This is a genomic window from Candidatus Saccharibacteria bacterium, assembly GCA_016700315.1.
GTDB lineage: Bacteria > Patescibacteriota > Saccharimonadia > Saccharimonadales > SZUA-47.
The window spans coordinates 172,414-287,756 of the sequence record CP065013.1 but is presented as its reverse complement, the minus strand read 5'-3'; the positions used below and the strand labels follow the sequence as shown (position 1 = coordinate 287,756).

108 protein-coding genes, 8 tRNA genes, 3 rRNA genes and 1 other RNA gene (2 of these 120 only partly in view) are annotated in these 115,343 nt (G+C 45.0%); 86 read left to right on the top strand and 34 right to left on the bottom strand.

Annotation, left to right across the window (positions count from 1 at the left end; translation table 11 throughout):
* A protein-coding gene (locus tag IPO96_01375; protein ID QQS65188.1) for a serine hydrolase crosses the window boundary here: on the top strand, positions 1-915 show its 3' portion. It extends 39 nt beyond the left edge of the window; 915 of the gene's 954 nt are visible here — the last part of the coding sequence; the start codon falls outside the window, past its left edge; its stop codon occupies positions 913-915.
* Positions 916-1,070: 155 nt separating this feature from the next.
* Here IPO96_01375 and ychF read toward each other — a convergent pair whose 3' ends face one another.
* Positions 1,071-2,162, bottom strand: a complete 1,092-nt coding sequence (ychF, locus tag IPO96_01370; protein ID QQS65187.1) for a redox-regulated ATPase YchF — start codon at positions 2,160-2,162, stop codon at positions 1,071-1,073.
* Positions 2,163-2,277: 115 nt separating this feature from the next.
* Between ychF and IPO96_01365 the strand changes: the two genes are divergently transcribed.
* From IPO96_01365 to IPO96_01350, 4 genes are all read left to right on the top strand, one after another.
* Positions 2,278-4,107, top strand: coding sequence for a hypothetical protein (locus IPO96_01365; protein ID QQS65186.1), 1,830 nt, complete (start codon positions 2,278-2,280; stop codon positions 4,105-4,107).
* 243 nt (positions 4,108-4,350) lie between these two features.
* Positions 4,351-4,602, top strand: a complete 252-nt coding sequence (locus IPO96_01360; protein ID QQS65185.1) for a hypothetical protein — start codon at positions 4,351-4,353, stop codon at positions 4,600-4,602.
* Entirely contained in the window at positions 4,599-4,997 is a 399-nt protein-coding gene (locus IPO96_01355) for a type II toxin-antitoxin system VapC family toxin (GenBank protein QQS65184.1), read from the top strand. Before IPO96_01360 ends, IPO96_01355 begins: the two co-directional genes overlap by 4 nt.
* Positions 4,998-5,093: 96 nt before the next feature.
* The gene (locus tag IPO96_01350; protein QQS65183.1) at positions 5,094-5,720 is read left to right on the top strand and encodes a vitamin K epoxide reductase family protein; all 627 of its coding nucleotides are present in this window, start codon (positions 5,094-5,096) and stop codon (positions 5,718-5,720) included.
* Between the two features lie 117 nt (positions 5,721-5,837).
* On the opposite strand, the gene IPO96_01345 is transcribed toward IPO96_01350, so the two are convergent.
* A complete protein-coding gene (locus tag IPO96_01345; GenBank protein ID QQS65182.1) occupies positions 5,838-6,461 on the bottom strand; it encodes a hypothetical protein in 624 nt (207 codons plus the stop codon).
* 522 nt (positions 6,462-6,983) lie between these two features.
* Here IPO96_01345 and IPO96_01340 point away from each other — a divergent pair.
* The 3 genes from IPO96_01340 to IPO96_01330 all read left to right on the top strand — a co-directional run bounded on the left by IPO96_01340 (position 6,984) and on the right by IPO96_01330 (position 9,456).
* Positions 6,984-7,649 (top strand): SpoIIE family protein phosphatase, encoded by a 666-nt coding sequence (locus IPO96_01340; protein QQS65181.1) that lies wholly within the window; start codon positions 6,984-6,986, stop codon positions 7,647-7,649.
* Between the two features lie 522 nt (positions 7,650-8,171).
* A complete protein-coding gene (locus IPO96_01335) occupies positions 8,172-8,714 on the top strand; it encodes a TIGR00725 family protein (GenBank protein QQS65180.1) in 543 nt (180 codons plus the stop codon).
* Entirely contained in the window at positions 8,707-9,456 is a 750-nt protein-coding gene (locus tag IPO96_01330) for a hypothetical protein (protein ID QQS65179.1), read from the top strand. Before IPO96_01335 ends, IPO96_01330 begins: the two co-directional genes overlap by 8 nt.
* Positions 9,457-9,620: 164 nt before the next feature.
* Here the strand turns inward: IPO96_01330 and IPO96_01325 are convergent, their stop codons facing one another.
* Positions 9,621-9,803 carry a hypothetical protein gene (locus IPO96_01325; protein QQS65178.1) on the bottom strand — a complete coding sequence of 61 codons (183 nt, stop codon included), beginning with the start codon at positions 9,801-9,803 and terminating at the stop codon, positions 9,621-9,623.
* Between the two features lie 332 nt (positions 9,804-10,135).
* On the opposite strand from IPO96_01325, the gene IPO96_01320 reads away from it, so the two are divergent.
* The 19 genes from IPO96_01320 (at position 10,136) to IPO96_01230 (ending at position 26,988) form a co-directional block, all read left to right on the top strand.
* Positions 10,136-11,008 carry a hypothetical protein gene (locus tag IPO96_01320; protein ID QQS65177.1) on the top strand — a complete coding sequence of 291 codons (873 nt, stop codon included), beginning with the start codon at positions 10,136-10,138 and terminating at the stop codon, positions 11,006-11,008.
* Between the two features lie 138 nt (positions 11,009-11,146).
* A complete protein-coding gene (locus tag IPO96_01315) occupies positions 11,147-11,605 on the top strand; it encodes a hypothetical protein (GenBank protein ID QQS65176.1) in 459 nt (152 codons plus the stop codon).
* Complete coding sequence (locus IPO96_01310) at positions 11,602-14,118, top strand: hypothetical protein (GenBank protein QQS65175.1); 2,517 nt, start codon at positions 11,602-11,604, stop codon at positions 14,116-14,118. The genes IPO96_01315 and IPO96_01310 overlap by 4 nt, the downstream gene beginning before the upstream one ends.
* Before the next feature lie 126 nt (positions 14,119-14,244).
* On the top strand, positions 14,245-14,589 hold the full coding sequence (locus IPO96_01305) for a four helix bundle protein (protein QQS65174.1): 345 nt from the start codon (positions 14,245-14,247) through the stop codon (positions 14,587-14,589).
* A gap of 85 nt (positions 14,590-14,674) precedes the next feature.
* Positions 14,675-15,712, top strand: a complete 1,038-nt coding sequence (pilM, locus tag IPO96_01300; GenBank protein QQS65173.1) for a type IV pilus assembly protein PilM — start codon at positions 14,675-14,677, stop codon at positions 15,710-15,712.
* Positions 15,709-15,936, top strand: a complete 228-nt coding sequence (locus IPO96_01295; GenBank protein QQS65172.1) for a hypothetical protein — start codon at positions 15,709-15,711, stop codon at positions 15,934-15,936. The genes pilM and IPO96_01295 overlap by 4 nt, the downstream gene beginning before the upstream one ends.
* Complete coding sequence (locus IPO96_01290) at positions 15,933-16,598, top strand: hypothetical protein (GenBank protein ID QQS65171.1); 666 nt, start codon at positions 15,933-15,935, stop codon at positions 16,596-16,598. Before IPO96_01295 ends, IPO96_01290 begins: the two co-directional genes overlap by 4 nt.
* Position 16,599: 1 nt before the next feature.
* Positions 16,600-17,295: a hypothetical protein gene (locus IPO96_01285; GenBank protein QQS65170.1), complete on the top strand. Its 696-nt coding sequence runs from the start codon at positions 16,600-16,602 to the stop codon at positions 17,293-17,295.
* A 101-nt stretch (positions 17,296-17,396) separates the two neighbouring features.
* On the top strand, positions 17,397-17,648 hold the full coding sequence (locus IPO96_01280) for a hypothetical protein (GenBank protein QQS65169.1): 252 nt from the start codon (positions 17,397-17,399) through the stop codon (positions 17,646-17,648).
* Positions 17,649-17,689: 41 nt separating this feature from the next.
* Entirely contained in the window at positions 17,690-19,459 is a 1,770-nt protein-coding gene (gene tadA / locus IPO96_01275; protein ID QQS65168.1) for a Flp pilus assembly complex ATPase component TadA, read from the top strand.
* 129 nt (positions 19,460-19,588) lie between these two features.
* Complete coding sequence (locus tag IPO96_01270; GenBank protein ID QQS65167.1) at positions 19,589-20,656, top strand: type IV pilus twitching motility protein PilT; 1,068 nt, start codon at positions 19,589-19,591, stop codon at positions 20,654-20,656.
* A gap of 45 nt (positions 20,657-20,701) precedes the next feature.
* Positions 20,702-21,922 (top strand): type II secretion system F family protein, encoded by a 1,221-nt coding sequence (locus tag IPO96_01265; protein ID QQS65166.1) that lies wholly within the window; start codon positions 20,702-20,704, stop codon positions 21,920-21,922.
* Between the two features lie 97 nt (positions 21,923-22,019).
* Complete coding sequence (locus IPO96_01260; GenBank protein QQS65165.1) at positions 22,020-22,517, top strand: type II secretion system protein; 498 nt, start codon at positions 22,020-22,022, stop codon at positions 22,515-22,517.
* 69 nt (positions 22,518-22,586) lie between these two features.
* A complete protein-coding gene (locus IPO96_01255) occupies positions 22,587-23,060 on the top strand; it encodes a type II secretion system protein (GenBank protein ID QQS65164.1) in 474 nt (157 codons plus the stop codon).
* A gap of 48 nt (positions 23,061-23,108) precedes the next feature.
* Positions 23,109-23,915, top strand: a complete 807-nt coding sequence (locus IPO96_01250; protein QQS65163.1) for a prepilin peptidase — start codon at positions 23,109-23,111, stop codon at positions 23,913-23,915.
* A 160-nt stretch (positions 23,916-24,075) separates the two neighbouring features.
* The gene (locus IPO96_01245) at positions 24,076-24,900 is read left to right on the top strand and encodes a type II secretion system protein (protein ID QQS65162.1); all 825 of its coding nucleotides are present in this window, start codon (positions 24,076-24,078) and stop codon (positions 24,898-24,900) included.
* The gene (locus IPO96_01240; GenBank protein ID QQS65161.1) at positions 24,891-25,313 is read left to right on the top strand and encodes a prepilin-type N-terminal cleavage/methylation domain-containing protein; all 423 of its coding nucleotides are present in this window, start codon (positions 24,891-24,893) and stop codon (positions 25,311-25,313) included. Before IPO96_01245 ends, IPO96_01240 begins: the two co-directional genes overlap by 10 nt.
* Positions 25,310-25,969 (top strand): prepilin-type N-terminal cleavage/methylation domain-containing protein, encoded by a 660-nt coding sequence (locus tag IPO96_01235; GenBank protein QQS65160.1) that lies wholly within the window; start codon positions 25,310-25,312, stop codon positions 25,967-25,969. The genes IPO96_01240 and IPO96_01235 overlap by 4 nt, the downstream gene beginning before the upstream one ends.
* On the top strand, positions 25,969-26,988 hold the full coding sequence (locus IPO96_01230; GenBank protein QQS65159.1) for a pilus assembly PilX N-terminal domain-containing protein: 1,020 nt from the start codon (positions 25,969-25,971) through the stop codon (positions 26,986-26,988). The genes IPO96_01235 and IPO96_01230 overlap by 1 nt, the downstream gene beginning before the upstream one ends.
* 218 nt (positions 26,989-27,206) lie before the next feature.
* Here IPO96_01230 and IPO96_01225 read toward each other — a convergent pair whose 3' ends face one another.
* Entirely contained in the window at positions 27,207-28,133 is a 927-nt protein-coding gene (locus tag IPO96_01225) for a tyrosine-type recombinase/integrase (GenBank protein ID QQS65158.1), read from the bottom strand.
* Between the two features lie 177 nt (positions 28,134-28,310).
* Here IPO96_01225 and IPO96_01220 point away from each other — a divergent pair, with 177 nt between their 5' ends.
* Entirely contained in the window at positions 28,311-28,823 is a 513-nt protein-coding gene (locus tag IPO96_01220; GenBank protein QQS65157.1) for a nucleoside-diphosphate kinase, read from the top strand.
* A gap of 1 nt (position 28,824) precedes the next feature.
* Here the strand turns inward: IPO96_01220 and IPO96_01215 are convergent, their stop codons facing one another.
* Both IPO96_01215 and IPO96_01210 read right to left on the bottom strand, forming a co-directional pair.
* On the bottom strand, positions 28,825-29,925 hold the full coding sequence (locus tag IPO96_01215) for a hypothetical protein (protein ID QQS65156.1): 1,101 nt from the start codon (positions 29,923-29,925) through the stop codon (positions 28,825-28,827).
* 80 nt (positions 29,926-30,005) lie between these two features.
* Positions 30,006-30,080, bottom strand: a tRNA-Arg gene (locus tag IPO96_01210).
* Between the two features lie 565 nt (positions 30,081-30,645).
* Between IPO96_01210 and IPO96_01205 the strand changes: the two genes are divergently transcribed.
* From IPO96_01205 to IPO96_01190, 4 genes are all read left to right on the top strand, one after another.
* On the top strand, positions 30,646-31,188 hold the full coding sequence (locus IPO96_01205; protein ID QQS65155.1) for a PH domain-containing protein: 543 nt from the start codon (positions 30,646-30,648) through the stop codon (positions 31,186-31,188).
* Positions 31,175-32,263 carry a SurA N-terminal domain-containing protein gene (locus tag IPO96_01200; GenBank protein ID QQS65154.1) on the top strand — a complete coding sequence of 363 codons (1,089 nt, stop codon included), beginning with the start codon at positions 31,175-31,177 and terminating at the stop codon, positions 32,261-32,263. The genes IPO96_01205 and IPO96_01200 overlap by 14 nt, the downstream gene beginning before the upstream one ends.
* Before the next feature lie 68 nt (positions 32,264-32,331).
* The gene (locus tag IPO96_01195) at positions 32,332-33,711 is read left to right on the top strand and encodes a divalent metal cation transporter (GenBank protein QQS65153.1); all 1,380 of its coding nucleotides are present in this window, start codon (positions 32,332-32,334) and stop codon (positions 33,709-33,711) included.
* A gap of 83 nt (positions 33,712-33,794) precedes the next feature.
* Positions 33,795-34,241, top strand: a complete 447-nt coding sequence (locus IPO96_01190) for an HIT domain-containing protein (GenBank protein ID QQS65152.1) — start codon at positions 33,795-33,797, stop codon at positions 34,239-34,241.
* Positions 34,242-34,912: 671 nt separating this feature from the next.
* Here IPO96_01190 and IPO96_01185 read toward each other — a convergent pair.
* The 3 genes from IPO96_01185 to IPO96_01175 form a co-directional block, all read right to left on the bottom strand.
* Positions 34,913-34,989, bottom strand: a tRNA-Asp gene (locus IPO96_01185).
* A gap of 251 nt (positions 34,990-35,240) precedes the next feature.
* Positions 35,241-35,314 (bottom strand) — tRNA-Gly (locus IPO96_01180).
* 94 nt (positions 35,315-35,408) lie between these two features.
* Positions 35,409-35,484, bottom strand: a tRNA-Thr gene (locus IPO96_01175).
* Between the two features lie 95 nt (positions 35,485-35,579).
* On the opposite strand from IPO96_01175, the gene IPO96_01170 reads away from it, so the two are divergent.
* The 4 genes from IPO96_01170 (at position 35,580) to IPO96_01155 (ending at position 39,747) form a co-directional block, all read left to right on the top strand.
* Complete coding sequence (locus tag IPO96_01170; protein ID QQS65151.1) at positions 35,580-35,936, top strand: hypothetical protein; 357 nt, start codon at positions 35,580-35,582, stop codon at positions 35,934-35,936.
* A 5-nt stretch (positions 35,937-35,941) separates the two neighbouring features.
* Positions 35,942-37,591 carry a glycosyltransferase family 2 protein gene (locus tag IPO96_01165; protein QQS65150.1) on the top strand — a complete coding sequence of 550 codons (1,650 nt, stop codon included), beginning with the start codon at positions 35,942-35,944 and terminating at the stop codon, positions 37,589-37,591.
* 408 nt (positions 37,592-37,999) lie between these two features.
* Positions 38,000-39,253, top strand: coding sequence for a tRNA-guanine transglycosylase (locus IPO96_01160; protein ID QQS65149.1), 1,254 nt, complete (start codon positions 38,000-38,002; stop codon positions 39,251-39,253).
* Complete coding sequence (locus tag IPO96_01155) at positions 39,250-39,747, top strand: C40 family peptidase (GenBank protein QQS65148.1); 498 nt, start codon at positions 39,250-39,252, stop codon at positions 39,745-39,747. The genes IPO96_01160 and IPO96_01155 overlap by 4 nt, the downstream gene beginning before the upstream one ends.
* Positions 39,748-39,775: 28 nt before the next feature.
* Here the strand turns inward: IPO96_01155 and IPO96_01150 are convergent.
* Positions 39,776-39,852 (bottom strand) — tRNA-Val (locus IPO96_01150).
* A 982-nt stretch (positions 39,853-40,834) separates the two neighbouring features.
* On the opposite strand from IPO96_01150, the gene IPO96_01145 reads away from it, so the two are divergent.
* The 8 genes from IPO96_01145 to IPO96_01110 all read left to right on the top strand — a co-directional run bounded on the left by IPO96_01145 (position 40,835) and on the right by IPO96_01110 (position 46,831).
* Entirely contained in the window at positions 40,835-41,143 is a 309-nt protein-coding gene (locus tag IPO96_01145; protein QQS65147.1) for a hypothetical protein, read from the top strand.
* Entirely contained in the window at positions 41,140-41,610 is a 471-nt protein-coding gene (locus IPO96_01140) for an NUDIX domain-containing protein (protein QQS65146.1), read from the top strand. Before IPO96_01145 ends, IPO96_01140 begins: the two co-directional genes overlap by 4 nt.
* Positions 41,611-41,618: 8 nt before the next feature.
* Complete coding sequence (locus IPO96_01135; GenBank protein QQS65145.1) at positions 41,619-43,481, top strand: threonine--tRNA ligase; 1,863 nt, start codon at positions 41,619-41,621, stop codon at positions 43,479-43,481.
* 64 nt (positions 43,482-43,545) lie between these two features.
* On the top strand, positions 43,546-44,184 hold the full coding sequence (locus IPO96_01130) for a hypothetical protein (protein ID QQS65144.1): 639 nt from the start codon (positions 43,546-43,548) through the stop codon (positions 44,182-44,184).
* Between the two features lie 3 nt (positions 44,185-44,187).
* Positions 44,188-44,544, top strand: coding sequence for an MGMT family protein (locus IPO96_01125; GenBank protein ID QQS65143.1), 357 nt, complete (start codon positions 44,188-44,190; stop codon positions 44,542-44,544).
* Between the two features lie 21 nt (positions 44,545-44,565).
* The gene (locus tag IPO96_01120) at positions 44,566-45,324 is read left to right on the top strand and encodes a tRNA dimethylallyltransferase (GenBank protein QQS65142.1); all 759 of its coding nucleotides are present in this window, start codon (positions 44,566-44,568) and stop codon (positions 45,322-45,324) included.
* A gap of 221 nt (positions 45,325-45,545) precedes the next feature.
* Positions 45,546-46,181, top strand: coding sequence for a winged helix-turn-helix transcriptional regulator (locus tag IPO96_01115; GenBank protein ID QQS65141.1), 636 nt, complete (start codon positions 45,546-45,548; stop codon positions 46,179-46,181).
* Positions 46,182-46,192: 11 nt separating this feature from the next.
* Positions 46,193-46,831 carry an MBL fold metallo-hydrolase gene (locus IPO96_01110; GenBank protein QQS65140.1) on the top strand — a complete coding sequence of 213 codons (639 nt, stop codon included), beginning with the start codon at positions 46,193-46,195 and terminating at the stop codon, positions 46,829-46,831.
* Here IPO96_01110 and IPO96_01105 read toward each other — a convergent pair.
* Positions 46,828-47,451: a site-2 protease family protein gene (locus tag IPO96_01105; protein QQS65139.1), complete on the bottom strand. Its 624-nt coding sequence runs from the start codon at positions 47,449-47,451 to the stop codon at positions 46,828-46,830. The genes IPO96_01110 and IPO96_01105 overlap by 4 nt on opposite strands.
* 231 nt (positions 47,452-47,682) lie before the next feature.
* On the opposite strand from IPO96_01105, the gene rpmB reads away from it, so the two are divergent.
* The 5 genes from rpmB (at position 47,683) to IPO96_01080 (ending at position 51,066) form a co-directional block, all read left to right on the top strand.
* Positions 47,683-47,871, top strand: coding sequence for a 50S ribosomal protein L28 (rpmB, locus tag IPO96_01100; GenBank protein ID QQS65138.1), 189 nt, complete (start codon positions 47,683-47,685; stop codon positions 47,869-47,871).
* 245 nt (positions 47,872-48,116) lie between these two features.
* Positions 48,117-48,192 (top strand) — tRNA-Pro (locus IPO96_01095).
* Between the two features lie 143 nt (positions 48,193-48,335).
* Positions 48,336-49,460 carry a hypothetical protein gene (locus IPO96_01090; GenBank protein ID QQS65137.1) on the top strand — a complete coding sequence of 375 codons (1,125 nt, stop codon included), beginning with the start codon at positions 48,336-48,338 and terminating at the stop codon, positions 49,458-49,460.
* A gap of 213 nt (positions 49,461-49,673) precedes the next feature.
* Positions 49,674-50,216 carry a hypothetical protein gene (locus tag IPO96_01085; GenBank protein QQS65136.1) on the top strand — a complete coding sequence of 181 codons (543 nt, stop codon included), beginning with the start codon at positions 49,674-49,676 and terminating at the stop codon, positions 50,214-50,216.
* 34 nt (positions 50,217-50,250) lie between these two features.
* Positions 50,251-51,066: a ribonuclease HI family protein gene (locus IPO96_01080; GenBank protein QQS65135.1), complete on the top strand. Its 816-nt coding sequence runs from the start codon at positions 50,251-50,253 to the stop codon at positions 51,064-51,066.
* Positions 51,067-51,113: 47 nt separating this feature from the next.
* Here IPO96_01080 and rnpB read toward each other — a convergent pair.
* From rnpB to IPO96_01055, 5 genes are all read right to left on the bottom strand, one after another.
* Positions 51,114-51,467: RNase P RNA component class A (gene rnpB / locus IPO96_01075), an RNA gene on the bottom strand.
* 67 nt (positions 51,468-51,534) lie between these two features.
* A complete protein-coding gene (rplT, locus tag IPO96_01070; GenBank protein QQS65134.1) occupies positions 51,535-51,879 on the bottom strand; it encodes a 50S ribosomal protein L20 in 345 nt (114 codons plus the stop codon).
* Positions 51,880-51,882: 3 nt separating this feature from the next.
* The gene (gene rpmI, locus IPO96_01065) at positions 51,883-52,077 is read right to left on the bottom strand and encodes a 50S ribosomal protein L35 (protein ID QQS65133.1); all 195 of its coding nucleotides are present in this window, start codon (positions 52,075-52,077) and stop codon (positions 51,883-51,885) included.
* A gap of 31 nt (positions 52,078-52,108) precedes the next feature.
* Positions 52,109-52,606: a translation initiation factor IF-3 gene (locus tag IPO96_01060; protein QQS65132.1), complete on the bottom strand. Its 498-nt coding sequence runs from the start codon at positions 52,604-52,606 to the stop codon at positions 52,109-52,111.
* A 542-nt stretch (positions 52,607-53,148) separates the two neighbouring features.
* Complete coding sequence (locus tag IPO96_01055) at positions 53,149-54,663, bottom strand: YifB family Mg chelatase-like AAA ATPase (GenBank protein QQS65131.1); 1,515 nt, start codon at positions 54,661-54,663, stop codon at positions 53,149-53,151.
* Between the two features lie 733 nt (positions 54,664-55,396).
* Here IPO96_01055 and IPO96_01050 point away from each other — a divergent pair.
* From IPO96_01050 to IPO96_01030, 5 genes are all read left to right on the top strand, one after another.
* On the top strand, positions 55,397-56,152 hold the full coding sequence (locus IPO96_01050) for a winged helix-turn-helix domain-containing protein (GenBank protein ID QQS65130.1): 756 nt from the start codon (positions 55,397-55,399) through the stop codon (positions 56,150-56,152).
* 631 nt (positions 56,153-56,783) lie between these two features.
* Positions 56,784-57,122, top strand: coding sequence for a hypothetical protein (locus tag IPO96_01045; protein QQS65129.1), 339 nt, complete (start codon positions 56,784-56,786; stop codon positions 57,120-57,122).
* A gap of 48 nt (positions 57,123-57,170) precedes the next feature.
* On the top strand, positions 57,171-57,560 hold the full coding sequence (locus tag IPO96_01040) for a hypothetical protein (GenBank protein ID QQS65128.1): 390 nt from the start codon (positions 57,171-57,173) through the stop codon (positions 57,558-57,560).
* A gap of 31 nt (positions 57,561-57,591) precedes the next feature.
* Positions 57,592-60,438, top strand: coding sequence for an ATP-binding protein (locus tag IPO96_01035; protein ID QQS65127.1), 2,847 nt, complete (start codon positions 57,592-57,594; stop codon positions 60,436-60,438).
* Positions 60,439-60,961: 523 nt separating this feature from the next.
* Positions 60,962-62,263, top strand: coding sequence for a hypothetical protein (locus tag IPO96_01030; GenBank protein ID QQS65126.1), 1,302 nt, complete (start codon positions 60,962-60,964; stop codon positions 62,261-62,263).
* A 290-nt stretch (positions 62,264-62,553) separates the two neighbouring features.
* On the opposite strand, the gene IPO96_01025 is transcribed toward IPO96_01030, so the two are convergent.
* The gene (locus IPO96_01025) at positions 62,554-63,108 is read right to left on the bottom strand and encodes a hypothetical protein (protein ID QQS65125.1); all 555 of its coding nucleotides are present in this window, start codon (positions 63,106-63,108) and stop codon (positions 62,554-62,556) included.
* A 13-nt stretch (positions 63,109-63,121) separates the two neighbouring features.
* The gene (locus IPO96_01020; GenBank protein ID QQS65124.1) at positions 63,122-65,035 is read right to left on the bottom strand and encodes a hypothetical protein; all 1,914 of its coding nucleotides are present in this window, start codon (positions 65,033-65,035) and stop codon (positions 63,122-63,124) included.
* Between the two features lie 566 nt (positions 65,036-65,601).
* On the opposite strand from IPO96_01020, the gene gyrB reads away from it, so the two are divergent.
* From gyrB to IPO96_00985, 7 genes are all read left to right on the top strand, one after another.
* Complete coding sequence (gene gyrB / locus IPO96_01015; protein ID QQS65123.1) at positions 65,602-67,572, top strand: DNA topoisomerase (ATP-hydrolyzing) subunit B; 1,971 nt, start codon at positions 65,602-65,604, stop codon at positions 67,570-67,572.
* Positions 67,573-67,681: 109 nt separating this feature from the next.
* Positions 67,682-70,204 (top strand): DNA gyrase subunit A, encoded by a 2,523-nt coding sequence (gene gyrA, locus IPO96_01010; GenBank protein ID QQS65122.1) that lies wholly within the window; start codon positions 67,682-67,684, stop codon positions 70,202-70,204.
* Positions 70,205-70,417: 213 nt separating this feature from the next.
* Entirely contained in the window at positions 70,418-71,215 is a 798-nt protein-coding gene (gene surE / locus IPO96_01005) for a 5'/3'-nucleotidase SurE (protein ID QQS65121.1), read from the top strand.
* 83 nt (positions 71,216-71,298) lie between these two features.
* Positions 71,299-71,721, top strand: a complete 423-nt coding sequence (locus IPO96_01000) for a hypothetical protein (GenBank protein QQS65120.1) — start codon at positions 71,299-71,301, stop codon at positions 71,719-71,721.
* 417 nt (positions 71,722-72,138) lie between these two features.
* Positions 72,139-73,534, top strand: a 16S ribosomal RNA gene (locus IPO96_00995).
* Positions 73,535-73,859: 325 nt separating this feature from the next.
* Positions 73,860-74,249, top strand: a complete 390-nt coding sequence (locus IPO96_00990) for an LAGLIDADG family homing endonuclease (GenBank protein ID QQS65119.1) — start codon at positions 73,860-73,862, stop codon at positions 74,247-74,249.
* A 434-nt stretch (positions 74,250-74,683) separates the two neighbouring features.
* Complete coding sequence (locus tag IPO96_00985) at positions 74,684-74,872, top strand: hypothetical protein (protein QQS65118.1); 189 nt, start codon at positions 74,684-74,686, stop codon at positions 74,870-74,872.
* 154 nt (positions 74,873-75,026) lie between these two features.
* Here the strand turns inward: IPO96_00985 and IPO96_00980 are convergent.
* Together IPO96_00980 and IPO96_00975 are read right to left on the bottom strand one after the other, a co-directional pair.
* Positions 75,027-75,103, bottom strand: a tRNA-Ile gene (locus IPO96_00980).
* A gap of 78 nt (positions 75,104-75,181) precedes the next feature.
* Positions 75,182-75,258: transfer RNA gene (locus IPO96_00975), tRNA-Ala, on the bottom strand.
* 641 nt (positions 75,259-75,899) lie between these two features.
* Here IPO96_00975 and IPO96_00970 point away from each other — a divergent pair.
* A 23S ribosomal RNA gene (locus IPO96_00970) occupies positions 75,900-80,052 on the top strand.
* 254 nt (positions 80,053-80,306) lie between these two features.
* A 5S ribosomal RNA gene (gene rrf, locus IPO96_00965) occupies positions 80,307-80,418 on the top strand.
* Positions 80,419-80,624: 206 nt separating this feature from the next.
* On the opposite strand, the gene IPO96_00960 is transcribed toward rrf, so the two are convergent.
* A complete protein-coding gene (locus IPO96_00960; protein ID QQS65117.1) occupies positions 80,625-81,611 on the bottom strand; it encodes an IS30 family transposase in 987 nt (328 codons plus the stop codon).
* 27 nt (positions 81,612-81,638) lie between these two features.
* Between IPO96_00960 and IPO96_00955 the strand changes: the two genes are divergently transcribed.
* Positions 81,639-81,851 carry a hypothetical protein gene (locus tag IPO96_00955; GenBank protein ID QQS65116.1) on the top strand — a complete coding sequence of 71 codons (213 nt, stop codon included), beginning with the start codon at positions 81,639-81,641 and terminating at the stop codon, positions 81,849-81,851.
* Positions 81,852-81,994: 143 nt separating this feature from the next.
* Here the strand turns inward: IPO96_00955 and IPO96_00950 are convergent, their stop codons facing one another.
* Entirely contained in the window at positions 81,995-82,372 is a 378-nt protein-coding gene (locus IPO96_00950) for a hypothetical protein (protein ID QQS65115.1), read from the bottom strand.
* Positions 82,373-82,469: 97 nt separating this feature from the next.
* Here IPO96_00950 and IPO96_00945 point away from each other — a divergent pair, with 97 nt between their 5' ends.
* Positions 82,470-82,661, top strand: coding sequence for a hypothetical protein (locus tag IPO96_00945; GenBank protein ID QQS65430.1), 192 nt, complete (start codon positions 82,470-82,472; stop codon positions 82,659-82,661).
* A 160-nt stretch (positions 82,662-82,821) separates the two neighbouring features.
* Here IPO96_00945 and IPO96_00940 read toward each other — a convergent pair whose 3' ends face one another.
* The 5 genes from IPO96_00940 to IPO96_00920 form a co-directional block, all read right to left on the bottom strand.
* Entirely contained in the window at positions 82,822-83,784 is a 963-nt protein-coding gene (locus tag IPO96_00940; protein ID QQS65114.1) for a histone deacetylase family protein, read from the bottom strand.
* Between the two features lie 2 nt (positions 83,785-83,786).
* Positions 83,787-84,734, bottom strand: a complete 948-nt coding sequence (locus tag IPO96_00935) for a hypothetical protein (GenBank protein ID QQS65113.1) — start codon at positions 84,732-84,734, stop codon at positions 83,787-83,789.
* A 223-nt stretch (positions 84,735-84,957) separates the two neighbouring features.
* A complete protein-coding gene (locus IPO96_00930; GenBank protein ID QQS65112.1) occupies positions 84,958-85,491 on the bottom strand; it encodes an L-threonylcarbamoyladenylate synthase in 534 nt (177 codons plus the stop codon).
* Positions 85,492-85,980, bottom strand: a complete 489-nt coding sequence (locus IPO96_00925; GenBank protein ID QQS65111.1) for a hypothetical protein — start codon at positions 85,978-85,980, stop codon at positions 85,492-85,494.
* Between the two features lie 48 nt (positions 85,981-86,028).
* Positions 86,029-86,493, bottom strand: a complete 465-nt coding sequence (locus IPO96_00920; protein QQS65110.1) for a GNAT family N-acetyltransferase — start codon at positions 86,491-86,493, stop codon at positions 86,029-86,031.
* A gap of 384 nt (positions 86,494-86,877) precedes the next feature.
* On the opposite strand from IPO96_00920, the gene IPO96_00915 reads away from it, so the two are divergent.
* Together IPO96_00915 and IPO96_00910 are read left to right on the top strand one after the other, a co-directional pair.
* The gene (locus tag IPO96_00915) at positions 86,878-87,072 is read left to right on the top strand and encodes a hypothetical protein (GenBank protein ID QQS65109.1); all 195 of its coding nucleotides are present in this window, start codon (positions 86,878-86,880) and stop codon (positions 87,070-87,072) included.
* Between the two features lie 105 nt (positions 87,073-87,177).
* Positions 87,178-88,026, top strand: a complete 849-nt coding sequence (locus tag IPO96_00910) for a hypothetical protein (protein QQS65108.1) — start codon at positions 87,178-87,180, stop codon at positions 88,024-88,026.
* Here the strand turns inward: IPO96_00910 and IPO96_00905 are convergent.
* Both IPO96_00905 and IPO96_00900 read right to left on the bottom strand, forming a co-directional pair.
* Positions 88,023-88,472, bottom strand: coding sequence for a hypothetical protein (locus IPO96_00905; GenBank protein ID QQS65107.1), 450 nt, complete (start codon positions 88,470-88,472; stop codon positions 88,023-88,025). The genes IPO96_00910 and IPO96_00905 overlap by 4 nt on opposite strands.
* A gap of 59 nt (positions 88,473-88,531) precedes the next feature.
* Positions 88,532-89,341, bottom strand: coding sequence for an ROK family protein (locus tag IPO96_00900; protein QQS65106.1), 810 nt, complete (start codon positions 89,339-89,341; stop codon positions 88,532-88,534).
* 211 nt (positions 89,342-89,552) lie between these two features.
* On the opposite strand from IPO96_00900, the gene IPO96_00895 reads away from it, so the two are divergent.
* The 5 genes from IPO96_00895 to IPO96_00875 all read left to right on the top strand — a co-directional run bounded on the left by IPO96_00895 (position 89,553) and on the right by IPO96_00875 (position 95,440).
* Complete coding sequence (locus IPO96_00895) at positions 89,553-90,674, top strand: S1 RNA-binding domain-containing protein (GenBank protein ID QQS65105.1); 1,122 nt, start codon at positions 89,553-89,555, stop codon at positions 90,672-90,674.
* A 54-nt stretch (positions 90,675-90,728) separates the two neighbouring features.
* On the top strand, positions 90,729-92,486 hold the full coding sequence (locus tag IPO96_00890; protein QQS65104.1) for a translation initiation factor IF-2: 1,758 nt from the start codon (positions 90,729-90,731) through the stop codon (positions 92,484-92,486).
* Between the two features lie 6 nt (positions 92,487-92,492).
* Positions 92,493-94,241 (top strand): hypothetical protein, encoded by a 1,749-nt coding sequence (locus IPO96_00885; protein QQS65103.1) that lies wholly within the window; start codon positions 92,493-92,495, stop codon positions 94,239-94,241.
* A gap of 104 nt (positions 94,242-94,345) precedes the next feature.
* Positions 94,346-94,735, top strand: a complete 390-nt coding sequence (locus IPO96_00880; GenBank protein ID QQS65102.1) for a hypothetical protein — start codon at positions 94,346-94,348, stop codon at positions 94,733-94,735.
* A 39-nt stretch (positions 94,736-94,774) separates the two neighbouring features.
* On the top strand, positions 94,775-95,440 hold the full coding sequence (locus IPO96_00875; protein ID QQS65101.1) for a hypothetical protein: 666 nt from the start codon (positions 94,775-94,777) through the stop codon (positions 95,438-95,440).
* A gap of 33 nt (positions 95,441-95,473) precedes the next feature.
* Here the strand turns inward: IPO96_00875 and IPO96_00870 are convergent, their stop codons facing one another.
* The 5 genes from IPO96_00870 to IPO96_00850 form a co-directional block, all read right to left on the bottom strand.
* Entirely contained in the window at positions 95,474-96,082 is a 609-nt protein-coding gene (locus IPO96_00870) for a transposase (protein ID QQS65100.1), read from the bottom strand.
* 103 nt (positions 96,083-96,185) lie between these two features.
* Entirely contained in the window at positions 96,186-97,094 is a 909-nt protein-coding gene (locus tag IPO96_00865; protein QQS65099.1) for a methionyl-tRNA formyltransferase, read from the bottom strand.
* Between the two features lie 3 nt (positions 97,095-97,097).
* The gene (gene def / locus IPO96_00860) at positions 97,098-97,667 is read right to left on the bottom strand and encodes a peptide deformylase (GenBank protein QQS65098.1); all 570 of its coding nucleotides are present in this window, start codon (positions 97,665-97,667) and stop codon (positions 97,098-97,100) included.
* Between the two features lie 64 nt (positions 97,668-97,731).
* Complete coding sequence (gene priA, locus IPO96_00855; GenBank protein QQS65097.1) at positions 97,732-99,669, bottom strand: primosomal protein N'; 1,938 nt, start codon at positions 99,667-99,669, stop codon at positions 97,732-97,734.
* 59 nt (positions 99,670-99,728) lie between these two features.
* Positions 99,729-100,172 carry a hypothetical protein gene (locus IPO96_00850; protein QQS65096.1) on the bottom strand — a complete coding sequence of 148 codons (444 nt, stop codon included), beginning with the start codon at positions 100,170-100,172 and terminating at the stop codon, positions 99,729-99,731.
* Between the two features lie 137 nt (positions 100,173-100,309).
* Between IPO96_00850 and IPO96_00845 the strand changes: the two genes are divergently transcribed.
* The 14 genes from IPO96_00845 to IPO96_00780 form a co-directional block, all read left to right on the top strand.
* Positions 100,310-101,314 (top strand): transposase, encoded by a 1,005-nt coding sequence (locus IPO96_00845; GenBank protein QQS65095.1) that lies wholly within the window; start codon positions 100,310-100,312, stop codon positions 101,312-101,314.
* Between the two features lie 73 nt (positions 101,315-101,387).
* Positions 101,388-101,672: an ArsR family transcriptional regulator gene (locus tag IPO96_00840; GenBank protein QQS65094.1), complete on the top strand. Its 285-nt coding sequence runs from the start codon at positions 101,388-101,390 to the stop codon at positions 101,670-101,672.
* A gap of 18 nt (positions 101,673-101,690) precedes the next feature.
* Complete coding sequence (locus IPO96_00835) at positions 101,691-102,128, top strand: hypothetical protein (GenBank protein QQS65093.1); 438 nt, start codon at positions 101,691-101,693, stop codon at positions 102,126-102,128.
* 189 nt (positions 102,129-102,317) lie between these two features.
* Positions 102,318-102,536, top strand: a complete 219-nt coding sequence (gene rpsU / locus IPO96_00830; protein QQS65092.1) for a 30S ribosomal protein S21 — start codon at positions 102,318-102,320, stop codon at positions 102,534-102,536.
* A 124-nt stretch (positions 102,537-102,660) separates the two neighbouring features.
* Positions 102,661-103,116: a GatB/YqeY domain-containing protein gene (locus IPO96_00825; GenBank protein QQS65091.1), complete on the top strand. Its 456-nt coding sequence runs from the start codon at positions 102,661-102,663 to the stop codon at positions 103,114-103,116.
* A complete protein-coding gene (locus IPO96_00820) occupies positions 103,116-103,649 on the top strand; it encodes a nucleoside monophosphate kinase (GenBank protein QQS65090.1) in 534 nt (177 codons plus the stop codon). Before IPO96_00825 ends, IPO96_00820 begins: the two co-directional genes overlap by 1 nt.
* Before the next feature lie 2 nt (positions 103,650-103,651).
* Positions 103,652-104,407: a type I methionyl aminopeptidase gene (gene map, locus IPO96_00815; protein QQS65089.1), complete on the top strand. Its 756-nt coding sequence runs from the start codon at positions 103,652-103,654 to the stop codon at positions 104,405-104,407.
* A 365-nt stretch (positions 104,408-104,772) separates the two neighbouring features.
* Positions 104,773-105,810, top strand: coding sequence for a hypothetical protein (locus IPO96_00810; protein ID QQS65088.1), 1,038 nt, complete (start codon positions 104,773-104,775; stop codon positions 105,808-105,810).
* Between the two features lie 57 nt (positions 105,811-105,867).
* Entirely contained in the window at positions 105,868-107,097 is a 1,230-nt protein-coding gene (gene ftsA, locus IPO96_00805; GenBank protein ID QQS65087.1) for a cell division protein FtsA, read from the top strand.
* Positions 107,098-107,672: 575 nt separating this feature from the next.
* Positions 107,673-109,049, top strand: a complete 1,377-nt coding sequence (ftsZ, locus tag IPO96_00800; protein QQS65086.1) for a cell division protein FtsZ — start codon at positions 107,673-107,675, stop codon at positions 109,047-109,049.
* Positions 109,050-109,207: 158 nt separating this feature from the next.
* Positions 109,208-109,687 carry a transcriptional repressor NrdR gene (gene nrdR, locus IPO96_00795; GenBank protein ID QQS65085.1) on the top strand — a complete coding sequence of 160 codons (480 nt, stop codon included), beginning with the start codon at positions 109,208-109,210 and terminating at the stop codon, positions 109,685-109,687.
* A gap of 185 nt (positions 109,688-109,872) precedes the next feature.
* Positions 109,873-112,641 carry a vitamin B12-dependent ribonucleotide reductase gene (locus tag IPO96_00790; protein QQS65084.1) on the top strand — a complete coding sequence of 923 codons (2,769 nt, stop codon included), beginning with the start codon at positions 109,873-109,875 and terminating at the stop codon, positions 112,639-112,641.
* Between the two features lie 470 nt (positions 112,642-113,111).
* Positions 113,112-113,378 (top strand): hypothetical protein, encoded by a 267-nt coding sequence (locus IPO96_00785; protein ID QQS65083.1) that lies wholly within the window; start codon positions 113,112-113,114, stop codon positions 113,376-113,378.
* 145 nt (positions 113,379-113,523) lie between these two features.
* Positions 113,524-115,343 carry the 5' portion of an isoleucine--tRNA ligase gene (locus IPO96_00780; protein QQS65082.1) on the top strand. It continues 1,225 nt past the right edge of the window, so the window shows 1,820 of its 3,045 coding nt (coding positions 1-1,820); the start codon lies at positions 113,524-113,526; its stop codon lies off the right edge, out of view.

The window sequence follows — 115,343 nt, the reverse complement described above, 5'->3', positions numbered from 1 at the left end:
GCCGGGCAGAGTTATATTTACGATCAACCTCGAAGAGTGGGCAAGCGTAAGCGTGGTTTGTTTCAATTTGTTCGAGTATTGAGTGTACTTATTATTGTTGGAACTATGGTCAATAGTATCGCTGCTAGTTTGTTTGTAAGCGCCTCTAACAGCGTTCAGCCGCTAGCCTATGCAGAGGCAGAGAGTAACAGGTCCGATAATGAGAAATTAGATTTGAAAGAGATAAAGCCAATTGTTTTTGTGAAGTCCGGCAACAAGCTAGAAGACGCTGTTCGGGCGTGGATAAGCCAACAGCCCGGTAGTTTTAGTGTAGTTGTACAAAATCAGGAAAACCAAGAAACGTTGGTAGATATATCTGGTGACAAGCAGTTTTTTGGCGCAAGTGTCTATAAACTCTACGCTGCCTACGCTGCGTTTTTAATGATTGATAGCGGTAAGTGGAAAGCCGAAACTGAAGCACTGCCAGGAAAGAGTATTGGAACGTGTATAAAGCTGATGATTATAAACTCAGATAACGATTGTGGTCAGGCCATAGCGCGTAAGTATGGCTACAATCCACTCAATAAACTTTTTAGAGATCTGGGCTTAAAAAATACTGAACTAAATGGTCTTATGTTTACAGCCAAAGATTCGGTGAAGTTGCTGAATGCAATTTCTTTTGAAGAGCGATTGTCGGCAGCTAGCCGACAAAAGTTGATCGGCTATATGAAGTCTCAGGTCTATAGGCAGGGAATACCACGCGGCTTTGCTGGCGCAGAAGTTGCCGATAAAGTCGGGTTTTTGGGCTCAGCAAATAACGATGTTGCTATCATCACTTTATCCGACGGCACTCAATTGTCAGTAGCGATTTTTAGCGAAGGTAGCAGTCTATACAAAATTGGCGACCTAGCTAAAATAATCAAAGCCAACCTCTAAACTCTTAAATAATCCATATAACAAAAAATAACAGATGTCAGGGTCAGACCCTGTTATGTAACTAAAGTACCAATTACACAAACAGGTGTTTATTTAAAGCTCACCACTTTAGTTGTATGTGGCGAAAGTTGATGCCAAAGCTTACACTTCTTAGGCTAGACGTTGAACCTGAACTCTACCACATCGCCCTCACGCATCTGGTAGGTTTTGCCTTCGGTGCGAACCTTGCCAGCCGACTTGGCTGCTTGCTCGCTGCCGGCCGCAACTAGGTCGTTATAGTCTACGATTTGTGCAGCTATGAAGCCTCTTTCGAAGTCGCCATGTATTACGCCGGCTGCTTGTGGTGCCGTCCAACCCTTTTTTATGGTCCAGGCGCGGACTTCTTGCTCGCCAGCGGTTAAGTAGCTTTGCAGCCCCAGTAGGTCATAGGCCGAGTGGATAACTTGGTTGAGCCCAGACTCACTAGCGCCGTAGCTTGCCAGCATTTCAGCCCTGTCGATATCATCTAGTCCACGCAGCTCATCTTCTAGCTTGGCGCTAACAAAAAGAGCGGGGGCGGGTGTGACGATGTTACGAAGCTTAGTTTTCAGCTCGTTGCTACTTAGTGCGTCGTCATCGATGTTAAATAGATACAGAATCGGCTTTAAAGTCATAAGCTGCAGTTCTTTTTGGAGCCAACCTCTTAGCTCATGGCTCATGACTCCTGACTCTGAAAAAAGAGGCTTGCCTGAGTCAAGTATTCCGTGTACCGTCTCTATGTAATCTAGCATGGGTTTTAATTTTAGATTGGCTTTGGCCTCTTTTTGAATACGGGGCAGGCGTTTTTCGACTGTTTGCAGGTCAGCTAGCACTAACTCAGTAGCGACTACATCTATGTCGTGTTCTGGGTCTCGTGAACTATCGCTTCTGATTACATCGCCACTTTCAAAGGCTCTCACAACCTGTAGGATTGCATCACAAGCACGTATATGACTCAAGAACTGATTGCCCAGGCCTTCGCCTTTACTTGCACCTTCAACTAGCCCCGCAATATCTACAAAAGTTACTGTGGCGGGCACAATTTTCTTACTTTTGTACATATCGGCCAGCTTGCCTAGGCGCTCGTCTGGTACCGGTACAATGCCGGTGTTTGGTTCAATCGTGGCAAAAGGGTAATTAGCCGCCAGCGCATTCGCATCTGTCAGCGCATTAAAAAGAGTGCTCTTGCCGACATTCGGCAGCCCAACAATCCCAATCGATAAACTCATAATAACTAGTATCAAGTATGAGGGATAAAGTATCAAGTATGTTTAATACATAAGCATATTGACATTTGTCAAGTTATTTGATAAGATAACAGAGAGTAAAGCAAAAATAAAAACTATGACCGCAGTACTAGAACAAAAGCCTCTAATAAGCCCAGATCAATTACCAACCGAACAAAGTGGTGCCATACCTGCTATTGGACGTGTTGGTTTATCAGGTGTTGTAGTATCGGCAGGGCATTTTTATCGCGCTGATGAACAGTTCATAGGCAGGACCCCTGAGGGTGAGCACAGAATTATTATTGGCTCAGGTTCACAGGAAGGTAGAACAAAAAAAGAAGTAGTAGGTGCTGGTAAGGACGTTGAGTTAGCGTTGCACGATAGCCTGGAACGAATGCGTACATTGGAGACGGTTCATACACGTTCTTTAGCTCACATTGAGATGACAGACACAGCATTTGCTAGTTTTACGACCCTTGAGCACTACAATCCTAAAGTAGCACCAAGCCGCGAAACGTACCCTGTGCCTGATTACTTGGAAGCGTCACTAACTGACTGTGGCAATGGCGACCACACCTATCGCAATACAGTAGAGGAAGAAGGCTGGCAAACGGAGTTGCGTACTGTCCTTGCTCACTACCTCCAAAACGACAAAAGCGGTCAACAGTTAGTAGAGAGTCTAAAGATTCGTTCATTAAGTCACTTGACTCCCGAACAAGCGGTAAAGCTTAGTGCTGCGTTTGTTCAAAGTGTCTCACGGTACACCTACGAGGACATTGGCTTAAAAGATTTATCAAGAGCTGACCAGTCAACCACTTCTGAGTTACTAAGAGAAGGCATAGCTAGCAGGAAAGACCCTAATTGGAAGGGTAACGGCGTTTGCAGAAACGTAGCCTCAAACGTAAAGGCTGTATTTGAAGCTCTCAAGGCAACACAAACCGAACTAAGTATGCTAAATAATACTTATGCTGTTTACGGCGGAGGTAAAGACGGTGCGGGTTATGCTGACTCACGAGCAGACGGTTTTAGTACGAGCACCGGTGAAGGAAGTGGACACGCTTGGAATACATTTGTAACTGTAGACAAAGATGGATCGTCAGTGTCTACCATTATTGATGCAACGTGGGCACTAGGTGAGGACGCAGGTTCAGCAATTGAACATTTAGACCGAACAGAAGTCCGAGCTGTCGGACAGCTTATGCAATTGTTCGAAACGAGTAGGGTAAAGACAAAAGCATTTGTTGGACTGACCGACTACGTTCAAAGGTTAATCAGAAGTACCTCTGTAAATCCCCGGCTCAGTAAGTCTGGGCGTGAAGGTGTCCGTGAAAACGCTACAACTGAATATCTCAAGGCAGCCGCACAATTGCCAGAAATGCCTGAAGATTATCATTTGCCAGAGGATATTCTAAGTATCGCTTATCAACTGAGAGGAAAGCTGGATCCTGTAGAAGTAGCTACACTTTTTGCTTTAGACAAAGCAAGCGGTGGTTTTGAGCAAGATCGTGTTAAGGTAATAATTGCTGACTACGACGGTAAAAGGACAGTACCTATACCTGGCTGGAGAAGTGCCGAAAATCTAATTTTTAGTGATTACGAACTACAGATTTTAGCGCTAGACGCAGTTGGTGAGCAACGAGTCATAGAGCTCTCCGAGCAAAGTGGTGCATTTCGTGCACGACAGCGTGAAGTACGTCCAGAAACACTACCGCTCTTTAACCCGTCAGAGCGTCCTGCTGACGCTCAAGAGCTTAGTCACTTCGCAAGTCAGAATGGTGTACATGACAAAGATCCTAAAACAATTATGAGACAGCTCAATAACAGGCTTAAAAAGCTTGCTGGTGATGACGCTATTTATGAGGCAATAGTTGCTGGGCGGAGTGATTACGACCTAGCAAAGAATTTCGGTACTATCACGAAAGCTTTACGCAGTAAGCCTAAGAGCTAGAGGTCTGTAACTCTTCATTTGTCTTAACAGTACGTTCGTTGGAATAGCTACGATCACCTCTATCCGTCGGTAGCATAGTTAGTCTTAGCACAAAAGGTAATTGGGCTGCGCAGTATCTGTCCCAATCTGTAAACTCATAATAACTAGTATCAAGTATCAGGGATAAAGTATCAAGAGCCGTGTAAGTCATCAGTATTGATCCAGCGGATTGACGTAAGTGTATATACTGCATACAATGTATACATGAGTAAAATTCAATACACTATAAGGAATATACCACCAGCGGTTGACATGGTTATAAAAAAGCGCTCTCAAAGAACTGGAAAATCTTTTAACCAGACAGTAGTAGATTTGTTAACTATGCAAACTTTCGGAACTACGCAGATTCAAGCTGAGACTGGGTTCGATTGGCTTTTTGGAGCTAACACACTTGATGGGTCATTTGACGAAGCGATTGCTGATTTGTCTAAAATAGATAAAAAGTTATGGCAGTGAGCAAAGTGAAACTGCTGATTGATACTAGTGCTTATTCGGCATTCAACAGAGGCGATGGCCGCTTGCGTGAATATTTTCGGCCAGATTCGCAAGTTTTAGTGCCGCTTGTTGTCGTTGGCGAGCTAAGAGCTGGCTTCGCACTTGGAAACAGGCCGAAAGAAAACGAAGCACTCCTCCAGAAGTTTCTAGACATGCCGAATGTTAATACAGTTACGATCAGTGACAAAACCACCAAACTCTTCGCCGCTATATTCAAAAAACTTAAGCAGCAGGGCACACCAATCAATACCAACGATATGTGGATCGCGGCTCTGACACTCGAGTACGATTGTTTATTGCTTTCTCTAGATTCAGATTTTGGCAGAGTGCCCGAACTACCTGTTGCTAAAATCTAATTTGCGAATTTAACGTTGCGCGCTTTTTTGTATGGCTTAGCTGTCACAGCACCTGCGAATAAAGAGTTTGTATCAAGTGTGAGGTATAATGAGGCGATGAAAAGGATCAATGAGTTTTTGAACCGTAGCGCTTGGGATCTAAAGCGCATTTATCCTTACTTGCTGATTGTTTTTAGTGCGGTTGCACTGCTGGCAGCGGTAGTTCTGATGGTTGAGGAGGTGCATCTACTTAAAAACCCGACCGCTCAGCTGGGGTGTGATCTTAACCCGATTATTTCTTGCGGTTCGGTCATGAAGTCTTCTAGCTCGCATGTTTTTGGTATTCCAAATCCAGTTTTTGGCATCCCAGCCTTTGCAGGACTCATAGCCATCGGGGTGATGATGCTTCTAACTGGGCGACCGAAACAGCGATGGTTTTGGGTAGCGCTACAGTTCGGCGTGCTGGCCGGGCTTGTCTTTGTTCTCAACCTGATGTACCACAGTATTTTTGTGATTGGCGCTTTGTGCCCATGGTGTATGACAACCTGGGCGGTAATGATCCCGCTGTTTTTTTACACGACGCTGTATAACATTAGCGAAGGGCATATAGCCGTAAAAGGTAGCTTGGCCCGAGCTGCCGCTTGGGTTAGGCGAGAACATGCACTGGTACTTTTCGTAACCTACGCAGCTGTAATATGGCTAATTCTGTACAAGTTCTGGTACTACTGGTCGACACTTTTGTAGGCTATCTTCAAAGTTATAAATTTCGTAAGCAGCATCCCTAGAACCATTGGGTACTTCTAGCTCACACAGCTAATGTACGACATAAAAACCACGACCAAAGGTTTTTATGTTGACACACTACTGTAATTTGAGATTTTTGAAGCGCTTTTTTAGTAATTCTTCGTGGTCAATGTGGGCAGTTTCTATGAGGGTAACATACTTAGCAACACCTAAGTGCTCACATATTTTGTTTAGTTCATCGCGGCAGGGGTACGGATGCACCCATACGCTAAGCTGGAGTAACTGAAACCCAGTTAGTTTTAGTTTCTCTGACAAATCTCTACGTTTCTCATCTTTGTTAAAAGGAATGTCGAAGAGTACTATGCGCCATTTTTTATCCCAAGAAGGTGGTTCAGATATCTCGAGTTTGTCGTAATCTAGTTTTGCTAGTCGCTCGCGTCCTTTATTGGTTATCTCAAGACCATGTTCGTAGCTTCCTTTGACGATTTTTTGCCGTTTCATCTCAGTAATTACGCGGCGGATTTGGCGCTCTTTTTCTTTCTGATCCAATTTATCTAGGAAGAATTTAACTGGTTTCTCTAGGGCGATAGGAGAGTTTGGTATCAGTAGTGCAGAAGCGGTAAAACCAGCTAAAACGCTAGCTCTCAAGACGGACTCAATTATTTTAGAAGTAAGCTCCTTGCTAGGGCTCCTTGGTCTGAGCCTGCTCGGCTTAATCTTTCTCGCATTCCCGCTGCCCATAATACCCGCATGTTAGTAGTCTTACCCCTATAAGTCAACATAAAAACCTTTGGTCGTGGTTTTTATGTTGACGCTATTGCTTGTGAGGTCAGGTTTTTTGGTAGGGCGGGGGGAAGGGGTGGTTTGACGGTATTTAAAGTTGGTACTATAATCGATCGGTATGGTAAAAAGAACTCTTAACCCTTCAGAAGGATATTATTATGCATATTTGCTTTCAGGAGGCGCCCGCTAGATTATTATTACGAATAAAAAACGGAAGTCTCCCTCAGGGGAGATTTTTAATAAAATTAGAGGAAAGTAAACAATGGAAACAATCATATTAGAGTCAAATCCTTCTTCAGATGGGCCTGCGCCTTATCCAACGGTTGATTTGGAAAAGTGCCTTCAACCTGCCATTTTTCTAATATCTTACAAACAATCGGCCTTAGCATTGAAACGGCAGAGATCTAAAAAATGAAAGTCGTCTTGCCCGTCAAGGATAACAAGCAAAAAATACAAACTTTTTATGCTAACAATTTTTGTATGGCCACAACAAGAGGGCTGGTAAAAGATGTTAATGAAGATAGGATAGGGTTTGCTAAGTTTGGTAGCTCTACACTTAAGTTTGTTGTTGCTGACAGCCATTGGGGCGAAGAAGCGGCAGTCTTGGTTATGCGGGTGTGGGCGTCATCCCGCAAGCTTATTAGTAATAGGGCAGAAGCCGTATCTTTCGCATTAAAAATACAATCAATGATTTATAAAAAGTTTGGACATTGTGAAATGGACGAAGAAAAAGATAGGACATCTGAAAGCAGTTACGTGGCAGCTGAAATAAAACAGGATAGGCTAATTCTACATTCATACGGAGACAGCTTAGCGTTTTTAGTTAGAAATGGGCATATAATTCACGAACAGCAAGTAGAGAAGACATGGCTCGGAGCTTTCTCATTTTTGGGTCTTAGGGCGCGTATGCCAGTATTATCTGCAACTAAATTTGATCAAATAAAACTTGAGCGTGGAGACGTACTGTTGCTTATGACAGATGGTGTTACTGAGTGTAAATACGAAACGCCAGTAATTTCGAAAGATGAAATAGCTAAATTATGTAGCCTAAAACCTGAAGTTATAGTAAAAAAATTAATGCAGCTGGTTTTCGATAATGGTGCGGAAGATAACGCAAGTTTAATAGTTTTTAAGGTAGGGGGATAATAAATAACTGTGGCTAATTCGTAGAAGCAAGAAACCTTTGCTGTCAGACTTCTCCCTGTTGATTCGTTTAATGAGTCTACTCTCTTATCGAATCTTGTGTTTGTCGTTGTATGTTCTCTGGCCTTTGTAGGGCCGAATACTGATAAAAGTATGTAACTTCTACACAATAGCTAGTTATACGATATGGTTATACAAAAACTATTTTACTTGGGTTATGAAAGATCTCGTAAGGGTGCAGGTTGTTGACAAATCGGTACCTAAGAGCTAGCATGCGAGTATGCTAGCTTTGAAAAGATCCCTTAATCAGTCCCATTTGCATCACCATGTTGCTAGTTTCAAAGTTCGCGTATTGATGTAGAAAACTAAATTTAATAAAACACCAGCGCGAGCTGGTGTTTTTAGTATGGAGAAAGAATAATGAAAGTTTAGTACAAAGAAATCGGGAGGCAAAAACTCTATGAAAAAAAGTAGAGTATCTACCATTAATTAATGCAAATATTATACTAAAAGGAGTAAATAATTATGCGTAAACTTCAGATAGGAGTCATGGGTTCAATGGCTGACCTTAATTATACTAAGGAAGTTGAACTGATTGCAGAAAGAGTAGGAGAGTTAATCGCTGAGGAAGGCGGAATACTGGTTTTTGGTGCGGAGAAAGATTCAGACTCTCTCTCCACAGTCGCTTGTCGAGGCGCAAAAAGAAAAGGTGGTCTGACGGTAGGAATAACTTATGGTAAGGGTAAGAAGATATTACAATCTGATGCTGACGTAATTATACCTACTGGTATGGAAAGAGGAGGTGGGAGAGAGTTTGTACTCGCCTTATCGTGTGATGTAGTAATAGCTATCAGTGGTGGGTCCGGGACATTGAACGAACTAACGGTTGCCTATCAAGCAGGTATACCTATGGTAGTGGTCTCAGGGATGGGTGGATGGTCAGACAAGCTGGCCGGACAATTTATGGATAACAGACAAAGACAGATGGTACTAGCAGCAGAGTCACCAGAGCAAGCAGTGAGCATAGCTTTTAGTAAAGCGCGGGAATATGTAAATAAGTATGAATAAGAGTGACAGAGTCTATATTATTTCTACTCGGAGTAGGGACATAGTTATTAGTGAGTCTGGAGATTTACTGGAAGATAGTTACCGAGGTCCAGCATATTTCTTAGAACGTGTCTTCTCGAAAAACTTCGTGCCGTTTGACGACGCTCTTTGTAAGAGTTTGGAGGTAGAAATTCTGGTCACTAGAGATGGCGAAAAAGGTCGGGTAATAAAAAAACCTAGACAGATACGTAAGACAATAGACATTAAACTAGCAAAATGGGTGGTAGTATCGACAGTATCAGATGAGTGGGATCTTTCTAGCGTGGACTTTCATAACAGTCTTGTTTTCTTAGATATACAAGGTTATGTAAGAGATGGAGATTTTTTTGGCCGGAAAAAAAATTGGTTAGCAGCAGAAGAGGTTTCTAAAAGCATATTTTGCTTAAAAGGTACTAGGGAAGAAATGCGTTATATACCAAAAACTGTTGTCGAAGAACAAAAAAAGAAAATGCTAATAATCACAGATGGTATATTTGGAGTAGAGCTATTTTACAATTCACAAAGATATTTCGTACCGTCTAATGTAGTTGAAGGGTTAAGAGATACTATAGGAGCAGGCGACACATTTTTCGCAGAGTATGTAAGTGGTTTAATCAATAATCTTGAACCCGAGAGAGCGTTAGCTCGTGCGGTTAATGAGACATCTGACTTCCTGAGTCAAAAGTCTTCACTCGGCTTAGTCGAGGGTAGTAAACGTGTATAGCGAACAAAAAAATATACGAAAGCCAAGAAGCCTACAAGAAAACGCTTGGTCGTGGCAAACATGTCGTACGTGAAGGGAGGTGTAGTGGTGTTTGGTGGGGTGGGGATGGGGTATGGATAAGTCTGGGTAAAACATAAGCAAAATGGTGGATAAATGCATAACGGTTAGCGTTTTGACTGCGCCTTAGTCGTAGTGACAGTCGTGAAAGCAGCCTGGTCTACCTTGTGAATTACAGGGGTGTGAGTATAAAAAGACGACATAAAAACCACGATCGTGGCAAACATGTCGTACATGAAGGTTGGCTGTAGGGGTGTTGGGTGGGAGGTAATGGAAGGCGAGGGGCGCATTAGATCATAAGTAAAGGTTACCGTTCCCGCTAATTGCTAGAATCGGGCTATTGACAACGGGGGTGGGGGTGTGGTATAGTTGGGGTGTGCTTTAAGGTTAAGGTTAGTCAGTATTTCGGTAGCTGGTTGTTTAGTAAGTAAACAAGGCTGCTGGAAAAAGTAAACTAACTGTGAAACTTAGAGCCCGAACGCTCAAAACGTGCCAAAAAAAGATCGGTACAAGCAGTCAGCAAGGGACAGTAAAATGCCCGCTAGCACCGATAGACCAAAGTTAAGTTAACTAATCATCTGAGCAGAAACCCCCCCAAGTCTCAGGTAAGGAGCAGAAAGCCATGAGTGCAAGCAACAGAAGCAACGAATTATCACGATCCCCAGAGATGGGTGCTATGCCTATGGCTGAAGTTAGCAAATCTAAGAAACCAAAAGGCTTGTTATTGAGAGCCGGTATGGTGCTAACGCCAATACTCGGTGTGCCGACTGCTCAAGCAATAGCTCAAGAAGCCCCACAAGTACTACAACCAGAGAAACGGGTTGAGGGGTGTGTGCAGACGACGGATGAGTATGGCGGTATTATACTAGTCTGCACCTCCACCACCCGCCCTCGCACCTCCACCACCAAACCTCGCACCACAACCACTAAGCCACAAGGCGGTGGTAACAATGGCGGTGGTAATAACGGCGGCAACGGCGGCGGAAGCAACAATGGCAATAGCTCTGGCGGCACAACTAAATCCACCAAGAAGAACTCCGCTAACACCACTACCACCACCCAAGCCCCAACCTTTGAAGAAAGAGTAGCCGAACTATGTGCCGGACAGCAGGGCGAACCAGAGCTAGCTAAGAGTTTGTTTACTAAGATGTACCACCGAAACAAAGAAGGTGATGTGGTTAAGGTAGATGGCAGCCCAGAAGCGGTAGCGATTGCTAAGCGCTGCGACCTAAAGTTTATTGAACCTGCTTCTGATAAAGAAGGTATAGACACCAACTACGGCCAGATGTTTCGCTTTACGGGCATAGAAGATGAACTAAATTCTAGCCAAGCAGGCGCATTAGATGCCTATGCTAGGGCTAAATGGGACGAAGCTCACCCAGCGCCTGTCCAAAACGGACTCAAAGCAAACATCAGTGTAGACCCATACAGCGATGCGAATCTTTACCCTGTGCGGGCTGGGGCGATTTCTAGAATAAATGCTAGAGAGATGTAGCTACTCTTAAAAACAAAAAGCTATTCGTACATAGATACTAAACGCTTGTGGTAAAACACGGGCGTTTAGTGCTTTTATAGCTAGTCGGCTAGTGCTTAATTATGTGAATAAGCTCAATTATGATGTATATTAATAATAATGGTTAAGCTTAATAGGAAGAAGCTAATGGTGGGCGGCTTGGTGGGCCTGGCGGCAGTTGTTTGTCTGGGGCTTTACCTAAAGTTTCGAAGTAGCGGCAACCGATCGGCTGACTACTACAAGAGTCAAGGTCTAAAACAGCAGTTGTTTGAAGGCAAGTGCAGTGGTGAATCGTTTGCCAAGCTCAAGCAAGCCGACAAAGGGGCAGCAGCCAAAGATTTGGCTGCAACTAACGAAGCATTGGGGCGGTGTTACTCATTTGATAACGACTTAAAAAGCGCTCAAAAATCTTACGAAGAAGCTGCTAAGTACTACGCTAGTGCAGGGCTTGGCACGGAGTCTGAAAGGCTAAATGCTATGGCCGACAACCTAGCGCCGCTGCTTGATGAGACAGAGGTACCACCTACTAAGGAAGAACAAGACAAGTTGGAGCGAGAGGCAGGAATACTGGGAACATGATGAGATTCAGGTTTGCTAGGCCAATACTGTTTGCTGTGCTGCTGGGGCTAATCGCTACATGTACAGTGCTACTAAACAGCGAAAAAGCAGCAGCGCTGCCAAGCTGTTTTAACAGCGCTAACGCTAACTTCAAAACTCCAGCGGTTGACTTCCCTAGAACTGGGCTAGCTAAGAATGCCTCGAACAACTGTAATAACGTGCCGCGCACAACATCTGCGACCTGGCCCGATGTTAATGGTTCTTATGTTTATCTTTCATCTTATTATGCTAATAGTGACGGCTCGCCCGGCTCGACGCTACATACTCCAAATGCGTCATTCATACTTTACTCGGGGACTCAGCCAACTGTAGCTCAGCAGATAAGAGTCAAGGTATGGTTGTGTGCTCATGCTACTACCAGCGTTAATGCCGTAGGTATCGTCAGGGATACGACATTCATTGGTACCGGTACCCAGACAGTTACTTTTCAACCGAGTGATTTCTTGTTATCTAACGGTGTATATAAGACTACAAAAGTAGTTGCACAAATTATTAATCCTCTTACGACAGATGTTGTCTGCAAGCTTACGGCACATGCTCTTTCTGGGCAATCATATGTAGGATTTAGCTCTGATGCGGATCCTATGTCAAACGCTACCAACGGTGCTCCAGATAAGTATAATCAAAACAACTGGCAGAATAATCGAAAGGCCCTGTTGGGTCCAACCGGCCTGGGGGCTTTTGCCTTGAAGACCGACTTGCCAACCAATAATGATCTGGAGTATTCATTGTCGTTTAAGCCTGGATGCACTATTCAGAACGATTCGACAATATTCCTCAAAGTATATGATGCCGATGCCAATGTCGGGTCGAACCCGCCTGGTACACTCAATTCGCGAGGTATGCCGAAAATGCTGGTATATGAATACGACCCAAGTGGAGCAATAGTTAGAACTATAAATCCTAGTGGTAGGTCCGACTTTGGGGTCGCAAGTGGTAACGATGATTTTGTGCAGTACCCTATAACGGTTAGGGCGGGCTACGGCTACTCTTGGGTATTTTGGGATATAGGGGCCAGAAACGGGTTACAAGTGTGGATGCCATTCGACGAATCACTCTCGTCGCTCAATAGAAGTTGCCCGGTGGTTACTGGATCGCCGAGCTGTACATTGTCTTACCAAGTCATTAATAGCGTACTGCCAAATGTTCAGCCAAGTGGTAGGGTGAGAGTTATTGCTAAAGTAACGAACGAGGCAGCAACTGGCGGTAGCAACATAACTGCCTCTGATTGGCCACTGAGCATCGACCTAATCTCGATTGGTGCTGCGGGAGTTACCACGAATACTACCTATGGGCTGAATGGCAATAATAGCTTGACGCCTCAGCAATCGTCGAACGATATTATTGTGGAGCAAACGGTGAACAAGCCTCCGGGCATATATCCGCTGCTGGCAAGTGTCAGAAATGGAGCAACAGTAGTAAATTGTAATGGTTCTGTGCCGGCGTTGGAGCTCTCGGTGTCTAATTATCCATATTTTAGGGCTTATAGCGGGGAGTTGATTGCGGGGTCGGGGTTTGAGCAGGGAGGGGTTTGTCAGACAAATGAGCTTGCTGGCATAAGAACTTACTTGGATCGGACAGCTAATGATCCGTTTGCTTTGGTTGGTTCGGGATCGCAGCTACTTGCGACGGCGCAAGGCTCCATAACCGGCTTTAGAACGAGTACGCAGAATGGGGCCGACAATGCTTTCCCGCAGCGGCGGGTGCTAGCCAACACCTTCCCAGATGCCAACTCTTATGCGACGGCGTTTAATAGCACAATAACTGCCGAGGAAGACCTGGGTGGCCGTGCTGGTTACCCAATGTGTACGGCCGATTGGTTGGCAGATATGCCGGCTGGCGGTGCTGCTGGCGGCGCGGTTTCGCTGTCGACTGCTCCTGCTGGCAGCAGCACAGTGCAGCGCTATAATGGCGATACTTACTTCACGACTAGTGGCGCAGTGAGTGGTAAGTACAGGATTTATGTAGATGGTGATGCGTACATTGGACCAAGCGGCGACGCGGCAATTGCCTATAACAACGCTGGTTGGACAAACGTAGGCAACATGCCGTCGCTAATTATTGTGGCAACGGGTAATATATATATTAGCCCTAGGCTGGCGCGGTTCGACGGCGTTTTGGTGGCTAATGGTACGCTTTATACTTGCTATGCCGAGGCGCTGAACGCCGGAGATCCGAGGGGTAACGCCAACAAAGATACAGATGTCAGCTTGATGTCACCCAACCCTTGCCTTGACAAGAGACTACAGATAAACGGGGCGGTGATCACTAATAAACTGAACTTGTGGCGGCTGGCGGGAACGATGAACCAGTCAACGCCAAACGAAACCTTTGCTGGCTCGATTACCACGGCGGGTGAGACGATACGTCTAACACCTGAATTTTACCTGTCTAGTCCAGCTGGGGCAGTTAATAATCCAGAGAATCAGTTTAGAGATTATGAGTCGGTGAATAGCTTACCACCAAGCTTTTAATCGGTCGATCCGATTTAAAAGCTTGGTGGCTAGACCCTAGCTAGTAGTCCCTAGTCCGTAGCCGTTTATGACGGGATAGCGCGTAGCGCTTTTGTTTATCCCTACTTTGTAATCTATATTTGGTTTATGGATAAAAACTTTAATGATCTTAAAGTGTGGCAAAGATCACGATCGCTAGTCAAGGAAGTGTACTTAGTATGTAGAAAATTGCTAAAGACAGAAGACTTTGCACTATCTTCTCAGATGAAGAGATCGAGCGTGAGCATACCTTCAAATATTGCAGAGGGCTATAGGAGGAGGAATGACAAAGAGTTTAAACATTTCTTGCGAATAGCATCGGGCTCTGCCGCAGAACTAGAGACCCAACTAATAATGGTTGAAGACATTTATAAAATTGGAATAGCCGCAATAATTGAAGAACTAGAGATTATACAAAAAATGCTGACTAAGCTTTCTAAAAGTCTAGCTTGATAACTAGGGACAACCGACAAGGGTCTAGGGACTAGCTAATTTCAGGCTTTGCATGAAATAGCTTATGCTTTACAATATAAGCAATATGGGTATCTTGAGTGGGCAAAGTGATTTCTTTGGGCTTGATATAGGCACTAGCTCTATTCGAGTTGTGCAGCTTCGGGGTGGCGCACAAAGAACCTTGTTTAAATATGGGGCTAAAGCGATAGATTCTAAGATTAGCCAAAGCGATGCGGCAGCTGATCAGCAAAAAGTGGCAATGGCTGTTAGAGAGCTGATTAGCGAAGTAGGGATTAGTGCTAACAACGTGGCCGTTGGTATCCCAAGCAATAAAGTTTTTTCGGCGGTCGTCGACATCGACAGATTGAGCCCTGAAGATTTAGCGAAAACTATTAAATACCAAGCTGATTCACTGATCCCAACACCTCTTAGCGAGAGCAAGATTGATTGGGCGCTACTGGGTGATTCGCCCAAAGAGGCCAGCAAGGTAGAGGTGCTTATTTCGAGTGTGGCTAATGATTTTGTAGAGAAGCGCCTGGATATGCTCGAGTCGATCGGGCTGAACGTAATTGCTTTTGAGCCAGATAGCTTGGCGATTAGCAGAGCATTGTTAGACCCGACAGCCATGGGTGCGGCGCTAATGGTAGACATGGGCGATGTTTCGAGTGATCTTATAGTTGTGCTGGGCGGAGTACCGAGACTGATGCGTACGATACCTATTGGTAGCACAGGGATAGTAAAAGCGGCTATGCAAAACCTAGGGATCGACGAAAAACAGGCTGAGCAATTCGTCTATAAGTTTGGAATGAGCAAAGATAAGCTAGAAGGACAGATTCACAACGCTATTGCTAGTTCTGTCGAAATTTTGATGAGTGAGATCGAGAAGTCGATTAAGTTCTTTAGTGCTCGTTATGGCGATGCAAAACTGGAACGGATTATAGTGACGGGAGCGGCTTCGACATTACCGGAATTACCTCTTAATATTGCCAACAAGTTTGCTGTAACGGTTGAGATCGGGAACGCCTGGCGCAATATCTTGTTTGGACAAGAGAGACAAAACGAATTGATGACAGTTTCGCATCAGTTCTCGGTTGCGGCTGGCTTAGCAGAGAGGGACGAATGAAAAGACTAACATCACAAACCCAAAACCCCAGCAAAGCTGTGCTTTTTGATTTGCTGTTGGCACTCAGCGAGTTTTTTGCTTCCGTTGCTCGATCGTCGTACGAAATGTACGCCTCGTTGCGCTACTCAGCAAGAAAACTCACTGAGCACTCAACTGTTAGTCTTTTCATGCCAAAGACTATGTACTATGGACTAGGGACTATACGCTTAGGAGTTCAAGTATGATTCAATTTAACTTGCTGCCAGATGTAAAGCTGAAGTACGTCAAAGCACGGCAGTTGAAGCGCCGAATTATGACTATTAGCACTTTAGTTATATTAGGCTCTGCCGGAGCTACACTACTAGCTTTGATGTTCGTGCTGGGACAAAATAAGCTGACTGCCAACCTGACTAACGACATAAAAAGTGTAAAAAGTAGTATTCAGGCTACCCCTGACCTTGATAAGATCTTGACGATCCAGAATCAACTCAATGCATTGCCAGGCTTGCATGACAAAAAGCCTATCTCTTCAAGGTTCTTTGAATACATAAATAAACTAACACCAGCTGATGTCAAGCTTGCTAGTTTTGAGCTTAATGCTGTTGATCACACCGTGACTTTTACCGGTACTGCTCCTTCGCTGGAAGTGGTGAACAGGTTTAGCGATACTCTGAAGTTCGCAAAAGTTAGTGACGGCGATAACAGCGAAACAAAGGCTTTTAGCCAGGTATCTACGACTTTGACACGCGGCGGAATTAGTAGCAGTTTCTCGATCAGCGCAAAATACGAACCAGTTCTGAGCGATGCTACAAAACAGCCAGTTTTGACGGTACCAGATATTGTTAGTACTCGTTCGGAGACAGAGAAACCGGCTCAGTTATTTGAGAACAAAAGTGAGGGTCAGTAGTATGGGCGGAGATTCAAAAAAAGGGTTTTCCATTAAATATTCCTTGATAGATAAGGCTAATCAGAAGATCGTAATAATGACTTCGATAGCTGTAGCTTCACTTATTTTTGCCTTGTTTGGCGTCAGTTCTCTGGTGAGGCAGGCACTATTTAACGGAAGAGTAATGAATGAAAAGCGAGCTGCCTTGAAAACTTTGAAAACTAACAAGGCTAATATCGACACTTTGGTTAGCTCCTACGGTTCGTTTGCAAATGAAGATGTCAATATCCTTGGTGGGAGCAAAAGTGGTAGCGCTACCCGTGATGGCGACAACAGCAGAATTGTGCTGGATGCGCTGCCAAGCCAATACGATTTTCCGGCTTTTGTGACTAGCATCGAGAAACTGGTACAGAGCCAAGGCGGAGTAACTATTTCGGCGTTGGGCGGGACTGATAATTCTACCTCCTCGGCAAGCAATGCAGCCCAGCCAGCACTGGCCAGCGCAACGCCGGTAGAGCTAAAAGTTCCCCTGTCGGTAACAGGTGATTACACTAAAATCCAAGCATTTATAAAAACTTTGGAATCATCAATCAGGCCGCTCTATGTAAATAATTTGCGTCTTTCTGGCTCTGATAGCTCAATGACGCTTAATACAGATCTAACTACTTACTACCAGCCTGAGGCTAGGTTTGACGTAACTACTAAGGTGGTGAAGTGATGTACGCAGTACACGGTACGCAGTACTTGGCGGCCTTTGAGGCAGGGCATTTGATTGGGTGTTGCAAAGTAGCTAGTTCTAGTACTACGGGGAGGGGATAAATGAAGCCTAAGGATAGAAATACAATTATAGTCGTAACTCTGATAAGTGCTTTTGCTGCGTTTTTCCTGGCGAAACTACTAATCGGAAATCCCGCCGATAAACAAGTAAAAGTCGAGGTTGTACCAGTGATTAGCGCTGAGTTTAAACGACCTGTCAGCGGTAGTATCTTTAACGATCAGGCAGTTAATCCAACACAATTAATTAAAATTGGTGAAAGTAATAATACAAAACCCTTCCAAGCTAGCCAGTAAGCCGACTTTAGGGAAAGCCAATAGGAGCTTAGACCAAAAATATGAGTATGATCTCGGCTGAAATACAGAAAAGGGTAGAAGAAAGTCTTGTTGAAGGCGGTGAAGTTACGGCCGAAAAGCTACAGAGCCTTCATGCTCTAGCTGAAGACAGAAAAATGCCGTTTTTTGGGCTCTTAATTGCTGAAAAGATTATTACGAATGAACATCTGACTAAGTTAATTGCCAGGGCCAGTAACACGCCCTACGTCGATCTTAGTAACGCTAAAGTTGATCCAGACATTTTGCAGTTAGTGCCGCAAGACCTTGCACAGCGCTACATGGCCGTGCCTCTTGGCGAGAGCGGTAATCGCATTATCATTGGCATGCTTGATCCCGATAATGTTCAAGCGACCGACTTTTTGAGTAACAAAATTGGTCGGCCGCTGAAGGTTTATGCTGCCAGTGAAGAAGGTATTCATCAGGTATTACAACAATACGACCAAGACGTTAGCCAAGACGTAACTGGTGTTTTGGCCGAACAGCTAGGCATAGATGAAGTTACTCAGGATAAAAAAGATGTTCAAAATACGGTTAATGACTCGCCGATAACTAAAGCCTTAAATGCGATCTTGGAATTTGCGATTAAAAATAAAGCAAGCGATATTCATATAGAGCCACTAGAAAAAGTCTTAAAGATTCGTTGCCGTGTTGACGGGGTGCTGCGCGAGATAATGCAGTTACCAAAATCGATTGAGGCGCCTCTAGTCTCGAGAGTAAAAATATCATCTAACCTAAAGATCGACGAACATCGAATCCCGCAGGACGGAAACTTTAGCGTTAATATTGGTGGAAAATCTGTTGATCTACGTATAGCAATCAGCCCAGTTGTCTGGGGAGAACAAGTGGTGATTAGGCTTCTGGATAAATCGGGTACTACCTTGAAGCTGGAAGAAATGGGCTATCACGGCCGAGCTCTTAGGGAAATTCGGAAGGGACTTGAGCGACCCAATGGCATGATCCTGACTAGCGGCCCAACAGGTTCGGGTAAATCAACGTCTCTTTATGCTCTGCTACAAGAAATTAAGAGCGAAGAGATCAATATCGTAACACTCGAAGACCCTGTTGAGTATAAGATGAGCGGGATTAACCAGATACAGGTTAACGCCGAAGTTGGTTTGACGTTTGCGAATGGTCTGCGTTCGATACTCCGCCAAGACCCAGATGTAGTAATGGTTGGTGAGATTCGCGATAAAGAAACGGCTCAGCTGGCTGTCCAGGCAGCGCTAACAGGCCATTTGGTTTTTAGCACGCTTCATACAAACTCAGCTTCTGGAATTTTGCCACGACTTCTAGACATGGGAATCGAGCCTTTTTTGATAGCCAGCACAGTTCATACTGTTATTGGTCAGCGCTTAGTCCGAAAGATTGTGCCGGGCGGCGAACAGTACCAGACAAATGAGACCGAAACAACAGTTATACAAAACACCCTAAAAGGTTTATTGCCGCCGACAAAGGAAGATTTGGCTAAGTTCTGCGATGATTTGGGCTATAAGAGCTTGCCCCTGAGTACCGATTCCGCTTATACTTTATTTAAGGGTAAGCCCGAACCAAACAGTCCAAACGGATTTAAGGGGAGGATGGGACTTTACGAAGTTTTTGAAATCAGTGAAGCTATCCAGCACCTTATCCTAGAGCGAGCTACAAGTACCGATATCCAAAAACAAGCGCAAGCAGAGGGCATGATTACTATGCGTCAGGATGGGTACCTTAAGGCGCTGGCAGGCATGACTAGTATCAGTGAAGTAAACCGCGTAGCGGCTGAGGACGCATAAAAGGGGGGATATGAAGAGACAAGAGACAAGAGACAAGAGACAGGTGGGGTTAGTAAGAATATCTCAGGGCTCAGGGCACAGGGCTCTATACGGCTGTTCCAAACAGTATGAGATCAGGGGGGAATTCTGATGCAAGGACAACCACGAATCGAGATACTACTAGAAGAAGTCATCAAGAAGAAGGGTAGCGACCTTCACCTTCAGGTCGGTTTGCCGCCGATGATAAGGGTTGATGGGGCGCTTAAGCCTGTTGCGGGAGCGGAAGTTTTGAACGAGGAGGCAGTTGAGGCTTTGGTGTTCGCTATTTTGGACGAAGACCAGAAGCAATTGCTGCTAAAAGATAAGGAATTTGACTTCTCATTTGCCTTTGGCGACTTGGGGCGGTTTCGAGTAAACGCTTTTCACGAGCGAGGGAACTTGGCGGCAGCACTGCGTTTGATACCCAACGAGATTTTGACTGTTGAACAACTTGGCTTGCCAGCAATCATGAATAAATTTGCTGACTACCCCCGAGGTTTGGTGCTTGTAACGGGGCCGACCGGGTCAGGTAAATCGACTAGCCTAGCGGCCGTGGTTGATAAAATTAACAGCGAAAAAGCTACACATATTATTACAATCGAAGATCCAATTGAGTTTACGCACAGAAGCAAACGATCGGTAGTGGTGCAGCGAGAGGTTCATTATGATACTTATTCTTTCTCAACTGCTCTTAGAAGTGCTCTCAGGCAGGACCCAGACGTAGTATTGATTGGTGAGATGCGTGATCTAGAAACTATCGCAAGCGCAATTACGATCGCCGAAACTGGTCACTTGGTTTTTGCGACACTGCACACCAACTCAGCTGCGCAAAGTATTGACCGTATGATTGACGTTTTTCCGCCACACCAGCAGCCACAGATTAGGGCTCAGCTTTCCAACATACTTATGGGTATATGTTCACAGCGTTTGGTGCCAACAATTGGAGGCGGACGCACGGTTGCAGCCGAAATCTTGGTAGCTACACCAGCGGTGCGAAACATTATCCGAGAAGGGAAAACTCACCAGCTTGATGCTGTTATTCAAACAGGTGCAGAGTACGGTATGCAGAGCATGGACAAGACTTTGGTTCAGTTAATCCATGAAGGCACAATAAGTTACGATGAGGCCAAGAACTTCGCAGTAGATATCGAGGAGTTAGACCGCCTGATGCGGGGTTAAGGTGATGGTTAGGCTGCTAATAAATAACTTCATAGGAGGCCAGCGGTGGTAACTTATAGATATACAGCGAAGGATGCGGTTAGCGGCAAGGCAGTTAAAGGCAGTGTTGAGGCTGAAAATGAAAACTCTGCGACAAAAATGGTGCGGGCCCAGGGGCTGACAGTACTAGAGCTGACGCCAAAAGGTGCAGGTGATGCGAATATTGTTGATCGGCTTTTAAATAGAGTGAAAGCCAAAGATAAAGTTATCTTTTCGCGCCAGCTTTCTACGCTTATCAATGCTGGTTTACCTCTAGTACAGAGCTTACGAACAGTTATGTCTCAGACTAAGAACAAGAAACTGTCTGCTGTTATTGGACAAGTAATTAACGATGTCGAAGGCGGTAAGGCGCTATCTGTCTCACTGGAAAAACACCCTAGCATTTTTAATCAGGTCTATACTAGTCTGGTTGCAGCTGGTGAGACTTCGGGTACACTCGACAAAGCTTTGGAGAGGCTAGCTAATCAGCAAGAAAAAGATGCTGAGCTGGCCAGTAAAGTGCGAGGGGCGCTGATTTATCCGGTGATTGTGTTGTTGGTGATGGGCGGAGTGGTTGGTTTCATGGTTGTGGCCGTGTTGCCCCAAGTAAAGGAGCTGTATAAGGGTCTTCCTGGTACAAATTTACCTTTCGTGACTAGGTTGCTGCTTGCGATCTCAGACTTTACGATTAGATTTTGGTGGTTAGTGTTGATTCTAGTAGCTATCGCTGCGTTTTTTACAACAAGATGGGCCAGAACTATGGGCGGAAAGCGGGCGATAGATACAGCCAAGCTAAATATGTGGCCGATAAGTGGCTTGTTTAAGAAGCTTTACATGGCGCGGTTCACTCGAACCGGCACTACTCTTGTTGCTAGCGGTGTGCCGTTACTCCAGACAATGCAGGTTACTTCTAGGGCGATCGACAATGTTTTGATAGAAGAATCAGTGGTCAAAGCAGCCGAAAAGGTTAAAGGCGGCAAGTCGTTATCGGAGTCTATAGGTGGCGACCCTTACTTTTTGGATTTGGTGCCGCAGATGATAAAAATTGGTGAAGATTCCGGATCTTTAGAGCAGATGCTGGATCGCACGGCTGTTTACTATGAAAAAGAAGTTGATAATGAGGTCAAAGCGATCTCGACCGTTATTGAGCCAGTTTTGATGATAGTTCTAGGAATTGTATCGCTGGTTATTGTGGGTGCGATTCTACTGCCAATTTATGGGCTTGTGGGCAGTGGTGCTTTGAGGTAGTTTTTGGTTGGTAAGCGCAACCTGTAAAACTGAAGAATACTTGCAAAGAACAGCGCAATAAATTAACATAAGCTTATTAAGATAAAGGGGAAATCTAATGGGGCACACTAAACAACAACTAAAAAAAGGCTTCACAATCATCGAAGTTATGATCGTACTAGCAATTGCTGGTCTGATTATGCTGATTGTATTAATTGCCATACCGCAGTTGCAGCGTAACCAAAGAAACACAGCAAGAAAGAACATAGTAGGACGTATAAAAACAGAAATTGACTCATACACAGGGAACAATAACGGTAATATCCCTGCCAGCGCGGCTGATCTGACGTCTCTAACGACACGTTATTTGAGTGGTGTTAATCTGAAAGATCCATCAAGCGGCTCCAATATGTCCTTGACGTATACAACCGGTGCCGGTAGTGCCTCTCCCGGAAGCATTCCTACAGGTGCTGCTCTTCCAGCAATTGGTGGAATAAACTACCAGACTTCAAGTACCTGTAACGGCGAGTCTGTTGTGACTGGTGGAACCGCACGACAATACGCTATGTGGACACAGCTTGAGGGTGGTGCCATCCAGTGTCTAGATAATCAGTAAAAGAGCAGCGTAATTTTAGCTAGGTGATTCCATAGGATTAATGTAGCGCACTTGGCGGGAAAGGTAGATTTGAAGGAAAAAAAAGCCTTTACCATAATTGAGATATTGATCGTGCTGGCGATAGCTGGGCTGATTATGCTGATTGTTCTGGTTGCAATTCCTCAGTTGCAGCGTAATCAGCGCAATACTGCAAGGAAGAACGTAGCAGGCCGTATCAAGGTTGAGGTAGATGCCTTTGTTGGCAATAATCAGACTAATCCCCCATCATCTGATAATAATGCGGCAACGGGCATTTTGACAGGTGGTGGTTTCCATTCTCGCTACTTGAGCGGAGTCAATCTCAAAGACCCATCAACTGGCTCAAATATGGTTACCGCTGCATGGACGGCTGATAATGCGGTGAGCACTGTGGGAACCATCTACTACGTCACTGGTCGAATTTGCGATAAAGAAGCTTCAACTGCCGTTGGAGCTGTAGCAAAGAATTACGTTCTAATGCTACCACTAGAGGGTGGCGCAGTGCTTTGCTTAGACAATAAATAAATTTATCCGTTCTTTTGGTAGAGGTGGTAGCCCTGTATAATAGTGCTTATGATTGAGGGGTTTGTAGTTTTTATGCTTGGGGCTGCTTTGGGCAGCTTTAGCCTTGTTTTGGCTTGGCGGACGCATGCCGGTAAAGATTGGGTAAGGGGCAGAAGTAGCTGTGATCGTTGCCATAAGCTACTGGGAGCTCTAGATATGGTGCCAGTGCTTAGCTGGTTGGCTTTGGGTGGTCGCTGCCGTTTTTGTAAGCATAAGTTAGATCCTAGATTATTCTTGGCTGAGCTGGGTCTTGGCATGGTAGCGCTTGCCTCATATCTGTTTTGGCCGCTGCCATTAGTAGGAATAGCCGCCTGGTTGCATTTTGGATTGTGGTTAGTAGTTATTTTGCCACTGCTGGCTGCTTTGTTTTGGTATGATCTGACGTGGTGCTTGTTACCAGAGCGGTTTATGAGGGCGCTTATCATTTTTGCTGGTCTAGAGGCTGCGGCACAGTTGTGGGCGGGCCATATGTTCAGTGTAACGGGGCTTTTTTCTGCATTGTTGGGCGGTATTTTATGTGGTGGCTTTTTCTGGTTGCTGTATAAGGCTAGTAAAGGGCGCTGGATCGGCGACGGCGACAGTATCCTAGGTTTTGGTCTCGGACTTTTGGTTGGTAGTCCGCTAGCGGCGTTTATACTGGTTTTCTTGTCATCGATAATCGGCACCTTAGTGTCACTGCCTCTTCTTATTAATAAGAAATGGGGCTTGAGTAAAAAAATACCCTACGGGCCGCTGTTGATAATATCTGCTATCGTGGTGCAGCTGGCGGGTAACCGGCTGGTTGACTGGTATAGCCGGCTGGTTTTTGGGAGCTAGGGGTTGGTTAGGCGAGCTACCGAGTAAGTGCTGTACAAGGTACGGGGTACGGGGTAACGAAGCCGCTAGTTTCGCTGTACTGAGTAATGTGGTACAGCCTTTTAGTACACTAATTCTCTCTGATGTAGACTTTTTACGCTTATGCTATACTTTAAACAAGATGAAAAGGCGTGGGGGATACACGATACTAGAGGTCATGATTTTTTTGGCTGTATCTAGCGTAATGTTTATATATGCGGTCATTGCAATTGGTGGAAGGCAGAAACAAGTGCAGTACTCGCAAGCCGTTAGAGAGACCGAGAACCAGTTTTCTGATGCTGTTAACGACGTTGCTTCTGGTTTCTTCCCTAAGCAAAACAATATAATCTGTACAAAGTCAGGCAGCGGAGCACTTGAGAGAGTGGCGTTTGTGGCTGGGAGTAAAGAACAGGGCAGCAGCGATAGTTGTGCATCCGTTGGGAAGGTGCTGATGTTTAATGTTGATGGTGTTGAACCGAGCCAATATTTGTTGGGTACTTTGGTTGGCGTCAAACCTCCCTTTTCACAAGCAGCGCTACCATCTGTAATAGATATGAAACCGAGGTTGGCCTATGATCCAACCCCTGGAGTTGGGCTAAACCTTAACGAAAATAAACCACTGAAGTTTGGTATAAGGGTCACAAAAATTTTCAATAATGCTAGTCCATCTAAAGAGTATGGTATGTTGGCAGTTGCGGCTGGCTTTGATGCCTCGGCTGCATCACAAAAAAATGGTTTGATGCAAACTGTTTTGTATGCATCGACAATTGGTTTTAACCAGTCGGTCGACAATTATGCTCAAGAGATTGAAGGCTTGAATAAACTCACAATTGAACAACCAGCCGGCGGGGTTTCGGTCTGCCTTAGTTACGATGGCCGATTAGCTAGGATTGTTATTGGAGAGAGAGGCGATCCAACTAACATTCGCAGCGAGCTTGATTTTCCCGAAGGAGGACTATGCGGCTAGGCAGCAGAACAGGCGACACGATAATAGAAGTCCTGGTTTCCATGGCGATTATTGGAATGGTGCTAGGCGCGTCCTACACAATGGTTAGTCGGAGTCTAGGAGTTAGTCGAACAACTCAAGAGCGCACAGAGGCGCTAAAATACGCCGAATCTCAGATTGAGCAGATCCGGGCGCTAGATAGTACGGCCAAAACAACGCTCTATTCACAGACCTCCGATTTTTGTTTGGATAATCTGGCGATTTTGCCTTCGTCTAATACTGCTTGCAAAAAAGATTTTTATAATATTGCCGTTTCAAAAGGTGTTGGTGCTGATAACTCGGACTTTTTCACAGTCAAAATTGACTGGCTGGCCTTAGGCAAAAATGCTGGTAACCCAAATGAACTCAAGATAGTTTACAGGTATGACAGATGAAAAGGCGAGGTTTCACAATAATTGAATTGATGGTTGCGACAATGGTGTTTTCTCTGGTGCTACTACTGTGTCTAACAGCGCTGATGTCAATCAGCCGTAGTTATTACAAAGGGGTTACGTTAACAAAAGTTCAGAACGCAACAAGGCAGATTGTTAATGAGATTAGTCAAGGTATTCAGCTAAGCGCTGACTCAATAATGGCATCGACTGGCCCGGCCGGGCCAATGGTTGATCCTTCCGCTGACCCATCCGGAATAATGTGTGTTGGCTTAAAACGCTATACCTATGCAATTGATAGACAGATTGCTACTAACCCATCTGTAAATGCGGCAGACAAACAGATAAAAAATGCTGTTATACGAGATCAGCTAGCTGCTCCTTGCAGCAGCACTACTCCGAAAGCTAATCTTGGCGTAGATGTTACAGCGCCAAGCGCTTCGCTGCTTTCAGAGAATATGAGGCTTTCAAGATTAATCGTAGAGCCTGTTGGCGGCGACCAAAGAATTTGGAGAGTATCGGTAACCGTGGTGTTTGGTAGTAGTGATTTACTGGTTGAGGAGAATGGCCGCACCGTTTGCAGAAGTGATGTTGGTAAAGAATTTTGCGGCTTTTCAGAAATATCTACAACAGTTATTAGAAGAATGGGGAACGAGTAATGACAACAAAAAATCGCTCGGGAATGGTTGCAATCATGGTTACTGCCATGATAATGGTGATCCTTTCTTTAATTACGTTAGGATTTGCGCGCTTGGTTAGTCGTGAACAGCGCCAAGCACTTGATGACCAGCTGTCGACGCAGGCTTTTTACGCAGCTGAGTCAGGTGTGAATGCCGCCGCTGCTAAGATGCGAGGCGGAGTATTGGCTGAGAAGAATGATTGCGATGTTAGTACATATAATAACGGGACAATTGATTCTGCTACACCGGAAGTGAGGTTTACTTGCCTCATGATTGATCCAACGCCGACAGAATTAAAGTTCAATAACGGCTTTATCAAAACTGACCGAGCTAGGGTAGTGCCAGTTTTTACCAATCCTTTGGCGACAGAGCTGAACTTTAGGTGGAGCGACAACAATCCTGCTAGAGTTAACGCTGGTGCTGATTGCGATGTACGACGGATTCCAGCTCTCAATCAGTGGGGAGATGACAGAGTAGCAATGCTGGAAGTTGATTTGATACCTTTCCCGAATGCTGCAACTGGTAATCTGAACCGAGAATTCCTAGATCAAAATACAGCTACATTTCTTTTTTACCCTTGCGGAGATAGTAGCGCTTCAGTCACAACCGTAAACTATACTAACTTTAGAGCAGGTGATGCCAGTGGTTCTCGACGCGGGAATATCCAAGCGGTTTTTTGTGACAAAAGTGGTGGCTATACTTGTTCGGTTACGGTCAACGGGTTTCCTGCAATGAATTACTATGCGCGTATTAAATCCATATATAGTTCGGCAAACGTAGAAGTTGCCGGTAAGTCCGGTACGAATGTAGTTTCGTTTGCTAACGCTCAGGTAGTCGTTGACTCAACTGGTCGTGCCAACGATGTACTGCGGCGTGTTCAGGTTCGTTTGCCTTTTGAAAGTCAGGCGCTTAAACCCGAAGCCAGCCTGCAAAGTAAGGATGAAATCTGCAAATTATACACCGTTACTGGAACAACGGTTGAGAACGGGTGTAATTAAGTGTCATATATAAAGTATTAATCCACAAATAGTAGCAAGTAGTTGGTAGTAAGCGTAAAATTCTAAATCCTAAACTCTAAATTCTAAACAAACTTGAAAAAATACAAAAACTAAAAAACACAAAACTCACAACTCATGACTCGTGTCTTTAGCCAAACAGTAAAGGGCACGGAGTACGTATGGATCTCTATCGCTAATCGGTAATCAGTGGTGCCGTATCAAGTGCTACTCTTAATATCCTTGTGGAACTTGTCGTGGACAGCTTTTAGGTGTGGATCAGTGACGTGAGTGTAGATCTGGGTGGTAGAGATGTTGCTGTGGCCGAGTAGGGCCTGGACAGAACGCAAGTCGCCGCCGTTCATTAGAATGTCGGTCGCAAAGCTATGTCTGAGAGTATGAGGACTTACGTGTTTTGTTATGCCAGCGAGCAGGGCAGATTTGCTTACCATGCGCTGGACACTGCGCGGAGTGAGGCGGCGGTAACTGCCGCTGTTGTCTGTACTGCTTGATTTACCGCTGTACTGGATAAAAAGAGCAGGTGCATTGTCGTCGCGCTTATCGAGGTACTTCTGAAGCCACCACGAGGCTGATTCGCTGATAAATATTGGTCGGTCCTTTTGCCCTTTGCCGCGTACCATAAACTCGCGCCGCTTGAGGTTGATGTGGTCGCGGTTGAGCCCAGTGAGCTCTGAAACACGCAAGCCGCTAGAGTAAAGAAGCTCGAGGATAGCTCGGTCACGAAGGCCCGATTTGGTGTCTAGCTTTGGGATGTTGAAAAGTCTTTCCAGTTCTTCTTCGTTCAGAAAAGTCACCTGCTTTGGTTTGGCTTTTGCTAGCTCAATCTTCTCTGGTGGTAAAGCTTTTATGTCACGCTTGGCGCAGAATTTTAGAAATCCCCTTAGAGCTATCAGATGGTAATTCTGAGTGTTTTTTTGCAGCTCGTCACTGGTGGCAGTACCGAGTCGGTTTAGCCATAGCCGCCACTTTCTTACCATTTCGCCGTCCAGCAGCTCTATCTCAAAATCACCTTCAAAGTCAATCAGCCTAGACAAGTAAAAGTCGTAGTTTTTGATTGTGGCTTGTGAGCGTCCCTGCTCAATCTCGAGATATTCCAGAAAGTCGGTTTTTAGTTTACTAAAAAGCATAAGTGTATAGTATCAGGGAAGCCGGCAACTAGTACATGCCTTCTGTACTTATGATTGAAAAAAACGACATAAAAACCACGATCGTGGTTTTTATGTCGTACATATGAGGGTATGAGGGGATTTAGCGGGGGTTTTGGTATAATTGAGTAAGAAAGTTATACATATTGAAAGGATAAGATGGAACGAACGCTTATTGTACTAAAGCCAGATGCAGTTCAAAGAGGAATTATCGGAGAGATTTTGACTCGATTTGAGCGAGTGGGTTTGAAAATTGTTGGTACCAAGATGGTAAAACCTGATTATGATCATTATTATCATCATTATGAAAACATCGGCCAAATGGTTTCTAGACGCGGCAAGGAGGCTTTCGATGTAACGCTAGATTTCATGAACCTTGGTCCTGTGATTGCTGTCGTGCTCGAAGGGGTTGATGCAGTTAGTTTGGTACGCAAAATGGTTGGCACTACTGCTCCAAAAGAGGCAGTACCAGGTACTATCAGAGGCGACTACGCTCACATGGGCTTTGAGTACGCCAATGGCGAGGGAATTGGTATACCTAACCTAATTCATGCTTCAGGTGATCCAAAAGAAGCTGAGCAGGAAATTGATCATTGGTTTTCAGAAAGTGAACTGTTTGATTATGAAACGGTTTACGAAGTCTATACTCAAGCCCGAAAAAAGAAAAAGTAGCCTATTTTAGTGTACGAATTTCATTGGCTTGTTCATTGAGGGCTTGTAATATCCCTCTAGTAATTAGTATTCGAGTGAGTTTAATTTTATTCACAGATATTGGATCTTTAGAGCCATCAAAATTTATGGGAAAACCTTCATTAATCAAAGTTACTTTATTGCCATAATTATTTCTGAGTGTTGTATTTTGACGTACCCCGCCTAATTTTGAGATTTTTTCAGTTGGATTAACGAAAAAGCTTTCGTGAATAAACTCGGTATTTGAAGAGGATGCACTTATTAAAACAGCCCCTTCCTTAAGGTTATTTATTATCCGTTGATTTAAACAGTTAGCCCCGGTAGTCCCAATAATTATGTTAGTTATGGGTAGAGTTTCTTCTAGTTCCTTATCGTTTATCGTTCCTGTGTGTAATGTGTCATAGGATTCCACACTTTTTGCGACTTCTTGCACTAGATTATATACAGCGCTACCGATTGATCCTGCGCCCAATATAAGAACGTTACTCTTTTCTAGGGGTGGTATAACGGCCGCTGCGTTGATGTGGTCCAATATTGACTGAGCTATTATGGGGCTTTCTTTTGTAAGTTTTTCTTCTGATTCAGCAACATTAATCACAGGAAACCTACAAATTAACGAACGTAATCTATCGATCCCGCTTCTAGTCTGTTCGACTGCTACTATTTTGAGCCGAAAATCTAAAATATCGTTGGCTTTGGTAATGATCTCGCCACCATCATCGACTATCAGTAATGTGGAAAGTTTCTTACCTACTAAGGTATGTTTTATAATTTCTGCAAGCATACGAGATGCTGCGTTTGCCAAAGACTTTCGGTAGTCAAAAGAAAGTGGTATATCTGGTTTCTTTGGTATTAAAACTTTTGCCCCTCGTTTTTTGAGTTCTTCGCAAACATCAGCGTTAGCCGAGTAGCATTTGCCGATAATAAACATATTAGGGTACTGCAAGCCATGTTTATTTAATGCCTCAAAGACTGAGCCATTGCTAGCAAGTAGGTGCTGACACGCTAACAAAACAACCTGATCTAAGTTAGCGTTTGAGTTGTTTAGTAACCTTTCAAGTTCGATAATTTTTGGGAATTTCACTCGATTATCCTAATACCAAAATTTTTGGGTCTTGATTCGAATACGAAAAGGACAAGACTTTTGTCAAATATTTAGAGCTTTGGTAACCCCGACTGGAATCGAACCAATATCTGCTCCTTAGGACGGAGTTATTCTATCCGTTGAACTACGGGGTCTTGTAGATATTCTACAGGGGTAGACGCAAAAGCGCCAGAGGGGGTTTATAGTTGATAGAAGAGACAAAATTAGGTTAGAGGTTAGAGGTTAGAGGTTAGAGGTTAGAGGTTAGAGTGATTAGGGCTAGGGACTACGGATTAGGGTCTAGGGACGAGCAATTATCACCTCGTACCCCGTACTGCTTACTCCGTACCTCCTACGGACTATGGTCCAGGGTCTAGCAAGTTTATAGTTGATGGAAGAGCCAAGAGCCAAGATTAGGTTAGAGGTTAGAGGTTAGAGTGATTAGGGTCTAGGGTCTAGGGTCTAGGGTCTAGGGTCTAAGGTCTAATTCATACATGATACATAATACTTGGTACTATCTTTGTTTAGGATTTAGAGTTTAGAATTTCATGCTTGCTACTTACTACTAACTACTTGCTACTATCTGTGGACTCATACATGATACACAATACTTAATACTACCTAGTGTTTAGGTTTTCTCCTCCTCGTTCATCGTTCCACCAAGTCCACCTTCGGCGGACTTACTACTCGCTGCTCGTCCTTATCGTATATAATACCCTTATGGCTAAAAACCAAAACAGTTTTCGGGGACAACTCGAGGGGGAAGAGCTACTTATGATGTTTCGCAAACATCCAATTGTTATGCGTCGGGGGCTGATTTATGGTTCGCTCGGGTTATTGGCTGGGACTGTGCCCTCTCTAATCAAGCCGACGATGACGCTGCTTTGGCTGGGCCTGATTGGCGGGGTGGTTCTGGCTGCTCTCATCATGTTTCCTTATTGGATGAGCTGGTACTACAGTATGTTTTTGGTAACAAATCAGCGTTTCATACAGATGAAGCAAAAGGGACTCTTTAATCGTAGCGTCTCAGATATTGCCCTTAAGCAAATACAGTCACTTAATTACAGAATTGCAGGCATAGAGCAAACAGCACTGGGTTTTGGTACAATAGTTATGCAGAGTTATTTAGGCGATATTGTTGTCCATGAGGTTCATCATCCAGAAAAAACAGTTGGAGAATTATCGCAAATTTTGCGACAGTACGGTGAACTAGACGAAAAGCCGTCTTATGTGCAGAGCGAAAAACCAAATGAAGAAAATTAAACATTTAGTCAGTCGTAGTAAGGCAAGAGCAACAGCTCTTGTTAAGCGTACTCCGAAGGAGCCAGTCGCTTTTCCTAAAATCACAAGTGAGACAATCGCTGAACAGCGTGAGCAGGTGCTCTCTGGGGCCAGGAAGTATATATACCCCCTTCAGCATTCCAAGCACAGAATCGTATTAGTTTCATCGGCTATTTTTATTGGTTCGATATTGTCGTTTATAATTTTTTGTGTAGTTTCTCTTTATAAGCTTCAATCGACCAATACCTTTGTCTATCGGATTACTCAGGTCCTGCCGTTTCCCGTTGCTAGGCAGAGCAAGAACTTTGTTAGTTACGAGAACTATCTTTTTGAGCTGCGTCATTATATGCATTACTATGAAAATCAGCAGAAACTTAGCTTTGACAGTGAGTCGGGTAAACAGCAACTACAAAGTTACAAACAGAGGGCTTTGGATAAGGTGGTGGCAGATATGATAACCAAGCAGGTCGCTGCCGATAAAGGTGTGTCGGTAAGCGACCAAGACGTGAATAATCAGATTGAACTGGCGCGAAGTCAAAATCGTTTGGGCGGTAGCGAAAAAGTGTTCGAAGATGTACTTCGGGATTATTGGGGCTGGACTGTGGATGACTATAAGCGTTCTTTGAGGGGCGAATTACTGGAGCAGAGGGTAGCCGCTAAAGTAGATGAAGACTCGGCCAAACGAGCAGCTGATCTTTCTGCTCAACTGAGATCAGGCATAGACTTTAAGGCCTTAGTTCTTTCTTCTTCATCGGATGAGGCAACTAAGCAAAGTGGTGGCGAATTAGGTTTGGTGGCAAAATCAGACCGCGACATGAGCCCTCAGAGTATTGAAGCACTTTATAAACTAGCAGCGGGCGGTGTGTCGGAGCCTATACTAGTATCTTATAGGGGTGGGTTTGCTTATGAAATTGTCAAGAATATTGAGATTCAGGGTGACAAAATCAAGGCAGCACATATAATTATTCCGATCAGGGACTTTAATGAGTTTTTAAATGACTACAAAGCTAACCACCCAGTTAGGCAGTATATTCGTATACCGACCGCCCCACGTTAAAGCTGTAAATAATGTTTGCTAATTAGTGATTTTTGGTCGATACTTAAGCTAGTATAAATGGTGGTAAGATGGGCGAAATACTTAGGCAATACAAAAAAACCGAAAGAGATGTCGAGAGAAAGGTCGGTAGGGCTGAACGCAAAACTATCGGCGTTGTTAGGGGAGCTCTAAGCAGAAAACGCTTCAACAGATTCTTGCGAGTGCTGGGGCCCGGCCTTGTAACTGGAGCTGCCGATGACGATCCTTCTGGAATAGCTACCTATTCTCAGGCTGGAGCGGGTTTTGGCACTAGTTTACTCTGGGCTTTTCCTCTCATGTTCCCACTACTGTTGGCGGTGCAAGAGTCTTGTGCCCGCATCGGCGCAATCAGCGGCAAGGGCTTGGCAGCAGTTATCAAAGAAAACTATAACCGAAGACTACTTTATGCGGCAGTTTTTTTGGTAGTGACGGCCAATGTGGTCAACATTGGCGCAGACCTCGGCGCGATGGCAGCTACGACCAGGCTTTTTGTCGACTTGCCGTTTGAGCTTCTGGCAGTTTTATTTGCTGTGTTAACAACGCTTTTGGTCGTTTTTGTCAGCTATCGATCGTATGCTAGATTTTTGAAATGGCTAGCGATTACCCTGCTTGCATACCCGTTGACCGCCTTTATGGTTGGTCAAGATTGGGGGCAGGTGCTACGCGATACATTCGTAGTGCCAAGTATTAGCAAAGAAGCACTTTATGTGTTCGTGGGAATGCTTGGTACGACGATTTCACCTTATTTGTTCTTTTGGGATACTTCTGAAGTGGTGGAGGAAGAGATACAAAAGCACAATGTTGCCAAGATTGGTACTGATACTAAAGCCACAAAAAGATTCATTCATAATCTGAGGGTAGATAATTTTGTTGGTATGGCGCTAGCTAGTGTAACCGCTTGGTTTATTGTGATAGCTTGTGCGTCGACGCTTAACAGGAGCGGGATTACTAACATAGCAACGGCGGCAGATGCTGCGCGGGCTTTGGAGCCGCTGGTGCAAGGCTTTCCGAATGCTGGGCTGATTGCTAAGCTGATTTTCTCAGTTGGCATAATTGGTTTGGGACTACTGGCAGTTCCGGTTCTTGCCGGATCATCATCTTATGCAATCAGTGAGGCGCTTGGTTGGAAGGAAGGTTTGTATCGTAAATTCAAGCGTGCAAGTGGCTTTTATATTGTGATTATCTTGGCTACGCTAGCGGGTCTGGCGATGAATTTTATCGGATTAGACCCGGTAAAGGCTTTGGTTTTCTCGGCAGTATTTAACGGTATAGCTGCTATCCCGTTACTTTACATCATTGTTAGGGTCGGCAGCAACAAGCGAGTCATGGGCAACTACAAAAACAGCTGGCTGTCTAACCTCTTAATCAGATTGGCGTTTGTAGTAATGACCTTGGCAGTTTTGGTGCTTATGGCTTCGTTTGTGGTCTAGTTTGATTAGTTGATTGATTGTTTTAAATGGCAGGTACGCCCGCTTATAGAAAATCTTGGAAAAAACTTTGTTACAATGTTTTTATGAAATTTGAGTTTCGTTTGAAGCCCGGAACATCTGCTTTGTATATAAAACCTGGCGATCCACTAGACGAAAATTATGTCTATGAGTACGATCAATGGCACCTTGTGCTACAGCCAGAGAAATATAGGCAAAAGCGAGGTGCCGCCGCCGGATTATTAATTGCAAAACGAGAAGTTATTTTGGTAACTGATCTAAAAAACGAAGAATGGGCAGACTTAGCAGAGATTATGAAAACAGCTCCGCAAAAACTATGCGATAAGGCGAATGTAACCTTTACTGGTCACTTCACGGGCCCCGCCTTCAACAACGGCGATTTAGCCGGCCAAACCCAAGCCCAAGTACACGCTCATATCTACCCTGTTATTGCCGAGGACTTGCCTGGTCCCGGCGTCAGAAACGGCATGGATGCAATGGTGGAGGCGCACAGAAAGGCCACGAAACGCTAGGACGGACCGAAATTAGTGCAGTTGGCTATGGGTACCAATATGCGTAAAAATTGCCGTTTGATCGTTAATTAACTTATAAATGGCCCTGTAATCTCCGATTATATCGATACTAAAACTGCCTTATGTGGTGTGTAATACCGTAATCGTCAAGGAGCGACAATTGAGGAGCAAAGCCCCAGGAGTTATGATAAAAAGGTAAAGGTTACTTTCTGAATGATACACATACGCTATGCAACAATCAAAGTGCTTTGTTTATCTCAGGCGTTTACAAGACCATCAAGATCGCCAAGCCTCGTCAATAGAAAAACCGCTACCTAAAAAGGTAACGGTTTTTCTATTGCGGGCTCGACCGGATTCGAACCCGAGAAAGCCCAGTGGGCTTTCGAGTTCACGCTGGATTAACTTATCTGATTTGTAGATACGAATAGGCTGTAAAAACTTTTCTGGTTGATTAGCGCTAAGGTGAGAATCCCTGCCAAGCCCATCTTATTTAATTAGTAAGAGACCGGATGAACGCTTGGATGACAGACTAGCAGTGGCTATTCCGTCATCCGCTATATTTTGTGCAAATGATTATATTTGACAAGATTCGTCCCGGCTTCGCCGATTCGCTTCACGAGACAAGTCTCGTCAATAGAAAAACCGCTACCTAAAAGGTAACGGTTTTTCTATGGCGGGCTCGACCGGATTCGAACCGGCGATCTCCTCCGTGACAGGGAGGCATGTTAGGCCTCTACACCACGAGCCCGTATCTTGCTTGGTAGTTCCAAGCTTGATACGCCTGTCACTACGTTGAGCTAATTTTAACAAAACAGAGGTAAAGATGCAAACGCCTTTGCCTTAAGAATAGACGGGGTTGATCTTAGTTCGGAACTAGATTGAATCAGGGCCCCCAAACAATTCCGATTGTTTGGGGTAAAGGAGGAACAAGACAAGACCCCGTCATTTTTATGCCACTTGATTGCATAAAAATAGACGGGGTTGATCTTAGTTCGGACGTGGTGCGAGATGCGGGAATCTAACCCGCGCCACATGCTTGGGAAGCACGCGTACTAACATTATACTAATCTCGCAGCTCAGTTTTTAAAGGAGGAATTACGCACGAGCCGCCTAGTGCTAGATCATCTGTTCGCAAACACGACGGGTGGCAAGTGGCGTATCTTAACTTGGAGCCACCTACCAGGATCGAACTGGTGACCTTTTCGTTACGAATGAAATGCTCTACCAACTGAGCTAAGGTGGCGCTGAGATTCATTTTAACATTTCTGCTATAATGACCGAAGAAGTTTAGTTGAAGAAGTTATTAATATTAGTACTGTAATCTATATCCAAAACACCATGCATATCCACAAAAACTATTTCCACGACAAAACCATTTTGACCCTTTTGGCGCTGAATATTACCATGCTCGTAGTTGCTTGTTTATCTGTTCTACTGAGGGCTACTTCTGCCTCGGGGGAGACCTTTGTAGTACAGTACCGTTCAAATCTTAAGGCCTTAGCCATAAAAAGCGGGCCACTGAGCGAGATAAGGCTTTTTGCGCTGTTTGCCGTATTGGTTGTGCTAGCCAGCTGGTTGATTAGTGTGCGAGCTTACGGGCACCGCCGCCATGTTGCCACCGCCGTGCTAGGAGTAACACCTTTCCTCTTGATGATGGTGATAGTAATTAGCGACCGATTGATAGTAAGCTCCTGAGGTTTATGAGCAAGCTAGCCTCTCAAGATTTTGAGATACCGATGCCGCAGGAGCGCAAGTTTAGGTATAGATTTTTTGAGGCGCTGCCTGGCATATTGTCTTGGACAGTCTTAACAAGCCCGTTCTGGCTGGGGTTTTTGAACGTTAGTCTAGCGGCTCTATTAATGCTTTTGTATCTTATGCTGTGGTTTGTACGCGCCGCTGCACTGAACGTTCGAGGAATTCAAAGTTTTCGTCGGCTTGATCAGCACAAGAAATTGCCTTGGCGCGAGCTACATGCTGAGGTGATTGCAGCACAGAAAGGTGATACTATACAACGTCGAGTTCCTAAGTGGCACCTAAGTAATATCTCGCGTATTCTAGAGGATCCGAACGGCATTGATCCTGAAAAGATTGTTCACGTTATCATCATTGCTACTTACAACGAAACGCGAGAGGTGATTGAGCCAACCCTACAAGCTGTACTAGACAACGATGTAGACATGAGCAGGGTAGCAGTATTTCTGGCCTATGAGGAGCGAGGTGGGGCAGAAGTTGAGGCTCAGGCTATCAAGCTGATGAACGACTACAAGGGTAAGTTTATGCACTCTGAGGCAGTTAAACATCCAAGCCACATGCCTAACGAAGTGCGCGGTAAAGGTGGCAACATCACCTTTGCAGGATTCAGGGCGGCGCAGTGGGTGCAGTCTAAGGGCTTAGAGCCAAAACAAGTGCTGGTAACGACGCTTGATGCGGATAACCGCCCAGACAAACAGTACTTACCCTGCCTTGATTACATCTACAGTGTTTGTTATGCGCCAAAAAATCTGTCTTTTCAGCCTATACCAATGTTTACAAACAATATTTGGGACGCACCAGCGCCGATGCGTGTGATCGCGACAGGCAACTCTTACTGGATGATGGTTCAGGCGCTGCGACATCATATGCTTAGAAACTTTTCGGCGCATAGTCAGCCCCTAGATGCACTTATTGAAACAAACTTTTGGAGTGTCCGAACGATTGTGGAAGATGGGCATCAGTTCTGGAGAAGCTATTTTGCTTTTGACGGTAAGCACGAGGTGATACCTATATTCTTGCCAATTTATCAAGACGCAGTGCTGGCAAGTGGCTATGTGAAAACACTGAAGCAACAGTTTATTCAGATTAGACGCTGGGCTTGGGGCGCTAGCGATGTGGCTTATGTGGCCGAGAATGCCTTCTTTAAGCCTAACTCAATTCCTCTTTGGGATCGACTGGCTAAATTCTTCCGACTGCTTGAGGGGCATGTTAGCTGGTCTAGTTCGCCTCTCATATTGGCTTTTGGTGCGTTTATACCTTTTTTGTTTCACAACACGGATTACTTGGCCAATCAGTTACCCCAACTGGCTAGCCGTATCCAAACTTTGGCCATGCTCGGCATATTCGTGACTCTGTACTTAAGTTTTAAGATACTACCGCCGAAACCTGCGCGCTACAAGCGACGTCGATCGCTTGCCATGCTTTTGCAGTGGGTTTTGCTTCCACTCACTACAATTGGATATAGCGCATCAGCTGCTATCTACTCGCAGACTAGACTGATTTTTGGCAAATACATCGGTGGTTTTGACGTAACGGAGAAGGCAGTTGTGACCGATAAGGGTATGGCAACTTCTTTGAAAGACGGCAAGCAGAGCTAGGTAGCAGGGACTCGGTGCGAGTTTATGGTTTATGGATGATAGAAAAATTCTGAAGACTGAGAACTGTTTACCGAGGGGAAACTCATACTTTATACATAATACTTGATACTATCTTCGTTTAGAATTTAGTGCTTAGGATTTAGGGTTCTATGCCAACTACTAACTACTAACTACTTGCTACTAAAAAAGCGTTTCTCTTAAAGGAGAAACGCTTTTTAAATTTCCTCACCCTGTTAACGGCCGCGTCTGATTGAACGAACGGCGGCCGGCTTAGCGCTTCCAATCTCTTCGTAAAAGAGTTTGAAGACGTCAAGCGAGCTGGTATTGCTGATACGCTTACCTCACATTAACATGCTTATGGTAACATAGTAGGGTGTAAAAGTCAATAGCTGTGCTATTATTAACAGAGTGAGCAAACAATTTATTACAACAAAAACCTTTGGACAGCACGGTCGTTGCGGTTACTTTGACACTCGTGCTGGTAGAGTGCTAACTCCGACATTTATGCCTGATGGTACACGGGGGGTAGTAAAAACCTTGACGGCAGAGCAAGTTGCCGGAACAGGTGTGCAAGTCGTGTTAGCCAACACCTATCATCTGCATCTGCAGCCAGGTGAAGCGGTAGTTGCTAGTCTTGGTGGTTTACATGAATTCGGTAAGTGGCGCGGGCCAATTTTGACGGATAGCGGTGGTTTTCAGGTCTTTTCTTTGGGCAAGCACACCAAAGTTACCGAAGAAGGTGTAACTTTTAAAGACCCTGTAACTGGCAGTAAGCATTTGATAACCCCAGAAAGCTCTATGCAGATTCAGTTTGCGCTAGGCAGTGATATGTTTGTGGCATTCGATCATTTGATTGGGCTAGACGACGCTACGCCTGCAGAAGTAAAGGAAGCATTTGATCGGACCCATCGTTGGCTTGAGCGCTGCGTTGTCGAATTCAAGAAACTCACAAAAGAACAAGAGAAAAAAGAAAAGCTCCAGAGGCCTTCGCATGGGGATGCAGTAGCTGATTTTGCCGCGAGCAACGGAGAGAAGCGTACCGAAGTGTACGCTGATGCGAGTAGTCGCAGCGGAAAATCTGCTAATGCGCCACAACCAATTAGCATAGTCCTCAGCTCTGCTGACGAGCAGGCTAATGGGTTGCGAAGGCCTCTGCTGTTTGGTGTGGTACAAGGTGGCCTAGACCTAGAACTACGCTCTCAAAGCCTCAAAATGGTTCAGGATAGTGATGTAGATGGTATTGCAATCGGTGGCTTGAGCGTTGGAGAGCCACAGGCCGAGATGTTTAAAGTATTAGAGCACTTAGCCCCACAGTATGACGCAGACAGGCCTAGGTTTTTACTTGGTGTTGGCGCGCCGGCAGACCTAAGGTTTGCTTACGAACATGGGATTGATATGGCGGATTGCGTGCTCCCGACTCGAAACGCCAGACATGCAACGGTATGGGTCTCTGGCGATAAAAAGATTCACCTGACCAATGAGCAGTACACACAAGACGCGAGCGTGATTGATCCGGGTTGTGATTGTTACACATGTGCCAGCGGCTATAGCAAAGGCTTCTTCCGCCACCAGTTTAAGGTGCGTGAGCCGTTAGCCGGTAGTTTGGCTAGTGTTCACAACCTTAGGTACTTAACTAAAATTTGCGAAGAACTTCGAAGATGACAGAGCTGGGCCCGCAACTAAGAGACTTGCGCCAGCGTGTTGTTAGAACTGCTTTATCTAAGCAAGGTTTGCCATTCAGACATCACTATAAGCCAGTGAACTTATGTGGTGGTGTATTTACCCGACAAGAATGCATGGAGGTTGGTATGGACGGCCGAGGTTTTGATTGTAGTGGCCTGGTTATTGCAAGTGTTTGTACTGCCGCACATGTCGATGTCAGGGAGTGGGATGACGAGTATAGACACGTACCACAACTAATGGGGCTGTCTGTCGATACTGAACCTGAAGCTGGTGATGCCCTAATAATGCGTAGAGTAACCGGGCCAAGGCCTCCAAGAAACCACATGGGAATTCTTATCAAGACCGGAACAATTGCACATGCCAGCGGAAAAACACAAAAAGTTGAAATTGAAGACTTAGAAACTGTTGTAGAGCCAGGTTCGATATTACGAGTTGTGCCGCTATCTGTATTGATCAAGCTTGCTCAAAACTAAAAAAATCGGCTATAAAGCCGATAAGTTTTGGTGGGCGATAAAGGATTTGAACCTTTTACCTCTTCCACGTCAAGGAAGCGCTCTAGCCAAGTGAGCTAATCGCCCTTGTCGGCGTGTGATGGCGTTTTCGCAAGAACTGATGACAAAACAAGTTTACTCACCACTTCTTGCGACCTCGCCAAGCCGACTCTTCTTGAAAACGCAGTCTGAACTGCGATTTGGATTTAACGGCAACAACCAACAGGGGTAAGTATAGGGGATATTTATTGTTATGACAAGAGTTGATTTATTATTATTCAGTCTGTGATATAAAATTATAAGCGCTAGCATTATAAGGCACGTGGAAAACTTGGGGGTAAAATTGGACGTTGTGGAAAAGTGGGTAAAAAAGTACTAGCATTATCGGGCTATAGCATGTATAGTCTTATTTAGGTTGTGTTTTGGGAGAGGTTTCTCCTAAAAGAAAGCGTCGGACTTATTTGCGAGAGAGTCGGACGCTTTTTTATTTGCATGATAAAATTTTTCTAGCTCCCATTTCGGCGCTCGGCCCCCTTGGGGCCTAGCTTTACCGCCCTACTTTCTTGTGCTGACAAGAAAGTAGGCAAAGAAGTAGCCCTGGCTTCAGACTCGTTATTGTCTCGTAGTCAAAAACGACAATGCTCTGACAACTCAGAAGATTAGTGAATTACACTAATCTTCTTCAAACACGTCACTCACTCTAATTGTCGTTTTGACACTCGTCAATCAGGAGCCTGAAGAATGGGAGCCAGCATCTAGCCTCTAGAGAAACTAGTTAGGAATGAAGGAAAGCGGGACTCAGTTTCTCAGAGTAGTTGATATGCTCAGTCAGATTAACGGGATTATTGGCCAACTTTCGCTCACTATTTTCTGCTACTATTAATTACTGTGGTACAATAATCTTAAGCATTGAGGCGGAATCACTAACCGCGGAGCTTAACCTGATAGATAGCGAGCTAGGGAACGCGCGCTTGATGAGTGAAAAGTTTTCGGTGGAACCGTCAGCTAACTGGCTGACCCGAAACACGCTAATAACAGCGTGTTTATTTATTTTTAGAAGGAGTTTTGTATGGGCGAAGTAGCAGATATGCAGCGACGAGTCTGGGATAACATGGTTAATCAAGGCTTTGACACCACTGACCCGAGGAAAAAACTAGGTAGGATTCGTGGTGAGCTAAATGAACTAACCGAAGCATGGGAGGGCGGGAAGTTGCTCCCCGAGGTATTAGAAGAAGCCGCCGACGTAGTCATAGAAACTCTAGGTTTAGCGGCAATTTTAGGCGGGGATTTGGAAAAAGCTATTATGGCAAAGCTGACAATAAACGAAGGTAGAGAATATAAGCGAGTCGGTGGTGAGTTAGTTAAGGAGGGGCTATGAGCGACCACAACAGTAATATAATGATTGTAGGGCTAATTGTCAGAGATAGACGAATCTTTTTGGCGAGACGTGCATCTACAAAAAAGATTTTTCCAAACCGCTACGAAGTACCTGGGGGTCATGTTGAGCCAGGTGAAACACCTCAGGCAGCTTTAAAGAGGGAAATGCGAGAAGAGTTTGGTATAGATGTCAGAGTTGGTAGCCCAGTAGACAGTTTTACTTGCTATATGAATGGCGAATTCTGTATAGAAGTCGGCTACTTCTGTTACCTAGATGAAGGTGTTGAGCCAAAGTTAAACCCGGAAGATCACAATGAATCACGCTGGATTGAAGAGAGTGAAATAGCAACGATTGGTAAGGACGATGAGGAAACAGATATGCTGACGCAAGCTTTTAAGATGATAAAAAGCGGCTTCATTGAAACTGAAAACAGGCCTGAACCAAGACGAGTACAGAGTTATAACTAGGAGGAAAAATGAGCAATCCAGAAGACGAACTATACCCTATGAGACATAGCCTAGCGCACATAATGGCTACTGCTGTAACTAAGCTTTGGCCAGAGGCCAGGCTTGGGGTAGGACCGGTGGTGGAAAACGGTTTTTACTATGATATTGACGTGCCTGGCGTGACGATAAGTGAGGACGATTTCGACAAAATTGAGGCGGAAATGCGAAAAGTTATCGCCGAAAAGCAAGCATTTGAAAAGTTTATGATGCCTGTTGATGAAGCTTTGGCCTGGGCAGACAAGGCAGGGCAGCCATACAAGATTGAGCTTTTGAACGACCTAAAAAGAGAAGGTACAACTCTAGCCAAAGATTTGGACTTGGCAATGATGGGGCTACCTGCTGGGATTTCAGGGGCTGCATCGACAAAGACAATTACCGAGGTTAGTTTTTACCGCAATGGTGATTTTACTGATTTGTGCCGCGGGCCTCATGTAGAATCGACAGATAAGGTCGGGGCGTTTAAGTTGATGCGTGTGGCTGGCGCTTACTGGCGTGGCAATGAGAAAAATCCTCAAATGCAGCGGCTCTATGGAGTGGCTTTTGCGTCAGACAAGGAGCTTCGACAGTATCTAAATATGCTCGAGGAAGCCAAGAAGCGGGATCACCGCCGTTTGGGTGTGGAATATGACTTGTTCGTAACTTCGGATTTAGTTGGTTCTGGGCTGCCGATGTTTACGCCACGTGGAACCGTCTTACGGGAGGAGCTTTCTAAGCTTTCGAATGAGCTGCGTGAAAAAAGAGGCTTCCAAAAAGTGTGGACGCCTCACATAACTAAAAAGGACTTATACGAAAAAAGCGGCCACTGGGCCAAGTTTGGCGATGAGCTGTTTTTGGTAAAGAGCCAAGAAACAAGCGATGAGCTAGTGATGAAGCCGATGAACTGCCCGCATCACACCAGGATTTATGCGTCACAGCAGCGCAGTTACCGCGAAATGCCCGTACGCTACCTGGAGACAACGACTGATTACCGCGATGAAAAAACGGGTGAGCTCGGCGGTTTGAGCCGAGTTAGGGCGCTAACCCAAGATGATAGCCATGTTTTTTGCCGACCTGATCAGATAGAAACCGAGATAAACAGTCTACTTGAGTGTGCCGATGAATTATATTCAATAGTGGGAATGAACTTGCGAGTAAGGCTAAGCTACCGAGACGAAAGTGATGCTTATTTGGGCGACAAGAAACTCTGGGAGTCAGCACAGGCCCAACTTAAAAACGCTGTAATTGCCAATAAGCTGGAGTACTTCGAGCAAGAGGGCGAGGCGGCGTTTTATGGGCCAAAAATAGACTTTATGGTGACCGATGCAATTGGTAGAGAGCACCAATTGGCAACAGTACAGCTTGATTTTGTTCAGCCTGAAAGATTTGAGCTTGAGTACACGAATGAAGAAGGGCAAGCCGCTAGGCCAGTCATGATCCACAGTGCAACACTGGGTAGTATCGAGCGCTTTTTGAGCGTTTACATTGAGCATACAGCTGGCAAGTTCCCGCTTTGGTGTGCTCCAGAACAGCTAAGGGTCATTACGGTAAACCAGACCGATGGGATAGTAGAGTTTGCAGAAAAGCTAGTCAGTCTGGCCAAAGAGAGGGGCGTGCGTGCTTATCTGGACAATTCTAGTGAGTCCGTCGGCAAGAAGATTCGCGCCGCCGAAGTTTGGAAAGTGCCGTACTCTATCGTAATTGGCGAAAAAGAGGTTGAATCGGGCGAGGTGACGCCTAGAGTGAGAGCCGATTTGGCCTTGGAGGGCCGCCAGGAATTGGCGTATCCAGCAGAGAATTTCATTAGAAGTGTCAAAAATGAGGCTAAGTCTCGAGTGTCACATGCTTCGCTCTAAATATATCTTTATGATTCTGCAATCTGTTAATATATGTATAATCTAATAGTTGTTGAGGATTTAATTGGCAAAAAATAAAGAGATTATAGCTGTAGACTACGATGATTGTGTTGTGCCATTTGATATTCCATTTAGAAATTGGATGCATGACGAACACGGCATTGACCTGCTATCCGTTAAAGCGATTGAAGGTAAATTTCATTATGATGAGGCCTACCCCGATAGTGGGTTGACCGCCAAAGAATTTACTGAACTGCTAAACCAGTATACACTTACAAAAAGTATAGAAACGCCTGCTTACGAAGCTGCAACTGAAGGTTTAACCCTTCTAGTTGAGCGCTATGATCTCCAAATAGTTACTGCTAGGCCTCCTACGCATAAAGCTATAACTATAGAGTCTGTAAAATTACATTTTCCGGGAATCTTTAGCGATGTACACACAGCCGAGTATAATGGCGATCACAAAATGACATCCAAAGTCTCGACGTATAGAAAAATTGGAGCTTTTGCCGCCATAGATGACGCTGATCATAATGTAAATGCGGCGATTGGAGCCGGATTGGTTGGGATTTCGATTCAGTATCCATCACATAATCACAATGGACATAACCTATCCCGGGAAGCTGTGGTAGCATCTAATCTGACTGAAGTGCCACATTTACTATCAAGCTTAACGCTAGGTTCGATGCGACATAATAATTAGAATATGAAGTTTAATGGAGCTGATCATCCGGGAGGAGAATTTGCAAGAAAAGTCTACGCTTTGGTTGCGCAAATTCCGGCAGGCAGAGTGATGACTTATGGACAAATAGCGGCGTTGTGCGGAAACGCTAGAGCATCGAGAATAGTTGGCGGGATAGCCCATTTTGGGCCGCAAGATCTACCTTGGCACCGAGTGGTTAATAAAAAAGGTGGCCTAGCGAGCGGCTATCACGGCGGGCGCGAAGCCCAAAAGTTGATGCTTGAAGCCGAAGGGGTTGAAGTGTTTGGCGAAGCTGAATCATACCAAATTGATATTGATAAGCTAATTTGGCAACCAACCTTGGTAGATGGAAGGCAGTAGATGCTACACGGAAACCTCCAAATGCCAACTCCCAAATACCATCTACTAGTCATCGTTGGGCCTACGGCCAGCGGCAAGACAGCGCTAGCTATAGAGCTAGCCAGAAAATTAAATGGCGAGATCATTTGTGCCGATAGTCGTACAGTCTATAAGTACATGGACATAGGCACGGCTAAACCCAGCCGGCAAGAGCAGGCCGCTGTCCGACACCACTTGATAGACGTGATTAAGCCAGACGAGCCCTTTACGGTTGCGGATTTTAAGAAGTTAGCACTACAAGCAATCGAAGACATCAACAAACGCGGGAAGTTGCCTATCATGATAGGCGGCAGTGGTCTGTATGTTGACTCTGTCATATTTGATTACGACTTCGCTGGTGCAAGCGGTGGCAGAGATTCGGTTAATCCTCGTCACCGCGCGCCGGAGGCAGAACATGCAAAATCTCCGCTCAGAGAAGGGACATTTATTATTGGCCTGAATCCGGGGAGGGAAATGCTGAAACAAAAATTGACTGTGCGAGTAGACAAGATGGTCGAAAATGGGTTTGTTGAGGAGGTAGCGATGCTTCACAAAAAATACCCAAGCGCTAAAGCGCTAGACGCACCGGGGTATCGCGCTTTTTCTGATTACCTAAGAGGTGAGATTGACCTGAATCAAGCAAAAGCGGCCTTTGCGACTCGGGACTATCAGCTAGCTAAGCGCCAGATGACTTGGTTCAAGCGAAACCCCAACATTCGCTGGTTCGACTCAGCCGAATCTGCCCTCTCCTACCTTATTTGATCCGTGTTCCTATGATCTGCTATAGCAGATCATAGGAACACGGTTTTGTAGGCCGCAATAGGGGGGTATGAGAGAATTGGGTAGGCAAGCTGGTTGATGGCTGGTGGGCCTTTTGGTCTGTTTATTAAGGCAGATGATGTAATTTGTGTGTTCGTTATGACTAAACAGCATGTATGGTGAACCTTTTTTTGATACAATAGGATTATGAGGAGGGCAAGATAATGATTGAACAGTTGTTTGGTTCGAAAACAAGAGTGAAGCTTTTGTACCTGTTTTATGGTAATCCTGAGCGATCTTTTTATGTCCGAGAAATAACTCGTAAGATAGATGAACAAATTAACTCTGTTCGTCGCGAATTATCTAATTTGCTAAGCGTTGGTTTGATAAGTTCGGATACGGCTGAGAACAGGCTGTATTATCAGGTCAATAAAGATTACGAATTCTATAAATCACTGAATGCGATTTTTGGCAGCGCCGTATCTGTGCCAGATAGCGAGGCTGAGACCAGTGAAGCCACAAAAGAGTTAGGTGAGGAGTTGGCGGCAGTCACCACCACTAGTAACGATGCTCGTAAGTGGCGATCTGTTGGCAACGTTGACGCGGTAGTTTACTCGGGACACTTAACTAGGGATGAGACGGCGCCGATAGATGTTTTGGTGGTTGGTGATGTAAACCCAACTAAACTAGCCAACTTGGTCGCAGAAATGGAAAAGTCGGAGGGAGTTGAGCTAAGATATGCCAGTTTTACCGCCGATGAAGCACTTTATCGATCACAAGTGCGAGACCGCTTTTGGAGCCAGCTAGAAGAATCCAAAAAACAGATCGTAATGGATAAAAATAAAATTTTTTCTAAATAGAAAGGCAAAAAATGGATATTGAATACTACGGCGCTAATGCTATTAGACTCGAGACTAAGAAAACTCGGATAATAGTTGATGATACTTTGGCCGTGCAGGGTAAGAAGTCTATAACTAAAGCTGATGATGTAAGCGTACAGACCGATGTTGCGATTCCGGTTGCCGATGGCGGTAGACTGCTACTCTCTGTGCCGGGTGAATATGAAGTCGGCGACATTTCTGTAAAAGCAGTTGGTGTAAGAGGTCATCGTGATGAAGAAGGTAAAAAAACTGCCACAGTATTTAAGTTTACGGCCCTTGATGGAAACGTGGTTATGGCGGGGCATATCCACCCAGATATCACCGATCAACAGGTGGAAGAAATCGGGGATGTTGATGTTTTGATGGTGCCTGTTGGAGGCAGCGGCTTCACGTTAGATGCAGAGGGAGCGCTAAAAGTAATCAAGAAATTGGAGCCAAGTGTTGTGATTCCTACATACTTTACTGTCAGCGGCATTAAGACCGAAATGCCAACTCCGACTTTAGAGGAAGCTTTGAATACTCTAGGTATGACTGTCGATGAATCTCCAAGAAGCAACGCTGCCAAACTAAAAAATCTAGAACTAGGCGCGGAACAGGCAAAACTGGTGGTCCTAGAGCCTAAAGTTTAGCGGATAAAGAAGTTAATTAGTAGGGCTTGAGCTTTGTCGATGACTGGGTAGATAGCAGTCCCGAATATCATGATTAGAATTAGGAAAAAGAATATTCCCTGAGATTCTATAATCTCAAATACTCTTTGAACGGGGCGAGGAGCAATAGCGTAGACGAGCCGTGAGCCGTCTAGCGGTGGGATAGGCAACATGTTGAATACAAAAAGTCCGATGTTAACCAGGAAGAGAATCTTAGTGAACTCAAAAATTGGGCCGCCGTGGCTCATCATGTTTAGTGGCAGAGAAAGCAAACCAGCAAAGACTAAATTGGTTAGGGGACCAGCCAGAGCAGTTAAGGCAAGGCCATTTTCGCCGCCACGGATACGTGAGGTATTAATGGGGACTGGCTTAGCCGCCATAATAATGCCACCACCTAACACTAGACTAAAAAAGGGCAGAGCTATGGTTAATATCGGGTCAATGTGGCGCATGGGGTTAAGAGAGATACGGCCATGAGAATGAGCTAGATCGTCGCCCAGCTTGTAGGCGGTGAAAGCATGCATCATTTCATGGGGCGCAGCAGAGATTATTAGGGCTAAGACGATGGGTACGGCATCTTTGATCTGTAGTAGGTTATCCATTTGCTACATTATAGCTTGCCATGAGTGTTTTCGCGAAGGAAGGAGCTTACCCGGAACTATGAACGAGGAGGAGAAAATCTAAACACTGGGTAGTATTATGTATCATGTATGAATTAGACCTTAGACCCTAGACCTTAGACCCTAATCACTCTAACCTAATCGCTGCCCATGTCTATTGAATGTTGCTCAAATGGTTGACCTGTAAGGTGTTTTTGGGTTATAATAAGACTTATGCAAAAATGTGATTTAACGGGCAAGGGCAAGCAGTACGGCAGTAATGTCAGTTTTTCGCAGCGCCACACCAAGAAAGTCTGGAAGCCCAACCTACAAACTAAGACTTTGGTAATTGACGGCCGCAAGGTTCGTCTAAAATTGAGTACCGATGCTATTCGTACTTTGAAGAAAAAGGGTACGCTCTAGACTATAGGCTATAGTCAACGTCACTATGACTTAAAAACCTCCGTAATTTCGGAGGTTTTTAAATTGTATGGTGTAGTGTGCATGAGTTAAAATTAGTACGTTAGCTCGGGCGGCCTTTATGATTTTCTGAACAAAATCATATAGGAAGCAGACGCAAGTAAACCGTGGTTTATGAGTGAGAAGCTTCCAATTTAGGTAACAGCGGATAAATCTGCGGCCGCTTGGAGCTAACTTTTGGTAAGATTCGGGGATTGGCGCAGTTGGTAGCGCGCACGGCTGGGGGTCGTGAGGTCGTGAGTTCAAGTCTCGCATCCCCGACCACGATCGATATTTCCAGATTTTATGAACCCGTCCCAGGGTTCATTTAATTTGTGAGTTATCTCGTACCTCTGTTGTTTGCCAGTTCCAGTACGTTTAATTATGCTCTTGCATAAAGTGTTGAATTATGTTACAATCAACAGATTATGGAAGAAGAGTTTAGGTTAGAAGCCTTGCTTGGTGAATATGACCCGTTCAGTGAAAGGCGTATTAAAGAACTGCCAAAACATGAACTCCTCATTCCACATACACTGGAAGACAAAAATAATTACATAATTAAGTACTATGACGATCCTTACTCAATTAGACCAGAACGGTACGAAGAAAAGTTAAACCTCAACAGTATCCAGCTACCCAAAGAGAACTTAATACAAAAAGAATACTATCCTGAGTTAGAATACTATCCTGAGTTGAGTTGTATAAGTGAATCCAAGCTCTCTCAATACGAAATTATTAAGCCAAAGTCTGAATTGCTAGGTCGTACTCTAGGACAGCTTGCCATTCAGAACTTTATACAAATGCCTCAAAGCAGGCAGAATCAGCTCATCAGTCAGCTTCCCGCTTCATTGCTAAATGGCGGAAATGTACAACAGCCATTTGGTGGTTATCTTGACTTAGGAGCAACAAAACCAGAAGACCTTCCTGAGATGGCATTACCAGTGCTTGAGTTTATGGAAGATGTACAGCCACACATTGTTATTGGTTGTGATAGAGGTGGACGGTTGTTCGGTTTGGCTATGCACGCTGCTTGGCAGCAGACGAGAGATGGTCAGCCATTCCCAACCCTAGATGGTAATTTACACTTTGCAAGGGTCAGTAAGTTAGAAGACCCTGATGTGCTTCAGGAAAAGGTTGATGAAATTGTGGAAGCTAGTAAGCGGTTCGGCATGCAGCGTGGCAATGAACTTGCAGATGGCGAACAGCTTCGTGTTCTATTCGTAGATGACTGGGTAATTGGTGGTGGTACTATGCGATTGGCTCAACGCTTAATGAAGAAGCATAACGCACAAACCTATTTTGCTGTGATGTGCGGTGAAGGTGCAGACGCAACCGGAAAGAGTGATTTACATACACACGTTAGTTGGCACGACCGACCCGAAGAAATCGGTGTGAACTACTTATCGACTCTACAACAAAACTGTGATGGATCAGTTACGCAGAAACAGGAAGTCATTGCCGTTCGTAGTATAGAAGCAATTCGTAATCGCCAACGTATTCAAAAAGCTGCAAAACAATTAACACCTGTGCGTGTATTAGCTGAAGTGGCTTAATACACTAAGTTTTTTACTAATCTGGTACTAGCCTTAGTGTTGCAAGCGTTTCTAAGTTTTTCGAGTACGATAACAGTGCTGGAATAGTCTTCCATCAAGCTTTTAAGCAGTTCGTGTAGGGTATGTTCGACCCGACCATATGTTATTGATTAAAGGTAGCCAAATCGGCATAATCGGACGTGGCCTTATTGCTTTAAGTTTGGAGGTTCAGTAGTGAGTTATTCGGTTTTATATATCCCCGGGGTTGGGGACCGCGAGAATGGTGGGCTTCAGCGCCGTTACATTGGGCTACTGAATCTGTTCCGTCGCCGAAAAATAGTTTACTTTGAGGCGTTGTGGGGGAGTGGTGAAAGTTATGCTGATAAATTTGCACGTCTACTAAAAGTTTATGAAGAATCGGGATTGCCTTCAATAATTTATGGTATTAGCGCCGGCGCTAGTTTGGCAGTCTGCCTTGGCAGTAAGTACAGGTCGACTAGCCTGCATTTGGTTGCTGGAAAAGTGCAGGGAGCGGACTCAGTTGGCCCACGATACTTCAAAAGGTACGTAGCGCTAATTGAGTCTGTTAGGGCATCTGAGCAGGCTGTGAATGACCTTAGGGGCAGCAAAGTAACTTGCTATCAACCAAAAAGTGATGACGTGGTACCGCTTGCTGATATGCTAGTACCTGGCGCTCGAGTTGTGCGGCTGCCAGTCAATGGTCATATAGCGGCCATTGTCTACGCCAACTTTAGACACCTGCCATTTATACGATAGTTTTAAGGCGAGTTTGTCGCTACAATATATAATAATGAAACAACTAAAATTTGATCACGGTAGGGCTCTTAGGCTGGTGGCAGGCCCGAATAATTACACTTTACGCTTAATCGACGACAAAGATCTAAGAGCGGGAGATGAATTTCGGGTGGTAGACAAAACAAGTGCTACCAACCCAGCGCAGTGGCTGATTTTAGGACAAGGGCAGATCACTGCGACGGATATATATAGCCTTGGTCAGCTGAAGCGTGGCGAGGTACCGAATGGCGACTTTGAGGATGCTGCTGATCTGTTGGCGGTGTACCGACAAAGTTATAACGACGACCAGCAAGTTGACTTGCCAGTGAAGTTAGTTACTTTTGACTATACGCCGTATGAAAGCCCCGAGCCTTACTATGAGGTTGTTTATAACGAACCTGCCGGCGACAAAACCAGCAAGGTGCCAGGCAAAGTTATGCTTTACGCCGATGGCGGTTCTAGGGGAAACCCTGGTCCTTCGGCGTCGGGCTGGGCGGTATTTGATGAAGCAAAAAAGCCTATTGCCAGCGGTTCTAAGTATCTTGGGATTACCACCAACAACCAGGCGGAGTACCAGGCTCTGAAGATTGGTTTGGAGTGGTGCTTAAGTAACCACGTCAGGGAAGTCGATGTGCGGATGGATTCGCTACTCGTGGTTAACCAAATGAAGGGTATCTTCAAGGTTCGAAATCGTGATCTGTGGCCGATACACGAATCAATCAAGCAGTTAACAGAACAGTTCCAAAAAATTTCATTTTCTCATGTACCTAGGGAGTTGAACAAAGAGGCCGATGCTGAGGTAAATAAGGCTTTAGACGCAGAAGAAAGCTAGTGCGAATTTTGGCAAAGTGCCTTAATTGTTTAGGGCAAATAGTAAAAGGTGTGAGCTATTCTATAAGCCGGGTTCTGTCCCGCCGTTAGGCGGGGCTGGCCATCTATCTTGTCCGCATGTTGCCATGCGGCTCGTCGCGGATTATTGAACGTACCATCATGGCGAGAAGCCTGCTAGATGATACTACCTTGCAGCCGACAGGGTTTACCTCTCTCCCGTGTCACCACGAGAGACTGTGGGCTCTTACCCCACTCGTTTCACCATTGCCGCGCCTTTAGGGCGTTAGGCTGTGTCGTTTCTGTGGCACTTTCCCTAAGATTACTCTTGGTTGCCGTTAACAACTGTCGTTCTCTGCGCTGCCCGGACTTTCCTCCCGTATGGGCGGTCAGCCGAATAGCTCACCTCTGTATTATAGCAAAAAACCACCGAAGTTTATCGGTGGTTTTTAGTGTTCCTAAAAAAGTGAACTTATTTGCTGGCAGCTTTAACAACTTCGGCAAAAGCCTTTGGCTCATTAACTGCAAGCTCTGCCAAGACTTTGCGGTCTAGGCCAAGTTGATTTTTCTTGATGCCGTTCATCAGTACGCTGTAAGTGGTGCCGTTTAGACGGGCAGCAGCATTAATACGAGCATTCCATAATTGTCTGAACGTTCGTTTGCGTTCTCGGCGGTCGCGATGTGCGTTCTCTAGGGCTTTGACGATGGCTTGCTTACCACGTCTGACGCTTGAGCGGTTTGACTTGGTAAAGCCCTTGGTAGCTTTTCTGATCTTATTGTGGCGGGCTCTGGCCGTAACGCCTCTTTTTACTCTCATTTATTAAACTCCTAGTTTTCTTTTCATGTTGCGTGCAGTTTTACCTGTAACTTCAGTTACTCCGGCAAATGTTCGCTTACGTCGTTCACTTTTCTTGCTCAGCAAGTGATTGCCGCTCGCTTTGCGGCGCAAGACCTTACCGTTCTTGGTAATTCGAACACGGTCTTTGGTTCCGCTGTGGGTCTTTAGTTTGGGCATATATATCCTTTCTGAAATGATATGAAATTTATTAAGATTCTGTGTCTTGTGGTTTTGGTTTGTAGTTTTGGCTGGGTCGAATCTGGAAGCTTAGCTGTTTTCCTGCGAACTGTGGAGTTTGATCAACGCTGATTTTTTCTCCGAACAGAGCAACTATTTTGTCGGCTAGCTTGAAGCCTATGTCTCGATGCGCTAGCTCCCGACCACGGTAAACGACCATGATCTTGACCTTGTTACCTTCGTCAAGGAACTCCTGGATTTTGCGAGCTTTGACACCTAGGTCGTGGTCGCTAATCTTCAGGCCAAAACGCATCTGCTTGATCTCGCTTGTTTTGGCAGTGCGCTTGTTTTTTTGAGCTTGTTTGGTTTGCTGGTAGTTGTATTTGCCCCAATCGACAATTTTACAAACAGGGGGGTTGGCATTTGGCGAAACCTCTACAAGATCCAGCTCGGCAGCTTTTGCGGCATCTATCGCCTCGCGGCGACTAAGAACGCCAAGCTGACTTCCGTCTTCACTTATGACACGCAAAAGTGGCGCGCGAATCGCCTCGTTTATGCGGGTGTATTTGTTAATTGTTCTGTCCTCGCGTCATATTTATTGATAGTTATTATAACAGAGATGGATTTGGGGTGCAACAGTTTGGGGGCAAATTTCTTAAGGTTTATTAGCTTCTCTAATTCCATTTCGGCGCTTGGCCTATCAGCCCTAGCTTTGCCGCCCTACTTTCTTATGTCAATAAGAAAGTAGGCAAAGAAACGACCCGTACTCGTTCCTTCTTGACCTATCTGAATTGTAGCAATGACAAATCATCGTCATTACCTACAACATCTAGTCAGCAAGGAAGGAAAGCGGGACTCAGCTTCTCATGGTAGTTAATATGCCAACGGGCATATTAATAGGTATATAGACTGCTAGAGGCCGGCCACTAGCAAAACTCTGTACTGCGTACTAGACACACCCTTTCTTATCTTTACCCTTATAACCCTTAGCCGATAACACATAGCCTATACTTGCCGTACCTTATACGTCTAACGCTAAGGATTTCATTGCACAACCCGGGCAGTCTGAGGTTAGAAGTTTGTGGTGATGGGGCGGTATTGGAGGGCTTCGCTGATGTGGGCGGGTAAGGTTGTGTCTGAGCCGTCAAGATCGGCGATGGTCCGGGCGACCTTGAGCGTGCGCATATAGACGCGAGCTGAGATGTTTAGTCTGTCAGCGGCGGCGTCGAGCAATTCTTTGGCGGCTGGCTCTAGGTTGACGTGTTTTTTGACCTGGGCGTTACTCATGTCGCTGTTGAAGACGCCTAGCTTGCCAAAGCGTTCAGCCTGAACTTGAGCGCATACCGCAACGCTAGCAGCAAAGTTCTTGGAATTTGATGTTTTGGGAGCACCTTCTAGCAGCTTGGAGTTGTCGATTGAGTCTACCTGAACATGCAGGTCGATACGGTCAAGGATTGGGCCACTCAATTTCTTTTCATATTGAATGATCTGATAAGGGGTACAAGTGCAAGGTTTGCTGCTGTTCAAGTAGCCGCAGGGGCAGGGATTGCGCGTAGCAACAAGAATAAAATTAGCTGGGTATAGAACACTGGTTTTGGCCCTAGAAACGCGAATAGTTTTGTCCTCTAACGGCTGGCGAAGCGACTCGATAATATCGCGGTGGAATTCGGGCAGCTCGTCCAAAAACAGTATGCCGCCGTGAGATAAGCTTATTTCTCCGGGGCGCGGGTTTTGACCACCACCTACGACAGCTGTAGCGCTGGCTGTATGGTGGGGGGCGCGAACCGGGCGGTTAACGACTATTGAATCATAATTATTTTCTGCGAGAGAGTGAAGGTGTGTAACAACAATGCTTTCTTCGTTTGACAATGGTGGCAGCAGAGTAGCCATGGCTTTGGCCAACATGCTTTTGCCAACCCCCGGTGGACCGTTGAGCAAGATATTATGGTGGCCGGCGGCGGCGATTAGCATGGCGCGTTTGGCTCGCTCTTGGCCGACAATGTCGTCTAACAGAGAGGAGTTCGAATCAGTAGGCGCAGGCAACTTACCGTCAGTTACAACTAGCGGTTCGCTATCAGGATTGTTGAGAATGTCATAGAGGTCTTTGAGTTTTTGTAACGGGATGACCCTAAGGCCTTTGATAAGTCTGGCTTGGGGCAGGTTGCCGGCTGGAATGTAGGCTTTTTCAATGCCTTTTTCGTGAGCGGCAAGGAGTTTACCTAGTATTCCACGGACTGGCCGTATAGTACCATCTAAGCCTAGTTCACCGATGTAAACAGCAGCTTCTTCTGGTAGTCTTGCTTGGCCACTCGAGACGTAAATACTGGCAGCAAGACTAAGGTCAAAGCTACTGCCTTCTTTTGGAAGGTCTGCCGGAGCGAGGTTTAGGATAATCCTTTTCTTTGGTAGGGGCGTGCCACTAGAGGTGCAGGCGCTTCTAAGCCTCTCTTTAGCCTCGTCTAAGCTTTTACCTGCTAGCCCTACTATAACTACGTTGGGCAAGCTGTTACTTAGCTGACACTCTATTTCAATAAGTGCCCCGGTAAGGCCGTTGTCTTGAACAGAGAGAATTTTGGTGGCAGGCAAGATGATTTACTCCTTAGCCACCCCTTATTTTGGTTGAATAATATCACAGGGGATTGATGGGAGCAAGGAGATGAGCAGCGGTTAGGTTAGAGGTTAGAGTGATTAGGGCTACGGGCTAGGGACTAGGGACTAGGGACTAGGGACGAGTTGATAGTTGATAGTTGATAGTTTATGGTTTACGGAAGAATACTGATAACTGTTTACTGATGACTGTTTACTGAGGGGAAATTCATACTTTATACATGATACGTAATACGTGATACTTACTTCGTTTAGAGTTTAGAATTTAGAATTTTACGCTTGCTACTTACTACTAACTACTTACTACTATCTGTGTATTCATACTTGATACTCGATGCTTGTAGCGCGCTGATTGGCGGGCAAGTTGGGTGTCCGTAAATTTAAAGGATCCGGCGTATTCGTGGTAGCCGGATCCTTATTTTGATTGTAGTTTTTGTCTTGTTTTCTTATGGAACAACCGCTTGCGAGAAACGGTTGTTATAGGGGGTCGTTTTTGTTTTTGAGCACTTTTTTTATTCAAGTGCTAACCTTATATTAGTAAGCTTAAACACTATTGTCAACAAGTTTTTTATAAATAGCTGTGTAAAAATAACAGCCTTTATTATTAAACTGTTCTTAGGCTAGAGATAGCCAAAAAATAACAACAGTATTTGTGTTTATAAACCGTATAAATAGCATACAAAAATGGTAAAGGGTAGTACAATTTAACCAAATGAATAATGAAAATAATGATGCTGGCAGTAATGATGATGGTGCTGGCGGAGCAGATCCGCTGCAACCTGAAGCTGCCGCCACTGGAATAGTAGGTAGCGATGTTGAGCAAATTGAACCGCAGTTGTCAGAACCGACTATCCCAGACCAAGCCAAAAGCGATGCCCCAATAGTTGTGGATCAGCCTGTCGATATGCCCAAACCAAGCATAACAACTGAGACGTTGGTAGAAACGCTTCCTGTACCGAACCCTGATGTCAGTATACAGCAGCCGATTGGTGAACAGTTCGATCCTAACGATGTAGTAGAAAACCCTAGCTCAGTGTTGCCCCCATCACCACTGCCACAAAAAATAGAAGAAAATTCACCGACTATGGCCAACCAAACCCCTGAGATACGGGAGGAGCCAAAACAACCCCAAGCTGTACAGAGCCCATCTGATGACACTAATGGCTTACCTTCCGCTGTGGCCGCGCTTACCGAAGAGGAGTTAGCAATAGCAGCTAGGTACTATACAAGCCTACGGTCAGTCGAGCTATCTCAATTAGGTGTACAGGCAAGAAAAAAACGCATGATCAATAATTTAACTAAAATCGAGGAGTATATTAAGTCAAACTCTGGAAGCCAAGTGCCACGGATTGCTAGAAAGCTAAACTTAAGTCCGGGGTTGGTGTCACATTATATCCAAGTTCTTGTTAAACAGGGCCGTGTCAGAGCAGAGGGCTGGGCGGCTAGCCGAAGATTTTACCAAAATTAGTCAAGGTGGGTAGATGATATTTTGTTTGTTCGAATACGCTAATTAAGTTTGAAAATCATTTTAAATTACCACCAAGTACCAATTAATAAGTGCTGGTTTTTTCTACGTTTTGATACTAAAAATGTTGGCTTATGGTATTAAAAATCTTAGCAAAAGCACAAAAATTTATACAAAAAAATTGTAGTATTTTAGTATTTTAATGTTTATGAAAGTGCTCCTGATTAGTCTGCTAAAGCCCGATAGTACACCCGGAATCACCTACAATTAACGTAATAATTATAACAACAATATTAACAGGTAAAAATATATACGCGTCGTTATTTATAATCTGTAATGTTGTTATAATAACTACTATAATTAAATGACACTAGCTATTGACATTATTAACACGATCCTATAATATACAGTTATTCAGCTAAAACAAAAACAAGCAAAATTAGCTGAATATAACGCCTCGTAAACTCTCAAAGTTTATGAAGCGGTCAGTCAAAGCCGAGGGAAGTAAGCGCTGCAATAGTTTTAACAATTTAGTCCAGTGCATTTACTTCCACGGCTACTCAGGTCTCCTTTTAAAAAACTAATTAAATAACCGCCTTCACTAAAGGCGGTTATTTAATATAAACTAAGCTATATGCATAAAAAAATAGGCTTATTGCTGTTGGTCTTGGTGGCGCTCTTAACTGGTTTAGTACTGAATACCAGCCCAGAGAACTCGCCAATAATCCTGCTTACAGTACCGGTGATATTGATAGGCATTATCGTCGGCTTGGTTGCTTATATCTTATCTTTTAAGTTGGCATATGGAAAGTTTGGACCCGAAATACACATTTTCTTTGCTTTTACGTCAGGGCTTTCGATGAGTCTACTAGTCGTGATGTCATCTCTAGGGCAGCTTAATTTTGGCACAGGCTTCTTGTTGGTAATATTCGTATCGGTACTAGTCTTCTACTTTAGAAGGTTAAAAAAATAGTTCGAAACGGTGTCATTTCAATCAGTTAAGTGATAGAATAAAGTTTGTATGGATAATAAAGAAATACTGCCAGAAATACTTGAATCTAGCCCAGAAGTAACTGGTGCTGAGATCAGAGGTGAGAGCGATTTAAGAGTGCCCGAACTTACACCCGTTGGTCCAACAACTTCAGCTGCAAGTCCAGTCTTGATACCTGGCAGTAGCGCGGTTGATGATGTCGTAACCATGGCCTCCTCAACAGTAGCGGCACCTAGCGATGATGATTTAGCAGCGGAAGACGTTGACCTGATTGAGCACGAATGGGTTGCTCGAGCTAAAAAGGTAGTAGCTCAGACCATAGGCAACCCACACGCTCAGACTAATGAGCTCAATAAAGTACGAGCGGATTACATTAAAAAACGCTATAATAGGACTATAAAATCGAAGGCTACTTCCTGAATAGGACAAGAGTCAAAGGAATAAATAAGAAGTGAGCTGGGCAATTATTGTTTTTGGACTTTTGGTAGCACTTTGCGGTGTTGGCTTGGCTATAGCCTTTAGAATGCGCAAGACTGCCAGAGAAAGTAAAAATTTTGAGCGTGGGCTCAAGATGGTAACTTTCATAATTCATTTACCACCTCTAAGTGAAGACACGGAAGTCGGCTCAAGAGATATAAGGGACGTAACTAATGAAGCGATAAGTAAGGCCGAGATACTTTATGAGATTATCTCAGCTACTGCCACTAAAGGGTTTAAGAGTAAAATATATGGACAACGTCATTTTTCATTTGAGATAGTCGGCATTAAAGGTTTCGTGCATTTTTATACTGCTGTTCCTGTTGTTTTGGCAGATACAGTTCACCAGGCAATTGTTAGTGCCTATCCTTCTGCTAGGATCGAAGAAGTCGAAGAGCACAATATCTTTAGCCCAGTAGGTAAGATTACCGGCACGATGGGGGGAGAGCTGACCTTAAAAGAACAGTTTGCATACCCTATCGCTACCTACAACGAGATCAAGCGCGATGCGATGGGTTCGATACTAAACTCCTTATCTAGCCTTGATAAGGAGGACGGTGCTGGCATACAGATTCTGATTAGGCCAGCACACGAGGGTTGGCGCAAAACGACAGTTGCAGAGGCCGGTAAGAAACGTAAAGGGAATAAGAAAAAGACAGGTGGGGAACTAGCCTTTTGGTGGGTCAAGCAGCTGTTCTCTGCTGCCTGGAAGCCACCTGAGGACAAGAGCGGCGATGGAGGAGGCAAAAAAGAAGAGGGCTCGGCAGTTGATGTTGGGTTGGCAGAGTCGATGGAAGAAAAAGCCAAACATCCAGGCTATGAGGTGTTGGTGCGGGTAGTGGCGTCTTCAAATATTTCTTCTAAGGCTCATTCAATCATCAATAGCATAGTGGCTTCTTTTGCTCTGTTTAACGCTCAGGGTAAGAACGGTTTTAAGTATTCACCAGCTAAAGATATTGATAGTTTTGTGACGGCCTATATCATGAGGTTTTTCCCGCCAGAGAATAACAAGAATATCCTGAACTCAGTTGAATTGGCTACACTGTTCCATTTCCCAGATCAGAATAATATGCCGACTACACAGCTTCAGCGCCAAGATAGTAAGCAGGTCGACGGCCCGCGTACTATGAGTGATCAAGGATTGGTATTAGGCTATAACATATTCCGAGGTGCAAAGAAGAGAATCGTTTTAGACCCAGAGGATCGTCGCCGTCACCTTTATGCTGTTGGACAAACTGGTACAGGTAAGTCGACTTTTCTGGAAAACTTGGCTCTTCAAGATATGCTCAACGGCGACGGATTTGCCTTTATTGATCCACATGGTGATACGGCCGAACGGCTACTAGCCATGGTACCAAAAGAGAGAACTGAAGATGTGATTTACTTTAGTCCGGCGGAGATGGATTTCCCTTTAGGGTTGAATTTGTTCGAATACACTAGCTCAGATCAAAAGGACTTTTTGATCCAAGAAGCAATCAATATTTTGTATAAGCTGTACGATCCGAACCGACAGGGTTTCATGGGGCCTAGATTTGAGCATATATTTAGGATGTGTTCACTGCTACTGATGAGCGATCCTAAGGGAGGGACATTTATCGATATTCCCAAGCTTCTGGTCGATTCTGATTTTATGCGCGAAAAGCTTCAATATACAAAAGATCAGACAGTACTCGACTTTTGGACTAAGGAATGGCCAAATGCCCAGAGATCTAATGAATCCGGCGAGGTTACAAGCTGGGTTGTGAGTAAGTTTGGAGCCTTCTTAAGTAACGAGATGATGCGTAATATTATCGGTCAGGTGAAGAGCTCATTTGACTTAAGAGAGGTGATGGACAGTAAAAAGATTTTGCTGGTAAATCTGAGTAAGGGTAGGACGGGGGACCTTAACAGTAAGCTTTTGGGAATGATTTTTGTGATGAAGTTCCAGGCAGCAGCTATGAGCAGGGCCAATATTGACGAGAGTGATCGTATTGATTTCAGTCTTTACGTTGATGAGTTCCAAAACTTCTCGACAGATTCATTTGCGACTATCTTGAGTGAAGCTAGGAAGTACCGCTTGAGCCTAATTGTGGCTAACCAGTTTACCACACAGCTAAGCGAAGAAATCCGAGACGCCGTGTTTGGTAACATTGGTACTATAACTTCTTTCCGTGTCGGTACAAACGATGCGGAGTTTTTGGCTAAGTATTTTGCGCCAGTCTTTGATATTAACGACTTACAGCGGACGCCAAACTACAATGCCATTGTTAGAATGCTGATAAGGGGTGTGCCTAGTATGCCGTTTAGTATGGCAGCGCTGCCACAGCTCGGAACGCCAAACAAGAAACTCGGTGACGCGCTTAAACAGCTCTCCTACGCTAAATATGGCCGTCCACGCGGAATTGTAGAGGAAGAGATATTTGAGCGTCTTAAGGCCCCTGAAAAGCCGGTAGGCGGACCTTTGGGGGCGGCTGGGCCAGCGCCTGCTAGACCAGCAGCGCCAAAACCGGGAGGTTCTTTCCTTGATGATTGGTTGGCTAAACGGCAGCAACCCTTTACGCCTCCGCAGACTGGGTTCGGTAAGAAGCCAGCACAGCCAACGGCCAACAACCAACAGCCGCTAGCTAACGGCCAACAGGCACCGGCCACCAGCCAAAACAGCCAGCAGCTGACGGCCACTGGCCAGCAGCTAACAGCCAGCAGTCCTCAGCCATCGGCTAACAGCCATCAGCCGTCTGTTTTGGAGCAGCTAGAGAAGGTCGAAGAGCCGGTTGAGAAGATCGTTGCCGAACAACCACAAGCGCAGAATGAAGACCCAACAACGCTCCGAATTGAACGATAAGTAGAGCCAAGAGTTATGAGCCAGGAGCAAAGAAAAACTTCTAGTATCTAACTCCCTGTTTCGGCGCTCGGCCCTCTTGGGGCCTAGCTTTACCGCCCTACTTTCTTGTACTGACAAGAAAGTAGGCAAAGAAGCAGCCCCAGCTTCGAACTCTTGAAGCTTTCATTGCCAAAAGACACAATGCTCTGACAACTTGCCAATGAATACATTGGCTTCAAACACGTCACTCGCTCTAATTGTGTTTTTGGCATTCAATTCCTCATGAGTTCTCAGAAGGGGTAATAGCTTCTCATAGTGGTTAATATGCTTTTTCAGCATGTTAACGGTTTAAACCAATTATATTTTTTGCAGGTAAATGCAACATAAATTGAATACGTGTGCAAAAAATGTCGACATTTTTTGTAGGGGTCAGTGAGTTAAAAATGCTCATGCTGGGTGATAGTTAGTTGATGTGAAGATGTAGAATAGTGCTTTTGTTTATCCTTATGGAATGGTGTATATTGTCTGTCAAAGGAGAAAAAATATGCGAGAACTGAGAGAGAGATTAAATGTTCCAGTAGGTGAGTCAGGTGTTGATATGGCAATTAGGGCAGGTAGGTATGCTGATATTGCTCAGGGATATGTAGACGATAAGTATGGTGATCAGGTAAGGGCTTGGGGAGTCGAGTTAACAAATGGCGACAGGTGGGTGTCTAGCTTGCAATTCGAGCTAAACCATAAACTAGATAATGCTCTTGCAGGGCAATATGAAGTTGTTGAAAAAGTTAATGGTGGTAATGATTCTTGGGGTGCGACAACGACTGTTCAGGGGGGAATAAGACCAAATGTGGATAGGGTAGCAGGTGGTAGTTATAAAGATTACACTTTGAGGGCTGATCGGGTTCAGGTAGTTACTAGGCATCCTTTCGACGATGCAAGCTATAATTCCTTTCTTTTTCAAGGCCACACAGCAACTGAGCAAGCAGTGAAAGATCTCGAAGGAGTTGAGCATCACTTTTCATTAATGCCAGAAGGATCCTTACCTTCGTGGCAGCCTGATTTACTGACTGATCGTACTATGCATCCTATCGAGCTGGACGAGATGGGAATGCTTGAGGTTGAACTACTTGGAGATAGGCCAACAATATCCATCGATAGTGCAGTTAGACTACTAAATGGTATGCGGCATTATTTCCGAAAAAGTGAAGACCTGCACGATTATATGTTTGTACCCACCCAAGGTGAAGATGAGTCAGCTAATGGATGGGAACGGGAGCCGCATGGTAAGGCCTTTCGGTTTGCTATGGAGGCAGCCGGAATTAGTATCGAGCCCGCCGTAACACAAGTTGACGGTAAGCGTGATATAGATGTCAAATCCTTTGCCTATAAGTATTGGCATATGGCTTACACTATTGTGATGCGTAATACGGTCGAAGTTCCAATTATTGGAGGAAAATCAACGAGTTTTAGTGATGGAGATGAAAACAGAATTTCACAACCAAAACATTATGAAAATAGGTATGCGTACGATGCAACAAGTTTTAGAACGCTTGTTAATAGCTCTCTAGATGCCGCCAAACGAGATTCAGGCTATTCAGACGAAGTTGCGGTTGCTGTTAGGTCATTCTTTGAACACTTGGATGTAAATAATAGAATTGACCTAAAAAGTCTATTGCAAAATAGTATATTCGGTATGGGTATAGGGGCTATGTTGGGGGTAACAGGAGTATTTGAAAAAGAAGATAAAATAGCTGAATATAAGGATATGGTCGGCAGGCTTCAAGCAAAAATTGAAGCTGTAGGCGTCGAAAAGGCCGACTCGGGCATTACTGTAATTAATATGTAACTACCAGCGTATAGCCGCCATAGTAATCGTATCTAGAAGCTAACCCCCTTCTTCAGGCTCCTGATTGACGAGTGTCAAAACGACAATTAGAGTGAGTGACGTGTTTGAAGAAGATTAGTGTAATTCACTAATCTTCTGAGTTGTCAGAGCATTGTCGTTTTTGACTACGAGACAATAAAGAGCCTGAAGCCAGGGGCTGCTTCTTTGCCTACTTTCTTGTCAGCACAAGAAAGTAGGGCGGTAAAGCTAGGCCCCAAGGGGGCCGAGCGCCGAGATGTAATTTGAAGAAACTAGTCGGCTTTTTTAGAGAAAGTTTTGGCGGTGATTTCGGCAAGGGCGCCGATGGCGAAGCCACCGACGAACATCATGAAGAAGACGAGATAGTTGAATTCATAGCCGTACTTTTTGGTTAGCATGAGTACGGTGAGTGTGCCAACGAAAGCCAGTATGCTACCGCCGAGAATGCCCGACGGGCGGGCGATGGTTTTGGCGGCGATTTCGCTTACCTTTTCGATTGCTGGCTGGTGAATAATACGGCTGAGGGTGCGGTCTGGCAAGCGCAAACGGTTTTGGGTACGCTTGAGTGTCCGTTGGTATGTGAGCTTCTTGACTTGCCGGCTAGCGACGTCGTGGCTAGGCTGGTTAGCTTTTTTCTCAGCTATTTTGCTGAGTGTTTCTTGTCCACGAAGAGCTTCGTGTTTGGCTGTGTCGGCCATCTCATGTTGTTTTTGGTGGCTCACCTCATGCTTATTGTGGGAGCTCTCAAACTTCTTGTCTGCCGATTCATGGCGTTCGGGAGAAGGGTGGATTTCACGGCGTTCGTGGCTTACAAATTTTTCTGACATGGTTTCTCCTTTCTTAGTAACCCATGGCGACATGGTCGTGCTTAATAATATCTAACTCTTTGGCTAGTAGGCGGCTGCGGGCAAAGAAGTAGCCGACGACACTCATAATGGTGAAGCCGGCGATCAGACTGGCGCCTGGGCCTGTATTTGGTAGTGTCTCTAAAGACTTAACGAGCGGGCAAGAGACGTTCATAGTCAGTTCGTTACCGTATTTGTTACTGATTTTACAGTCAAAACTCGTAGTTAGCGCCGAAGGCGAGTTGGTGGCCGGAATCGGGTTCTTTATTTTGACTCGGAAGCTATGAACAACTTCACTATGAGCTGCTAAAACTTCCTTTGGCCATTGTATGGTCTTGTTATCTTTGTTGTAAACGGCTTTCTCTTTGGCCATTACTTCTTGGTCTAGATCGGCGTAGTCCAGGATGTCACCAATGTAATCAGAAACAATGTAATCGGTTTTGTTGTAAGCACTGGAGTTGATTGTGGTTAGGGTGTAATCGAGGACGTCACCAGCGTTTACTTTGCTTTCTAGAGCTTTTTGACCTTCTAGGTTCTGGGTAACGTTTTTGACGGTCTTGGTTTGGCCAACTGGTTTTTCGGCCTCGAAGTCAATCGGAGAACTACAGTTAGAGGATTTGGCTGTAGTTTTTGCGCCTTCAGTAATGGTGTAATTAACCGTCACCGTGGCCGTAAAGTCGCCAGTTCCGTAGGTGTGGTTGACGGTGTTGGAATAGGCATTTGATGCAACAGTCTGCTTCTTGCTGCCGTCGCCAAAGTCGTAAGAGTAGTTAACGATTTTAGTCAGTGCTTGATTGCTGGATGTGGCAACTGTAGTAAGCGAAACGTCACGTGTGCCTTTCTTGATGACGCCAGTGGTTAGCTTGCAAACTAGCTCTGGCGTAATACACTCCGGTGAATTGCTGGGGAGACTGGGATTAAATACACAAGGGTTGAGGACGCTTGTACAAACAGTGTTGCTCCAGACGTCTATGCCGGTACCTGTGGCTCGAGCAACATTACAGATCTTCACGCCGTTAGCTAAAGGATTTTTGAGTCTAGCGGTGATTTCTAAAACATGATAGTTGGCGGAGAATGGGACGTTGCCAATCTTGTATGTTAGTAAGCCGCTGGATTTGTTGATATCCAGACCAGTTGGGCTGAGAACATCAAAGTTTTTGAGGTCTAGCTCGTCTCGAAGCTGGACATTCTCGGCTAACGAGTCCGGCACGGGGTTGCGCCACTCGAAGCGGAAAGTCATTGTTTCGCCGGGTTTGAGTGAAGCGGGTGCACCTTTTATACTCTTTTTGATCTCTATTTTAGGGGTTGGCTTGGCAGTCGGCTTGCCTTGTGTATAATTACCGCAATCTTTGAGTATCCAGAATGTAGAACCGTCGCTAGCCTTGACGCCACGCCACGCTGCGTAGGTGTTGTAGGGGTTGCGGATGTCCCAGGCGCGGAGTTGGCGCATGTAGACAGTACTACCGCCGGCGTTAATCGTGACCTCTGTATTTTTGTATTGTTTGGCAACGTTGCTATAGCCAGAAAGCGAATTACGACCAATCGTCCAGTAGTCTGTACCATCATTACTGCGAATTGTCGTGTTGGTGTACTGCGGCAGCTTGGCAATGTCGGCACGTGTAACACCGAATTTGCCGTAGATCTTGCTGACATCGCTGCCGGCGCGGTCCCATTCTTTTAAGATGGTATCGCGAGTAGTGAGACCATTAATAATATAGTCGTCGGAATAAGCTAGAGATTTCTCTGGCGGCGACATAACAGCGAAGAGTTGAATAAACATCGCTAGAGCGATAAACAGAAAGCCTAGCCTTCGCACACTGGCTTCTTTTTTCATGCGGCCGGCGTAAAAGGCCACTTGCCCGAATAGGCTAGGGTTAAATGGGAGATTTGTAACTAGTTTTTTGAACATATATGTTTTGTTTTTAATTTTTTAATATAGCGCTAATGGTATTAAATCACTAAATTATGTGTTCAATCAATAGCTATATGGGGTTCTTGACTGTGGATAAGTAGGGGGCGGGGTTAGGGGGAGGTTATAGGTTAGAGGTTAGAGTGATTAGGGTCTAGGGTCTAGGGTCTAGGAGCAAGTTTATAGTTGATAGTTTATGGTTGATAGAGAAATACCGATGACTGTTTACTGAGGGGAAATTCATACTTTATACATAATACTAGATACTTACTAACTACCTCGCACCTCGTACTATTTCGGTAGAGCCGAGAGACAAGAGTCAAGAGTCAAGATTAGGTTATAGGTTAGAGGTTAGAGTGATTAGGGTCTAGGGTCTAGGGTCTAGGGTCTAGGGTCTAAGGTCTAATTCATACATGATACACAATACTTGATACCGACTATAGTCGTACGCACTTAAAGTCTCTCGTCTATTGCCAGCTTGAGGGTTGTATCCTATAATTAGATTAACTAAAGAGAGGGTAAGTGTAGTTTTAGCGGTGGGCTAGAAAACGCGGAGCAAATTATTTATGCCAAAACAAAACAAGACAGATCAAAGTTACGATGCCAGTTCGATTCAAGTGCTAGAGGGGCTAGAGCCTGTTCGCAAGCGACCAGGTATGTATATCGGTGGAACCGGTGTAGAGGGGTTGCACCATTTGGTATGGGAGATAGTCGACAACTCTATAGATGAGGCCTTGGCTGGTTATGCTGATGATGTTTCTGTGGTTCTGCAGGCTGACGGGGGTGTGACAGTAACCGACAACGGACGAGGTATGCCGACGGATATTCACCCTAAGACCAAGAAGAGTACAGTGGAGACGATTCTGACGGTACTACACGCTGGCGGTAAGTTTGGCGGCGGCGGTTATAAGGTTTCTGGAGGTTTGCACGGTGTTGGCTCAAGCGTGGTAAATGCCTTAAGTTCTAAGCTGATCGTGCGAGTATGGCGAGGCGGCAAAGAGTTCAGGCAGGAATATGAGCGCGGTGTGCCAATGACGCCGCTAAAAGATCTTGGTAAGAGCGATCATGCTACTGGAACGCAAATAACTTTTTATCCTGATGAGACGATTTTTGAGACAGTAGTAATTGACTACCAAACAGTTTTGGATAGGTTGCGACATGCGGCTTATCTGACCAAGGGCATCAAGACGGCAATCGAAGACGAGCGAACTGGCGATAGGTACAGTTTCTATTTTGAAGGTGGAATTCAGAGCTACGTTAAGCATCTAAACGAGGGTAAGGAACCAGTTGACCCGGAGGCTTTTTATGTGGAGCGTGAAGCTGGCAATGCTATGGTTGAGATTGCCATACAGTACACGGAGAGCTTTACGGAGACGGTAAAGGCGTTTGCTAACAATGTTTATAACCCGGACGGTGGAACTCATCTGACAGGCTTTAGAGCGGCGTTAACTAAAGTCATCAACGACTATGCTCGAAAGAGCGGCCTACTTAAGGAGAAGGAAGAAAACCTCTCTGGTGAAGATACGCGTGAAGGTTTGACTGCTGTGATACTAGTGAAGCTGCCAGATCCGCAGTTCGAGGGACAAACTAAGAACAAGCTGGGCAACCCGGAAACTCGTGGTCAGGTTGAGCAGGTGATGACCGAATGGTTTGGCTACTACCTAGAAGAACATCCAGCGATTGCTAAGAAGATTGTTGGCAAAAGCTTACTTGCTGCGAGGGCTCGTAAAGCGGCAAGGGCGGCCCGCGACAATATTATCCGCAAGGGTGCTCTAGAAGGTGCTGGTTTACCCGGTAAGCTAAGCGACTGTGCTACTAAAGATCGATCACGAGCAGAGTTGTTTATAGTCGAGGGTAACTCGGCCGGTGGTTCGGCTAAAGACGGGCGCAACAGTGAGTTTCAGGCGATTTTGCCGCTGCGCGGTAAGGTACTGAACGTCGAGCGAGCTAGGCTCGACAAAATGCTAGCTAACAACGAGATTACTAATCTTATAAAGGCACTTGGCGTAGGGATTGGTGAACAGTTTGACGTTAGCGGTCTTCGCTACGATCGTATAATCATCATGACAGACGCCGACGTCGATGGAAGCCACATTCGAACACTGCTAATGACGCTATTTTTCCGCCATATGTACCCGATTATTGAGGGTGGACATCTCTATGCTGCCCAGCCGCCGCTGTTTGCCCTGAGTAGCGGCAAGAAAAAAGTCTATGCCTACACTGATGAAGAGCGCGATCAAATGCTTGAAGACATGATTGCTGATCGAAAGGCCAAAGGGGTAAAGGTAGACAAAGATGCTGACCGCATTAAGCAGGCTGGTGTGACGTTGCAGCGTTACAAAGGTTTGGGTGAAATGGACGCCGATCAGCTATGGGAGACTACTATGGACCCAGATAACCGAGTGCTTGTGCAGGTGAAGGTGGAGGATGCCGAAAAGGCCGACGCTATCTTTAATAAACTTATGGGGACAGAGGTAGAGTTGCGCAAGAATTTTATTCAGAGCCATGCTAAGTTTGTAAAGGACCTGGACATATGAGCCGCCTAAATGCACTAAAACAATTAACTGGCCTAGGCTCATCGATAATGAATTTTACTCTTGACTCATGGCTCATGACTCAAGACTCGCTGAAAGAAAGGAGCTTGTGATGGACGAAGAAAAGACTATAAACGAACAGCAAGCTATGATTGACCCAAACTCAAAGTCGGTGATTTACCGCTCAGTTGAAAATGAAATGGAGACGAGTTACTTACAATACTCGATGAGTGTGATTGTGGCTCGAGCTTTGCCTGATGTACGTGACGGTATGAAGCCGGTGCATCGCCGAATCTTGTATGTTATGGATAAGAGCGGTCTGCGCTCAACTGGCAAGCATACCAAGAGCGCTCAGATTGTTGGTGAAGTAATGGGTAAGTATCACCCGCACGGTGACACGGCGATCTATGACTCGATGGTGCGTCTGGCGCAGCCTTTTAACACTCGTTATTTACTAGTGGATGGTCAAGGTAACTTCGGTTCGATGGACGGCGACCCAGCCGCTGCTTATCGATACACTGAGGCGAGAATGACAAGGGCTAGCGAGGCTCTGCTCGAAGATATCGATAAAGAAACCGTACCATTCCGCGATAACTTTGACGGTAGTCAGCAGGAGCCCGAAGTCTTACCGGCTAAATTGCCTAACTTACTGCTAAACGGTCAGATGGGAATCGCTGTTGGTATGGCGACCAATATCCCACCGCACAATTTAAACGAGCTTGTTGATGCGACGATTACGCAAATTGATAATCCTGAAGCAACCTTGGACGATCTGATGGAGCACATTAAGGGGCCAGACTTCCCAACGGGCGGCATTATTTATGGTAAGGAATCGATCAGAACAGCCTTTGCCACCGGTAAAGGCGGTGTGGTGGTGCGAGGTGTGGCCGAAGTTGTCGAAGAAGGCAAAAGAAGCCGAATTATTATTACTGAGATTCCTTATGCTGTTAACAAAGCCGGGCTAGTCGAGAAGATCGCCGACCTAGTGCATGAGAAAAAGTTGAGCGGAATAAGTGATATTCGCGACGAGAGCTCACGTGGAACAGTGCGGGTGGTGATTGATCTTAAAAAAGATGCTTATCCAAAGAAACTACTCAATCAGCTCTATAAGCTCACACCGCTGCAGACGACCTTTCACTACAACATGCTAGCGCTGGTAGACGGCATTCAGCCGCGGATTTTGGGGTTGCAGGATATTATTGCTGAGTACATAAAGCATCGTCAGAATGTCGTCCGTAAACGAACGGAATATGAGTTGCGCAAGGCAAAAGAACGAGCTCATATCTTGGAAGGTCTCAAGATTGCTCTTGACCATATCGATGAAGTAATCGCGACAATTCGTGCCAGCCAAACGACAGAAGAAGCCCAAGAGAACTTGATCAAGAGGTTCAAGCTTACAGAGATCCAAGCTAAAGCGATTTTGGCTATGCAACTACGTACGCTTGCTGGGCTGGAGCGCCAGAAGATCGAGGACGAGCTGGCTGAACTGCTGAAAGTAATTGCTAAGCTAGAAGCGATTTTGGCTGACGAAAAGAAAATCCTTAAAATTATTAAAGATGAGCTAAACGAAATGAAAGAACGCTTTGGTGATGAGCGTCGCACCAAGGTGATACCGCACGAGCTTGGTAAATTTAGTGAGGAAGAGCTAATACCAGAAGAGCAAGTGGTGATTACGATGACGAGCGCTAATTATATCAAGCGCAATCTGGCGGCTGATTATAGAAGGCAGAATCGTGGCGGCAAAGGTAAACGCGGAATAGTCACTCGTGACGAAGATAATACTGAATTTTTGGTTCAGGCTAGCACACACGATTATATATTGTTCTTTACTGATCGCGGGCGCGTCTTCCGTTTGAAGGCTTACGAAATTCCAGCGGCTGGTTTAAGTGCTAAGGGCGTGGCGGTGGTGAACTTGCTCCAGCTGCAACCAGATGAAGTTATCACGGCTATGATTCCGACTCTAGCAAAAGAGACAAGTGGCTACTTGTTTATGTGCACGGTCAAGGGAACTGTTAAGAAAACAGCCTTTGAGGCTTATCAGAATGTGAGGGCGTCTGGACTGATTGCTATTAATCTTGATGATGGAGATGAGTTGAGGTGGATAGTTAGAACTAGTGGCACTGATGAAATTATCATCTCAACTTCCCAGGGACAAGCAATTAGATTTGATGAGAAAAATGTGCGACCAATGGGGCGTGTAAGCCGTGGCGTGAGGGGAATACGACTGCGCAGCGGAGATCGTGTGATTGGTATGGATACGGTTAAGGCTGAGAGCAACATCTTTGTGATAAGTGAGTATGGCTATGGTAAGCGCACTAAGGTGGCGCAGTTTACTCCACATGCTCGAGGTGGCGTGGGTATACGTTCGGCGGTGGTTAACAGCAAAACCGGTGCATTGACTAATGTAGCTACTCTGACCGAGGAGAAGAGCGAGATGATTATCATCAGTCAGGCCGGTCAGACAATTCGCTTAGGGCTAAAGGATGTGCCGGAGCTAAGTCGTGCTACACAGGGCGTGCGGGTAATGCGCCTGAACGAAGGCGACAAAGTCGTATCGCTAACGCTACTCGACACAAACTTTGAGGGTGACAACGATAGTGACGGTGAGCCGGAAGCGACTCCGACGGACGCTTAGTTTAGCCCTAGTTCGACATAACAACACATATGAATAAGAATCTTAGCTAGTAACGATTGCTTACATCTGTGTCTGGGCTGCGAAAATTCACATTAAACTGGCTATTTGACCACCCCTGTTAAAAACAGATATTCACATTTTCTTCCCCTGTATAAGGACGGACCTTATATGGAGGGATGAGGGGGAGGGAGGAAGATTGGTATAATGAAAGAGATGAAAAGAGTTTTGGTGGTGAATGATGATGGTTATAAGGCGGCCGGGATTCGGGCGCTGATTAAGCAGTTATCGACCACATTTGATGTGACGGCTGTGGCGCCAGCACATGAGCAAAGCTGGATGGGAAAATCAATCTCGGGTCATCGAGATTTGGTATTTGAGCCGGCAGAACATTATGAGTTCAAAGGTCATACTGTCGACGGTACTCCGGCCGACAGCGCCCAGATAGGTATGTATGAGCTCTTCGATGGTAATTTGCCTGATTTTGTAGTGTCTGGGATAAATCATGGGGCTAATGTCGGGGTTGGTCATATACTGAGCTCTGGCACGGTAGGTGCGGCTTTGGAGGCTGCGATTCAGGGTGTTCCTGCATTCGCAAGCTCTGTGTGGAATGTCAAACATGCAAATCGCGGAGTAGATTTTAATGGCGTGGAATCGGTGCGGCTTTTTGAGACAGCGGCGAGTATTACGCAAGCGATAATTGAAAAGGTGATTGCCAAAGGTTTCCCCGAAGGGATTCAGGTGATCTCGATTAACTTACCGCACGATGTTAGACCCGATGCCAAGTGGGTGGTTACTAGGCCTCACAGCGAGGTGTACGGCAAGCTATTTTTGAGTGAGCAAGGTGTTTTTAGAAACAAAGGTTATCACGAACTGAAAGATTCGGTAGAGCTAGATAGTGATCTAGCGGCGCTTGCGCGCGGGCATGTCTCGATCATCCCGATTTTTATCGAGATTACCTCTCGTGAGAAAAGGGCCGAACTGGCGCGGATTTTGGATGCCGAGTTAGCTTAGCCGACATTGCTTGCGGAATTATTGCTAGTGCTTGCAAGAACTAAGATATTCTGTATAGTCAGTTTAATAGGGAGAGAATAAAAGTGACTAGAGAACACCTTGGGCCAAGAGTTAAAGAATTATCTGGAAATTATGATGAGTTATGTAAGCCTATTGGTGCTATAGACTGCCTCAGGGGCAGTAACATAGCTACAGTTGGAGAAGACAGAACTTCGTGGGATATACTGATGCAAACACATATTAGAGTGACGAAACACGTTGTGCTTACTGCTGCAGTTGGTGAAAATGCACCAGCAGTCGGAAGTATTCTAGAAGTAGTCAAAAAATGCCCGGCTGATTTAGTCGATCGTTGTGCTAATTGCATAATTGGGTTAACTGCGACAGAACTAAACGGTGTTGATCCTAAGCTCGTTCAGGAAGATCTAGTAAATGTTACAAGACCAGTTGTCGTCACTCGGAGTAATTTAACTAAAAGACCGATTATAGTCTCAAGAAATGTGGGATAGGGTAAATTAGTTTTAATGTTTTTACGGTATGTATAGCGCAGGAGAAGAGATATCACGCTGGGCTCTATATAATGAATCATATTAAGATTTTGGATGCCGAGCTAGCTTAGTGGTGTTTTGAATGTTGACTAGGCTACAACATTTGCGGCTTGATTTAAGGGATAAAATGAGCTATATTGAATGGAGTCTTTTGGAGCTTATAATTTAAGTACCTCTGAAAATCAGAGGCTTTTTTAGCCCCAAGACAGATCGTTAAAAATTGAGTCGTGAAACGTCAACGTTAATTTAATTTGTTTTTAAGAAAACAGAGCTAAGGAGTGATGAACGACGAACGATGAACGATGAAGGAGTTTCAATGAAATTTCCCTCGTTCGCCATTCAAAATTCATCGTTCCAAAAATTGATTTTTAATCAATTTTTTTGGAGAGTTTGATCCTGGCTCAGGATGAACGCTGGCGGCGTGCCTAATACATGCAAGTCGAACGGAAACATGTTCTCACTAAGGTTCGGAATTACTGTAAAGTTTTTCAGGGCTTTTGTGAGAATGATGTCGAGTGGCGGACGGCTGAGTAACGCGTAGGAACGTACCCCAAAGTGAGGGATAAGCACCAGAAATGGTGTCTAATACCGCATATGGTCTTCGGATTAAAGCCTTCGGGCGCTTTGGGAACGGCCTGCGTAAGATTAGCTAGTTGGTGAGGTAATGGCTCACCAAGGCGACGATCTTTAGCTGGTCTGAGAGGATGATCAGCCAGACTGGGACTGAGAACGGCCCAGACTCCTACGGGAGGCAGCAGTAGGGAATTTTCCACAATGGGGGCAACCCTGATGGAGCAACGCCGCGTGCAGGATGAAGGCTTTCGGGTCGTAAACTGCTTTTATTTGTGACGATTATGACAGTAGCAAATGAATAAGGATCGGCTAACTACGTGCCAGCAGCCGCGGTCATACGTAGGATCCGAGCGTTATCCGGAATCACTGGGCGTAAAGAGTTGCGTAGGTGGTTTGTTAAGCAAATAGTGAAATCTTGGGGCTTAACCTCAAGGCTATTATTTGAACTGGCAGACTAGAGTTTGGTAGAGGTTATTGGAATTCCAAGTGTAGGAGTGAAATCCGTAGATATTTGGAGGAACACCGATGGCGTAGGCAGATAACTGGACCAATACTGACACTAAGGCACGAAAGCGTGGGGAGCGAACGGGATTAGATACCCCGGTAGTCCACGCCCTAAACGATGGGTGCTAGCTGTAAGGAGTATCGACCCTCTTTGTAGCGAAGCTAACGCGTTAAGCACCCCGCCTGTGGAGTACGAGCGCAAGCTTAAAACATAAAGGAATTGACGGGGACCCGCACAAGCGGTGGAGCGTGTTGTTTAATTCGATGGTAAGCGAAGAACCTTACCCAGGCTTGAAATCCCGAGAAGGCATCCGAAAGGATACTGTGCCGCAAGGAACTCGGTGACAGGTGTTGCATGGCCGTCGTCAGCTCGTGTCGTGAGATGTTTGGTTAAGTCCATCAACGAGCGCAACCCTTATAGTTAGTTGGATTTTTCTAGCTAGACTGCCCCGGTAACGGGGAGGAAGGAGGGGATGATGTCAGGTCAGTATTACCCTTACGTCTGGGGCTACAAACACGCTACAATGGCCGGTACAAAGGGCAGCCAACCCGCGAGGGGGAGCTAATCCCATCAAAGCCGGTCTCAGTTCGGATAGCAGGCTGAAACTCGCCTGCTTGAAGCTGGAATCGCTAGTAACGGTAAGTCAGCACATTACCGTGAATACGTTCCCGGGTCTTGTACAAAATAAATGCGCTTGGCAGCGCGGAAAGCTAAGTGGTGTAAATCCACTCTAGTAGTTGCGAGCAGGACATCTCTGGTAACAGAATGTCTGAAGGGCTCTATATACAAAAAGCAGTCTTTGCAATACAAAAGGCGCTTCGATCTTGCAATGTGTACACAAGAGAAGAGGCCGATTAGAAAAGCCTAGCAAGGAATGTTTGAAACAGTTTTCCAGCGTAACCCAAGGAGATCCTTATGTGAAATTGTGATTTTTCCGCCAGTTGGCGGATAGCATAAGGAAGTCAGCTGAGTCCGTAGTACCTCTGTTATTGTGATATAATAGAGGAAAGGGACGAACTTCATGTTGGATCCAAATTACATCGTTGGTTTTGTTGATGGAGAGGGATGCTTTAGCATTACTATCAATCGAAACGGACCAAGATTACCTGAAGTGAGATTGATTTTTGAAATCGAACTTCGCGAGGATGATGAAGAAATTTTGCATCAAATCAAAGAAGTATTGAACTGCGGTAATATTTACCGCCTTGATTATGAGCGTTACGCCAAATGGCGGCCTCATGTTAAGTACAAGGTCAGTAACTTCCAAGATATTGATGGTAAGATAATTCCATTCTTTAAAAAGTATCCTCCGAGAGCCAAGAAGCTTTATAGTTTTGAAAAATTTTGCTTAGCGGCAGAACTAGTAAGAACCAAAAAGCACTTGACTGTTGAAGGAGTAGAACAGATTTGAGCAATAAAAAACATGAAGACTCGCGTAGTGCGTTAGACGCGCATGCTACGTGGGGAGCAACTGTAATTACCAGATTGCAATCACCGCCCGTCAAGCCATGAAAGTCACCAATACCTGACGTCTGAACTTTGCTTCGGCCTAAGGTAGGGGGGATGATTGGGGTTAAGTCGTAACAAGGTATCCGTACCGGAAGGTGCGGATGGATTACCTCCTTTCTAGGGAGAAATCAGGCGCTATCAGTGTCTCAATTGAACATTGATGGTAGCCAGGCGATCCTCGATTTTTGGCAATAACTCGGCCAAGAATCTATGAGGAACCATGAGTAATCGTTGACGTTCACAACTCAATTTTTAAACTCAGTGCCGCTCTTTTTGAGCGGCGTTTTTTACGTTTTGTTATTCATTCTTCTGGAGAAATAGTGCTATTCTGTTCTTATGAATGACAGTATTTATACCTATGTTCCTATAGTAAATATTATTATCGCTTTCTTGGTACTGAAAAGCGCGTGGAAACGAAGACTCAAGGCTGCTTCGTCTTGGTTTGTAATGTCACTACTGCTGGGGCCTTTTGGTTGGCTCGGCTATTATTTTATGATTGTACGACCTGACAAACACGATTGTTGAGGCAAAAAAGCCGATTATTTGGTGGGTTTTCACTTTTTGCTCTGTAGACTATCAAACTGTGCCCGGTGGGCTTAGTAAAATTCCTTAATCATTTAGCAATAACACTGATCTCATTGTTTCCGCTAGTCATAAAAACGAGTTAATAAAACTTGGCTGGTGGGCGATGGAGGACTTGAACCACCGACCTCGTCATTATCAGTGACGCGCTCTAACCAGCTGAGCTAATCGCCCATCCACCAAGTTTTATTGATTATTAACCTACGTTTGCAGTGATTAATTATAACTGCTAAAGCTAGTAGCTTGAGTATTTGGTGGAGCGACGGGGATTCGAACCCCGGACCCCCTGCTTGCAAAGCAGGTGCTCTAGCCAACTGAGCTATCGCCCCTAAATACTACCGATGTATTTTAACTAAAAAATACCTTTTTTACAAACCGAAAAGGCCTAGTACAAGAAAGTATTATATATTTTTTGGATAACTTAGATAAAAACGCTGCCGTATAACGTACTGCCAGCAGGCGGGCTCTAGATAAAATAGCGTTGCAAGAATTACTACAGTTGGTGCTTGACTACCTCTATAAAAATTGCTAAGATGATAGAGCACTTTTGAGTTTAGGTCGAAAAGCAATCGATTAAAATCAGCTCCTTAAGCCGATATCGAACTTTTTATCGTAAACTCAACCTGCAAGTAGGATAGGCCCCAAAAAGGCTTGTCGGGCTAGCTCGAGTTTCGCAACTTAAAAATTCGGAACGTCAATTTGTAACTCAACTGCCACATTGATAGAGCCGTGGCGTGAGTTACGCAGTTAAATAATGACAAGTTATTGAGTAATAATGGTATTAACCAATAACTAGTCGAATTCTTGGTCGTTTGCCAGCCTTCGAGGTCGTCAGACGATACAAGAGATGCACAGAAATTTACATGTGAGACTTCTTGTCGCTTGCTTTTTCTTCGGGAAGAGCAGCCCAAGCTCGAATTTATTTCAAGCTTGGCGCGATTAGAAACCCGCTTGCGGGCGTCTCATATTTTAGAAAGTTACTAAAGCGCATATAACGAATGCCTTGACACAAATTACCGATAAAGGACGTAGAAGGCTGCGATAAGCTTCGGGGAGTTGCCTCACAAACTTTGAACCGAAGATTTCCGAATGGGGAAACCCAGCTAGAGTCATGTCTAGTTACTTTTCAGCTGAATTCATAGGCTGATAAGAGGTAACCGCCTGAACTGAAACATCTAAGTAGGGCGAGGAATAGAAAGTAAACAACGATTCTCCTAGTAGTGGCGAGCGAACGGGGATCAGCCCAAACCTTTCAAGTTTCCGTCTGTTAATTCAGACGGATAAGTTGACAGACGAAGATTTGAAATGGGGTTGTGACACATAAATTAACCAAGTTTAGGCTCCGTCTTTGACGGGACTTAGGCTTGGTCCAGCTAACGCTGTCACGAGTTAGCGTAAGGTTACAAAGTGCGGACCGAGTAGAAACAGCTGGAAAGCTGTACCAAAGACGGTGATAGTCCGGTATACCAAGGGTCGCACCCTTATCATTTATGTTGTCGAGTAGGCCGAGACACGGGAAACCTTGGTTGAATCTGGGACGTCCACGTCCCAAGGCTAAATATAATTTGTGATCGATAGAGAACTAGTACCGCGAGGGAAAGGCGAAAAGAACCCCGGAAGGGGAGTGAAATAGAACCTGAAATTATATGCGTACAAGGAGTAGGAGCCCCGTACTGAGCTTTTGATACGTCTGCTTTTGGTAGACGATAGGCTTTGCCTGACAAAGCAATCAAAAGTCTAGTACGGGGTGACTGCGTGCTTTTTGTAGAACGATCCAGCGAGTTAATCGTTGCAGTGAGCCTAAGTCATTTGACGGAGGCGCAGTGAAAGCGAGCCTGAATAGGGCGACATTAATTGTAACGATTAGACCCGAAACCGGGTGACCTAACCATGAGCAGGCTGAAGCGTCGGTAAAACGACGTGGAGGGCCGAACCGTAGCGAGTTGCAACACGCCCGGATGACTTGTGGTTAGAGGTGAAATGCCAATCGAACTCGGAGATAGCTGGTTCTCCTCGAAATAGCTTTAGGGCTAGCGTCGTACGGTAGCACTTAGGGGTAGAGCTCTGTTTCGGACTGGGGGTCGCAAGACTACCCACCCTTGACAAACTACGAATACTAAGTGTGGAACTACGGCAGTCAGAACGGCGGGGCTAAGCTCGTCGCTCAAAAGGGAAACAGCCCAGACCATCATCTAAGGTCCCTAACTATATGCTCAGTGGGAAACGAGGTGAGATTTCTTAAACAATGAGGATGTTGGCTTAGAAGCAGCCATTCATTTAAAGAGTGCGTAACAGCTCACTCATCAAGAGATCTTGCGCGGAAAATGTAACGGGGCTTAAGCATATGACCGACGATATGGGCTTGCGTATTTATACGTGAGCGGTAGAGGAGCGTTCCTATCTTGCTGTGAAGTCGAACCGCGAGGTTCGGTGGAGCGTTAGGAAGTGAGAATGCTGGAATTAGTAACCATAAGGCAGGTGAGAATCCTGCCCACCGAAAGAGCAAGGTTTCCTGGGCCACGGTAATCGTCCCAGGGTTAGTCGGTCCTAAGCCGAGGCGCGTAGCGTAGGCGATGGACAACAGGTTAATATTCCTGTACCGGTGTTACTTTGTTTATAGAGCGCGGCATATTAGCAAGAGCGGACTATTGATATATCCGTCTAAGTACGAGCAATGCGTACGAATGAAACGTTTGTATAAAACGAATTCTTGTAAAGGTGCTGACCAGAAAAGTCTATAAACGCGTGGGTAACGCCGTCCGTACCGCAAACCGACACAGGTGCTCAGGTCGAGAAGACCAAGGTGTACGAGTGATTCTTCGTTAAGGAACTCGGCAATACAGCGACCGTAACTTCGGGATAAGGTCTGCCCCATCACAATGTTTGTAAACGTTGTGACTTGCCTTTATGAGTTTTCTTTTAACAAAAACTTGCAACGAAGCTTTTAGTAACGGCTTCTATGCAAGGAGCGAGCTCCGCCTTCGCCAGCCGGCGAATAGCGGAAATGAGAAAGAAAGCTTTAGAGCGCCTTTCACATGCTTTTATGAGTATTGTGATGGGGCCGCAGCTAAAGAACCCATGCAACTGTTTACCAAAAACACAGGTCTCTGCTAACACGAAAGTGGATGTATAGGGGCTGACTCCTGCCCGGTGCTGGAAGGTTAAGGGGATGACTTCACGGTCTGAACTGAAGCCCCAGTGAACGGCGGCGGTAACTATAACCGTCCTAAGGTAGCGAAATTCCTTGTCAGGTAAGTTCTGACCCGCACGAATGGAGTAATGATATGGGTACTGTCTCAACGAAGAGCTCGGTGAACGTGCATTGACGGTAAAGATGCCGTCTGTCCGCAGCAGGACGAGAAGACCCTATGGAGCTTTACTACAGCTTGACATTGAATCGAGCTGCAATATGTGTAGCATAGCTGGGAGACTTTGAAGCTTAGACGCTAGTCTAGGTGGAGTCGCAATGTGAAATACCAGCCTTATTGTAGTTTTATTCTTACGTGTCCCTTCATTTTTGGCTAACGCCTTATGAGACAAACCTTGCGGTTTTTCTCATCGCGCCGGAAAACGGAGTAAATCCGTTTTGTGGGCTGCTCTTTTCCCTTCGCGGGAAAGAGAGTAAGGATTTCGTTGGACAAAGGTGCAGGGATGCAGACAGTGTCTGGTGGGTAGTTTAACTGGGGCGGTTGCCTCCTAAAGAGTACCGGAGGCGTTCAAAGGTTAGCTAAGTACGGATGGAAATCGTACTGATAGTGCATACGCAGAAGCTAGCTTGACTGTGAGGCCAACAAGCCGATCAGACACGAAAGTGGGAGTAAGTGACCCGCTGTATTAACCATTCATGGTTTATGATTGTGGTATCGACAGCGCAAACGGATAAAAGTTACCCTAGGGATAACAGGCTTATCGCATCCAATAGTTCACATAGACGATGCGGTTTGGCACCTCGATGTCGGCTCATCACATCCTGGAGGGGGAGCACCTTCCAAGGGTCCGGCTGTTCGCCGGTTAAAGTGGTACGTGAGCTGGGTTCAGAACGTAAATTACATTGCGTTCTACTACTGTAAAGTAGTAAAGTATCAGTGTACATCGCACTAATGATACTAAATCTGACTGAAATCGGTGAAACCCGAATCTCATTCCGAACGATGAGAAGGGCAATACCGAGGGAAGATTAGGAAAATGTCTGACGAAGTAGCGGCATATATTGCCGGATTTCTAGATGGTGACGGCTCGATCATGGCCCAACTGGTAGCCCGTAAGGACTATAGGCTTGGTTATCAGATTCGAGTTAGTATTGTGTTTTATCAAAAGCACAGCCACCAAGAAATACTCTTTTGGTTAAAAGAGCAGCTCCAGTTCGGTTACATTCGCAGCCGTAATGACGGCATGGTCGAATACACCATCGTGGGCTTGAATGAAGTAGAAAAAGTATTAAAGCTACTTTATCCAAAACTTCGTCTAAAGAAACGTTTAGCTTCAGAAGTCTTGCGACTAATTAGTCTTCATCCTAAGAAGATGACAGCTAAGAAGTTGCTTCGGCTCGCTTCACTGGTTGATAAAACCGCAGAATTTAATTATTCAAAGAAGCGAACCAATACGTCTGAAACCCTGAAACGCTACTTGAACGACAATAGACTTTTCCCCGTAGAGACTTTAGATGAATGTTAGACCACTTCATCTAGGATGGTTGCTTTAACGAGCGGCCATAAAACGTCAGCGCCTTAACTAATACTAAACAGGTTAAGGATGAAGATATAGTCCGTGCCGCCAGTAATGGCGGATGATTTGAAAGGAATAGAACGCCCTTTTGATGACACGCGTGAGACAGTTCGGTTTATATCCGCTGTGGACGCTAGGAAAATTGAGAGGATCTGTCTCTAGTACGAGAGGACCGAGATGGACGCACCGCTGGTGTACCAATTGTGAGATCAACTTGCATTGTTGGGTAGCTACGTGCGGAGCAGATAAGCGCTGAAAGCATATTAAGCGCGAAACTGACCTCAAGATTAGTTTTCCCCATGGAGCCCCCTGAAAGACGATCAGGTTGATAGGCGCAAGGTGTAAGAGCAGTAATGTTTTCAGCCGAAGCGTACTAATAGGGCCATTGACTTTCTAAGATCAAGGAGATAAATCCATTTGCTTGGGTTTGGCTCTTTGATAGTGAAGGTGCATCATTCGACTAGTTATTGGTTCGTATCAAGCGATCCGAACCGTTGTTATTTAACAAATTGACACTCACCGTCCAGAAATGGACATCGATACTTTTCGCTAGGCGAAAAGTGGAACGAAGAACGGAGAACGAAGAACGATGGATTAATTTCCTCATTCCTCATTCCTCATTCCTCATTCTACTTCTTGCCAGTGGCAAGAAGTCGGTGCCCATGGCGCGAGGGAAACACCTGTTCCCATACCGAACACAGCAGTTAAGCCTCGTAGCGGTTACTATACTAGGATTTTCCTGGGAAAATAGCACGGTGCCGATTTTTGCACAAAAGCCAGCGAAAGCTGGCTTTTTGCTTTTAGGTGGGGAACGTCCCCACCTAACGCGCCGGCAAAAAGACGTGACTTTTGTCGGGCTGTTCTCCCCTGAAGCGAGACCTGGATGCAAATACTTGACGAGTATGATATAATAGATTATTATGAGTCTACCTGCCCGAAACCCCCAAGTGCAACACTTGGGTTTTTTAATTCAGGTTTGTAGTAGCTCATTCATTGCCTCCTTTTTGTAGTCATTCATTACTTCAGTTGCTGTTTTAAATCCTAGTATTTGCCTCGGAACCGTATTAATCCAGTTTTCAATGTAAGCTATATCTTTGTACGTAAACCTCGCTATGTTACAACCTTTTGGTACAAATCTTCGAATAAGCCTATTAGCGTTCTCAACACCACCTTTCTCCCATGAGTGGTAGGGTTGGCAGAAATATATTGGCGCGTTCAATGATTTACTTAGGTCCAAGTGTCTTCTGAACGCTATGTCGTTGTCTAGTGTCAGGCTCTTGAACGGTCCTAGTTTACTCACGGCTTCCGCTAACGTATCTTCAACTTGTTTTGCTGTTCTGGCACTGATCTTTCGGATGTAGGTATATCTACTAACCCTTTCGTGAAGTACCAGGAGTGATGTCTTTGGATACTTCTTGCCTCCAACTATGAAATCTCCTTCCCAGTGACCATACTGAGCTCTCACGTTAGCTGCCTGCGGACGCTTATCTATGAAGATACGGTCTCCTAGGGTAGTTATTTTACGTTGACTCTTCCTGGTGCGCTTATTTTTGGCTAGGCTTAGCTCGTATTCTAGCTGTCTACCATGAGGACTGCGAATGTATTTGTAGATAGTAGGTGCAGATACGGGCTCGAACCCAGCTTCGTAGGCTAGTCTTCCGGCTATCTGTTCTGGTGACCAAGCAAGACGTAAGTGTGTGTCGATATATTCCCGAAGTTTCATATCCTGAATTATACGCATTGCTTGGTACTTTGCGTACTTACGACGCACATAAGATTTGTGATGAGCTTTCTTACCTGAATAAACTCCACGCACTGAGTTGATGCGTATCTCCCTGGATATGCTACTTGGGCTTCTGCCTAGTTCCACTGCAATTTCACGAACTGAATATTTTTTTCGAAACAAGATACCAATTTCTAAACGCTCATACCTTGTTATATGTTCATACTTCTTCATAACCAAGAATACTAGCAAAAGAAGTAGGTGTTGCACTTCAGATTTAAGTTTAGGCTAGATTATTCAACAGCAAGTGAGGGTATTAGGGCGCGTGGCTTACGTGAAACAGACGTAGCTAGAATCAGGTATATGTTTGATGGTATCCTGCGTCCTATTGTTACTCCTGAGGAAGCTCCAGAGCTTAGAGTTGTCGAAACGATAAGCGTTGCGGATCTCATCCCTAAAATTCCTCGAAGATAATATCACGAGAAAATTCAAACAGTAGGCTCGTGTTGGCTGCTCTTCCTGCAATATTGGCCTATAAGAGCCCCAAAGTAAACCCGTCTTTGTAGGGGTAATCATTATGCGATCTAATAATGGTTTTCTTAGCTGAAAGTTCTGTATTAAACTGCCTCATCTCTCGGGTCCTGTAAGACGTCAAACAGATTGTTTATTATTGCGCTCGGATTTTCGATTAGCCAGTTTAGTGCATCAAGTAGCCACTTATCTTTTTCATCATCTGTCATAGTATGCAGTTGATCGGGGGTTATATGCAATCGGCGTTCATCATCGTTGACTATAGCCGGTAAATCACCAAGTTCTCGTAGCCTTGACGCCGCTCTTCCTAGAAAGCCTTCTATCCTGCTGTTGCCCATTTCAGATATCGGTTGGCCACCAACAGTGCCTTGAGTACCAATCTCATAGTCAGTACCCATTTCTGCAGCCCAGGCCCTCAAAGATTCTTCTTCTGCAAACCATTCTTCACTACTACCTGTGGGCATAATGATTGGATTATAAATTATTCATGAAAAAAAATAAAATTTCTTAAGCACATATCCCTAAAGCATTTGAAGTACAATAAGTATATAAGGAGGCATGATGGCAAAAGAAAAAATGAAAGTTAAAGTAGACAACCCATGGAGTTGGGCTCTGTTTGTGGCCTATATCGGAGCGCTCGTGTACTTTATTGAGCGCAACGAAGGCTTTTGGGGATTTATTCTAGCATTACTCCAAGCCGCTGTCTGGCCAGCCTATGTGATTTACGAAGTTCTAAAACGCTTGGCAGTCTAAACTCCTATCGCAGACTTCTGAGAAAAAAGCCTACAATCAACGAATGAACCACAGAAGAGGCCCAGCTTATTCAGTTACAGCTAGTAAAGCCAAAATCTAACCACGCCTGGAAATCTCCTGAACGACGTGGTACCAAGCTTAACTAAATTTTTGGGGTTCACTATGAGTTTTTGTGTTGCATCATATTCTTTGTGAACACCCGTGCTAGTTCGCCAAGTGCTTCGACGCAGTATCCACCTTCTTGCACGAGCAAAGTGGGTGAGTCTACATAGGCAATGTATTTTGCGATCGATGCGTAGTCTTCTGAGGATAGATTGAAGCCTGCGATCGGATCGTCTCGATATCCGTCAAATCCGAGTGATACAACCAAAAAATCGGCGTTAAATTCATTAATTTTACTCAATGCTTGGTGGAAAGTAGCCATGTAAGGTTTTGTACCGCAGTTTTTGTCTACAATAAAGTTCTGATTGTAACCTAGCCCCTTTCCGCGGCCGCGCTCATGCTCAAAGCCGTGACTGTATGGATAATTCAGCGACGGGTCGGCGTGTACAGAAACATAAAGCACATCGTCTCGATCATAGAATAACTCCTGCGTTCCATTGCCATGATGATAATCGATGTCCAATATAGCTACTTTACCGTGTTTACTGAGGAAATTTGCCGCCGCCGCCGCGTTGTTGAAGTAACAGTAACCTCCCATATAGTTTCCGCCAGCATGATGCCCTGGTGGTCGACATAGTGAGTACACAAGGCTATCACCTTGTGCCACTAGCTCGGCTCCTCTTAGAGCGGTATCGACAGCTTTTCGAGCAGCCGTGAATGTACCCTGCGTTAGCGGTGCGTAGGTATCGTGGATGAAGTTTGAAGGGTATAGGTCGCGGTTTGGAGCTATTTGCTTAGTCGTATCTTTTAGGTACGACACATATTGTTTGCTGTGTAGCTCGAACACAAGTTTGTCGTCGAAAGATTTGGGACTGATAAACTCCACTCCATCAACTTGAGTAAGGCTATTTTTGATTGTCTCGATTCTGTCGGGTACTTCGGGGTAGTTTATTTTTGCCCCATCATAAATTTCATATTCAGGATCATGTAAAAGATGTGAGTTATCATATATGGCTATCATGTTTAGCTCCTTCCGTTTTCAGCTAATGTCATAAATATAAAATCTCGTAGTAGATGAGAATCTGCGCCGTCGTGAACGGCTACGTTTTGTACCAAAATTTGGTCGGCATAGGTCCTGTTTGGGATCACCATTCCAGCTTGATGCCCACGGCGATCGGCACGAGTTGTGTAGTTACATTCGGCAAAGATGAATGGACGGTCGACCTCATTTACAATAGCATGATTGAGCTGCCTGATCACTGGTACGATCAAGCCGCTTACTTGGTCCGGGTGTCGGCGTAGGGTCCGCCACTCGCTATTTTCTACAAAAGGTATATCTCTACTGATGCCTCTTAAAGTGACCATTTCTGCCATTGCGGCACTCACTAATTGCGTCGAGTCGCTTTGGTGGTAGACACCGGCAAACCACAGCCCACTGTTAACTGCGTCGTTTAGACGGCGCTGTAGGACACTAATATTTTCATCTGACCAGTCAAACGTTGGACCCCAAAGCTCTTGCAGGCTATCGAATTGGCTGGTCTCAAGCTGGCTACACAGTTGGTAGCCCCATGCGTTCAAATCAACTTCTGGCGCTGTAGCGGTTTTCGCAAGCGTTTCGGGCGTAGTTTGGCGGATTATGTCCGCTCTTTTTACTAGAGGTTCCGAACGCTTGGCGTTAGCAACTGCAAACATCGCAAAGACAGAACCAGCTTCGTCTACGTGGTCCAGTGGTGCAGCTACTTCAGACCTAAGGCCTTCGGCTGCTAGCGTCTCCAGGGTCGTTTGGTTGGTTATTAGCCTAAAAACAGCCCTCGGCACTCGTGAGCGCTGAGTGACAATGCCTTCTAACCTCGATAATGTATCTATAACCGCACAGACTTCGGTAACTGGCTCACGACCAGTAACATAAAGTCGCTCATAAGATCTTCGCTGCACACCAACTTGCCCAGCACTTGTAACAATCGCACCCATAAAACTCCTTAACTTAATTTTGCAAATAAAAACCGCCCTTTTGGGGCGGTAGTTTGCTTATTGATTAAGGAATTAGCAAACTATCCCCAAAAGGGCATAAGCTTGCACTTCTTAGAATCTATGCAAATCACCATAATCGCTATATTTTATAGCTTGATTACCAATCTGTCAATTATAAACGTCATAGAAGAGAAAGCGCCTGCATCTATCGTGAGATGTTGTTCTACCGTAGCACTGTTACTTGGCCTAGATCGTTGATGGTAATGATTTTCGAAGGCTTTCGGCTGCTTAGATTGCCACCGTCGATGTAGAAGTCGACCTTGTCACCGAAATAGCTTTTAGCTTCTTCGATAGTGTTTGAAGGAGGGTCGTCGGGTGTATTGGCGCTGGTTGTTAGAAGTGGCCCGGTCTTCTCTAGTACATGACGTAGTTTTTCATCTTTAGGAATCCTAACGGCAAGACTTTTTGAGCCCATGCGTAGGTATTCTAAGTTTTTAGAAGGGCAGTCGATAATAACGCTAACTGGGCCGGGCCAGAACCGTTCAGCTTCCTTGAGTTGCCGAGCGTTTAAACCTAGCCCGATCAGCTGGTCCAGCCCACTAGCAATTACAGTTCCAGGCTTATTACGACGGTTTTTTAACGCATAGAGTCTGGCTACTGCTTTTTGGTCAAGAGCACGAGCAGCAAGCCCATAGATAGTGTCAGTTGGTAGAACTCCTACCGCGCCAGCTTCTAGAAGCTCTTGTGCCGCGTCCATCTAAACGATACTACCAACGATCGGTTCAACAAGTTTTCTGTAATCCTCACTATACATCGCTATTGACACGTCGCGGCCAGCATTAAAAATTATCTTTACGTTGTCAAAAACACCACTGTCTGCATAGACTGCGATACCAAACAGGTTGCCAAAAGGCGGCACTCCACCTGGTTTTATGCCCTTAGTTAGTTCCGAGACCTCCTCTTCAGTGGCAAACCTCAGATCATTAGCGCCGCTAGCGATTTTGAGCTTTTTGCTGTCAAATTTCTTGTCACCTGGCAGCACTGCCATAGCAAATCTCTTGCCTTGGTTAGGAATTTTCAGTCGAACAATCAAGGCTTTGGCACCTTCGCTAAGCGTGTAATTGGGGCGCAGGGCAGCGGCTTCCTCGCTAGTGCGTACTGTTTGGCCGTGCTCAAAAGTCTCATGCCAGCAGTTGTCTGTTTTTAGCACATCTAAAATCTGATGAAAAATATCATGCTCTGCCATGTCAGCTAATTATAGCAGTAAAAATAACACTTATTATTAGTCATACTCTTAAAATCTAGGGCCCCTTGAAATGCTACACTCCAAATAATCCATAGAATATTCTACTACAAAGCCTGCTTTTTCTAGCATTCTTAGGGATGCTGTATTATTTTTTAATGCCGCTGCGCGCAGGGTGTTAACTTCATTTTCATCGGCTATCCTTTTGGCTTCAAAACACAGCGCAGTGCCTATGCCTTTTCCTGCTTCACTAGGTAAAACGGCAACATTTTCCAAGCTTGCCCTTACATTAGTCGGCATGTGCATAATGACCAAAGAAGCCATACCAAGGTACTTTCGGGTAGTAGTTTCCTGGGCCACAAGCCAGTAGTTACAGGGATTAGCAACCATAAGCTCCAGGTAGCTCTTCGTAAGAGTAACCTGGTTACTAGAAGTAAGTAATGAAGATAAGTCTCTGGCTGCGCTTACCAGTGCATAATCAATTTCTCTGACTTCTTTGATAACAAACTTGCTCATTAGATTATATAATATCAAAAAAATTTGACATAAGCAATTCATTGTGCTAAAGTTAAAGTAACTTCGAAAGAAGCCAAACAAAAAGAGGGTAAATAGTTAACAATACTTAACTTGCGAGAGCAAGAAAGAGTTAGCTGTTAAAGCCTCTTTTTTGTTTGGCATCCAACTAGAAGCGTGGAGTCAAAATTATTAACTAGCAGCCTGGATTTGGAAGCTAAAAAGCTTACCATTTCCACTGTTAAGTGGTTCTTTGTGCTAGTGCAGGTTTGATGCAGACGAGCATCGGAGGCGTAAGCGTACTATGAAGTACGCTGAGTCCTACGAAGCGGAGCATGCATCCAAGATGTGCAGCACCAAAGGAGCGCGCACGAAGGAGAATATCAAATGGCAGGAACAAAAGCAGGTGGCCGCGCAGCAGCCGCTACAAACAAAGCAAAGTACGGTAGTGATTTTTACGCAAAAATCGGTGCAGCCGGTGGTAAAAAAGGCAAAACCGGTGGCTTTTTCGCTAACCGTGAACTAGCTCGTATTGCTGGCGCCAAAGGTGGCCGCATCAGTCGCCGCAGCAAAAAAGCCTAAGTTATCCAATAAACTAGCGACTCTTTAATTTAACTCCTCTAGACCTGTAGAGGAGTTAAATTTGTCATTTTGCAAAATATGCTTAAAAATGTTAAGCTAAATAATATGGCAACCAGTCCAGAAGCACTCATACCTTACTTTGTCCTTGGCGCAGATGATCCTGAGATGCGCCGCATACGCGATATTTTGGACGGCCAAGGTCTATCCTACGTCGAAGCATTATCTCCAAACGGCGGTCCTGTTAACGGCCAAACTGCATACCAAGCTAGAACAACTGAAATCCCACTAGGGCACAAAGCGGTTTTTGTAGAATGTCAGCCTCAAGGGGTACAAGAATTTGTTCGTATCGATCATCATCGCCCTGGTGATCCAGGCTATGATTTGCCAGCCTCAGAAGCCTTAAGAGCATCCTCATTGGGACAAGTTTTGTTGTATTTAGGTCTTAAGCCCACTCACGAAGATGAGATTCTAGCTGCAAGCGATCATAATTTTGCAGCAGCCTATCGTGGTGAAGTGCCAAATGTTAGTCCTGAAGAAGTGCTGAAGCTTACGATCGACGAAATTGCTAAATCTCACAGCGTAGACCGTTCTACTGTGAAACGGTTAGTCCAAGCTTACAGCGAAGCGCTCAATAACTCTACAAAATTGGATTTTATCGGACAGCCCGTAAGCGATTTGCGAAAAGAACAACTAGGAGATGGTTATTCCTTAGAGTATCTTTCAGCCCAAGTTGCAGTAGTGGTAAAAAATTCAGTGGCTCTGCTTACAACCAACAATGGCGATCCTAATTCAACAAAAGTTGTATTAACCGGGCATGTCAGTGAGGAATCGGCGCAGTATTTTATCGATAATTGGGCGCCCTCGCAAGGACTAAAGTTTATCTATGGCGTACCAAAGCGTGGTTATGCCGGTGGGTATCTGCCAAATCCAGATTCTAAACAGCTGGTTGCCTAGACTTTTCGTCGATACGGCCGACAGAACTTGGCTGAGCTAACTTGCCACTTACTGCCACAGCGCAGACAGCTGTACTGCTTTGATGTGGTCTGTAGGCCCTGAGCCTCGCATTTAGGACAACGACCTCTAGCATGGAGCCAATCACGGTAGGTGTCTAAGCAATCTTGGACATGATTGTTCGGGATTTTTACTCTATAGGCTTTGCTAAGTTTAACTGCTTCTTCCCAGGCTTCCATTTCCAGCTGCAACAGTTCAAAGTCAGAGCTATATTTTTGGTGTGTAAGCAGGGCATGCCCAACTTCGTGCAACAGAGACCATTGACCGCTAATTTGCATATCGTCACCTACAAAATATACCGTACCTCTTTCTGGTGACCAGTAGTAGCTTATTCCTTCCTCAAAGTTTAGGTTAGGGTAGTCATTCTTAAGTTTACTCAGCAGATCCATAACAACAGTATATCTGAAGTTTAATGGCTGGCACACCTTGCGTTTAGGCTTCAGTTAGATCAGTTTTGTTTTGCCATTAAGTAAGCTCCGTAAATTACTGCCTCTTCAGCTCTTACGGCTGGCAGAATCGGTGGTACGCGTAGCATTTTGTCTTCGTATAGTCTCATTTCTTCTTTTAGGTGTTCCTCGAACTTTGCAAAGTGCGAGCCAACCCCGCCGCCAATCACTATGCAATCAGGGGTTTGTGTTGCCACTACATTGATTAGCCCGATAGCAATATTACGTGCGATTGAATACCACAGTGGATCACCAGCGGGTATGTCAGCGGCTCGTTTGCCGGTACGAGCAACTATGGCTTTGCCGCTGGCAAATTCTTCCCAGCGTTGTAGTTTGTCGCCGTACTCAAGCAGCATATGTCCAACTTCTGCATCCAACTCTTCAGGGTCTAATTTTCCCCCTACAACTATGCCACAGCCGATCCCAGTACTAACGGTGATGTATATAACCTTATTATATTTCTTTGCCTGAGCTTCATTTGCCTCCGAAAGACCAGCAAGGTTAGCGTCGTTCTCGATTAAAACCTTGCAACCAACGACTTTTTCAAGATTATCAACGATCGGCAGATTAGACCAAGTCAAGTTGCCAAAAGAGATAGCTATGCCTCTGCTGCGATTAATTCTGCCTGGCAACGCTGTGACACATATCATAAATTTGTTCGTTGTGAGACTGTCTACATTCTTTGCCAATTCAAGTAGAAAATCATTGTAGTCCGGAGGTGTAGGGAACTTAACAGACTGTTTTAACTCGCCATCCTGCGTGAACACTGCCAAAAGCGTTTTTGTGCCACCTACATCAATTGCTAAAACCATAAGCACAATTATGAAGTAGCAAGTAGCAAGTAGCAAGTACCGAGTACTGAGTAGCAGCTCGGCAATTTTTTGAAAATTGAAAATTATGAAAATTGGGATTTGCTAGAACACTTCTCTTGCTTACAGATATAAAACAGAGTATAATTAACTTAAAGTTTGGCGGAACAACACTCTACGGGGTGCCGTAAGCAATAAGGAGGCATTTTATAAAATGTCTAAAGCAGTAACTATGGATGATCTTTTAGCTTCATCCGATATAAAACAACTAAAGTCTGGAGACGTTGTCGAAGGGACAGTCTCTAGCGTACTAAAGCATGAGGTGTGGATCGATCTTGGTTCTTACGGCTCAGGTATGGTCGTTCGACGTGAGTTGGGTAATCAGACCCTAGAACCAGGCCAAAGTTTGGTAGTAAGCGTCGTTGATCCTGAGATGGACGAAGGCTATGCACTGCTTAGTATGCGTCGCGCCGCCAAAGATCGCGGTTGGGATGAGCTTACCAGGGTTCAACAAGCCGGCGAAACTATCGAAGTACAAGCCTATGATGCTAACAGAGGCGGCTTACTGATCGAGCTAGAAGGAATTCGTGGGTTCTTACCTGTTAGCCAGCTTTCACCCGATCATTATCCACGTGTTTCTGGTGCCGACAAAGACGAAATTCTGCAGAAGTTAAATTCCTTGGTCAAGATACCGCTGAGCGTACGTGTTCTCGATGTTAGCAAAAAAGAAAATAAACTGATTTTCAGTGAAAAAGAAGCTATCAAAGATCGCATGCAAGCTCGTTTTGAATCGCTCAAAGTCGGCGATGAAGTAGAAGGCATTGTCACCGGTGTGATTGATTTTGGTGCCTTTGTTAACGTAGACGGTATCGAAGGCTTAATCCATATCAGTGAAATCAGCTGGGAAAGAGTCGAAGACCCTCGTAAATACGTCAAAACCGGTGAAAAAGTAAAAGCCAAAATCATCGCTATCGACAAAGAGCGCCTCAGTCTTAGCCTTAAGCAGATGCAAGAAGACCCATGGCTAGGTGAAGTTAAGCAGTTCAAAAAAGGCGACCAAGTTGAGGGCCGTGTTACCCGCATCACGCCTTTCGGTGCATTTGTTCAGCTTAGCCCAAGCGTCGAAGCACTTGTTCACGTTTCTGAGCTAGGCGACGGCGAAGGCAACGACCCAGAGAAGGTGTTCAAAGTTAACGAAACCAAGAACTTTACTGTCATCGATATCGATGAAGAATCTCGTAAAATTGCACTAAGCCTCAAAGGCAAGGCCGACAAGCCAGCCAAAAAATCAGCCAAAAAAGCTGATTCCAGCAAAGAGGCCGAAGCCGATAAATAACCAATAGCCCCCATGTAAATTTAGCTTAGGCAAAAAGAAAGGAGCGCCACTCAGATGCAACGGACTATCGAAATCGATCAGCTCATTACGGTTGGCGCTCTGGCCGATCTACTGATGTTACCAGTCACCAAGTTGATTGGTGAACTAATGAAAAACGGCGTTTTTGCTACCGTCAACGAAAAAATTGACTACGAAACCGCGCAGATCATTGTCGGGGAGTTAGGCATAGAAGTTGAACTAGTGCGCAAAAAAGCCGAAAAAGATGCGCCCAAGGATCGCTCCGAGCGCCGCAGTAGCGGTGGCGAACAGCGACCACCAATTATTGCTGTGATGGGACATGTCGATCACGGCAAAACTAGCCTACTCGACCAAATCCGCGGCAGCAGTGTCGCCAAAGGCGAGGCCGGTGGCATCACTCAACACATCAGTGCGTATCAGATTGAGCATAAGGGTCGTGGTATCACATTTTTAGATACTCCAGGGCACGAAGCTTTTGCAGCCCTTCGTGAACATGGCGCGCATCTGACAGACCTTGTAATAATCGTGGTAGCTGCCGATGACGGTATCAAGCCGCAGACTTTAGAGGCCATACGTTTTGCACGCAAGGCTGGAGTGCGCATGATCGTTGCCATGAACAAAATGGATAAAGAGGGCGCTAACCCCGACAGGCTAAAGCAGCAGCTTGCCGAACAAAACCTTCTGATAGAAGAATGGGGCGGTGACACGGTCGTTGTGCCGGTCTCAGCTAAAACAGGCGAAGGTATCGACAAGCTTATCGAAATGGTCCTGCTTGTTACCGACATCGAAGAGTTAAAGGCGCGATCAGATGTCCCAGCCAGAGGCCTGGTCATAGAATCACATATGGAAAAAGGCCGCGGTTCTATCGCCGAAGTTCTAGTGGAGGAGGGCACACTCAAAGTCGGCCAATTTATTGTGGCCGGTGGCTCTTACGCCAAAGTTCGCAATCTTGAAAGTACGCTCGGTAAAGCACTAAAGTCGGCTGGCCCTTCAACCCCAGCGGTTATCGTTGGGTTCAAAACTCTGCCACAGTTTGGCGACGAATTCCGCGCAGTTAGCAGTGAGCGCGAGGCTCGTGAGCTTTCGGCAGCCCATACCGCCAAGGAATCTTCCAATGTTTACAACAACCTATCCAGTGGTGAACTTTTGCGCATGATGAATCGCAGCACCAACCTAAGCGAGCGCAACATTATCGTAAAAGCAGATGTCCAAGGCTCTTTGACGAGTGTCATCGACAGCCTAAAGGCCCTAGATACCGAAGAAGTAGCCGTTAGAGTAATCGGTTCTGGTGTTGGCAATGTCAATGAAAACGACGTTTTGATGGCGCACAGTTCCGATGCCATTATCTATGGTTTTCAAGTAGGCCTTCCTAGTGGTGTCAAGCAATTGGCTGCTCGTGACAAAGTTAATGTGCGTCTTTACCGCGTAATTTACGAACTAATTGATGATGTCAAAGCCGAACTATCTAGCTTGCTAGCTCCCGAAGTAGTCGAAACCGTAAAGGGCCGCCTAGTAGTTAAGGCAGTTTTCAAAACCACCAAAACAGAAGTTATCTGCGGCGGTGAAGTCATAAGCGGCAAATTGTCGATGCCAGCCACAGTTCGAGTTAGCCGCAAAGGCGATGAGATCGCCGAAGCCCAGCTCACCCTACTTAAGCGTGGTCCTCAAGAGGCCAGTGAAGTCATCGAGGGTGAACTTTGTGGGATATCGCTGAAGACTAGCGGCAAGCTAATTATTGAGGAAGGTGACGAGCTACAGTTCTTTACGCGCGAGGTAAAAGAGCGTACTCTATAAACTAAAATGGACAGGTATCCGAGCTCCCACGATTCTCACGAAAACAGCTCTAGCGACGACGCGGATGCTAAACGGGCCGAGATTTTAGATAAGCTTGCCAAGAAAAACAGTCGCGAAGGCGGACTCTTCAGCAAAGAAAGTCACGAAGATGATGATGACGATGACGAAGAAAAAGACAGCGACAAAAAAGAAGAAAAAGACGATAAAAAAGACGACAAAAAGTCTAAGAAACTAGGCTCATTTTTTGGTGCTCTAACAGGGGACAAGAGTGAATCTGAAGACAAAAAAGAATTTTCGCTTGGTGCGATTTTTAAGACCGAAGAAAAACCAATAGACGATGTTGAGCAGTCAGATGAAGATATTCAAGAGTCTAACCCAGAAGCAACTATTGTCGAAGAGGAAACGGCTGAGAGCTCTGTGGTCCCCGACAATGACATTGAAGAAGCCGAGGATATTTTTGATTACGAAGCAGTACCGGAAGAAACGGACTATAAAGCAGAAACAGTAATTGAAGATACTACGCCTACTAAGACAATTGTGCCGACACCCGCGGAGCGACCGCCAAAGATTAAACCAGAAGCTGTCGCCCCTGAGACAGAAATTTTCACTGAGAGTGTTGAGCATGTAGAAGTTGATGAAGACATTAGTCCTGCTAGCGAGTTTGACGGTTCTGGCGGTGGAGAAGAGCCACCAGAAGAGCCTCCAGAAGTACCCCCTGAGGAGCCTGAGCCTGAGATAGAATTGTCTACAAGTGAAGTGCCACCCCCTGAGTCGGGCTATGCTGAGACCGCTGCCCCCTCTTCGACTAGCGAAAAAATTGTTGAAACTGAGCGAGTAATAGAAAGACGAGGCGTTGGGCCCGTGGATCTACTCGAGTGGTATGCTATACATCGAGTACACAACAAGGTCAAAAAACAAGCCAAAGAGATCGAGGATTTGCGTAGGTCTGCAGGCGTTGAAGAAAAAGTTCTTTCTGAGGTTAAGCAAGAGATGTTGGACAGCAAAACTCAGACTAACGAGCGGCTAGTACGGCTTGAAACTAAGAGTGATAACAGTGCCAAGACTGGCAGGCCAGAAATCAGACCGCAAGTAGTAACGGCGGAAGATGTAAAGACTATCATCCTAGAAGAGGCAAACAAACAAGAGGTTAATGAAAATCTCGAGCGAAAGGCCAGCGAGGCAGAACAGATTAGTTTGTCTAACAACGAACAGACAATCGAAAGGGTAGGTAATGCCGAAGTCTACCAAAACGAAAACCATGGCTCGGAATACTCGACCCCAGAGAAATCAGCCGTAGCGTCCAATGAACGTAAACCCGAGTTACTCCAAGAAGATACCATAGAAGCTATCGAGCTAGATAGAACCGGCCTTAAATACGAAGAAAGAGAGTCTGCACAGATAGACGAGCAAGAACTTCTTAAGTATGGTCAGATTAACGAAAATTTCAGAGAAAAAGATTATGATCTAAAGCGCGAGATTAAAGACAGCAGCGCCTCGTCTATAGGTTCGATCCTCTCATCCGAAGGCAGCTCCTACCAAGGTATGCAGCCCACTTCTAGCGCACTAAATGATTTATCTGTGGCTGACGATCAGAGCATGGAGCATTCTTCTGTACTAGAGGCGACCAAGTGGATGCTAAACGAGGAGTCAGATCGTATTCGAAAAACCAAACAGCAGAAACAAGCCATACTGAGTGGTACGATAACCGCAGTAGTGATTATGGCATTATATCTACTGTTTAAGCTACTTGCCTAAAGCAATTCTTACTAATTTGGATATTCTCTGGGTATAATTCTTGCCCGAGGAGCGTGCTTAAGAGTAAAATAGTAGTAAATCAGTAACAGGGAAGGGTTATACAAATGTTCAAGCTCGATAATGACTTTTTGGTTTCATTAGGCCTCGGTGCATTACCGCCAGAAGAGAAAAACAAGATGTTGGCACATATCTATGACACGCTAGAAATGCGGGTTGGTATGAAGCTGGCAGAGCAAATGAGCGAGCAGCAGCTCAGTGACTTTGAAAAATTTATAGATAGCAATGACGAATCTGGTGCGCTAAAGTGGCTAGAGACCAACTTCCCTAATTACAAGCAGGTTGTGGCCGATGAATTAGAGAAACTCAAGTCCGAGATTAGTTCCGTAGCACCCCAAATACTTGCCAGCTCTGGCGTAGACCCAAACAGCCCGCCACCAACTCAATCCCCAGCTGCTAACTCAGAAAGCCCGCAGCCAACTACTCCCACCAACTAATATTTGTATTATGCCAGTAATTATAGTATAATTTATATTATGATTAGAGGTTTAGAAGCTCATGAATTTGAGCGGGTACTTAAAAGTGCCAAATTCACCGAAAGGGTCTGCGATCTGGCGGCCTTTACTTTGAAGCACTCCACCGAAGGCGGCCTCGCCGTATACAAGAATCTGAAAACGGCCAAACTTTCAATATCAAAGGTTGATACGCCAGATGTCGAAAAAATGAGGGAAGACGTAGAGCTGGGGATACTCGACATATGGAACTATCAAACTTCTTCTGAAAAACAGTTAACATATTCAGGAGCCGTATTATTCAAGCCCAACACAAGGGTTTACAGGAGAGATATTGCATTGGAGCTACACTCTCATCCAACAGATCAAGGTAAAGATCCACTTTATCATCTAAGACCATCCGCTTTTGATCTTGATGGTACAGAACTGCTCTCTGGTCATAGTCCAAACTCCGTCTCAGCCATTTTAGTGCCGTACAGAGACACAGCCAATGTAATGTTCTATAGACAGACCCCATCCTTCAGAAATGGTGCACCAGTAGAACTCGAATATTTAATTGATGATTCTAGAGAAAAAATTCTTGGTGTAATGGCAAATTATGGCTACTCATTTGTCGATGCCGTGTACAATCTCAAAACTCGACAACTCACCTCCGACCCCGCCAAACTCACCCACCAACTCTTCGTATAAGGTCCGTCCTTATACAGGGGCGAAAAATGTGAATTACCCAGCGATATAGCTTTTTATATCTGTTAAATCGTTTCGCCTATTTTCGTAGTCTTGTGTGAATTCTTTAAACTCAGAAACTGAATTGAATTCTTCCATAATTCTTTCTGGCTGCAGCCAATCTTCATGATCATTATCAACAATAGATCGGTAACTAGAGTACGCATAGTTCTTGTAATACCGCGGATTCAAGTGTATGTAGCGGCTAATATGTGTAAAGTAGCTAGGATCGTCAATCTTGGCTGCTTTGTATCTAGTCTCGAAAACAGGCCCAGTTCTACCATACTTAGTGTTAAAATATCGACTGTAGCTCGTCATTACACATTTCATCAGAGCTGCCATATAGGATTTATCGTTTTGATAGATTAACATGTGAAAATGGTTATTCATCAGACAAAAGCTCAGCAGCTCAACTTTGCCACGTAAGTGCGGGTAGGGACCAAGACGACTTTCTTGAGGCTCTTTAGACAAATATCTAGAGAATAACTTTATAAAAAACTTATAGTCCTCGGTGTTTCTAAAGATAGTCTCTTTGCTCGCGCCGCGGGCGTAGACGTGATAAAAAGTTTCAGGTGTATCAAACTTAATTACATTCCTTGAAGGCATACTATTAAAATATCACATTTTCCTTATCTGTATAAGGTCCGTCCTTATACAGATAAGGAAAATGTGAATTATTGAATTTGATCTGTTAAAAAAGCTATGAATATTAATTTTGGATGCGATTTTTATAGCCCGCCAAAAAGGCCTCGACTGTCATAGGTTTTTTACCGGCAGGTTGTAGCTCTAAGATTTCTAATAATCCACTTCCGCATTGAATCAACAAACTCTTATCTTCAATTATCACTTGGCCAATATTGACTCTTGATTCCTGACTCTTTACTTTTGACCTTGTAATAATCACTTCTAAATCACCAAGTCTGGTGCGGCTCTTTGGCCAAGGCTGAAAGGCGCGAATCTCACGCTCAATTACACTGGCCGGCTTAGCCCAATCAATTAGCCCGTCTGACTTTTCCAACTTTCTTGAGTAAGAGGGGAAATCTGCCGTCACCATACTGGCTTCCATTTGTTCGGCAGGTCCATATTTGCCATCTAAATAATCCGGTAAAATCGCCACCAGCATCGCGTAGCTCCTCCCGATAAGCTTTTTTGTGAGGCTCGACGTTGTCTCACCAACAATTATTTGTTGGTCGCTCTGAGCTAGAAGCTGGCCTTCGTCCATCTTCTCTGTTAAAAGCATTAGGCTAACACCCGTTTGCTTTTGCCCAGAGAGTATCGAATAGGTGATCGGGTCAGCACCGCGCCACTCTGGTAGGAGTGAAAAATGACTATTTACTATTCCAAAAGGAAAATAATCTATAACTTTGCAGCTGACAATTATGCCAAAATCAATTAGTACAGCTACTTTTGACTCAAACTTCTCAGTTTCAAATAAATTATCCAGGTCTTTTTTACTGTTTACTGAGAACTGTTTACTGTTAGCACAGGCATTTAGCATCTCTTTGGCAGTGCTGGGTTTGGTAATAACGGCCTCGATGTCAAAATTACTACACAAAAGCCTCAAGCTTTCAGCGGCTACTGGACCGCTGCCGAAAAAGACTATTCTTATTTTTCCCAAGATTTAACCCCAAAGCTCTTTGTTGCCTTTTATGCTGGCATCATAATTCAGCGGTTCAAGGTGGCCCTTACGGTCAAGTTTGTAAAAAGCCTCTGCGTTATCTTTTATATGATCAATGAATACTACACCGTTGGTATGGTCTATCTCGTGCTGGAATACCCGAGCTAGGAACCCCTCGGCTTTTAAGCGGATCGGTTTGCCATTACGATCAAGTGCTTTGATCCGTACTTTGCTATGTCGAGTAACTTTGCCGTAAACGTCGCGAATACTCAGACAGCCCTCAAAATCTTCTTTCAGAACTCCCTCGTATTTTACGATCTCTGGATTGATGAAAACTTCAAAGTTTCGATTCTCTTTGTCATTAAAGTCCTCGCGGATAATCACCACTCTAGTAAGACTGTCGATCTGAACAGCCGCGAGCGCCACGCCAACTTCATGTTCTCGGCTGTCTTCCCAGGCCAAGGTAGCGGCTTCCATATCGGCAATCAACTTTGTTATGTCATCACTAATGACTGCAACTTTTTTAGAGCGCTGTCTTAAGTGTTTGTTGGGCAAAGTAATGATATCGGCCATTCGTTTTAGTATAACTCAAGCTTCTACCCCTAGCAAAAGCAACTAAAACTAGTCGTGAAACAATTCACAACAAGCTAGTCGGGTCCAGATCAGCCGTCCATCCAGCCGGTAAAGCCCAAGCAATCGCTAGTAGTTTTTTTCTATCCCTAGATTTGACGATTATCTGACGAATGTATTGATTGTTCTCTTTAGCTTTTAGGCCTGGAGCTGGGCCCAGTACGACTACACCCTTAGTCTTTTTGAGTGAATCCGCGAGTGTCGAAGCAGCCTTGTCTGCACCTGATTCAGTTTTTCTTCTGGCCGATAGTTTTAGCATAAAAGTATATGGTGGGTAGTCATGCAGCCGTCTCTCGACTAGCTCGGCCTCATAAAAACCTCTCCAATCAGCACCACGGAGCATAGTAAAGGCCACATGATCTGGTTGGTAAGTCTGAATTATGCAGAGACCATCGGTGTGGCCTCGTCCTACCCGTCCGCTAGCCTGGGCGATTAATTGGTATAGTCTTTCACTACTGGCGAAATCAGGTAGCTGAAGTAGGCTATCGGCAGAAGTAATTACAACCAAGCCTAGTTTAGGTAGGTCCAAGCCTTTAGCTAGTAGTTGTGTCCCAACTAAAATATCTATCTGCCCGTCTTCTAGCTCATTTAGTCTACTACTAAGGCTGTCTTGTTTACTGTTATCAGAGTCAAATCTTGCTACCTTGTAGTCAGGAAAAATCCGGCTAACCTCAGCAGCTAGAGACTTAGTGCCTAAGCTTTTAAGTAGTATCTCACTACTACCACAGTCAGGACAGACAACTGGCAGTCTTGAACTATAGCCACAGGTATGGCAGATCGCCTTATTTTTGTCCTGGTGATAAACCAGATTATTATCGCATTTCGGGCACTCGAATTTCCAAGCACAACTCTCACATAGTACCAGCCTAGCACTCCCACGCCGGTTATGTAAAACCATAACTTGATGTTTATGTGACAACGCATTTGCAATCGACTGAACTACTTTGTTGCTCAGGTATGGGTTTTTAGTAAAGTCTTTTCGATCTTTTTGATCGATAATTTCTATCTGTCTTTTCGTATTATTGCCGGTTGCCAGCAGATTGAGTTTTATATTTGTATACTTTTTAACAACACTAAAGTAGTATTCACGAATCGGTGGAGTCGCGCTGCCATAGATAATTTTTGCACCGTGAATTTTGGCAAGCGCGGCACTTACGTCATTTGCATGATAGTGTATCCCATCGAGCTGTTTGTATGCGTTTTCGTGGAACTCGTCTACGCAAATCAGACCATAATCTTTGACAGGCAAAAACAGGGCAGAACGTGGGCCAATCAGCACCAGTGGTTCTTGGTTGCTTGCTATTTTTTGCCAAATGGAACGTCTAACAGCAGCACTCATCTCCGAGTGGTAATTCACAACTCTATTAGAACCAAAAAAGTTCAGCGCTCTCTTGTAAAGGTGCTCACTGAGAGGTATTTCGGGCGATAAAATTAGCACACTTTTGCCTGCATCAAGTGTTTTCTGAGCCGCTTCAAAATAGATTCTTGTTTTGCCGCTACCTACTACACCCTCCAATATTATTGGCGCTTTCGATTTTTCTATTGATTTTAGAGCTGATAGCTGAGCTTTAGTTAGTGGTGGCTGATCTTGGATTTTAGATGTTGGGGCAGTTTTACCTAAAATCTCTTTTTTTGCTCTAGTAAGCAGGTAGTTTGGTAAAAAAAGTGGAGACAATTCATCGCTTTTAAATGCGTAATAGGACTTGAACCAGCGAGCAAAGTCCAAGAATCTCTCGCCAAGTACAATGGTTTTTTCGAGATTAGTTATTTCTTTTGCCTCAAAGCTTGGAGCCTTAGGGTTCTGTCGGAGCACCACCCCAGGAATTAGTTTTTTACCAAAAGGCAAGGCCACAAGGGTGTTAACAGCGATTTCATTACCTGATGAATAGGTAAATATACTAGATTTTCCAGCAAACTGAATCAGTGTCTCCACATCGTAGTACATAGTTCAATATTAGCAGGGAGAGGTTGTAAGTCGCTAAGAACGTACCAATTAAATAGTTTCTATTTTGACAGAAGATGAATTACTAGAGGCAGTAGCATTAGTAGTATGGCAATCTCGATGTATATCCCGCTAGGTCGTTCGTGTTTCTGAATTCTTTTATGAAATTTGGCGAAAGCACTTCTTGGCTTCATATATAACTTTTTGTTGTTTGTGAAGTATTCGTATACCCACATAAAGTCTGGTGAGTAGGCGACCCAGCCAACCCAAAACATAGACCATTTATTAAGGTAGGCTGATATCGCAGCGAAGCTAAGCGCGAAAAGCGTATCGAATGTAACGATTGTTTTATACTTTCTTGATTTGTCTCTGGATTTCTCTGAGATGCCGTAGTGTGGCAGTGAGTCGTAAACGAAGTGCGATATGAACGCCAGAGGCACCGCAAAGTATGGCGGCAACAGAGCGCCAATAACCATACCTGTTAATCCGTGAACCGAAGCAGTCATAGCTTAAGCATTATATCGGTAATCTAATTAATACTCAAAACTTCGCAAGCGTTACAATGCTGAAGAAGTAAACAAAAAAATCTTGTCTAGGTTCAAACACATCGAGAACACTCTAGAATAAATCTAGAGGAGTCTTTATGAGTAGAAGTACCGGGGTTCATACTCGGATAGGTGCTATGTTTCCAGGACTTAGTAGAGTCCAGGAAACAGTGAGTTTGTCCAAGGAAGCTAAGGTCAGGTTAAAGTGGGTCGACTACTATCTTGGACACGAAAAGAATGCTTCTTTGACGTGTCGACACTTTGGTATAGTTAGGAGTTGTTTCTACAAATGGTTAAACAGATTTAATTCTTTGGGCTTAAGTGGACTGGAGACCGTTAGTACCAAACCAAAGAATACGCGCTGCAGTCTTGTGCCTAGTGAAGTTGTGTCGCTTGTAAAAGCACTCAGAAAAGCCAACCCAGAGTATTCAAAGTACAAACTACAGACAATCCTAAAACGAGACTACGGCTATTCTCTGAGCGCCTCCACCATTGGCCGTATCACAACTCACTACAAGCTTTTCTTTGCTCCTCCAGTTAAGCCCAAGAACCATCCTCGGAGGCTAGCTAGCCTCAAGAAGCGGCGTAAGCCCACTGGGTTCAAGGCAGTAAAGCCAGGACAACTAATCGAGGTAGATGTAAAACATCTACCTAGCATAGGCGCAAAACGCTATGGCTTCGTAGCTATTGATGTAGTCTCCAAGCAGGTGGCTGTCCATGTCAGTTCAACAATCTCAAGCGCTCAGGGAGCGCTTGCTTGGCGTAAGGCAGTCCATAAGCTAGGGTTGCCTGATGCGGTGCTAACCGACAACGGGAGCGAGAACATGGGTGCGTTTACTGCTCTCCTAAGCACTCAGACCACCGAACACTATTGGGCTAGACCCAGAACACCTAAAGACAAACCACACGTTGAGAGGTTTATTGGAACTCTTGAAAGGGAGTGCATCCAGTGGGGTGGCCTAGCCATAGACATCAAAGATCAGCAGGACATCATAAACACCTGGCTGGACAAGTATCATGATTACAGACCTCACCAATCCCTAGGCTATTTGACACCAAACGAGTATAGGTCCAAACTAGAGATAGAGTTGTCCTCGATGTAGTGAACCTCCACAAATCTTTGCAAATTTAATAGCCAGTAGTTATACTAGTTGTTGGAGTAACAACAAAAGACTTATGCTTGATACATTTATCACCTCAAGAGTTAGACGCAAAATCGTTGTGGTTTATGCTAAATATCCTGACTTCAAAACCCATGTTCGTGGTTTAGCTAAGCTTATCAAAGAAGATGCTGGCAACATCCAGCGCGAGCTCAAAAGACTAGAAAAAGTCGGTTTCTTGCTTAGTGAAAAGCAGGGTAATACCAAGGTCTACCACACCAATAAGCACTTCCTTATTTTCAAAGAACTACAAAGTATTGTCCTAAAAAGCCAGCGCACTAATCAACGTAAGTCCCAGTAGGCTAATTAGAAAGCTAATATGTCTACCAGAACTGAACTGTTAAATTTGTCCTTTGAAAAACTTCTACAAAGCTCGGCTGTCGAAATACCGACTGTAAGGAGGGATAGTAGCGCAAACTTGGTCCCATCATGGTCGGGCAATGAAGCAGAGAAGGTCTCAGACAATTTTATCGATATCACAAAAGAAAGGCGTAATTTCCTAACAGAAAACTACAGAATATATCGATCACTTTATGATCATAGACTGCCCCGGCTATCATCATATAAGTACAAGGCGTTATGTTTTGGTGTAGTTGCTTGTGTTTCATGGGTTGTCGAGCAAATTGGTGGCAAGGAATTTGGTCATGGAGCTGCTTCGGTTGATGTGAAGTCATTCTTAGGCTTAAAAGTTGAGGAAATAGATGCCAGCTTGTCTGTGCTCGGCTTACTCGGAGTGTTAGATACTGTCCTAGAATAGAGATTGCCACTAGGCAGCGCTAATGATTCAAGGCAAGTCACTACCTACAGTATTAACCAAGAAGCTACGGGCGTCTTGCGTCGTGGGACAAAGGAATTTTATGGGGTCCAAGCCTTACTAGATACTGCTATCACAAAAACTCGGGTCCAAGTATTGTAAAATTATCAGTCTTAAGTTAAAATAACACCTATGATTCAAGTAAGTAGAAAAGACCCTAAAGAGCCGTCTGAAAGTGTACTTCGTCGTTTTACGCGTAAAGTGCAGCAATCTGGTGTCTTGGCAGAAGTCAAGATGATCCAGTATTTTGAGAAGCCTTTGAGTAAGCGTGAGCGACGCCGCAAGGCAATCGTTCGCCGAGCTCGCAAAGCTGACAAAATGACCGCCCTTAAAATGGGTAAAAAGCAGTAGTCTTTTAGATCTATTGGCTCTGGGTTCACGTACTTAAGTTGCGTGAACCTATTTTTTGTGGTTTTGATAAAGACTGTTTTTAACTATGTCTTTTCTCTCTTAAATCTGTTAAGCTAGTTTTGTTATGAGTTTGAAGGATAAACTGCAGCAAGATTTAAAGCAGGCGATGTTGGCGCGCGATTCAGCGCGCAGCGATGTGATTAAAGGTCTAAAAAGCGCCATACTTTATGCAGAAGTAGCCACCGGTAAGAGGGATGAAGGCTTAAGTGATGATGAGATAATCAAACTTTTCCAAAAAGAAGCCAAGAAACGTAGTGAGAGCGCACAGCTATACATTCAAGGCGGCAGTCAAGAGCGAGCCGACAAAGAGCTGACGGAGCGGACAATAATAGAAGAGTATTTGCCGGTTGCAATTAGCCTCGAAGAGTTAAGTAGCATTACAGATCAAGTTTTAAAAGAAACTGGGCTATCGAGTATGCAGGCAATGGGGCAGGTGATTAGTGCTGTCAAAGCCAAGGTTGGTCCTGCGGCTGATGGTGGTGCCATAGCAAAGTTAGTCAAAGAAAGGTTATTACGATAATGATATTACTTATGGGTGTTGCTGGTGCTGGTAAAAGCGTTCAAGGTCGTCGCCTTGCAGACGAGAAGGGTCTACCTTGGCTGTCGACAGGCGAGTTTTTGCGTATGTTGGTTGTCGGCGAGCGCCGCAAACAAATGCTAGCTGGTAAATTACTAAGTGATAAAGAGATTATTGAGCTTGCAAACAAAATTTTTCATATTATTGATGTCAAAGAGGAGTTCTTGCTGGATGGGTTTCCTCGAACAATCGATCAAGCTGATTGGCTATATGCCCAACACAAGGCTGGCCTAATGGAGATAACCTGCGTCCTGCACATGCAGGCTTCAGAAGAAGTTGTAAGTCGGCGCCTTTTAAGCCGAGGACGACAAGACGATACTAAAGAGTCAATCGTCAAGCGTTTTGCTGAGTATAACGCCGTAACCTTACCGATTATAGATAGTCTTGAGAAAAAGGGGATTAAAGTCCACCATATCAATGCTGAGAATAGTCCCGAAGAAGTACATGCCGAAGTTATTAAAGCGTTGTATTCATAACAATGTTTACCAAAGTTAAAACCAAAAATGAAATCGAAAACATGCGTACCGGCGGGCGTATGTTAGCTGAGGTATTGAATCTTTTGGTAGGACAAACACATGCCGGTATGACCACCTTAGAGGTCAACGAGCTTGCTGAAGCCCATCTTAAAAAACTTGGCGGCAAACCGGCCTTTAAGGGCTATCAGGGCTTCCCGGCAGGCCTATGTATCTCTGTTAATGACGCTGTAGTGCACGGTATCCCTGGAGATTATGTTTTGCAAGATGGTGATGTAGTTGGGCTAGACTTCGGTGTCAACTACAACGGTATGATTACTGACGCCGCTAGAACAGTTATTGTAGGAAGCAGTTCAAATGAAGATGTAAAAACCTTGGTTGAGACTACCCAAAAAGCACTTGACGCTGGTATTGCCAGAGTCATAGCTGGCTGCCAAACTGGTGATATCGCCGCTGCTGTACAATCAGTTCTGGAGGCGCAAAACTTAGGTATAGTTCGTGATCTTGTAGGTCATGGCGTCGGGCACCAACTTCATGAAGACCCAAATATACCAAACTTCGGTCAAGCTGGTCGTGGCCCTATTCTAAAGGCCGGTATGACTATCGCGATTGAGCCTATGGCAACGCTTGGAACGCATCGTGTTTATCAGGATAGAGACAACTGGACAATTAGAACCTACGATGGAAGTTTGGCTGCTCATTTTGAGGACACAGTTCTGATTACCAAAGATGGCTACGAGATCCTAACTCGCTTAATCTAGCCACCAGTCGTGAGTCCTTAACTCCTAGCTTGGTATGAGTCACGAGGCCTGAGTTTTGGGATAGCCTAAAGTCCACTAAGGCATCTTATCCGTACGGGCCATAATTTAGAGTTATTATTCTTTTGTTCATCGAGCTATGCACTTTTGCGCTAGTACGCATATCTAATTGTAGTTTTTTATGCTACAATTGGACTAAGCGAGTGCTTAGTCCTTATCCGAAAGATAATTTTCTACTCTAGACTCTTAATCCAACGGTTTCGGTAATTTAAACATCGACGAAAAAATCTCAAATCATTGTATGTAGTAGAGCTCACCAATGAGCCACGGCTATTTAATATTAATAAAAACTTTTGGAGAAAAAAAAGATGAAAAAACACAATATCAAAGTCGAGCTAGTTTGTACCGATGTGGTGGGGCTTAGTTCTATGAGCAAAAGATCCCGGGATGCGCTACTGCTTTCCTTGCAGAAATGTTGCAGGACGGTATCGCTTACTGTAGTTTCAAATGCCAAGGACCTCAGTAAGTTGACGCAGAGAGCACCTGATCTTATAGTTTTAGGGCTAAAATATATTTATGAATATGGTGAGCATGCGGAGCGAATCTGGCTGTCGGAGTATCTTGATAAACAGGGTCTTGAATACTGCGGCTCAAAAGCAATAGCTCATAAGCTGGATCATCATAAGCACTTGGCCAAACGCGCGGTTTCTGCCTTCAACATTGATACGCCTAAATCGGTCTTTGTTGATAAAGCGAGCTTCGACCATAGCCGAATTAAGTCTTTGAGATTTCCGCTTTTTATCAAACCAGCCTGCTCGGGTGGGGGTTCTGGTATCGATGAAAAATCTGTCGTCAACAATATGTCAGAGCTCAAAGCTCGTGGCGCCTGCATCTTGGCTGACTTCCCATCAGGCTATTTGATTGAAGAATACTTAACCGGCAGAGAGTTCAGTGTTGCAATCCTCATGAATTCTATTCTGGGAAAGTACGAGGCTTTGCCGGTTGAACTAGTGGCTCCGCGTACAGCCAAAGGCCATCGGATACTTGGTCAAAATGTTAAAACTGGCGATCAGGAAAAAGTTCTAGTAGTTACTGACGTAGAAGAGCATAAATACATTAGTGAGTTTGCACTCAGTTGCTTTCAAGCTTTGGGTGGCAGAGATTACGGTAGGGTGGATATCCGTATGGATGCTGCTGGAAACGCTAATTTTTTAGAAGCAAATCTTATACCTAGTCTGATTGAGGGGTATGGAACTTTTCCCAAGGCTTGTCTGCTAAACAGGTCTCTTAGCCACGACAATATGACTGAAAAAATAGTTGCGCTTGGTGTCCGACGCCTATCCAGTAGACTAACTTTCGCTACCGGCAATAGACCCAGGCCTATAAAGCGTTATGAGCTAGTTTAGAGCAAAGCGTTCAAAGCATTTCTGGCACAAAATTTGCGTAAGCGTTATACTATTGTCATGCAATCAAATGATTTGCCACATTTTTGCGGCATAGATATTGGAACTAGCACTGTTCGCTGTGTCGTCGGTGCCATAAATCAGGCAGGCGAACCAGAGATTATCGGTTTCGGAAGCGCACCCAACGGCGGAATGCGTAAGGGCGTTGTTGTGCTCCCGGATGAAGTGTCGCACGCAATTTCTGTAGCTGTTGAGGAAGCAGCTCGGCATTCTGGGCGTACTATTCGTCATGCAACCGTCAACATTAATGGCTCACATGTTACCGGCAGCGACTCAAAAGGAGTTATAGCCATCAGCGCTGCCAACCGTGAAATAACAGCCGAAGACCAAGCACGCGTTGAAGACGCGGCGACAATCATGCAGATGCCGGCCAACCGCGAAATAATCCAGGTTTTCCCAAAAAGCTACAGACTTGATGGCCAAGAGAATATTAAAAATCCTGTCGGAATGCGCGGTGTGCGCCTAGAAGTTGACGCTCATATTGTTACTGCCAGTACACCAAGCGTCAGGAGTGCCGAGACCGCACTACATTCTGCCGGCGTCGAGCCTGCGCACAAGACGGTTTCATCGCTCGCTAGTGCTGAGGCCACAATGACTCGTCAGCAGAAAGAGGCCGGGACACTGTTACTGGATATTGGCGCTGGGACTTCAAATATTGTTGTGATTGAAGAAGGTGAAGTCCAACACGTAGCTGTGCTACCAATCGGGGGGAACAATATTACCAACGACCTAGCAATTGGTCTCAAGACTGATTTAGACATTGCCGAAAGGGTTAAGCTTGAGTTCGTTTCTCTTGGGTCACATCCCGTTAAAGCTATAGCGGCTATCCAATCAGGCGGTAAGCAGCATACCTTCAAGGGCGATGAAGTAAAAATGATCGTCGAAGCCCGTGTTGAAGAACTTTTTGAATTAGTAGACAGAGAGCTTAAGACTATACATAAATCACGCAAACTTCCAGGGGGCATAGTTATTACTGGCGGGACGTCAAAAATCCCAGGTATAGAGGAGCTAGCGCGAGAGAAACTTCAACTTTCCTCAAGGGTTGGCGTGGTTAGAGGCGTTGGCGGTTTAGCTGATGTTTCTGGTGATAACTCATACACCACGGCAATTGGCCTAGTACTATTAGACATGCTTCTCGCTGGATCAGAAGACCATGCCAATGAACAGTCTAACCAAAGCAACATTGGAAGCCTTAAGTCTGTCCTCAAACGATTTGCCAAAAAAAGTTAAAATAACCAAAAGTCCGGAATAACTATTGACAAATAAGCTAATGCAAAACTTATATTGACTGTATTATGACTACCCTTAGCGGTATTGCTTAGTACCGAATAGGTCACTAATTATTACTTGCTGGTTATTTGTCCTACTTTATTATCGAAGCTTGTAGCTAGACCCCCCTTCTTTAGGCTCCTGACTGGTGAGTGTCAAAACGACAATTAGAGCGAGTGACGTGTTTGAAGCCAATGTAATCATTGGCAAGTTGTCAGAGCATTGTCTTTTTTGACTACGAGACAGTAACGAGACTGAAGCCAGGGGTCGTTCTTTTGACTACTTTTCTATCGATATAGAAAAGTAGTTAGGGCAGCCAGCTGTAGGCTGGCACCTAAATACGAATCTAAGAAGGTCTGTAGACTGTTTGATTCTTTTCTCGAACTATTGAACAAAAATAATGCACTAAAATCGCTCAAAATTTTATAGTGAACACAAAATTGGCATGTTTTTACACAGGTCAAAAAAAGTCAAGTTTTCTTGCGAGTAACATTTAGGTTCGCTATACTGTTGGTATAGATTAAGAGGGAAAACATATGCCACAAGTAAGTCCGGCGATTGAAACAGTAGCAAAGATTAAAGCCATCGGTGTAGGTGGGGCTGGTGGTGCAGCGGTTAATCGTATGATTGAAGCTGGAGTAGAAAATGTTGAGTTCGTAGCTATCAATACTGATGCGCAGGCACTACATCACTCTAAAGCGCAAACAAAAATCCATATCGGTAAAGAGACTACTCGAGGTCTAGGTGCGGGCGCCGATCCAACTATGGGTGAGAAGGCAGCCGTTGAATCTATGGACGAAATTCGCAAAGTCGTCGAAGGCACGGATATGGTTTTTATTACTATTGGTGCTGGCGGCGGTACCGGTTCTGGGGCAGGACATATTGTTGCACAAGCAGCTCGTGATGCGGGTGCGCTAGTAGTTGGTTTTGCTACTAAGCCATTTGCTTTTGAAGGCGAAAAGCGTCGTCGTAATGCCGACACAGCCATTGAAAAACTAAGATCAGCCGTTGATACACTTATCGTAATACCAAACGACCGCTTACTACAGACAATTGATCGCACTACGCCACTACTTGAAGCATTTAAGGTTGCAGACGACGTGCTAAGGCAAGGTATTCAAGGAATCTCTGATTTAATCACTGTGCATGGGCTGATCAACCTAGACTTCGCGGATGTTAAGACAGTTATGAGCAACGCGGGTACGGCACTAATGGGTATTGGTCGCGCTAGTGGCGAGAATCGAGCTATCGAGGCCGCAAAGCAAGCGATTGAGTCGCCTCTACTAGAAGTATCTATCGACGGAGCTCGAGGTATATTGTTCAACGTTATATGTGGTAATGATATGGCTATGCATGAGATCAACATGGCTGCCGAGACTATTACTGCTGCAGCTGATCCAGATGCCAATATTATTTTTGGAGCGACAATCAACCCTGAGCTTGAGGGTGAAGTCATTGTGACTGTTGTAGCAACTGGTTTTGATAGCTCTTACTTCGCTAACCGTCAACCAGTTGCCAGAGCTTCTGCGACTATGCAGGTGTCTGAAGATACTTCGGTGTCGTCTGTAAGTGCTTCTAATTCTGAAGTGGACGGAACGCCGCAAATGACTGATCTCGAAGACGACATAGATATGCACGAGATTCGTTCTTTGGACCTCGAGCTAGACAAAAAACCAGACGAATCCTCTCAATTAGGATCCCTGTCTTCGACAACTGCCGAGGAGCCAAGCGGCAATATTTGGACTATGGACTCTGATAACCATGATCTCCAGCCTAGTTCAGGTAGTTTTGACAGTGAGAAATCTGAAGAAGCAGAACTGGAGAAGCCCTCATTCCTTAGGCGACTAACCAAACTACGACACAACAAAGATGATGCTGACAGCAAAGATTCTGATCTAACAGATAAAAAATAGCTATCATTGTCATAAAAAACACAGCATAATTTACTTGCTATGCCACTACTAGTGGGGGTACTATTATAAGCACGAACACTATATATGGTGAGGTACCTTACAGATAAAATAAAGATAAGTTAGATCCAGCCTGAAAAGGCGATCAACAAAGGGTTAAAATGAAGTGCACTCAGTGCCAACACGAAGAAACAAAAGTAATCGAGTCGCGAGACGTTGCCGAAGGCGCGTCGATTCGACGCCGTCGTGAATGCGCAAAGTGCTCGCATCGTTTTACCAGTTACGAGCGAATCGAGAAACCGCAGCTTATAGTCGTCAAAAAGGACGGTACACGTGAGCTTTTTAATCGACAAAAACTGTTAGCTGGGCTGTACCGCGCGACCGAAAAGACCCCTGTTACTAGCCTAGAGCTGGAGAAGCTAGTTGATCGGGTAGAAACTAACTTATTGGCTTGCGGCGATGGTGAGGTTGGCTCTAGCAAAATCGGCGACGAAGTAATGGACGAACTTTCTAACCTCAACGAAGTTGCCTATGTACGCTTCGCAAGCGTTTACAAACGCTTCAAAGACATTGCTAGCTTCGAACGCGAGTTGTCGGAGATGCGCCAACGCAAAAAACAAAAGTTAATATCTCCTGACTAATCTGTTGCCTGAAGTCTTAGTCTTAAAAAACTAAGGCTTCCGGGAGCGGGTTGGCTGACAGTGTAAGGGAATGGAGAGACCCCTTATACTGCAAGGCAAAACCGTAATCCAAAATTAAAAACTAAAAATACGCTGTAACTTTTGTCGGAAGATTCCTGCAAGGCTAAGGTGTGGAGGGTAAAAAGATGAGCGAATTAACAACTTTAGGTATCGGTCGGCGGTTTACAAAGCCAAAGACAAGAGCGTACGACCAGTTGACTTGGGTCAAGCGTGACTCAGTTATTAAAAATCCTATGACAGGCAAGCCAGTTTTCGAGCAGCTTGGTGTAGATTTTCCAGAAGATTGGTCGCTCAATGCTATCAACATTGTTGCGCAGAAGTATTTTACTGGTACACCCGGAACGGCTGAGCGCGAAAGCTCGCTTAAGCATCTGATTGATCGTGTAGCTGATACAATTACTCGCCAAGGTTTGCAGGAAGGCTATTTTGACACCGAGTCCGAGGCTGAGACATTCAAGGAAGAGCTTAAGTACATCTTGGCTACTCAGCGCGCCGCCTTCAACTCTCCGGTCTGGTTCAATATTGGCGCCCCAGAGCGTTCTCAACAGGCCAGCGCTTGTTTTATCCTTGGAATCGAGGATACCATGGGTAGTATTCTTAACTGGTACCGCGAAGAGGGTATGATTTTCAAGGGTGGTTCTGGTTCTGGGATTAACCTCAGCGGTATTCGTTCATCCAAAGAGCCGCTAGGTAAAAGTGCCGGTACGGCCAGTGGTCCACTAAGTTTCATGCGTGGGGCAGACGCCTCTGCTGGTGCGATTAAGAGTGGTGGCAAGACCCGCCGCGCCGCTAAAATGGTCATCTTAAACGTTGATCATCCGGATGTTGAAGAGTTTATCTGGTGTAAGGCAATCGAGGAGCGTAAGGCACGCGTCTTGCAACAAAACGGCTTCGATATGAACCTGGACGGCAAAGATTCTTTCTCTGTGCAGTACCAGAACGCTAACAACTCAGTTCGTGTATCAGACGATTTCATGAAGGCTGTCGAAGCCGATCAAGACTGGAATCTTGTCGGAGTAAAAACCGGCAAGACTATCAAGACGGTTAAAGCTCGCGACCTGTGGCGCCAGATTGCCGAAGCAGCTTGGGAGTGTGCAGATCCTGGATTGCAGTTTGATACCACAATTAACAAGTGGCATACTTGTCCAAACGCCGGCCGTATCAACGGTAGCAACCCGTGTAGTGAGTACATGCATTTAGACAATTCGGCTTGTAACCTAGCCAGTATCAACCTGCTGAAATATCTAAATAACGATGGTAGTTTCGATGTTGACGCTTTTCGTCACACTGTTGATATCATTTTTACCGCTCAAGAAATTTTGGTTGGCTACTCTGAGTATCCAACAGATAGTATTGCCAAAAATGCGCGGGCATACCGAGAGCTAGGTATCGGCTACGCCAATCTTGGTGCGACTCTTATGGCCCAAGGTTTGCCCTATGACAGTGACGAAGGCCGTGCTCAGGCTGCTGCTATCACGGCTCTACTTACGGGCGAGTCTTATGCAACGAGTGCAAGATTGGCGCACAAAGTTGGTCCCTTTGCAGGCTTCCACAAAGATCGAGACGGCATGCTCAAGGTTATTGGCATGCACCGCGCGGCGGTTAACGATATCGATGCTAGTCTAGTTTCTGAGGAACTTCTAAACGCCGCTCAAACTGCCTGGGATGACGCCGTAGAATTGAGCGAAAAGTATGGTGTTCGTAACTCACAAGCTAGCGTTCTAGCTCCAACTGGCACCATTGGACTGATGATGGACTGTGACACAACCGGCATCGAGCCTGATCTCGGCCTGGTCAAATACAAGAAGCTAGTTGGCGGCGGTAGCATGACTATTGTCAACCAAACAGTGCCTCGCGCGCTGAAAACCATGGGCTACACCAAACAGCAAATCGACGATATAGTTGCTCACATCGATAGCGAGAAAACCATTTCAGGGGCTCCGCATCTGAAGCCTGAGCACACTAATGTATTCTCATGTTCGATGGGCGACAACCCAATTCACTACCTTGGCCACGTCAAGATGATGAGTGCTGTCCAGCCGTTTATATCAGGCGCTATCAGCAAAACCGTCAACATGCCAGAAAGTGCCACGGTCGAAGATATCGAACAGCTTCACATGGATTCCTGGAAACTGGGTCTTAAAGCAGTTGCCATCTATCGAGACAACTGTAAGGTTGGTCAGCCGCTATCGATGATGAAAAAAGACGGCGATAAAGAAAATAATTCTCCTGTTGCCGCTGCTACGCAAGAGCCAGCTACGACCGTCAAACCTCGTCGCTTACTGCCAAAAGTGCGCAAGAGCCGAACTTACCGCTTTGAGATTGCCGATCTCGAGGGCTACTTCACCGTTGGTGAGTATGAGGATGGTACTCCTGGCGAACTTTTTGTCAACGTCAGCAAGCAAGGCTCAACCCTGTCTGGCTTGATGGACTCATTTGCCGTCAGTGTAAGTCAGGGCTTACAGTACGGTGTACCACTCAAACGCTATGTTAAGAGTTTTAGAGGTACTAGCTTTGCTCCAAGTGGCATTACCGATGACCCAGAGCTCAGAACTGCTAGCTCCATCACCGATTACATGTTTCGACGTATCGCTAAAGACTACATGAGCTTCGATGATCAGCTCGAGCTAGGGCTTGCCTCATTTGACGATATGCCAGCAGAACAAACAGCACTGCCCGTAGAAGAGCTTGCTGATCAAGCCAAGCCGGCTCCAGAAATCCCAGTAGTCGAGCAAGTCGTTGATGCCCACGTTACCCTTCAGGGTCACGAAACAATCAAGAAGGCTAGCAAAAGCGACAATGCGCCAATGTGCTTTAACTGTGGTAATCAGACGCAGAAGGCGGGGAGTTGCTATGTTTGTACCTCCTGTGGCTCGACCACCGGCTGCTCCTAGAAGCACATGACGCATTAGCCTGCTTTTTGGCAGAGCCAAAAACTCTGCTAATGCTCTTGCGGCCACTGCGTTGTCATGAGCTGCGATACTCGATAGGTGTACCAAAAAGTACGCCTATCTCCGTTTCTCACTCCTTCCTAGCAATAGCTCGCAATCATGCACTCCTAGGGTGCTCTATGACTATCGCAACCTGCTCTTTCGGATGCTCCAGTACGCAGAGGACGTATGTTTAATACGTCCTCTTTGCGTGCTTCGCGCCTTCCTTGCATCTTATCTCTAAATTTTAGCCTAGGCCTTTGCGCTACAATGTGCGCTTAACGTATCTAATAAATACGTTTCATTTACGCTCCTAAGCCCTTCATCCAAAAATATCCTAATCAGCTGGCGCCTATCATTTGTAAATTACCCTAAATATAGTTGAGGCCCGCGTTTTATTAACACATGGTAGAGCTTTGTGTATAATCATAAGCATGAAGGTGTATTTTCTGTATAGGTTCAATGGGCAGGACAGTACTCGGGTGTCTGGTTACATCAGAGAACTGAAACAGCGTTACTCTATGGCCGACACTAACGAGCTGGATCTAAATACTCGTGACGGAGCAGCCACTGCTAGCTTATACGATGCAATGGCTTATCCGGCGATTTTGGTGACTAGAAACGACGGTCAACTTGCTCAGATTTGGCAGGGCGAACCGTTGCCGCTAGTGGACGAAGTTATTTCCTACGCTATGATGTAGTGTGACTGGCCTCGAGCCATAAGTTAGAGTATAATGAGTTTACAATTTGGGAGTTGCGAAGTAGTAGTTATCAGCTATGAAAACCGCATCGAGAAGAAATAGGATTTAACTAGAGTAGACCTCGACGCTATATGAAGTCAGCGTTATGACTGTAATCAAGAGCCACAACTGGAAGCTAGATGGTACCTCCGCAAGCGCGGATCTAGCGAAAGCGAGTGGTTTTATTATTTTAAAGGAGATAACAAGGTTGAAATACAAATCAGGGACAAGACGTCGAGCACTTGAGTATGAAAAGTATTGGGTACAAAAGTGGAAAGATGATAAAACTTTCGAGAAGTCAGTCCAAAACCGAAGCCACGATAACTCCTATGTATTCTATGATGGACCACCGTTCATATCTGGTAATCCGCATCACGGTACGCTACTGAGCTCTATCATCAAGGACATCGTACCTCGTTATCAAACAATGAACGGTAAACGCGTGGAGCGAGTTTGGGGCTGGGATTGTCACGGATTGCCAGCCGAACGTTTCACAGAGAAAAAACTAGGCATCAATTCCCGTGAAGAGGTTATTGATTATGGTATTGAGAAATATATTTTAGCTTGCCGATCCAATATGGTTCAGACTAGTGGCGAATGGGAAGATGTGGTAGACCGCATCGGCCGTTGGGTCGACTTCAAGGGAGCATATAAGACCATGGACAAAGACTACATGGAGTCTGTATGGTGGGCGTTCAAGGAGCTTTATGAAAAGGGCAAAATCTACGAGGGTGAAAAGGTTCTCATGTACTGCACACTAGATGCTACGCCACTTTCAAAAGCCGAAGTTACTATGGATGCTGGCGCTTACCAAGACGTCACTGATCCGAGTGTTTATGTGAAGTTTAAACTTGAGGACGGTCGAGTGCTGCTAGCCTGGACAACGACTCCTTGGACACTCCCAGCTAACACGGCGCTAGCTGTAAATAAGAATTTTGACTATGTTGAAGTGCGAGTTGGCGAAGAGGAGTTTGTGGTCGCCAAAGAATTAGTAGACAAAGTCTTGACGGACGAAAAGCACCAGCGACTCGACTTTCAGATAAACAGAGAATTTAAAGGCCAGGAGCTACTAGGCAAAAGCTACCAGAATCTTCTGGGAGTTGATCGAGGAGAGAATGCGCATAAGGTCTGGCATGCTGATTATGTCGAAACTGAGGCTGGCACAGGCATCGTCCACTTGGCACCAGCCTACGGCGAGGAAGATTTCGTGCTTGCCAAGGCAAATGGCATTCCTATCGTTCATACAATCGATGAAAATGGCCTATTTACTGAAGGCGAATGGGCCGGCCAAAACGTTTGGGAGATTAACAAACAAATAGCCAAAGACCTACATTCTAGAGGTATCGTTTGGAAAATTGACTACATTCGTCACTCTTACCCTCATTGCCATCGTTGTGGTACCAAGCTGATGTATAGAGCCCATCCTAGTTGGTTCATGGATATTGCCGGACAAAGAGAGCTGATGATCGAACAAAATAAGCCAATTTATTGGTTTCCAGAACACGTCAAGTCCGGTCGTTTTCAGAAAACAATCGAACAAGCACCAGACTGGAATCTCAGTCGTGATCGTTTCTGGGCGACAGCAATGCCGGTCTGGAAAGGCAAAGACAGCAGTGGTAATGATTACATCAAAGTCATCGGTAGCTACGCTGAGCTCAAAGAGTTATCTGGTGTAGAACTAGAAGACTATCATAGGCCCTGGGTTGACGATGTAAAGTTTACAATAGACGGTGTTGAATATAGCCGTATTGATAAAGTAATTGATTGTTGGTTTGAATCAGGTAGCATGCCATTCGCTCAGTTCCATTATCCGTTTGAGAACAAAGAAAAATTTGAGGCGAATTTTCCCGGAGACTTTATAGTCGAGTACGTCGGTCAGGTAAGGGCTTGGTTTTATTACGTCCATGCGGTCAATGTTGGGTTGTT

Excerpts from the sequence above, each read along its gene's own strand:
- ychF (QQS65187.1), bottom strand. The coding sequence starts at position 2,162 with ATGAGTTTATCGATTGGGATTGTTGGGCTGCCGAATGTCGGCAAGAGC.
- IPO96_01365 (QQS65186.1), top strand. The coding sequence starts at position 2,278 with ATGACCGCAGTACTAGAACAAAAGCCTCTAATAAGCCCAGATCAATTA.
- IPO96_01360 (QQS65185.1), top strand. The coding sequence starts at position 4,351 with ATGAGTAAAATTCAATACACTATAAGGAATATACCACCAGCGGTTGAC.
- IPO96_01350 (QQS65183.1), top strand. The coding sequence starts at position 5,094 with ATGAAAAGGATCAATGAGTTTTTGAACCGTAGCGCTTGGGATCTAAAG.
- IPO96_01345 (QQS65182.1), bottom strand. The coding sequence starts at position 6,461 with ATGGGCAGCGGGAATGCGAGAAAGATTAAGCCGAGCAGGCTCAGACCA.
- IPO96_01340 (QQS65181.1), top strand. The coding sequence starts at position 6,984 with ATGGCCACAACAAGAGGGCTGGTAAAAGATGTTAATGAAGATAGGATA.
- IPO96_01335 (QQS65180.1), top strand. The coding sequence starts at position 8,172 with ATGCGTAAACTTCAGATAGGAGTCATGGGTTCAATGGCTGACCTTAAT.
- IPO96_01330 (QQS65179.1), top strand. The coding sequence starts at position 8,707 with ATGAATAAGAGTGACAGAGTCTATATTATTTCTACTCGGAGTAGGGAC.
- IPO96_01325 (QQS65178.1), bottom strand. The coding sequence starts at position 9,803 with ATGCGCCCCTCGCCTTCCATTACCTCCCACCCAACACCCCTACAGCCA.
- IPO96_01320 (QQS65177.1), top strand. The coding sequence starts at position 10,136 with ATGAGTGCAAGCAACAGAAGCAACGAATTATCACGATCCCCAGAGATG.
- IPO96_01315 (QQS65176.1), top strand. The coding sequence starts at position 11,147 with ATGGTTAAGCTTAATAGGAAGAAGCTAATGGTGGGCGGCTTGGTGGGC.
- IPO96_01310 (QQS65175.1), top strand. The coding sequence starts at position 11,602 with ATGATGAGATTCAGGTTTGCTAGGCCAATACTGTTTGCTGTGCTGCTG.
- IPO96_01305 (QQS65174.1), top strand. The coding sequence starts at position 14,245 with ATGGATAAAAACTTTAATGATCTTAAAGTGTGGCAAAGATCACGATCG.
- pilM (QQS65173.1), top strand. The coding sequence starts at position 14,675 with ATGGGTATCTTGAGTGGGCAAAGTGATTTCTTTGGGCTTGATATAGGC.
- IPO96_01295 (QQS65172.1), top strand. The coding sequence starts at position 15,709 with ATGAAAAGACTAACATCACAAACCCAAAACCCCAGCAAAGCTGTGCTT.
- IPO96_01290 (QQS65171.1), top strand. The coding sequence starts at position 15,933 with ATGATTCAATTTAACTTGCTGCCAGATGTAAAGCTGAAGTACGTCAAA.
- IPO96_01285 (QQS65170.1), top strand. The coding sequence starts at position 16,600 with ATGGGCGGAGATTCAAAAAAAGGGTTTTCCATTAAATATTCCTTGATA.
- IPO96_01280 (QQS65169.1), top strand. The coding sequence starts at position 17,397 with ATGAAGCCTAAGGATAGAAATACAATTATAGTCGTAACTCTGATAAGT.
- tadA (QQS65168.1), top strand. The coding sequence starts at position 17,690 with ATGAGTATGATCTCGGCTGAAATACAGAAAAGGGTAGAAGAAAGTCTT.
- IPO96_01270 (QQS65167.1), top strand. The coding sequence starts at position 19,589 with ATGCAAGGACAACCACGAATCGAGATACTACTAGAAGAAGTCATCAAG.
- IPO96_01260 (QQS65165.1), top strand. The coding sequence starts at position 22,020 with ATGGGGCACACTAAACAACAACTAAAAAAAGGCTTCACAATCATCGAA.
- IPO96_01250 (QQS65163.1), top strand. The coding sequence starts at position 23,109 with ATGATTGAGGGGTTTGTAGTTTTTATGCTTGGGGCTGCTTTGGGCAGC.
- IPO96_01245 (QQS65162.1), top strand. The coding sequence starts at position 24,076 with ATGAAAAGGCGTGGGGGATACACGATACTAGAGGTCATGATTTTTTTG.
- IPO96_01240 (QQS65161.1), top strand. The coding sequence starts at position 24,891 with ATGCGGCTAGGCAGCAGAACAGGCGACACGATAATAGAAGTCCTGGTT.
- IPO96_01235 (QQS65160.1), top strand. The coding sequence starts at position 25,310 with ATGAAAAGGCGAGGTTTCACAATAATTGAATTGATGGTTGCGACAATG.
- IPO96_01230 (QQS65159.1), top strand. The coding sequence starts at position 25,969 with ATGACAACAAAAAATCGCTCGGGAATGGTTGCAATCATGGTTACTGCC.
- IPO96_01225 (QQS65158.1), bottom strand. The coding sequence starts at position 28,133 with ATGCTTTTTAGTAAACTAAAAACCGACTTTCTGGAATATCTCGAGATT.
- IPO96_01220 (QQS65157.1), top strand. The coding sequence starts at position 28,311 with ATGGAACGAACGCTTATTGTACTAAAGCCAGATGCAGTTCAAAGAGGA.
- IPO96_01205 (QQS65155.1), top strand. The coding sequence starts at position 30,646 with ATGGCTAAAAACCAAAACAGTTTTCGGGGACAACTCGAGGGGGAAGAG.
- IPO96_01200 (QQS65154.1), top strand. The coding sequence starts at position 31,175 with ATGAAGAAAATTAAACATTTAGTCAGTCGTAGTAAGGCAAGAGCAACA.
- IPO96_01195 (QQS65153.1), top strand. The coding sequence starts at position 32,332 with ATGGGCGAAATACTTAGGCAATACAAAAAAACCGAAAGAGATGTCGAG.
- IPO96_01190 (QQS65152.1), top strand. The coding sequence starts at position 33,795 with ATGAAATTTGAGTTTCGTTTGAAGCCCGGAACATCTGCTTTGTATATA.
- IPO96_01170 (QQS65151.1), top strand. The coding sequence starts at position 35,580 with ATGCATATCCACAAAAACTATTTCCACGACAAAACCATTTTGACCCTT.
- IPO96_01165 (QQS65150.1), top strand. The coding sequence starts at position 35,942 with ATGAGCAAGCTAGCCTCTCAAGATTTTGAGATACCGATGCCGCAGGAG.
- IPO96_01155 (QQS65148.1), top strand. The coding sequence starts at position 39,250 with ATGACAGAGCTGGGCCCGCAACTAAGAGACTTGCGCCAGCGTGTTGTT.
- IPO96_01145 (QQS65147.1), top strand. The coding sequence starts at position 40,835 with ATGGGCGAAGTAGCAGATATGCAGCGACGAGTCTGGGATAACATGGTT.
- IPO96_01140 (QQS65146.1), top strand. The coding sequence starts at position 41,140 with ATGAGCGACCACAACAGTAATATAATGATTGTAGGGCTAATTGTCAGA.
- IPO96_01135 (QQS65145.1), top strand. The coding sequence starts at position 41,619 with ATGAGCAATCCAGAAGACGAACTATACCCTATGAGACATAGCCTAGCG.
- IPO96_01125 (QQS65143.1), top strand. The coding sequence starts at position 44,188 with ATGAAGTTTAATGGAGCTGATCATCCGGGAGGAGAATTTGCAAGAAAA.
- IPO96_01120 (QQS65142.1), top strand. The coding sequence starts at position 44,566 with ATGCCAACTCCCAAATACCATCTACTAGTCATCGTTGGGCCTACGGCC.
- IPO96_01115 (QQS65141.1), top strand. The coding sequence starts at position 45,546 with ATGATTGAACAGTTGTTTGGTTCGAAAACAAGAGTGAAGCTTTTGTAC.
- IPO96_01110 (QQS65140.1), top strand. The coding sequence starts at position 46,193 with ATGGATATTGAATACTACGGCGCTAATGCTATTAGACTCGAGACTAAG.
- IPO96_01105 (QQS65139.1), bottom strand. The coding sequence starts at position 47,451 with ATGGATAACCTACTACAGATCAAAGATGCCGTACCCATCGTCTTAGCC.
- rpmB (QQS65138.1), top strand. The coding sequence starts at position 47,683 with ATGCAAAAATGTGATTTAACGGGCAAGGGCAAGCAGTACGGCAGTAAT.
- IPO96_01090 (QQS65137.1), top strand. The coding sequence starts at position 48,336 with ATGGAAGAAGAGTTTAGGTTAGAAGCCTTGCTTGGTGAATATGACCCG.
- IPO96_01080 (QQS65135.1), top strand. The coding sequence starts at position 50,251 with ATGAAACAACTAAAATTTGATCACGGTAGGGCTCTTAGGCTGGTGGCA.
- rplT (QQS65134.1), bottom strand. The coding sequence starts at position 51,879 with ATGAGAGTAAAAAGAGGCGTTACGGCCAGAGCCCGCCACAATAAGATC.
- rpmI (QQS65133.1), bottom strand. The coding sequence starts at position 52,077 with ATGCCCAAACTAAAGACCCACAGCGGAACCAAAGACCGTGTTCGAATT.
- IPO96_01050 (QQS65130.1), top strand. The coding sequence starts at position 55,397 with ATGAATAATGAAAATAATGATGCTGGCAGTAATGATGATGGTGCTGGC.
- IPO96_01045 (QQS65129.1), top strand. The coding sequence starts at position 56,784 with ATGCATAAAAAAATAGGCTTATTGCTGTTGGTCTTGGTGGCGCTCTTA.
- IPO96_01040 (QQS65128.1), top strand. The coding sequence starts at position 57,171 with ATGGATAATAAAGAAATACTGCCAGAAATACTTGAATCTAGCCCAGAA.
- IPO96_01030 (QQS65126.1), top strand. The coding sequence starts at position 60,962 with ATGCGAGAACTGAGAGAGAGATTAAATGTTCCAGTAGGTGAGTCAGGT.
- IPO96_01025 (QQS65125.1), bottom strand. The coding sequence starts at position 63,108 with ATGTCAGAAAAATTTGTAAGCCACGAACGCCGTGAAATCCACCCTTCT.
- IPO96_01020 (QQS65124.1), bottom strand. The coding sequence starts at position 65,035 with ATGTTCAAAAAACTAGTTACAAATCTCCCATTTAACCCTAGCCTATTC.
- gyrB (QQS65123.1), top strand. The coding sequence starts at position 65,602 with ATGCCAAAACAAAACAAGACAGATCAAAGTTACGATGCCAGTTCGATT.
- gyrA (QQS65122.1), top strand. The coding sequence starts at position 67,682 with ATGGACGAAGAAAAGACTATAAACGAACAGCAAGCTATGATTGACCCA.
- surE (QQS65121.1), top strand. The coding sequence starts at position 70,418 with ATGAAAAGAGTTTTGGTGGTGAATGATGATGGTTATAAGGCGGCCGGG.
- IPO96_00990 (QQS65119.1), top strand. The coding sequence starts at position 73,860 with ATGTTGGATCCAAATTACATCGTTGGTTTTGTTGATGGAGAGGGATGC.
- IPO96_00985 (QQS65118.1), top strand. The coding sequence starts at position 74,684 with ATGAATGACAGTATTTATACCTATGTTCCTATAGTAAATATTATTATC.
- IPO96_00960 (QQS65117.1), bottom strand. The coding sequence starts at position 81,611 with ATGAAGAAGTATGAACATATAACAAGGTATGAGCGTTTAGAAATTGGT.
- IPO96_00950 (QQS65115.1), bottom strand. The coding sequence starts at position 82,372 with ATGCCCACAGGTAGTAGTGAAGAATGGTTTGCAGAAGAAGAATCTTTG.
- IPO96_00945 (QQS65430.1), top strand. The coding sequence starts at position 82,470 with ATGGCAAAAGAAAAAATGAAAGTTAAAGTAGACAACCCATGGAGTTGG.
- IPO96_00940 (QQS65114.1), bottom strand. The coding sequence starts at position 83,784 with ATGATAGCCATATATGATAACTCACATCTTTTACATGATCCTGAATAT.
- IPO96_00935 (QQS65113.1), bottom strand. The coding sequence starts at position 84,734 with ATGGGTGCGATTGTTACAAGTGCTGGGCAAGTTGGTGTGCAGCGAAGA.
- IPO96_00930 (QQS65112.1), bottom strand. The coding sequence starts at position 85,491 with ATGGACGCGGCACAAGAGCTTCTAGAAGCTGGCGCGGTAGGAGTTCTA.
- IPO96_00925 (QQS65111.1), bottom strand. The coding sequence starts at position 85,980 with ATGGCAGAGCATGATATTTTTCATCAGATTTTAGATGTGCTAAAAACA.
- IPO96_00920 (QQS65110.1), bottom strand. The coding sequence starts at position 86,493 with ATGAGCAAGTTTGTTATCAAAGAAGTCAGAGAAATTGATTATGCACTG.
- IPO96_00915 (QQS65109.1), top strand. The coding sequence starts at position 86,878 with ATGGCAGGAACAAAAGCAGGTGGCCGCGCAGCAGCCGCTACAAACAAA.
- IPO96_00910 (QQS65108.1), top strand. The coding sequence starts at position 87,178 with ATGGCAACCAGTCCAGAAGCACTCATACCTTACTTTGTCCTTGGCGCA.
- IPO96_00905 (QQS65107.1), bottom strand. The coding sequence starts at position 88,472 with ATGGATCTGCTGAGTAAACTTAAGAATGACTACCCTAACCTAAACTTT.
- IPO96_00900 (QQS65106.1), bottom strand. The coding sequence starts at position 89,341 with ATGGTTTTAGCAATTGATGTAGGTGGCACAAAAACGCTTTTGGCAGTG.
- IPO96_00895 (QQS65105.1), top strand. The coding sequence starts at position 89,553 with ATGTCTAAAGCAGTAACTATGGATGATCTTTTAGCTTCATCCGATATA.
- IPO96_00890 (QQS65104.1), top strand. The coding sequence starts at position 90,729 with ATGCAACGGACTATCGAAATCGATCAGCTCATTACGGTTGGCGCTCTG.
- IPO96_00885 (QQS65103.1), top strand. The coding sequence starts at position 92,493 with ATGGACAGGTATCCGAGCTCCCACGATTCTCACGAAAACAGCTCTAGC.
- IPO96_00880 (QQS65102.1), top strand. The coding sequence starts at position 94,346 with ATGTTCAAGCTCGATAATGACTTTTTGGTTTCATTAGGCCTCGGTGCA.
- IPO96_00875 (QQS65101.1), top strand. The coding sequence starts at position 94,775 with ATGATTAGAGGTTTAGAAGCTCATGAATTTGAGCGGGTACTTAAAAGT.
- IPO96_00870 (QQS65100.1), bottom strand. The coding sequence starts at position 96,082 with ATGCCTTCAAGGAATGTAATTAAGTTTGATACACCTGAAACTTTTTAT.
- def (QQS65098.1), bottom strand. The coding sequence starts at position 97,667 with ATGGCCGATATCATTACTTTGCCCAACAAACACTTAAGACAGCGCTCT.
- priA (QQS65097.1), bottom strand. The coding sequence starts at position 99,669 with ATGTACTACGATGTGGAGACACTGATTCAGTTTGCTGGAAAATCTAGT.
- IPO96_00850 (QQS65096.1), bottom strand. The coding sequence starts at position 100,172 with ATGACTGCTTCGGTTCACGGATTAACAGGTATGGTTATTGGCGCTCTG.
- IPO96_00845 (QQS65095.1), top strand. The coding sequence starts at position 100,310 with ATGAGTAGAAGTACCGGGGTTCATACTCGGATAGGTGCTATGTTTCCA.
- IPO96_00840 (QQS65094.1), top strand. The coding sequence starts at position 101,388 with ATGCTTGATACATTTATCACCTCAAGAGTTAGACGCAAAATCGTTGTG.
- IPO96_00835 (QQS65093.1), top strand. The coding sequence starts at position 101,691 with ATGTCTACCAGAACTGAACTGTTAAATTTGTCCTTTGAAAAACTTCTA.
- rpsU (QQS65092.1), top strand. The coding sequence starts at position 102,318 with ATGATTCAAGTAAGTAGAAAAGACCCTAAAGAGCCGTCTGAAAGTGTA.
- IPO96_00825 (QQS65091.1), top strand. The coding sequence starts at position 102,661 with ATGAGTTTGAAGGATAAACTGCAGCAAGATTTAAAGCAGGCGATGTTG.
- IPO96_00820 (QQS65090.1), top strand. The coding sequence starts at position 103,116 with ATGATATTACTTATGGGTGTTGCTGGTGCTGGTAAAAGCGTTCAAGGT.
- map (QQS65089.1), top strand. The coding sequence starts at position 103,652 with ATGTTTACCAAAGTTAAAACCAAAAATGAAATCGAAAACATGCGTACC.
- IPO96_00810 (QQS65088.1), top strand. The coding sequence starts at position 104,773 with ATGAAAAAACACAATATCAAAGTCGAGCTAGTTTGTACCGATGTGGTG.
- ftsA (QQS65087.1), top strand. The coding sequence starts at position 105,868 with ATGCAATCAAATGATTTGCCACATTTTTGCGGCATAGATATTGGAACT.
- ftsZ (QQS65086.1), top strand. The coding sequence starts at position 107,673 with ATGCCACAAGTAAGTCCGGCGATTGAAACAGTAGCAAAGATTAAAGCC.
- nrdR (QQS65085.1), top strand. The coding sequence starts at position 109,208 with ATGAAGTGCACTCAGTGCCAACACGAAGAAACAAAAGTAATCGAGTCG.
- IPO96_00790 (QQS65084.1), top strand. The coding sequence starts at position 109,873 with ATGAGCGAATTAACAACTTTAGGTATCGGTCGGCGGTTTACAAAGCCA.
- IPO96_00785 (QQS65083.1), top strand. The coding sequence starts at position 113,112 with ATGAAGGTGTATTTTCTGTATAGGTTCAATGGGCAGGACAGTACTCGG.